The organism is Micromonospora maris AB-18-032 (assembly GCF_000204155.1).
In the GTDB taxonomy this organism is placed as follows: Bacteria; Actinomycetota; Actinomycetes; order Mycobacteriales; family Micromonosporaceae; genus Micromonospora; species Micromonospora gifhornensis.
In genome coordinates this window covers 3547097-3660571 of sequence record NC_015434.1, presented here as the reverse complement: position 1 = coordinate 3660571, position 113475 = coordinate 3547097, and the positions used below count along the sequence as shown (strand labels likewise).

Here is a 113475-nt window from a genome sequence, read left to right as displayed (position 1 = left end):
GCACCCCGTCGGTATCGACGGAGGAACCGACGGTGTCGCTGCATGGCGGTGAACCGACGGTGTCGTTGGGTGGTGGTGAACCGACGGTGTCGCTGGACCAGACCGTGCGCCGGATGGCCCCGAACCTCGGTGCCACCGACGGAGACCTCACCGTGTCCCTCGCCCCGGCCGGCATGACAACGTACGCCCCGACCGCCACCGGCGCGTACGCCGTGACCCATCCGGGTCAGGCCACGGCGGCCCAGGTCGCATTCGACACGGTACGCACGACCGGCGCGCAGCCTGGGGGCGGCGCGTTCGCGGCTCCGATCACCGATCCCGGCGGTGAGCTGCGGTTCGGGCCTGGTGTGCCGGCCGGTCCGCCGCCGGCACCCGCATGGCCGACCCCGGTGCCTGCGCCGCGTCCCCGGTCCGCCTGGCGCCGGCTGGTGTCGGTGCTGTCCACCCTGCTCACCCTCGCCCTGATCGCCGCCGTCGGGCTCTGGATCTGGCAGCGGCTCGACCCGCTGGAGATCGGTGAGGTGAGCATCGTCGTGCCCCGGCCGGCCGGCGCGCGGTGCGACGTCACGGTGGACGTGGTCGCCACGGTGCACACGAACGGCCGTGCGGGCACCATCGAGTACCAGTGGCTGCGCTCCGGGAGCGCACCGGGTGCACTGCTGCGCGAGCGGGTCGGCCCGGGGCAGCGGACGGTCGAGTTGACCCTACGGTGGTCGTTCAGCGGAGTTGGCAGCACCACCGAGACGGCCACTGTGAACATCGTTTCGCCGTCATCCGCGCAGGCGGTCACCGAGGTCGCGTACGCCTGTCCGGGCTGAGCCGGACGCTACCGACGTTTCTCGCGCTGGTCACCCGGGTAGGTCGGGCCGGACGTATCACCCGCCCCCTGTGGAGGACCATCCGATGCGAGACAACTTCGGTGACGCGGTGGGGGAGACCCTCCGCTCGATACTGCTCTTCCTACCCCGAGCCGTCGCCTTCGTGGCGATCCTGGTGGCCGGTTGGCTGATCGCCAAGGCCGTACTGAAGCTCGCGGACCGGCTGCTCGAACGCGTCGGCTTCGACCGCGCCGTCGAGCGTGGCGGCATCCGCCGGGCGCTGGCCAACTCCCGGTACGACGCCAGCGACATCGTCGCCCGGCTGGCCTACTACGGTGTCCTGCTGCTCACCCTCTACCTCGCCTTCGGCATCTGGGGCCCGAACCCGATCTCCGACCTGATCGCCGGAGTGATCGCCTGGCTGCCGCGGGCCTTCGTCGCGATCGTCATCGTGGTCGTCGCCGCGGCGATCGCCAGCGCGGTGAAGGACATCATCTCGGGGGCGCTCGGTGGCCTGTCGTACGGCCGGCTGCTGGCCACCATCGCCTCGGTGTTCATCCTCGGTCTGGGCATCATCGCCGCCCTCAACCAGATCGGGATCGCCACCGCCGTGACCACTCCGGTGCTGATCGCCGTGCTCGCCACCGTCGGCGGCATCCTGGTCGTCGGGGTCGGCGGCGGGCTGGTGCGGCCCATGCAGAGCCGCTGGGAGTCCTGGCTGTCCCGCGCAGAGCAGGAGACGCGGACCATCACCGAGCATGCCCGCGCCTACTCCGCCACCCGCCGCGACGCCCAGCAGCGCCCGGCCGAACCCGTCGCCCCTGCCGCCGGCATCGTCACCGAGTCGACGAGCTTTGCCGGGCCGACCACCCCCACCGGGCCGACCACTCCCGCCGTCGACGTACCGGCCGAGCCGACCTTCACCGCTCCGACCGCGAGCACCTCCGCCGGGTCCTTCGGTGACCGTCTCGGCTACGACGACCCCGAGGCCACCCAGATCGTCACCGCCCCCGGCAGCAACGACGACACGACTGCGCTGCCCCGCCGAGACGACCCGGAGGCCACCCAGATCGTCGACACCGCCGGCATCGACAGCGACCCGACGACGACGCTGCCCCGCCAGGACGACGACCCGGAAACCACCCAGGTCACCACATCGGCGCCCGAGGTGCCGACCCAACGCACCGCCGACGACAGCGAGTCGACAATCGTCCTACCCCGGCGCGACGACGAGCCACGCCGCTGAGGCGGATGCGGAACGGGGCTGTTCGCGGCCCCGTTCCGCATCGCCGGTGGGGCAGCGACAAATCGCCCCACCGGCTACCATCGCCGCCATGCACTGGCGACATTGATGCCTGAACCGAGGCCGTGGGCCGCCTGCGGACGCTGCAACACCGGCGTCCGTCATCCCGTCCCACCCGGAAGGCCTCATGATCCTCACCATCGCCGGGGGTCGCCGTCTGGCGACCACCCTCTACGCGTACGCGTTCCTCACCGACCTGGTCCTGCTCTATCCGGTGTACGCCCTGCTGTTCGCCGACAGCGGCCTGTCGGTCGGGCAGATCTCCTCGCTGTTCGTGATCTGGTCGGTGGCCGGCATCGCGCTGGACGTGCCCTCCGGCGCGTGGGCCGACGCCACCTCCCGGCGTCTGCTGCTCTGCCTCGCGCCGCTGTGCACCGCCGCCGGGTTCGCGCTGTGGACGTTCGTGCCGTCCTATCCGGCGTTCGCGCTCGGGTTCGTGCTCTGGGGTGCCGGTGGTGCGCTCGCCTCCGGGGCGCTCGAAGCGCTGGTCTTCGACGAACTCGATCACCTCGGTCTCGCCCAGCGCTACGCCCGCACCATCGGCCGGGCCCGCACCGCCGGCACCGTCGGCGTACTCGCGTCGATCGTGCTGGCCGGGCCGGTGCTCGGGTACGGCGGCTATCCCGCCGTCGGCCTGGCCAGCGTCGCGGCCTGCCTGCTCGCCGCCGCCGTGGCCACCCGCTTCCCCGAGCACCGGGCCACGGCCACAGACACCCTCATCGTCGCTGCCCCGGCTGCCCCGGCTGCCCCGGTCGCGCCGACGCAGCACCGCGATCCGGCCGATCCGGCCGACGAGCCCGGCTGGTGGCAGGGACTGCGCGGCGGCCTGGCCGAGGCCCGCCGGGATCGGCGGGTACGCGCCGGGGTGCTGCTGGTCGCGGTGGTGACGGCGACCTGGGGTGCGCTGGAGGAGTACACCCCGCTGCTGGCCCGCGACACCGGCGTCGCCCTGACCACGGTGCCGCTGCTGCTTCTGCTCCTCGCGGTCGGACAGGTGCTCGGCGGCCTGCTCGCCCCGGCCGGCGAGCGGCTACGCGTGCGCGGGTACGCCCTGCTGCTGGCCGGGTCGGCGGCAGCCCTGGCCAGCGGGGCACTGCTGCGGCACCCGGCCGGCTTCGTGCTGCTGGCAGGGGCGTTCTGCGGATTCCAGCTCGCCTCGGTGCTGGCCGACGCGCGATTGCAGGCGCGGATCAGCGGCACCCGACGGGCCACCATCACCTCGTTGGCCGGCATGGCCACCGAGCTGATCACCATCGCCGTGTACATCGGGTTCGGTGTGGTCGCCACCGCAAGCGGCAACGGTGTGGCCTTCGCGCTCGCCGCCCTGCCGTACGCGCTGATCGCCCTGCTGATGCTTCGCGGTGGCCGGCCCACGTCCCGTCGATCACGACCGGAGGCGTTGGCATCGAGCGTGGTCTGAGAGTGCGGCTGTCGAGGCGTCGACGTCGAGCGTGGTGTGACGGTGTGGGTGGTCAGGGCCGGTCGACGTCCAGGTAGACCCAGCGGCCGTCCTCACGGACGAAGCGGCTGCGTTCGGTCATCGAGCCGGCACCGGTACCGTCGCGGTAGTGGGCGCGGAACTGGACGGTGCCGGTGCTGTCGAACAACCCGCCCTGCTCGGTGGCGACGACCTCGAGGCCGGTCCACCGCTGGCCGGGATCGAGGCGCAGCCGCGCCGGCCGGGTGCTGCTGTGCCAGCTGTGCAGCAGATAGTCCGGGTCGCCGACGGCGAAGGCGGCGTACCGAGAACGCATCAGCGCCTCGGCCGTCGGCGCCTGCGCCTCACCGGAATGCAACCGCCCACAACAGTCCCCGTACGGCAGACCCGTCCCGCACGGGCACACTCCCACCGTCACGGCCCGTCGCGGCTGTCTGCTGTCTCGTCTGGCCATGCACGCCATCCTCGCCGCGCCCGCCCCAGCAGGCCACGCCGGGGGTAGGTCGTCGGGCAACGCCGGCTCGTGCGCAGGCCGGATCATGCCGATTGCGCGCACCGCAGTCTCGTACGCGCGGGTCCCGAGGGCCCTCGGTCAGCGCGACCTGGTACGCGCGCCGCGCCGACTGCCGAACGACTCCATCGTCGTGGCCTTCTTCGCCGGGGTCGTGCTCGCCGTACGGGACCGGGACGCCGCCGCCTGGGAGGCCGTGCTCTTGCGCGTCGCCGCCTTTTTCGTGGTCGTCTTCTGCGCCGGTGCCGTCGCGCCGGTGGCCTTACCGGCCGGTGCCTTCTTCGCTGTCGCGCGCGTGGCTGTCGAGGTCTTCTTGGCCGTCGCCCGGGTGGCTGTCGAGGTCTTCTTGGCGACCGCCGTTGCCTTCTTGACCGCCGTTGCCGTCTTCGCGGCGTTGCCGGTCTTCGGGGTGGTGGTCTTCTTCGCCGCCGTCGCCTTGGCGGTGGGCCGACGGGTCGGCGTGGCCGTGGCGGAGACCGCCTTCTTGCGGGCGGTGCGCGGGGTCGTCGGCGTCGGCTTCCCGCCCGGGGACTTCGCGGCCGTGGCTCCGGTGGCCCGCTTCGTCGCCGTCGCCACCTTCTTCGCCGCCACCTTGGCCGGCGGTGGAACCTTACGCGCTGTGGTGTGCTTCCTGGCTCGTCCTGCGTCCGCCATTCGTCGCTCCTCGGGATCTGCCGTGGACGCACGGTCTTCCCGACACCGGGCCGGTCAAACGCGCCGTAGCGCCTCACGCCGTGCGGGTCGCGAACACGATCACGTTGTCGACATACTCGCCGCTGTCCTGGTCGAACCGGCCGCCGCAGGTGATCAGGCGCAGCCCGGCGACGGCGCCCGGGCCGTACACCAGGTCGGTGGGAAAACCGTCCTTCGGGTACGCCACGACACCGTCGACGGCGAAGCGGACCACGGTGGCGTCGGCCCGGGCGATGTGGACGGTGTCGCCGGGACGCAACCGTCCCAGGTCGAAGAAGACAGCCGGCCCGACCGGAGAATCGACATGGCCCACCAGCACCGCGTTGCCGATCTCACCGGGGCTGACACCGGGGGAGTACCAACCGGCCACGCCGGGTCGGTCCAGCGGGGGCACCTCCAACGCCCCGGCCGGGTCGGCAGCGACCGCAATCAGTGGCGCGCGTACGCCGATGCGGGATATCCGGACCTCGACGGGGTCGGCGCGCGGCAACGGCGACAGACTCGGCGCCGTCACCGCCCGGGGCGGCACACCGGCGACGTCGGGCTGCGGCGGCCGGGGCGGCAACCGCGCCACACCGGCTCCGACCAGCGCCAGCCCCGCCACTGCGGACAACGTCACCAGGAGGCGACCGAGCCGATGTCCCCGCATTGTCTCGTACCTCCTGTGATCGGCCTGCCCTGGCGGTACTGCTCATCGCCGCCGGCGGGCCGGTGCTCGGCCATGCGTCGCCGGTGCAGGCAGACGCGGACGGGTGCCCGTGCCGGGCTTGCGGCGCGGGCACCCGTCGTCGGAGTCTGATCGCTCAGAGCGTCGCGGCCTCGGTTGCGTGGCGACGGCGTCGGGCCAGGATGACCGCGCCGCCGAGCGAGGTGACGAGCAGAGTCGCCCCAGCGGCCATGGTCCCGCCGCCGGTGTCGGCCCGACCGCCGGCCTGCGCGCCGCCGATCGGGGTGACCGTGAAGGTCGCGCTACCGTCGGCCGTACCGTCGCCGCAGGTGGCAGCCACGGTGTACGTCCCCAGGGTGAAACCGGCGGTGAACAGTTCGGCGCTCAATCCGCCGCCGGCCGCTGCGGTGGTGGACCGGACATTCTGGTCACGGTCCGGTCCGGTGACGTGGAAGATCGCATCGCCGGAGTTCGGGTTGCAGTTGGTCGCAGTGAGCACGACGGTCCCCCCGACCGGGGTGGTCGACGGCGACACGGTGGTGTCGGCCAGTGCGGTGCCCGGCAGCAGCAGCGCCCCGAGAGCGATACCCCCCGCCACTGGTACGAGAACATTGGTTGCCTTCATACGCGCTTCCCTCACTTTTCGTCCGCTGACTACGTAGGACGCTGCTCGGGTGGCCAACTCCGCGACTAGCACCGGTGTGCCCAACACTAGGGGGCCTTGCCCCCCGATCCGATGAAAATGAGAAATCCCCGTTAACGTCCCATGTCCTCCGCTCGCCGCCCCGGACACACCCCCTCGCCTGCCCCGCATGCGCCTGCCCCGCCGATTCCTGCCCCCGGACCCGCCGGCCCTCTGACAGTGAATCCACCCCTGCCTCATTTCGGCCCCGCGCCCGTTCGTCCCCAGGTCCGCTCGCGCCGCCCGCCCCGCCCTGTCCCCGAGGGCCTCGCGCCCGTTCGGCGCGGCCTAAGGCACCCCGCTGGCCTGCGCCTGCATCGCCGAATGTCCGTTGTGTCCGCCTACATCCGCGATCCGCTCACGTTCGTCGCGGTGATCGAATCCGTTACGCCGGGATGGCGGTTTCCCGCCGCCCCGGATCCCGCCGTTTCGGCGTAACGGCGATGGTCCCGCCAGGCCATGCCGCGCGATGACTGTGTGGACTTCTGCGTCTGCCGCATGATGAGTCGAATGTCCGGCCTTGGCGATCCTGGCTATGACGGCTTGCCCGGCCGTGCGCTGCCGGCCCCAAGCCCCTGCCCTGGAAGACCAGTCCGTGCGGCGTTTGAGGGTGGGCCCGTGGTGTGGAGTCAAATGAGCGGTTCACGGCAGGTCCGGTTTGGGGCTGTGGGGGCGTTGCTGCGTGGCATGTCCGGTCCGGCGTGAGGGCATCCGGGGAATGGTGGTGGCCGGCGGGTCGTTGTGCATGTCTGACCGGCTGATGGAGGCCCCCCCGGAGCAGGCCAGATGGCTTCGTGGTTGGCCCGGCCCCCGGGAATGATGGTGGGTGGTCGGTCGTTGTACATGGTCCCGGCGCCGCGAAGGTGTCCCCCCGGGGCCCCGCGATGGGTCCCGGTCCCGCGTGTGAGCCGGTGAACCTCCCCCCCCCCCTTTTTGAGCGCCTGACGGCGTTTGCATGCACCCGTCCCCCGTGGTGTGTGTCTACCCCCGAATGGAGCTTGGTGATGAACTCGATCTTCCGTAAGAGCGTGCTGGGTGTTGCTGGTCTGGCTTTCGCCGGTGGTGTGTTCGCCGGTCCGGTGGCCGCCCACGCGGATGCCGCTCCGGTGAGGACCACCCCCGTCGTGGTGCAGGCTGAGAAGCCGGATGCGGGCAAGTTGATCCCGCATGGTGTGCAGGGTGCGCAGTCGCGTATCGATCTGAACGATGAGCAGGTGGCGAACACGAAGGCGATCATCGCCGCCACGAAGAAGGCCGGCATGGATGAGCGTGCCGCGGTCGTGTCGATCGCTACCGCGTTGCAGGAGTCGAAGTTGGAGAACCTGGGCCACCTGGGTGACCGGAACGACCATGACTCGCAGGGCTTGTTTCAGCAGCGTCCGTCCAGTGGTTGGGGCACGGTGGAGCAGATCACCGACCCCGAGTACTCGACCACCGCCTTCCTGAAGGGCCTCAAGCAGGTTGACGGTTGGCAGGACATGCCGTTGACCAAGGCCGCGCAGACGGTGCAGGTGTCGGCGTACCCGGATCACTACGCCCAGTGGGAGCAGCAGGCCGCTGACCTGGTCGCCAAGTACTGGAACAGCTGACCCCAAAGACATTCCTCCACAGGGGGAGCAAGAAACCATGTGGCCGGCACCCGAACCTGGGTGCCGGCCAAACGGCGTCTACCCACCCACCCCGACAACACCCACGGGGTCCGACGGGATGGACCGAAGGTCGACCGGGTCGGGTTGGGGCGACCGTGCCCGGCGTAGGGATCAAGCCTGACCGCCCGAAGCCGGGCACGGTCGCCCCAACCCTCCACCGCAACCACCCCACAACAAGGCACGATCACCCCAGAGCCCAAAGGGGCCCCCTGCTGCACGGCCCGCTGGATGTGGCAGCGTGGCCGGATGGGTTCCGTGCCGTTGGAGGTCGACCTCGCCCTGCTCGGTGGGGGTGGGGCGGCGTCGCTGGTGCTCGCCGCCCTGGCCCGGCATGGCGTGCGCGATCTGCGTATTGCTGTGGTCGATCCGGTGCACCGGCGCGGTCAGGACCGGACCTGGGCGTTCTGGGACCGGCCCGGAAACGACCTGGACGAGTTGCTCAGCGCGAGTTGGTCGCGGGTCGAGGTGGTCACCGCCGAGAGGCAGCGCGTTCTCGACGTCGCTCCGCTGCGGTACGCGATGCTGCGGTCGTCACCGATCTACGACCGGGCGGCCGAGGCGGAGCGACTGCTGGGCGTGACCCGCGTGGTCGCCAGTGCCGACACGGTGACCGATCATGGGGACGGGGTGCTGGTGGGCGGCACCGATGGGCCGGCGCTGCGGGCCGGCTGGGTGCTGGACTCCCGACCCCGACCACCCGAGCGGCCCGGGCGGACGAACTGGTTGCAGCATTTCCGCGGGTGGTGGCTGGCGGCGGACCGTCCGTTGTTCGACCCGACCCGTGCCGTGTTGATGGACTTCCGTACGCCGCAGCCGACCCGTGGGGTGTCCTTCGGGTACGTGCTGCCGGTCAGCAGCCGGTACGCGTTGGTCGAGTACACCGAGTTCTCACCGCATCTGCTCACCGGGGCGGCGTACGACCGTGCCCTCGGCGGCTACTGCGACCTGCTCGGTCTGGACCCGGCCCGGTTCACCGTGGGCGAGGTGGAGAACGGGGTCATCCCGATGACCGACGGGCCGTTCGTCGCCCGCCCGTCACCCCGGGTGGTACGCCTCGGCACCGCCGGCGGAGCGACCCGCCCGTCCACCGGCTTCACCTTCGCGGCCATGTACCGGCAGGCCGACCAGGTGGCCCGGGCACTGGCCGCCGGCGGGCCACCGGTGCCGGGTCCGGCGTACCCCCCTCGGCATCGCTGGATGGACGCGGTCGCGCTGCGGGCCCTGGACCGTGACCTGGTCGACGGCCCCGCGTTCTTCGCCCGGTTGTTCGACCGTAATCCGGCGTCGCGGGTGCTGCGTTTCCTCGACGGGGCCACCACCGTGGCGGAGGATCTGGCGGTGATGAACTCGACCCGGCTGGTACCGATGGCTGCGGCGGCCGTGGGCGATGCCGCCGGTCGGCTTCGCGACCGGGTCGTACCGTCGCGTCGGCCGGCCTGGCGGGTGCCCCCGCCGGTCGTCGGTTCGGATCCCTGAGTCCGCTGATCGAGGGCGGGTCCGTGCGCCGCTACCGCGTGGCCGGTCGTCGGTCGGTGCAGGTGGCTTCGGTAGGTTTGGTGGCATGGTGGACGAGGCGGCCGGTCGGGTCGTGCAGATCTGGACCGACGGCGCGTGCAGCGGAAACCCTGGCCCGGGTGGCTGGGGCGCGGTGTTGCGCTACGGCGCCCACGAGCGGGAGATCTGCGGTGGGGAGGCCACCCCGACGACCAACAACCGGATGGAGCTGACCGCCGCCATCAAGGCTCTGGAGAGCCTGACCCGGCCGGTCACTGTCGAGTTGCACACCGACAGCACCTACGTGCGCAACGGCATCACCAGTTGGTTGGCGTCCTGGAAACGTAACGGCTGGTTGACCGCGGCCCGGCAGCCGGTGAAGAACGCCGACCTGTGGCAGCAGTTGGAGGCGGCCTGCGCCCGGCACCGGGTGACCTGGCTGTGGGTCAAGGGCCACAACGGACATCCGGAGAACGAGCGGGCCGACGCCCTGGCCAACCAGGGCATGACCGAGGCGCGATCCGCCACCGTGTGAACGGGCCACCCTCGTCGCCAGGCGACCGAGAACCGGTAGCCACCGACGCGGTGTCGGCGGGCGGTCAGCGTCGTCGGGTGCGGCGGGGGGTCAGCGGCAGGGCCGACCAGTGGGCGGGCCGACCGAGCCGGACCGGTAGGCGGGTCTGCCGGTCACCACGGGCCGCGTCGACCTGAGCCTGGTGCAGGAACAGAGCATCGGACAGATCCGCGCCCCGCAGGTCTGCCCCGCGCAGATCGGCACCGGTCAGGTCGGCGCGGGTCAGGTCGGCGCCGCGCAGGTCCGCCCCGATGAGCGTCGCGCCGCGCAGGTTCGCCTGACGCAGGTCGACCCGGCGCAGGTCCCGGCCGACGAGCACGGCACCCCGGTGGTCGGCGCCGGCGGCGCCGCCGCGGGTGCGGGCCAGTTCGGCGGTACGCGACAACAGCAGGTTGAGCTTCGCCCGGTGCCCGTCGACGTCGAGGGCGAGCAGATCCTGCGGGCTGCCGGCGGCCACCGCATCGGTCTCGGCCAGCGCGGCGGACAGCTGCGCGGCCAGGTCGGCCGGTGGCCGCAACCGCAGTGCCTCGGTCAGGTACCAGAGCAGTTCGTGCAGCGAACGCATCACCGCGAAGACGTCGAACATCTGATTGGCGTGCTCCGGCGCGTTACGCCAGTCCCGGCCACCGAAGGTCTGCTGCGCCACCCGCTGACCGGCACCGAAGCAGTCGAAGACGGTACACCCGGCGAAGCCGCGCTCGCGTAGCTCGGGGTGGATGCCGCAGCCGAAGTCGGTACGCAGGTTGCGGCACGGCTGGCCGGCGGGCTTGTCGTGCGCGAAGTCGGCGGACGCGGCGAACGCGGGGGCGACGCAGCAGAGGCCGAAGCAGCGGGCGCAGTCGGCGCGCAGCCCACCCTCCACCGCCCCGACGCCGGGAACCGCCCGCCCTGCGCCGGCCCGCCCCGCTGCGGCCCGCTCTGCGCCGGTGCGGCCGGTCGTGCCTGCGGTCGGGTCCGCCGTGGCCGCTCCGGTCATCTCCGACACGTTGGCCGCCCCTTCTCGCTGATCCGCTGTCGGTACTCATTGTTCCCGCCGGGCCGGCCCGGCCGCCCACGGGTCGAGGCGCGGGCATCGGCGTCGATCAGGGGACCTGTCGCTGGTCGGTACGGGCCCAGCGGAGGAGCGCGGTGAAGGACAGCGCGGCGGTCACCGCCCCACCGGCGAGTCGTACCCAGTGCCCGGCGACGAACTCGTCGGCGACCTGGCGCAGGTACTCCGGTGAGTGCGTGCCGGCCGGATCGACGAACATGATCTCGTTGCGGGGCCAGAAGAAGACCACTGAGAACAGGAACTCGCAGGCGACGAAGACCACTGTCGCGGCGGCGATCCACCATCGCAGACCGCGCTGACGCCAGCTGAGCACCGTCGCGGCGACGCTGAGCAGCACCACCGAGGCGCCCAGCGGGGGGAAGTAGTCGCTGGGGCCGCTGACGGCGAGGAACTCGCGGGCCCGCTCCAGCGAGGCCGGCGGGTCGTGGAAGATGTTCGGGTAGAGCATGACCGTCTCGGCTGCCACTCCACCGAACGACATCATGGCCGCCCAGGTCAGGCCGACGAGGGCGAGCCAGATGAGTTTGCCGCGCATCGCATCCTCCCATCGGTGCCCGGACGGGCACGCTCGATCTGGTGCGCGGCCAACGGTAGGTGCGCCGACGGTGCTCGCCTGCCGTCCACGGACCCGGATCCGGGTCGCCTTTCGGCGTACGACGGTGCCGGGCCGGCACGTCGCTGGGCGTACCCCGCCCTGATGCGCGGGTAGGTGTAGGCACCACGAGCGTGGGTAGCCGCCGCGGGTGGAGCTGGTCGAGGAGTCGCCGTACCGTTTCCGGATCGACCGGCGTGATCCGATGCGGGTCCCGGGGGTGATCTTCGCGTCCCGCGCGTTGCTGCCCGATCCGGTGGCCGACCGGTCGCTGGAGCAGGTGGCAAACGTCGCCACCCTGCCCGGCATCGTCGGCGCCTCGTACGCCATGCCCGACCTTCACTGGGGCTACGGCTTCCCGATCGGCGGGGTGGCCGCCACCGACGTCGCGGTCGGCGGGGTGGTCTCGCCCGGCGGGGTCGGCTTCGACATCTCCTGCGGGGTCCGGCTGCTCGCCGCCGACCTGGACCGCGACGAGCTGCGGCCTCGGCTGGAGGCGGTGATGGACGCGCTGAGCGCGGCCACCCCACGCGGTATGGGCAGCGGCGCGGTGTGGCAGCTCACCGGCCGCGACGAGCTGGACGCGGTGCTGCGCGGCGGCTCCCGGTACGCGGTGCAGCGCGGCTTCGGGATCGAGCGGGACCTGCTGCGCTGCGAGGACTACGGCGCGGTGCACGACGCGGACCCGGCACAGGTCAGCGACCGGGCGATCGAGCGCGGCGCCCACCAGGTCGGCAGCCTCGGCTCCGGTAACCACTTCCTGGAGGTCCAGGCCGTCGACCAGGTGTACGACGTACCGGTGGCCGAGGCGTTCGGGCTGCGCCCCGACCAGGTCTGCGTGATGATCCACTGCGGTTCGCGCGGGCTCGGCCACCAGATCTGCACCGATCACGTACGCGCCATGGAACAGGTGATGGGCAGCCACGGCATCCAGGTGCCGGACCGGCAGCTGGCCTGTGCTCCGGTCGCCTCGGCGGCCGGTCGGGCGTATCTGGGTGCGATGGCCGCCGCAGCGAACTACGCGCGAGCCAACCGGCAGCTGCTCGCCCACGCGACCAGCCGGATCTTCGAGCGGGAGACGGGCCGGCGGCTCGACCTGGTCTACGACGTCTCGCACAACCTCGCCAAGATCGAGGAGCATGCGGTCGACGGGGCGGTGCGGCGGTTGTGCGTCCACCGCAAGGGCGCCACCCGGGCCCTGCCGCCCGGCCACCCCGACCTGCCCGAGGAGTTGCGGGATGTCGGCCAGCCGGTGCTCATTCCCGGCTCGATGGGCACCGGCTCGTACGTGCTGACCGGGGTGGCGAACTCGCCCGCCTTCGCCTCCACCTGCCACGGCGCGGGGCGGGTGCGCAGCCGCAAACAGGCGGTCGCGGCGGGCACGGGCGGGGATCCCCGCGCCGAACTGGAGGCCCGGGACATCGTGGTACGCGGGGCGTCGCGGCGCGGCCTGGCCGAGGAGATGCCGGCGGCGTACAAGGACGTCTCGGCTGTCGTCGAGGCGGCCGAGGGCGCCGGGCTGTGCCGCAAGGTGGCCCGGCTGGTGCCGTTGGGCGTGGTCAAGGGCTGAGTCGCCGCAGCCGTTCACACGTCCAGGGTCACCGCACCGGACCAGCCCGCGTCGTTGCCGCCGAAGCGCAGCTCGTGCAGGGAGACCGCCTTCGGTACCGCGCCGGTCAGCTCCACCTCGCCGGTCGCGGTGACGCCCCAGCGCACCCGCAGGCCACCCGCGTCGTCGGTGATCTCGGTGACCAGCGGCAGTTCGTCCGCCGTCTCCATCCGGTAGATCACCTCGTCGAGGACGGCGACCAGCAGGTCCTCGTCGGCGGCCGGTGGCGGGCGGAACTCCCGTTCGGCGTGGAGTCGGGCACCGGCGAGGTCGGCGAACGACTCGACCATCGCGGTGACCGCCTCGGCCAGGCAGCCGGCCCGGTCCGGCGCCCACGCCTCGATGCGGACGTCGGCGGTGTGCGGCACCAACCGATGCCCGCGTGCTGGCCCCATGCCCCGAATGATGCCGCCCGCCGGACCGGCGCGGTGACCGCTCTCACCGACGGGTCGGGCCGCCGCAGGCGATCACCGTTCGGCGGCGACCAGCTCCCGGGTGGCCGGCGCGACCTCGGCGGCGAATCGCCGCAGGTCGTCGGGGTCGTCGCTGGCCAGGATGAAGGCGCTGACGCCCTCGGTCAGGGCGAGGTCGGCCAACTCCTCGGCCCACTGCTCGGCCGGGCCCTGCAGCGGGCCGCTGCCGGTCGCGGTGAACCGTCCGCTGATGTTGAGCAGCCGGCGTACGTCGGTGGGGGAGCGGCCGGCGGCGGTGGCGGCCTCGTCGATGACGGCGTTGCCCTTGGCCAGGTCACCGGGCTGCAGGTAGGGCAGCGACGGCAGCCAGCCGTCGGCCAGGCGTCCGGTCAGCGCCTGCATCCGTGGCTTGTACGCCCCGATCCAGACCGGTACGTCGTGGGCGGGGGCCGGACCGCGTTTGGCCCCGATCACCCGGTGGAACTCGCCGTCGACCCGCACGCCGCCCCGTGCGCCGGCGTCCCAGACCTGGCGGATGATCTCGATCGCCTCCTCCAACGCCCGTACCGCCTGCCCGGGGGAGAGGCGTCGCCCGCCCATGGACTCGATGGCGTCCCAGAACCCTCCAGCGCCCAGACCGAGCTCCGTGCGGCCACCGCTGAGCAGGTCCAGGCTGGCGATGCTGCGTGCGAGCACCGCGGGTGGACGCAGCGGCAGGTTCGTCACGTTCGCGGCCAGGCGTACCCGGCTGGTCCGGGCGGCGACGAAGCTCATCAGCGTCCAGGTGTCCAGGTACGCGGGCTGGTAGGGATGATCCTGGAAGGTGACCAGGTCGAGCCCGACCTGCTCGGAGAGCATGGCGAGCCGGACCGGCTGCGTCGCGTCGGCGCTGCCGGGGGTCAGGAACGAGCCGAAGATCAGGTCGTGTCCGTAGTCGCTCATCGCGGTCGTCCTTCCTGAGAGCGGAGAACGCCAATGCTATGCCGGATAGAACATGTGTGCTCAATAAAATCTGTGATCTGGGCTAACCTTGGGGCATGAGCGGTCCCCACGGCGACGACATCCACACCGACCCGATCACCGACGACTTCGGGTGGATGCTCGGCGTCCTCTTCCGGGCCCACCTCCGCGGCGCCGAGCACACCGTCGGTGACCTGCCCGGCGGGCCCCGCGGTTACCAGGTGCTCGTCGCCGCCGACCGGGAGCCGGCGCGTAACCAGGGCGCGATCGCCGAGGAGTTGGGCATCGACCGCACCGTGCTGACGTACCTGATCGACGACCTGGAGCGCGACGGGCTGCTGTCGCGTCGCCCCGACCCGGCCGACCGGCGCAGCCGGCTGGTCGTCGTCACCGACGCCGGTCGGGCGGCGGCCCGGCAGCGGCGGGAGGCGTTGCGGGACGTCGAGACACGCCTGATGGCGGCGTTGACCGACGAGGAGGCCGCCACCCTGCGGGCCCTGCTGCGCCGGGCGGCGTGCGCGGCGCAGGCGGCCGACCCGTTGACCGACCTGTGTGCGGTGGCCGAGGTGGTGGCGGACCCGCCACCGTCACGCCGCCGCCCGGCGACCCGCGCCACGCGCAGCGGGACCCCCCGCCGCACCGCCGAGCCGTAGCCTGCATCGGGTGCGGACAACCAAGTACACCCACTCCTGCGTCCGGCTCGAACTCGACGGCGCGGTGCTGGTCATCGACCCCGGCACGTGGAGTGAGCCGCGGGCCCTGGCCGGCGCCGACGCCGTACTGGTCAGCCACGAACACACCGATCACGTCGACGTGCTGCGGTTGGCCGGGCTGGGCGTGCCGGTCTTCGTACCGGAGGGCGCCGTGCTGCCGGACCTGGCCCGGCTGCCGGTGACCCGGGTGCGACCGGGGCAACGCTTCACCGCCGCCGGGTTCGAGGTGACCGCCGTCGGTGGACGGCACGCCACCATCCACGGCGACCAACCCGACTGCGTCAACCTCGGCTATCTCGTCGACGACGCCGTCTACCACCCGGGCGACTCGCTGCACCTGCCGGGTCGGCCGGTGCGGACCCTGCTGGTCCCGGCGCAGGCGTCCTGGCTCAAACTCACCGAGGCGATCGACTTCGCCACCGCGGTCGGCGCGACCGAGGTGTTCCCCATCCACGACGCCCAGCTCAACGACCGGGGCCTGGCCAGCGTCAATGGCTGGTTCACCGAGACCGTCCCCGGCTACCGGTACCTCGCCCCGGGCGAGACCACCTGAGGGCACCCCCGGTCGCGTACGGGATCGGCGCAGCCCTGCCGGCCACCGGGCGGGCCGGATACCCTCTGGCGAGGGGTCACGGCAGGAGCGTGCGATGAGCGACAAGACGGTGTCCACGATGCCGGCCGTGTTCTTCGGCCATGGCAGTCCGATGAACGCCCTGGAGGTCAACCGGTACACCGCCGCGTGGCGGGCCTTCGGCCGGTCGGTGCCCCGGCCCCGGGCGATCCTGGTGGTCTCCGCCCACTGGTACATCGGTGCCACCGCGGTCACCGCGATGCCCCGCCCGAAGACGATCCACGACTTCTACGGCTTCCCGCAGGAGCTGTTCGACGTCCGCTATCCCGCGCCAGGCCTGCCCGAGCTGGCCGAAGAGGTAAGTGACGTGGTGCACCCGACCTGGGTGGGCGCCGACATCGACTCCTGGGGCATCGACCACGGCACCTGGTCGGTGCTGGTGCACGCCTTCCCCGAGGCGGACATCCCGGTCGTGCAACTGAGCATCAACGCCTTCAAGGGCCTCGACTACCACCTTGAGCTGGGCGCGAAGCTCGCCCCGCTGCGCGAGCGCGGAGTGCTTGTGGTGGCCAGCGGCAATGTGGTGCACAACCTCGGTGGCGTCGACCGTCGACTGGTCGACCAGGGCTTCGACTGGGCGCAGCGCTTCGACGAGGCGGCCAAGGCGACCATGCTGGACGACCCCACCGAGGCCGGTCGCCTCGACGCCCACCGCGACTTCGGCCTCGCTGTGCCGACACCGGACCATTTCATCCCGCTGCTCTACCTGGCCGGCCTGGCCGGGGCGGCCGGGCAGGGCACCGAGGTGCTGGTGGACGGGTACGCCTACGGGTCGCTGTCGATGACCGCGTACACCCTGGGTCTGCCCGGCCGGGCCACCGAACCGCTCGCCGGCGCGCCGACGCTGCCCGACGCGGTGCCGCCGGACTCCGCGAACATCTGAACCGCAGCCCTGGTCACCGACGCCCGCCAGGCCGTGGCGGTCCCGCCCACAGGTATGGTCCCGAGGCAGCACCTCGCGTACCAGGAGGATCAAAATGGCCCCGGACCACGTCGACGTGCTCATCGTGGGCGCCGGGCTGTCCGGCATCGGCGCGGCCTGCCAGTTGCGCCGGCACTGCCCGGACAAGACGTTCGCCGTGCTGGAGGCCCGCGACTGCATCGGCGGCACCTGGGACCTGTTCCGCTATCCGGGCGTACGCTCCGACTCCGACATGTCCACCTTCGGCTACTCCTTCGCCCCGTGGCAGGCCCCGAAGGTGATCGCCGAGGGCGCGACGATCCTCGACTACCTGCGTCGTACCGCCGACGAGCACGACGTCACCCGGCACGTCCGGTTGCGGCACCGGGTGCTGCGGGCCGACTGGGACAGCAGGCAGGCCCGCTGGACGGTACTGGTCCGTCGCGACGACACCGCCGAGACACTCACCCTCACCTGCTCCTTCCTGTACGCCTGCACCGGCTACTACCGTTACGACGCCGGGTACGCCCCGCAGTTCACCGGGCAGGAGCAGTTCACCGGCCGGATCGTGCATCCGCAGCACTGGCCCGCCGACCTCGACCTGCGTGACCGCCGGGTGGTGGTGATCGGCAGTGGCGCCACCGCCATCACCCTGGTCCCGGCGTTGGCCCGGCAGGCCGCCGAGGTGACCATGCTGCAACGCTCACCCACCTACGTGCTGGCGCACTCCAGTGACGATGCGCTCGCCGACACGCTGCGCCGCCGGTTGCCGGAGCGGCTCGCGTACCCGCTGATTCGCTGGAAGAGCATCCTGCTGGTCACCGCCATCTACCAGCTCAGCCGGTGGGCGCCCGGGCTGGTGCGGCGGGCGCTGCGCCGGCGAACGGCCCGCGCGCTGCCGGCCGGCTACGACGTGGACCGCCATTTCAACCCCCGCTACGACCCCTGGGATCAGCGGTTGTGCGTGGATCCCGACGGGGACCTGTTCGCCGCGGTGTCCGCCGGTCGGGCCACCGTGGTCACCGACACCATCGACCGTTTCACCACCGACGGCATTGCGCTGAACTCCGGTGTCCACCTGCCGGCCGACGTGGTGGTCACCGCCACCGGGCTCGACCTGCTCCTGCTCGGCGGGATGACACTGCGGGTGGACGGCGTCGACGTCGACGTGGCGCAGACCGTCGCGTACAAGGGGACGTTGCTCTCCGGGGTGCCGAACTTCGCGTTGGCCTTCGGCTACACCAACGCATCCTGGACGCTGCGGACCGACCTGGTCGCCGAGTACGTGTGCCGGCTGCTGCGGCACCTGGACCGCACCGGCACGCAGGTGGTCACCCCGCTGGCCCCACCCGACGATCGCCGGGCGCCGCTGGTCGGGCTCACCTCCGGGTACGTGCGCCGGGGTGTCGATCGGCTGCCCCGGCAGGGTCATCGGGCACCGTGGCGGGTGCGCCAGAACTACCTGCGCGATCTGCTGCTGCTGCGGTTCGGGCGGGTCACCGACCCTGGGGTCCGATTCAGCCGGGCCGACTCGGCACTACGGAGGTCTGTCGATGCGTAGGTTCGACTTCACCGGCGGCACCGCCGTCGTCACCGGCGCGGCCGGTGGCATCGGCGCGGCCCTGGCCCACGGGCTGGCCCGGCGCGGCAGCGACCTGGTCCTGCTCGACCGGGACGCCGACGGCCTCGACGCGGTGGCCGCCGCGCTGCGCGCCACCGGTCGGACGGTGCACACGTACCAGGTCGATCTGGCCGACGCGCAGGCCACCGCCGCTGTCGCCGAGCAGATCCGCACCCGACACCCGAGGATCCGACTGCTTGTCAACAACGCCGGGGTGGCCCTCGGCGGGCGCTTCGACGAGGTGACCTTCGACGAGTTCAGCTGGGTCGTCGAGGTGAACTTCCGGGCGGTGGCACAGTTGACCCACGCGTTGTTGCCGGCGCTCAAGGCCGAACCCGGCGCGCACCTGGTCGCCGTCAGCAGCCTGTTCGGGCTGATCGCCCCGGCGGGCCAGGTCGCCTACTCGGCCAGCAAGTTCGCGGTACGCGGCTTCACCGAGGCGCTGCGACACGAACTCGCCGCCGACGGCATCGGCGTCACCTGCGTGCACCCGGGTGGGGTGCGGACCCGCATCGCCCGCGACGCGCGGGTGGGCAGCGGGGTGGACCGGGTCCAGTTCGAGGACGGCCGGCGGCGATTCGAACGACTGCTCACCATCGACCCGGCGACCGCCGCCGAGGCCATCCTGCGAGGCGTCGCCCGCCGCCGCGGTCGCGTCCTGATCGGCTGGTCGGCCCGCCTTCCCGACCTGCTGGTCCGGGTCGCGCCGGCCGCTCACCGTCACCTGCTGGCCGCCATCGGCCGCGCCGAGACCCGCCCCCGTACCCCCGCGCAAGGGTGAGCACCCCCGCGCGGTTCCGGCACCTCACCGTCGACGGGCGGCGGGTCCATCACCGCGTCGACGGCGCCGGGCCGCCGGTGCTGCTGCTGCACGGCATCGGGCGTACGCTGCGGGACTTCACCGAACAGCATGACCTGCTGGCCGACCGGTACCGGGTGCACAGCGTCGACCTGCCCGGCCACGGCGGATCGTTGCCGATGACCGAGCCGTACACCCTGCCGGCGCTGGCCCGGTTCGTCGGCGCCTACCTGGACGCGGCCGGGGTCGACGAGCCGGTGCATCTGGTGGGCAACTCGCTCGGCGGCGCCGTCGCCATGGGGTACGCGGTCACCCGGCCGACCCGGGTCGCCTCCCTCACCCTGGTAGCCAGCGCGGGTTTCGGCCGCGAGGTGACCCTGGCGTTGCGGCTGATCACCCTGCCCGGCCTGGGTCGGCTGCTGCTGCGGCCCAGCCGTCACACGGCCGGTCGCGCCGAGCGGGCGCTGTTCCACGACCCGACGCTGGCCAGCCCCGAGCGGATCGGGCACACCCTGGCGGTGGCCCGCCGCCCGTACGCCGCACGGGTGGTGCTGGAGACCGCGCGTGGTCTCGGCACCGTGCGCGGCATCCGGCAGCCCTGGCGCGACGAGCTGCTCGGCCGGTTGGCCGGACTCGGCCTGCCGACCCTGGTGGTCTGGGGCGACGACGACCGGATCCTGCCGCCGGCGCACCTGGCCGCCGCGCGTACGCTGCTGCCCCACGCCCGTACCCAGGTGTTCGCCGGCTGTGGACACCTGCCGCAGGTCGAGCGTGCCGAGGAGTTCAGCGAACTGGTGCGCGACTTCTGGGCCACGGCACCCGGGTCGCGATAGCAGCAGGACGACCGCCACGGCCACCGCGCAGCCGGCGACCGTCGGGACCCTGCCGGAGCTGCCGAAAGTCCTGAGGCGCATGATAGATACATGACGCATCCCTCGTCGGTCGGTCGTACCGCCGCGCCCTCGGCCGCCGAACGCGCCTACCGCCACCTGAAGCAGGCCATCCTGGAACAGGTCCATCCCGGTGGGTCGTTGGTCAGCGAGGGTGAGATCGCCGAGGCGACCGGGGTGTCACGAACTCCGGTGCGGGAGGCGTTGCTGCGACTGGAGACCGAAGGGCTGGTCCGGCTCTATCCCAAGCGAGGGGCGCTGATCCTGCCGGTCTCGGCCCGCGAGATCACCGACGTCATCGAGGCCCGCCGGCTGGTCGAGGTGCACGCCGCCGAGCAGGTCTGGCCGCGGCGCGCCGAGATCCGCGCCGACCTGGCCGCCCGGCTGGCCGAGATGCGCGCCGCCCACACCGCCGGTGACCTGACCGCCCTGATGGCCGCCGACCGGGCGTTCCACGCCACCGTCGTGGACGCCGCCGGCAACGAGATCCTCGCCGAGTTGTACCAGCGGCTGCGTGACCGGCAACTGCGAATGGGTGAGACGACCTTCCGGCTCTCGCCCCGCTGGGCCGACATGGCGCTGACCGACCACGCCGCCCAGTTGGCCGCCCTCGACGCCGACGACCCCGGACCGTGGCTGGCCACCGTGGCCACCCACATCGACAACGCCGCCCGCGCGCTGCGGGGCCTGCGGTGAGCCTGGCCGACCCGGCACCCGTACCGCGCCGGCAGGCGCTGCTGGTCTGGGGCGTGGCCCTGAGCGCGTACGCCGCGTCGGTGTTCCACCGCAGTTCGCTCGGTGTCACCGGGGTGGAGGCGTCCCACCGCTTCGAGATCAGCGCCGCGACGCTTGCCACCTTCACCGTCGCCCAACTCGCCGTGTACGCGCTGATGCAGGTGCCCGTCGGCATGCTGCTCGACAGGTACGGCTCCCGCCGCCTGCTGATCACCGGCGGCGCCCTGATGGTGGCCGGTCAACTCTGCTTCGCCCTCGCCACCGACGTACGCCTGGCCGTGGCGGCTCGCGTCCTGGTCGGTCTCGGCGACGCGATGACCTTCATCAGCGTGCTGCGGATCGTCGCGTACTGGTTCCCGGGCCGCCGCAACCCGATGCTCGTGCAGTTGACCGGCACGCTCGGGCAACTCGGCGCGGTGTTCGGCGCCGTCCCGCTCGTGCTGCTGCTGGAACACACCGGCTGGACCACCGCCTTCCTGACCGCCGCCGCAGTGTCCACGGTGATCCTGCTGGTGGCCGTCGCCGCGATCCGGGACAGCCCGCGCCGGGTGACAGTGGCCGCCGCGCCGCCGCCGCGCGGGCTGCTCGCCGCCGCCTGGGCCGCCCCGGGCACCCGCCTCGGGCTGTGGACCCACTTCGTCGCCCAGTTCTCCGGCAGCGTGTTCGCGCTGCTGTGGGGCTTCCCGTTCCTGGTGCAGGGGCAGGGGCTCACCCCCACCGCGGCCGCCACCCTGCTCACTGTACTGACGATGGGCATGCTGGTGACCGGGCCGACGGTGGCGCACCTGTGCGCCCGGTTCCCGCGACGGCGTTCGGTGGTGGTCTTCAGCATCGTCGCGGCGACCGCGGCGACCTGGACGGTGGTGCTGGCCTGGCCCGGCCGTGCGCCCGGCTGGCTGCTCGTCGCCCTGGTGCTGGTGCTGGCCTTCAACGGCCCCGGTTCGCTTATCGGCTTCGACTTCGTCCGCACCTTCAACCCGGTCAACCGCATCGGCAGCGCCACCGGGATCGTCAACGTCGGTGGCTTCGTCGCGGCGATCGCCCTGGTGCTCGCCATCGGCGTGGTGCTCGACGTGGCCACCCCGGCCGGGCAGACCGTGCCCGGTCTCGACGCATACCGCTGGGCTTTCGCCGTGCAGTACGTACTGTGGGCGGTGGGTGTGGTGCAGGTGCTGCGGTGGCGCAACGCCGCCCGACGCCAGCACGACGGGCCGGACCTGCCGGTCGGCCGCCCGGACACTGTGCCGATCGGTGGTCGCGGCGGTAGGTTCGCCTCCGGGAATGATCGTCGGCGCCGTCGGTTCACCGGCGAAGCCGCAGCACGGCGGCGCGGCGCGCCGGCGCGGATGAGGAGGAAAGCGTGAGCCAGCAGGTCAGGGGAGTCATCTCGCGCAGCAAGGGCGCTCCGGTCGAGGTGACCGACATCGTGGTGCCGGACCCCGGGCCCGGTGAGGCGGTGGTACGGGTGCAGTCCTGCGGGGTCTGCCACACCGACCTGCACTACCGCGAGGGCGGCATCAACGACGACTACCCGTTCCTGCTCGGGCACGAGGCCGCCGGCATCGTCGAGCAGGTCGGTGCGGGGGTCGACGCGATCGCCCCGGGCGACTTCGTGGTGCTCAACTGGCGGGCCGTCTGCGGTGTGTGCCGGGCCTGCCGACGCGGCCGCCCGTGGTACTGCTTCGCCACCCACAACGCCGCCCAGAAGATGACCCTGACCGACGGCACCGAACTCACCCCGGCCCTGGGCATCGGCGCGTTCGCCGAGAAGACGCTCGTGCACGCCGGCCAGTGCACCAAGGTGGACCCGGCCGCCCGGCCCGCCGCCGTGGGGCTGCTCGGCTGCGGTGTGATGGCGGGGCTCGGCGCGGCGATGAACACCGGCGGGGTGACCCGCGGTGACTCGGTGGCGGTGATCGGCTGCGGCGGTGTCGGCGACGCGGCGATCGCCGGTGCGGTGCTGGCCGGCGCGACCACGATCGTCGCGGTGGACACCGACTCCCGCAAGCTCGACTGGGCCCGCAAGTTCGGCGCCACCCACACCGTGAACGCCTCCGAGGCCGACCCGGTGGCCGAGATCCAGGCCGCCACCGGCGGGTTCGGCGCCGACGTGGTGATCGACGCGGTCGGTCGACCGGAGACCTGGAAGCAGGCCTTCTACGCCCGTGACCTGGCCGGCACCGTCGTGCTGGTCGGCGTACCCACCCCCGAGATGCGCGTCGAACTGCCGCTGCTGGACGTCTTCGGCCGGGGCGGGGCACTCAAGTCGAGCTGGTACGGCGACTGTCTGCCCAGCCGCGACTTCCCGATGCTCACCGAGCTCTACCTGCAGGGCCGCCTCGACCTGGACGCCTTCGTCACCGAGGAGATCAGCCTCGACGGGGTCGAGGAGGCGTTCGCCCGGATGCACCACGGCGACGTGCTGCGCTCGGTGGTGGTCTTCTGATGACCGCCCGCATCGACCACGCCGTCACCTCCGGCACCTTCTCCCTCGACGGGCAGACCTTCGACGTCGACAACAACGTCTGGGTGGTCGGCGACGACACCGAGTGCGTGGTCATCGACGCCCCGCACGACGTGGACGCCATCTGCAAGGTGGTGGCCGGCCGCCGGGTCACCGCGATCGTCGCCACCCACGCCCACGACGACCACGTCCGGGTCGCCCCGCAGCTGTCCCGCGCCACCGGCGCGCCGGTGCTGCTGCACCCCGCCGACCGGGTGCTGTGGGACATGGTGCACCCCGACGAACCGCCGGGCGGCGAGCTGCACGACGGCCAGCGGATCCAGGTCGGCGGCAGCACGCTGACCGTGCTGCACACCCCCGGGCACAGCCCCGGCGCGTGCTGCCTGCACGACGCCGCCCAGGAGGTCGTCTTCACCGGCGACACCCTGTTCGCCGGCGGTCCCGGTGCCACCGGCCGCTCCTACAGCGACTTCGGCACCATCATCGACTCGATCCGCGACCGGCTGCTCACCCTGCCGCCGCAGACCGTGGTGCGTCCCGGTCACGGTGACAGCAGCACCATCGGCGCCGAAGCGCCGCAACTGCCGCAGTGGCTGGCCCGGGGACACTGACCTGCGTCGCCGACAAATGTGATGCGTCGGCGGTCAGAGTCGGGCGACCCTGTCGCCGTGTCATCCGTACCCGATTGTGAACGCGCACCGGCGGCGGTTCCACCCGCCGTCGGTGTCGCCCCACGCCAGCCCGGCCCGCCACCGACGTTGACCCCGGCCCAGCGTCACGCGCTGCGGCACGTGCGGACCGTGGCGCTGCGCGACCGTCCGGACGCGCGGGCCATCATCGGTCGACTGCTCACCGACGTACGCGCCGACCCGGCGCACCTCGTCGAGGCGATCGGCCACGACGGCCGGATCACCCTCAACTTCCACCCCGACCGGCTGCTCGCCGACGGCCGGTCGGTCGCGCAGGCCCTCGCCGCGCAAGGTGTCTACCGCAGCCAGTTCGAGACCGGGATCTCCAACGGCGGGCTGACCGCGTACCCGGGGGGCGATCGGGACCGGTGGGAGCAGCAGATGTTCGGCGGGGCGTACCAGCGACCGGGCGTGCGCCCGGCGGAGCGGCCGAAGTACGGCGGCCTGAACCTGCTCGACCACCCGGACGGCGCCGCTGTCCGGTTCGGCTCCTGCCACCTGCGGTTGCGGCCCGAGGTGCGGCACCGCACCACGTTCTGCTTCGGCGACAGCCACCTCGGTCCCCGCGACGTCGGCACCGCCGAGGTGTTCGAGCCGGTGTTGGCCGCGCTGCTCGCGGCGACGGTGGACACCGGCGTCTGCCTGGGCCGTCCCGGCATGAACCTGGTCGACCTCACCGCGTACCTGCTGCGCCGCCGCGAGGACCTCGCGGCAGCCGCCGCCGGCCGGGCCCTGGACGACTACGTCGAGGCCCAGGTGCACGGCGAACTGCACCTGGGCCGGGACGTGCAGGAGCTGGTCGCCGATCCCTCGTTCCGGGGCACCGCCGTCGGCGCGGACCTCGCCACGGCCGCCCGACGGTACGGGTTCCGGCTGCGCTGGCACGCCGGCTTCGTCCTGCCGGTGGACCAGGTCGACGCCGACTTCCGGGGGCCGGCGATGGTGCCGCTGGCGGCCCGGGTGCACGCCGAGTTCGCCCGACCCGGCGAACCGCTCACCGCCGCCCTGATCGGTCGGGCCGCCGCCTCGGTCGTCACCGACCCGGCCCGCTGGGCCGACCGGGGCCCGGTCACCGACACGCGGCAACACCTCAAGCAGCTCTGGCACGTGCTGGTGCGCTTCGGCGTGCCTGCCGACTGACCGGTTCGTCACTGATCCACACCGGCGTCCGGTTCGTGCCGGGTCAGAGTGTCTGCCCGACCCGGGGCGTGAGCAGGGTCTCACCCTCCGCGTCCGGGCTATTTCTGGAAATGCCCGACACGTCGGCCGGGTTGTGTCCCCCGAGACGCTGGCATCCAAACCCCTGCCGGCGATCGTCCCCCGAGAGCGGCTCAACCCCGAGCGGCTCGTAACGATCGAAAGGGCAACCATCGTGAAGTTCGACTTCACTCGATGGCTCCCGGCCATCGCGACGAACCCGAATCGCAAGACCACGCTGAGCGTGGTGGGCGTCACCGCCCTCGCCGGGCTGGCCTTCGGCCCGACGGCCGTCGCCGCACCGCTCACCACCGGCCCGCACGAGGGTGCCGTGGCCGCGATCGACAAGGCCACCGGTCGGGAGACCACCGGCACGACTGTCGAGTCGGCGCTGACCACCGGTGGCCGTACCGACAAGCCGTCCGCCGGCAAGCCGAGCCGTGGGGAGTTGATCCCGCACGGCGTCCAGGGCGCGCAGTCGCGTGTGCCGCTGGACGGCGCCCAGCGGGAGAACGCCAAGACCATCATCGAGGTGGCCAAGAAGACCGGCGTCGGCGAGCGGGGCGCGGTGATCGGCATCGCCACCGCGTTGCAGGAGTCGAAGCTGTACAACCTCGGCCACCTGGGGGCGTACAACGACCACGACTCGCAGGGGCTGTTCCAGCAGCGTCCGTCCAGCGGCTGGGGCACCGAAGCGCAGATCACCGATCCCGAGTACTCCTCGAACGCCTTCTTCCAGGCGTTGAAGAACGTCAACGGGTGGCGTGACATGCCGTTGACCGCCGCGGCGCAGACGGTGCAGGTGTCGGCCTACCCGTTCCACTACGCGCAGTGGGAGGAGCAGGCGGCGGACATCGTCTCCCAGCTCTGGTGAGTTCCGAAGCGGCCGGCCCCACGGGGCCGGCCGCTTCGCGTCACCCACACCGTAGCCTCAGGCGTGCCGGCGGTGGCGGAAGATGTCGACGAGGGCGACCAGCAGGGCCAACGCGATGATCCCGGCCGACACCAGCAGCGACTGCTCGAACGCCTTCGACCAGTCGTTGTCGCTGCCCACGGCCGAGAAGAAGACCGCGCCCACGGCGGCGATGCCGGCCGCCGAGCCGATGCGTTGACCGGTCTGCAGCATCCCCGCGCCGCTGCCCGCCTGCGGCACCGGCACCTCGGAGAGGGTCAACGTCTGGTTCGGGGCGATCACCAGACCGCTGCCGATCCCGGCGAGCAGCAGGGGAGCGGCGGTCACCCACGGCACCGGCGCGTGCGGCGCCACCTCGATGGCCAACGCGACCAGACCGAGCCCGACCACCACGGCGAGCAGCCCGGCGGCGACCAGCGGCCGACCGAACCGGTTGACGATCCGACCACCGATCGCCGACGCGACGGCCGAGCCGAGCGCGAACGGGGTGATGGCCAGACCGGCGACGAGGGCGCTGTAGCCGAGCCCGGTCTGGAGATAGAGGGTGAAGATGAAGAAGATCGCGGTGAAGCCGCCGAAGTAGCTCAGGGCGATCAGCGCGCCGAGGGCGTACGACTGGACCCGGAACAGGCCCACGTCGAACAGCGGGGGACCCCGCCGGGCGTACCGCCGCTCCCAGAACGTGAAGCCGACAAGCGTGATCAGGCCGGCGGGCAGCAGCAGCCACTTGGCCGGGCCGTGCCACTGCTCCCGTTGCACCATCGGCAGCAGCAGCAGCGTCACACCCACGCCGAGCAGCAGGACACCCACCGGGTCCGCGCGGCGGCGGACGGTCTGACCCACCGGCCGATGCGGGATCAGCCGCCAGCCGAGGACCATCGCGACGATCCCCACCGGGACGTTGACGAAGAAGACCCACCGCCAGCCGTGTTCCGGGCCGCCCGCGGCGATCAGCACGCCGCCGAGCAGCGGACCGATCGCGGTGGAGATGCCGATGGTGGCACCGAGCAGGCCGAAAGGTCGAGCCCGTTCCGGACCCTGGAAAAGCTGCTGGATCATCCCGGTCACCTGCGGATTCACCAGCCCGGCGGCGGCGCCCTGGAGGAGCCGGGCGAGGACCAGCCAGGTGGCGGACTGGGCCAGGCCGGCCACTGCGCTGGTCGCCGTGAACAGCGCGATGCCGAAGACGAAGGCGTTGCGGCGGCCGTGCACGTCACCGAAGCGACCGGCGGGCACCAGCACCAACCCGAAGGCCAACGCGTACCCGGACAGCACCCACTGAAGGTCGGCCGGGCTGGCGTCCAACCCCCGGTCCAGCGACGGGATGGCCACGTTGACGATGCTGATGTCCAGCAGCGTCATGAACGCCGCGACCAACCCGACGCCGAGGGCCTGCCACCGTCGTCGCCCGTCGTAGGACTCGGGTGCCGCTCGGGCGGCGTCCGTCACGCCAGTTGCTGCGCGCAGAACCGGGGACCGAAGTCCAGCCCGGCCATCGGGGAGTCCTCCCGGTGCAGCAGGTTCTTCTCGGTGAGCAGGTGCAGTGGCGTCTGCAACTGCTCCTCGGTCAGTCCGCACTCCTGGGCGATCGAGTCCGGGTACGGGACCTGTCCGCGTGCCTCCAGCGCCGCCACCGCGTCGTACACCCGCACCTCGACGTCCGACAGCTGCACCTGCTGCATGGTGCCCTCCTCACGCTCCACCCGCCCACCCAGGCGGTCTGCGCCGCGCGGTTACCCCCTGCGAGGCCGAAAATGCACCGGCGACGGCGCGTGGATCGGCGTCCCCGCGTGGTGGCCCACCCTGCTCTACGCTGCTGCGGTGACCGTCTGGGAACTCGCAGTGATCGGCGGTGGGCCGGCCGGCCTGTCGGCCGCTTTCGCCGCCGCCCGGCGCGGCGTCCGCACGCTGGTCCTCGAACGCGCCGCGCACCCGCGTTACAAGACCTGCGGCGGCGGGTTGACCGGCATCTCGTTCGCGGCCGTCGCCACCCGCATCGACGTGCCCGTGCACGACGCGGTCGATGAGGTCACCTTCACTTTGGACGGGCGTCGTTCGTTCACCCGACGGCACCGGCCCGGTGCGCTGGTGCGGATGGTGCGTCGCGACGAGTTCGACGACCGGCTGCGCGCCGCCGCAGTGGCCGCCGGGGCCGAGGTCCGCGAGCGGGTCACGGTCCGTGCCGTGGATCAGACCCCCGACGGCGTACGCCTGCGGCTGGCCGACGATGCCACGGTCCTGGCGCGGACTGTCGTCGGTGCGGACGGCTCGTCAGGGGTCAGCGCCCGCCACGTCGGGGTGCGTTACCGGCAGGTGGATCTGGGGTTGGAACTGGAATTGCCGGTGTCACCGCAGCAGCAGGCCCGGTGGCGGCGTCGGATGCTGCTCGACTGGGGCCCGCTGCCCGGCTCGTACGCCTGGGTGTTTCCCAAAGCCGACCGGCTCAGCGTCGGGGTGATCGCCGGTCGGGGCGACGGGGAGCGCACCCGGGAGTATCTGCGCCGTTTTGTCGACCGACTGGGCCTGGCCGGGGTGTCACCGGTGCACGACACCGGGCACCTGACCCGCTGCCGCGCCGAGGACTCACCGTTGCGCCGGGGCCGGGTCCTGGTCGCCGGGGATGCCGCCGGCCTGTTGGAACCGTGGAGCCGGGAGGGGATCAGCTTCGCGTTGCGTTCCGGGGAACTGGCGGGTGAGGCGGTCGCCGCCGCCGATCTGACCGGCTACGAAAGCGCGGTGCAGCAGCGGCTCATGCCGGCCATCCGGGCCGGGCACCGGCTGCGGGAGGTCTTCGCCCAGCGACCGGAGTTCTTCCACCTGGCGTTGGGCACGCCGCCCGGCTGGCGGGCGTTCACCCGGTTCTGCCTGGGCCGGTCCGACTTCGGTCAACTGGTCGAGGCGCTGCCCGTCCGCACCGCCCTGGCGCTGGCCGCCCGGCTGCCGCACCAGCGTTGACACTGATCGCCCGTCGACACCCATCGCCGTTCCTGTCACCCAGGATCCTAGGATGCCTCAGCGGTGATGATCCACGGCACGGTCGGCCGTTTCCGCGCCGCCGGTGGGGGTAGGGCCATCCGGGACCGGATCCCAACGACCCGCACGAGGAGACCCCCGTGAGCCAGGACCAGCACACCCAGCAGGACCCCACCGAGCAGTACGGCCAGCAGTCGGGACAGCCGGCCCAGCAGCAGACGCCACCGGGGCGTACGGGGGAGATGAACCCAAAGCCCGACCACGGCGAGGAGACGTACTCCGGCAGCGGCAAACTCGACGGCAAGAAGGCGGTGATCACCGGAGGTGACTCCGGCATCGGTCGGGCGGTGGCGATCGCCTTCGCCCGTGAGGGCGCCGACGTGCTCATCTCCTACCTGAGCGAGGAGGAGGACGCCGACGCGCAGGACACCGTACGGCTCATCGAGGCCGCCGGCCGCAAGGGCGTCGCGGTGCGCGGCGACATCACCGACGAGAGCACCTGCCAAGGGCTGATCGACCGGGCCCTGTCCGACCTGGGCGGCATCGACATCCTGGTGAACAACGCCGCCTACCAGATGGCGCAGGACAAGGGCATCGCCGGGATCAGCACCGAACAGTTCGACCGGGTGCTCAAGACCAACCTGTACGCGATGTTCTGGCTGTGCAAGGCGGCCCTGCCGCACCTGGAGGAGGGTTCGGCGATCATCAACACCTCGTCGATCCAGGCGTTCGACCCGTCGCCGCAGCTGCTCGACTACGCCACCACCAAGGCGGGGATCGCGAACTTCACCAAGTCCCTCGCCGCAGACCTGGTCGACAAGGGCATCCGGGTGAACGCGGTCGCCCCCGGCCCGATCTGGACCCCTCTGATCCCGGCGACCATGCCGGAGAAGAAGGTCGAACAGTTCGGTACGGACACCCCGGTCGGCCGCCCCGGCCAGCCCGCCGAACTGGCGCCCGCGTACGTCTTCTTCGCCTCGCAGGAGTCGAGCTTCATCACCGGCGAAGTGCTCGGCGTCACCGGCGGCCGCTTCACCAAATGACCTGCAAGGAGGGGCCCCTTGTTAACGCCTGCGGTAGAGGAGGGGCCCCTTGTTAACGCCTGCGATTGAAGGGTTTGTTGGCGGGGGCACGCCGTTCGTTGCCGGCGGGGTGCAGCGTTCCTGGTCAGCCTGTGGTCAGCGGGGCCAGGTTGCCAGTTGCCGACGGACTCGGGTGATGTCGGCAGTGTCGAGGCCGTAGCGGGCGAAGCGTCGGTCGGGGATCCGGTCGAGGTAGCGGCCGGCGGCGCGGACATCCTCGTCGTCCAAGGCGGGATCGAGCTGCCGGGCCAGCTCCAGCAGTTCGGCCACCGACCGGTCGGCCAGGGCGGCGGCCACGTCGATGTAGTCGCGTACCTCGCGCCGGTTGACCAGGGCGGCGGTCTTGTTGGCGATCAGGTCGCGGACGTCCATCACCGGCCCGAAGTCCATCACCACCGGGCTGCGGTGCCGGTCGAGGCGGGCCAGACTGAGCCGGATCCGCCGGCCGTCCCGGGCGACCACGAAGTCCCGCATGTCCGCGTGGAAGCCGTCGAAGAGGTCGCCGAGGTCGCTGTCCGGGTCTGCGTCGGTCACCTCGAACCCGGCCGCCCGCAGGGCGTCGCGTACGTCGGCGGCTGCCGCGGCGGCGGCCCCCTCCACGTCGGCGAAGAGATCGACGTCCTCGGTAGGGCGGGTCACCAGCCCGTGCGCGGCCCACGCGACACCACCGCCGAGCACGAACCGGTACGGCCCGGCCACGGTCAACGCGACCCGGGCCACCTCGCGGTAGAAGTCGTGCGGATGCGGCGTGATCACGCCGACCGCAGACCCCGGTGCCGGCTCTCCCAGGCGGTGCGTACGCCCCGGGGCAGGTTCAGCAGGCGCCACACCCGCGGCAGGGTCCGCCCGTTGACCAACCGACGCAGATCGTCGACGCTGGTGGTTTCCCGCAGCACGTTCTCGTACATCCAGAGCAGCTGGTCGGGGTCGGCCAGGTCGAACGCGCGGTCGCTGCACCACATCAGTCGTACCGGCAGCTCCACCACCCCACGGGTGGGCCCACGCAGCTCGCTCAACGTCCGGGCCACCACGGCGGGCCGCCCCGGCCGGGCGAGGTGCGCCACGCCGGTCGTCACTCCGTAGACGGCCTGCATCCTGCCAGGGTAACCCCACACCCCCCAGAACCGGACTCTCCCCAACCCACCCCCACCAAATCCCACCCACCCCACGAGCACCGTGAACAAGCCCGTTACGCCGAAACGGCGCTTTCCCGCCGCCCAGAATCCCGCCGTTTCGGCGTAACGGTGAGGGCCGTGTAATGACGGTCCGCGCAGGGATGCCGTTGGGGCGTGCCCCGGCGCGCGATGATCGACACCGTTTCGGCGAAATGGCGGAATCCCACCGAGCTGGATCCCGCCGTGTCGGCGTAACGGTGCGTCGCCGTCGCCGCCTGCCTCCGCCCTTGCGGTCGCCGGAAGTGCGGGCGGTGCGTGGTATGTCCGGGCTGGCGCGAGAGCGTCCGGGGAGTGATAGCGGCCGGCGGACGGTTGGGCTTACCTGACCGGCTGACGAAGGCTGCGGTGCCGAGCGGATGGCTCCGTGAGTGGCCGACCTCCGGGAGGTGGATGGTCAGCCCTCGGGAATGGTGGTGGCCGGCGGGTCGTTGTGCATGTCTGACCGGCTGATGGAGGCTTCCGGAGCAGGCCAGATGGCTCCGTGGTTGGCCCGGCCCCCGGGAATGATGGTGGGTGGTCGGTCGTTGTACATGGTCCCGGCGCCGCGAAGGTGTCCCCCCCCCCCCCCCGGGGCCCCGCGATGGGTCCCCGCCCCGCGTGTGAGCCGGTGAACCTTCCCCCCTTTTTGAGCGCCTGACGGCGTTTGCATGCACCCGTCCCCCGTGGTGTGTGTCTACCCCCGAATGGAGCTTGGTCATGAACTCGATCTTCCGTAAGAGCATGCTCGGTGTTGCTGGTCTGGCTTTCGCCGGTGGCGTGTTCGCCGGCCCGGTGGCCGTCCACGCCGACACCACCGAGGTGAAGACCACCCCCGTCGCCGCCGTGGTGCAGGCTGACAAGCCGGATGCGGGCAAGTTGATCCCGCATGGTGTGCAGGGTGCGCAGTCGCGTATCGATCTGAACGATGAGCAGGTCGCGAACACGAAGGCGATCATCGCCGCCACGAAGAAGGCCGGCATGGACGAGCGTGCCGCGGTCGTCTCCATCGCCACCGCGTTGCAGGAGTCGAAGTTGGAGAACCTCGGCCACCTGGGTGACCGTAACGACCACGACTCCCAGGGCTTGTTCCAGCAGCGTCCGTCCAGCGGCTGGGGCACGGTGGAGCAGATCACCGACCCCGAGTACTCCACGACCGCCTTCCTGAAGGGCCTCAAGCAGGTTGACGGTTGGCAGGACATGCCGTTGACCAGGGCCGCGCAGACGGTGCAGGTGTCGGCGTACCCGGATCACTACGCCCAGTGGGAGCAGCAGGCCGCTGACCTGGTCGCCAAGTACTGGAACAGCTGACCCCAAAGACATTCCTCCACAGAGGGAGCAAGAAACCATGTGGCCGGCACCCGAACCTGGGTGCCGGCCACATGGCGTCTACCCACCTACCCCGACAACACCCACGGGGCCGCCGAAAGCGGATGCCGACGGGATGGACGAAGGTCGACCGGGTCGGGTTGGGGCGACCGTGCCCGACGTACGGATCAAGCCTGACCGCCCGAAGCCGGGCACGGCCGCCCCAACCCCCCACCGCAACCACCCAAGAACCCGGAAAACCAGTGGGAGTGAGCCGACAGCAAGTGGGAACAAGAACGGGCGTGGGTCGGTTGTACCGAGCGTCGGTGTGATCCAGTGTCCCCGGGCCTCACCTAATTTGCCGTCGCGGAATACCGTCCGGCTGGAGCCGCGTCGCGCCACTCGCCGAGAGGCGACCTGCACACCGACACCCACGCGCCGCCCCCGGCCCCGTCAACGGGCCGGGGGCGGTGTGCTGTTTCCCGAGTTCTGTCGGCCCGGCTGTCCGACTGCGCCCGGCTGCCCTAAGGTCAGAGGCGAAGGATCAAGGGCGGAGGTTGACGAGCGTGGGGCTGCGGGACGTGTTGCTGGGCTGGCCGGTGTACCGGCAGCTCACGGGCACCGATCCGCTGGGCCGGGGCGCGGCGGCGCAGTCCGCTCGTTCGGCCGGGCTCACTGCGCGCACCGAGGACGCCGACCGGGTGGCCCGGTCCGTCTGCCCGTACTGTGCGGTCGGTTGTGGGCAGCGGGTCTTCGTCTCCGACAACCGGGTGACCCAGATCGAGGGCGACCCGGACAGCCCCATCTCCCGGGGCAGGCTCTGCCCGAAGGGGTCGGCGAGCAAGAGTCTGGTTACCAGTCCGCTGCGGCAGACGACGGTGCGGTACCGGCGGCCGTACGCCACCGAGTGGGAGGACCTGGACCTCGACACGGCGCTGGACATGATCGCCGACCGGATTCTCGCCGCGCGTGCCGAGACCTGGGAGGACGTCGACGCCGAGGGTCGTCCGCTGAACCGTACGTTGGGCATCTCCAGCCTCGGCGGGGCGACGCTGGACAACGAGGAGAACTACCTCATCAAGAAGTTGTTCACCGCGATGGGGGCACTTCAGATCGAGAACCAGGCGCGGATTTGACACTCCGCCACCGTCCCCGGTCTGGGGGCCAGCTTCGGTCGCGGCGGCGCGACGGTTTTCCAACAGGACGTGGCGAACGCTGACGTCATCGTCATCCAGGGGTCGAACATGGCCGAGGCCCACCCGGTGGGCTTCCAGTGGGTGATGGAGGCGCGTAAGCGTGGGGCGAAGGTGTTCCATGTCGATCCCCGGTTCACCCGGACCAGCGCGTCGGCTGACACGTACCTGCCGATCCGGGCGGGCTCGGACATCGCGTTGCTCGGTGGGGTGGTCAACTACATCCTGAGCAACGAGTTGGACTTCCGGGAGTACGTGCTGGCGTACACCAACGCGGCGACGATCGTCAGCGAGGATTATGTCGACGCCGAGGACGCCGACGGGCTGTTCTCCGGGTTCGATCCGGCGACCGGCAGCTACGTGCAGGACAGCTGGCAGTACGCCGGGCACGAGCGGGATTCCGGCAGCGGTCACACGGCGATGGAGCGGGAGACGGCCGCCGGGTTGCGGCACGAGTCGCATGGTGCGCCGATCGCCGGGCAGGTCGAGCGGGACGAGACGCTGCAGCATCCGCGCTGCGTGTACCAGATCCTCAAGCGGCACTTCGCCCGCTACACGCCGGAGATGGTGGAGCGGGTGTGTGGTCTGCCGCGGGAGAAGTTCCTGGAGCTGGCCCGTGCATGGACGCAGAATTCGGGTCGGGAGCGGACCGGTTGCCTGATCTACTCGGTGGGGTGGACGCAGCACAGCGTCGGGGTGCAGTACATCCGTACCGGCGCGATCATCCAGTTGTTGCTGGGTAACGTGGGTCGCCCCGGTGGTGGGGTGTTGGCGCTGCGTGGGCATGCCAGCATCCAGGGGTCCACCGACATTCCGACGCTGTTCAACCTGCTGCCGGGCTATCTGCCGATGCCGCATCACGCCCAGCATCCGACCTTCGACGACTGGGTGGACGCGATCCGGCACCCGGGGCAGAAGGGTTTCTGGGGCAACGCGCGGGCGTACGCGGCGAGTCTGCTCAAGGCGTACTGGGGGGACGCGGCGACCCCGGACAACGACTTCTGCTACGGCTACCTGCCTCGGATGACCGGTGACCACGGGACCTATCAGCAGGTCCTCGACATGATCGACGGGAAGATCAAGGGCTATTTCCTGCTCGGTCAGAACCCGGCGGTCGGTTCGGCGCACGGTCGGGCGCAGCGGCTCGGCATGGCGAACCTGGACTGGCTGGTGGTCCGGGACCTGTTCATGATCGAAAGCGCGACGTTCTGGCAGCGTGGCCCCGAGGTGGCCACCGGGGAGATCGTGCCGCAGGAGTGTCGTACCGAGGTGTTCTTCCTGCCGGCGGCCTCGCATGTGGAGAAGGAGGGCACCTTCACCCAGACGCAGCGGTTGGTGCAGTGGCGGGAGAAGGCCGTCGACCCGCCGGGTGACGCCCGTTCGGAGTTGTGGTTCTTCTACCACCTGGGCCGCAGGCTGCGGGAGAAGTTGGCCGGGTCGTCGTTGCCGCGCGACCGGGCGCTGCTGGACCTGGCCTGGGACTATCCCACGCACGGTCCGCACGACGAGCCGGACGCCGAGGCGGTGCTGCGGGAGATCAACGGGTACGAGGTGGCGACCGGCCGTCCGCTCGCCGGTTTCGCCGAGGCCCGTGACGACGGTACGACCGCGGTGGGCTGTTGGATCTACGCCGGGGTGTACGCCGACGGGGTGAACCAGGCGGCGCGTCGGCGGCCCGGTCGCGAGCAGGACTGGGTGGCGGCCGAGTGGGGTTGGGCGTGGCCGGCGAACCGGCGCATGCTCTACAACCGGGCGTCGGCCGATCCGCAGGGCCGGCCGTGGAGCGAACGTAAGCGGTATGTGTGGTGGGACGAGTCGGCGGGCCGGTGGACCGGTTACGACGTGCCGGATTTCGAGGTGACGAAGGCGCCGACGTACCGGCCGCCGGAGGGCGCCACGGGTCCGGCCGCGTTGGCCGGCGACGACCCGTTCGTCATGCAGTCCGACGGCAAGGGCTGGTTGTTCGCGCCCAGTGGCGTGGTCGACGGCCCGCTGCCCACGCACTACGAGCCGGCCGAGTCGCCGGTGCGCAACTCGTTCTACGGTCAGCAGGGCAACCCGACCCGCAAGACGTACCGGCATCCGGTGAACTCGATCAATCCGAGTCCGCCGCAGGAACACAGTCAGGTGTTCCCGTACGTGTTCACGGTCAGCCGGTTGACCGAGCATCACACCGCCGGCGGGATGAGCCGTACGGTGGCGCCGTTGGCGGAGTTGCAGCCGGAGATGTTCGTCGAGGTGTCCCCGGCGTTGGCGGCGGTGGCCGGGCTGACTCATCTCGGCTGGGCGCATCTGATCAGCGCCCGCGCGGTGATCGAGGCGAAGGTGCTGGTCACCGACCGGCTGGTGCCGTTGCGGGTGGACGGTCGGGTGATTCACCAGCTGTGGTTGCCGTACCACTTCGGGTTCGAGGGGTTGGTCACCGGCGACTCGGCCAACGACCTGTTCGGCATCACCCTGGATCCGAACGTGCTGATCCAGGAGAGCAAGATCGGCACCTGTGACGTGCGGCCGGGTCGCCGCCCCACCGGGCCGGCGTTGCGGGACCTGGTGGACGATTACCGCACCCGGGCCGGCATCGTGGCGGGTGCGGTGCCGCCGGCGGTCACCCCCGGTGTACCGGTCGACAAACCTGGCGAGGCAACGGGCGAGCGGGAGACCGGCGCTGACGAAAGAGGGGACCGGTGATGGTCGACACGGATGACCGGTCGACGCCACGGGACCCGGCGACGGGTGCCGGTTGGGTCGACGCGCCGCCACGGATGGGGTTCTTCACCGACACCAGCGTCTGCATCGGCTGCAAGGCGTGCGAGGTGGCCTGCAAGGAGTGGAACGGCGTACCCACCTCCGGGCTGGACCTGCTCGGCATGTCGTACGACAACACCGGGGCGTTGACCGCGAACTCGTGGCGGCACGTCGCGTTCATCGAGCAACCCCGGCCGGCCGCCGCACCGGAGCAGACCGACACCACCACCCAGTTCCTGGGGATGCCGCAGTCCGGGCCGCCGGGGCGTACCGGCACGGCCGAGGGGCGCAGCGATTTCCGCTGGCTGATGATGTCGGACGTGTGCAAGCACTGCACCCGGGCCGGTTGCCTGGACGTCTGCCCGACCGGGGCGCTGTTCCGCACCGAGTTCGGCACCGTGGTGGTGCAGGAGGACATCTGCAACGGCTGCGGCTACTGCGTGTCGGCCTGCCCGTACGGGGTCATCGACCGGCGGGTCGACGACGGCCGGGTGTGGAAGTGCACCCTGTGCTACGACCGGATCGGCGCGGGCCTGACCCCGGCCTGCGCGCAGGCCTGCCCCACCGAGTCGATCCAGTACGGCCCCCTCGACGAGTTGCGGGAGCGGGCCGCCGCCCGGGTCGCCACCCTGCACGAGCGGGGGGTGCCCGAGGCCCGGCTCTACGGCCACGACCCCAGCGACGGCGTCGGTGGTGACGGCGCGTTCTTCCTCCTGCTCGACGAGCCGGAGGTGTACGGTCTGCCGCCCGACCCGCAGGTGCCCACCCACGACCTGCCGAAGATGTGGAAACGTGCGGGGGTGGCGGCGCTGGCCATGGCGGCGGGCGCGGTCGTCGCGTTCCTCGGAGGAAAACGGTGAACAGTCAGCAACCGCCGGTGGGGGAGCGGTTCCGCCGGTCCCGCCAGCGGCGGGACGCCGGGTTGACGGTGCCGCCGGCGGAGTTCAGCTCCTACTACGGGCGGCCCATCCTCAAGCCGCCGGTGTGGACCTGGGAGATCGCCGCCTACCTGTTCACCGGCGGGGTGGCTGCCGGTTCGTCGCTGCTGGCCGCCGGTGGGCAGTTGACCGGCCGGCCGGCGATGCGGCGTGCCGGGCGGGTCGCCGCGTTGGCTGCCGTCACCGCCAGCGCCGGGCTGCTGGTGAAGGATCTGGGTCGGCCGGAGCGGTTCCACCACATGCTGCGGGTGGCCAAGCCGACCTCCCCGATGTCGGTGGGCACCTGGATCCTCGCCGCCTACGGGCCGGCCGCCGGGCTGGCTGCCGTCGCCGAGGCGGCGCCCCTGCTGCCGCGTCGGGGTCCGCTGGGGCTGGCCCGCCGGGTGTTGCCGCCGGTCGGGCGGGTGGCCGGGCTGGCGGCGGCGGCGACCGCACCGGCCCTGGGCACGTACACGGGGGTGTTGCTGGCCGACACGGCCGTGCCGTCGTGGCATGAGGCGTACCCCTATCTGCCTGTGGTGTTCGCGGGCAGCGCGTTGGCCAGCGGCGCCGGGGTGGGTCTGATCGCCGTGCCACCGGCGCAGGCGGGGCCGGCCCGGCGGATGGCGGTGGCGGGTGCCGCGCTGGAGTTGTACGGCGCGCATCAGGTGGAGAGCCGGCTCGGGTTGCTCAGCGAGCCGTACCGGACCGGTCGCGCCGGTCAGCTGTTGCGGGCCGGGCGGGCGTTGACCGCCGTCGGGGTGGCCGGTGCGGTGCTGGGTGGTCGCAGCCGGGTGGTGGCGGCGTTGTCCGGTGCGGCGTTGCTGGCCGCGTCGGTGGCCACCCGGTTCGGGGTGTTCCGCGCCGGTGTCGCCTCCGCCCGCGACCCCCGGTACACGGTGCTGCCGCAGCGGGAGCGGCTCGCGCGGCGGCGCGCCGCCGACATCCCGTAGCGTCAGCGTTCGGCCACCTCCCGGCCTGATCACCAGCTGGCTGTGATCAAATGCTGGGTGGAGGCGTTCAGGTGGCTGGTGCCCCTCCCGGTCTTCAAAACCGGTGTGGTCCGGGACCCGGGCCAGGCGGGTTCGATTCCCGTCCGTCTCCGCCAACGCTGCCGAGGAGATGACCCGATGGGCGACGGTTGCGCCGACCCGCGGCGTCGGGTGCCGCGCACCGACGCGCTGCTGGCCGAGCCCCGGTTGGCCGCGGCCGTCGTCGGCCTGGGCCGGGACCGGGTGAAGGCCGCCGTGCGGCAGGCCCAGGACCGGGCCCGCCGCGGCGAGATCGACCCCGATCAGGTACGCGACGCCGCCCTCGCCGCGTTGCCGCCGGCGGCGCCACGTGCCGTGCTCAACGCCACCGGGGTGGTGCTGCACACCAACCTGGGTCGGGCCGCGTTGTCGGACGCGGCGGTGACCGCGATGGTCGCTGCCGCCGGGCACACCGACGTCGAACTGGACCTTCAGACCGGGCGGCGGGCCCGCCGTGGCCGTGACGCGTTGGACGCCCTCGCCGCCGCCGTGCCGCAGGCCGAGGCGGTGCACGTGGTGAACAACGGTGCCGCCGCCCTGGTCCTGGCGGCCACCGTGTTGGCCGCCGGCGCCGAGATCGTGGTCAGCCGAGGTGAACTGGTGGAGATCGGTGACGGGTTCCGGCTACCCGACCTGATCGTCAGCACCGGCGCGCGGCTGCGGGAGGTCGGCACCACCAACCGGAGCACCCTTGCCGACTACGCCGACGCGATCGGCCCGGACACCGGGTTCGTGCTGAAGGTGCACCCGTCGAACTTCCAGGTCAGCGGCTTCACCTCGGCGGTGCCGGTGCGACGGTTGGCCGACCTCGGGGTGCCGGTGGTCGTCGACATCGGCTCCGGGCTGCTTGCTCCCGATGCGTTGCTGCCCGACGAGCCGGACGCGGCGAGCACCCTGACCGCCGGGGCGGCGCTGGTCACCGCCAGCGGCGACAAGCTGCTCGGTGGGCCGCAGGCCGGGCTGCTGCTCGGCCGCGCCGAACTGGTGGATCGGCTGCGTCGCCATCCGCTGGCCCGGGCGTTGCGGGTGGACAAACTGACCCTGGCCGCGCTGGCGGCGACCCTCGGTGATCCGGCCACACCCACCCGGACCGCGCTGCACACCGACCCGGCGAGTCTGCGGGAGCGCACCGAGCGGCTGCGCGAGGCCATTGCGGCCGACGGGCACAAGGTCGAGGTGGTGCCGTCGGTGGCGGTCGTCGGTGGCGGCGGCGCTCCGGGGGTGGAGTTGGACTCGTGGGCGTTGAGCCTGCCGGAGCACTACGCCCGTCCGCTGCGCACCGGTGAACCGCCGGTGCTGGGTCGGGTCACGCACGGGCGGCTGCTGCTGGATCTGCGGTGCGTGCCGCCGCACGCCGACGACACCGTACGGGCCGCCGTGCTGGCTGTGCCGGGAGAGCACTGATCATGCTGGTGGTGGCCACCGCCGGGCACGTCGACCACGGCAAGTCCACCCTGGTGCGGGCGCTGACCGGGATGGAACCGGACCGGTGGGCGGAGGAACGCCGCCGGGGCATGACCATCGACCTCGGGTTCGCCTGGACGACACTGCCCTCCGGCGCCACTGTCGCGTTCGTCGACGTGCCGGGACACGAACGGTTCGTACCGAACATGCTCGCCGGTGTCGGTCCGGTGCCCGCCGCCATGGTGGTGGTCGCCGCCGACGAGGGGTGGATGCCGCAGTCCGCGGAGCACCTGGCCGCGTTGGACGCGCTCGGGGTCGCGTACGGGCTGCTGGTGGTGACCCGCGCGGACCTGGCCGATCCGGGCCCGGTCCTGGAGCACGCCGGTGCGCACCTGGCGGCGACCTCGCTGCGCGACGTGGAGGCGGTGGCGGTCAGCGCGGTCACCGGCGCCGGGCTGCCGCAGCTGCGGGCCGCGCTGGACCGGCTGGCCGCCCGGCTGCCCACCGCATCGACCGACGGCCCGGTACGGCTCTGGGTCGACCGCAGCTTCACCATGCGCGGCAGCGGCACCGTGGTCACCGGCACCCTGGGCGCCGGTGAACTGCGGGTCGGCACCGAACTGGTGGTGGCCGGCAGCGGCGAGCCGGTGCGGGTACGGGGTCTGCACCGGCTCGGTCAGCCGTGCGAGCAGGTGGGGCCGGTCGCCCGGGTGGCGGTCAACCTGCGCGGGGTGGCCCGGGACCGGATCGCCCGGGGCGACGCTCTGCTCACCCCCGACGGGTTCGCCAGCACCGACCTGGTCGACGTGCGGCTGGCCGGTGACCCGGCGGCCGACCTGCCCGCGACGCTGACCCTGCACGTCGGGTCGGCGGCGGTGCCGGTGCGGGTACGCCCGCTGGGAGTCGACACCCTCCGGCTGCGGCTGGCCCGGCCGTTGCCGTTGCTCATCGGTGACCGGGCGTTGCTGCGTGACCCCGGCCGCCATCACGTCGCCGGTGGGGTCACCGTGCTGGACGTCGCGCCGCCGCCGCTGCGTCGCCGTGGTGCCGCGGCGGCCCGGGCGGCCGTGTTGGCGGGCATGGACGGCCGTCCCGACCTGGCCGGCGAGCTCCGCCGCCGGGGCCTGGTGCGCGCCGCCGACCTGCGTCGGGCGGGGGTGCCGGTGACCGGAGCACCGGTGTGTGGGGGCTGGTTGGCCGATCCGGAGCACTGGCGGCAGTTGGGTCGCCGGCTCGCCGACGCGGTCGCCGACCATGCCCGCCGGCATCCGCTGGAGCCCGGGGCGCCGGTGGAGGTGCTGCGTCAGCGTCTGGACCTGCCGGACCGGGCGCTGGTGGAGGCGCTGGTGCGGGCGCCGCTGCGGTTGGCGGCGGGCCGGGTCGGCACCGCCGACGCCGACACGCTGCCCGAGCCGGTGGCCCGCGCGTTGGCGCTGCTGCGCGAGGAGTTGACGACCCGGCCGTTCCGCGCCCCGGAAGCCGACCGGCTCGCCGCCGTCGGGCTGGGCACCCGTGAGATCGGTGCCGCGGTACGCGCCGGTGTGCTGCTGCGGCTGACCGGCAACGTGCTGCTGCCCTCGGGTGCGCCGCAGCAGGCCGTACGGGTGCTGGCCACCCTGCCGCAACCGTTCACGCTCAGCGCGGCCCGGCAGGCCCTGGACACCACCCGTCGGGTGGCGGTGCCGCTGCTGGAGCTGCTGGACCGGCAGGGCGCCACCCGCCGGCTGCCCGACGACACCCGGATGGTGGTGGGTCGCTGAGTTGGTGGCATCCGTCGGTCGGCGGGCCGGTGCAGCGCCTACCGTGACGGCATGGACCCGAGCGCGGTCTGGCGGGACCGGCAGCACCGGTGGCGGATCGAGGCGTACCGGGCACCGGATCTGCGGTTCGCCATCTTCGCCACCAACGGCACCACCGAGTCGGCGCCGCTGTGGCTGTTCGGCATGTCGGCGTTGGCCCGCTGGCTGATGAGTCACAAGATATCCCTCGATGACCTGGAGACCGACTGAGTTCGTCGCCCGGTCGAGGGATCTGCCGACAAGTGCCGAAAACAGCCCGGTCTGTGCCTTTACCGTGCGAGGCGTGAAGGACCGAGGTATCCGCAAGCTGTTCGCGGTGCTGGCCGGCCTGGCGGTGATCTACTTCGGGACGACCGGCCGCTCCCCGGAGGAGGGAAGTGGGCTCTCCGGCGGGTTGGTGGTGCTGGCGTTGCTCGCGTCGCTGCTGGTGTGGCACCTGACCAAACCCGGCGGCGACGCCGCCAAGTGACGGTGCGCTCAGCCGGCGGCGACGCTGCGGGTGATCTGCCCCGCCGACTCCTCGCCGAGCGCCACCCGCACCAGCGCCGAGGCCAACCGGCCGAACTCGCCCTCGTCGACCAGACCGGCCAGCCGGTCGGTGGCGGCCGGCAGACCGAGCCGCTTGGCCCCGGCGACCGCGCGCCGGTCGGCGTACGGTCGCAGTTCCGGCCAGACCGTCTGCACCTCGCGCAGGAAGATGTCCGCGCCGGTGGGGCCGATGCCGGGGAACTCGACAAGCAGGCGGCGCAGCTGATCCTGGTCGCCGTCGGCCTGCCGGCGCAGCCGCCGCAGGTCACCGTGCCAGCGGTCCAGGCAGAGCCGGGCGCCGGTGCCGAGCATCGTCGCGGTCCGCTCGTCGTAGCGGCGGTAGTGGCCCCGCCCGAGCGCATCGACCCGCTGCTGCCAGCTCGCCGCCTCCATCGCCGCCGCGGTGCGGTATCCGGCGGCGAACAGTTCCCGGGCGGCGGCCACCGCCACCTGTGCCCTGATCCGGGTACTGAGCAGCGTCACCAGCACCAGCAGCTGGTACAGCGGTGCGGGCCGGTCGGCGAGGGAGATCCCCGCCTCCTCGGCGTACGTGTGGCGGGTCAGCAGGGCCCGCGCGACAGCCCGTTGGTCACCCATCGTCGGGACATACCCGCTGTACGCCTGAGCAGTCCCGGGCCGCAGGCCCGGCTACGGAATGCGGTCGACGGCGATGGGTAAGCCGGTCGTGGACGTGGTCGACTGTCGCGTCCCGCCACACCTGGCGAAGGGAGACGACCATGACGAACCCGCAGCAGCAGGAGTTGCGCCGCAACGCCCTGGGCGCCACCAGTCAGGACAGCAAGGGACCGGGTCCGACCGGTCATCCGCGTAACCGTGGCACCTCGCGGGCCGACGCCGGACGCCCGGTGCCTCGGGGACAGGTGTCGCCGTACGGGCCGACCGGGCAGCCGGTCGCGCAGGACGAGAGCGACCGGGACTAACCTCCGGTCACCGTTGACGGCCGCAGCCGGTTCCAGGTGGCTGCGGCCGTCAGCCCGTACGCGAGGTGCGGCAGCAGGTCGGCGAGCCAGTCGCTGCGCCGCCAGGTACGCGGGTCGGTGACACCGAGCAGGGTCAGCGTCCCGTCGGACAGTGTCATCGCCCCGCCGCCGAGCAGCGCCGCGGCCCGCAGCACGGGTTGCCGCCGGCCCCGGGTCAACGCCGCGAAGCCGACGGCGGCGGCCACGCCGAGCCCGTACCCCATCAACGCGCCGAGCCCGGAGAGCCGGTTCTCGGCCCGTTGTGGTGACCCGAGGTCCAGATGGGCCACGTCGGCCACCCGACCGGCGCTCTCCTGCGGGCTCTGGCTGGCCGGTCGGGCCCGTACCGTCATGTCCAGGTAGGTGGCGACGTTGAGGGCGGTGGTGCCCACCGCCCCCGCGATCAGCCCGTCGGTGAGCGCGCTGCGCCTCACTTCGGATCACCCGGTTCACGGTTGCCCTTCGGGCCGTAGGTGCGCTCGCCCCGGGCGATGCCCCGCTGACCCCGTTCGTCCTGCAGGATCCGGTTGGCGGCCTCGTCGGCCCGTTCGTCCGTGACGCCCCGACCGGAGTTGTCGAGGGCGTTGCGCAGGCGGGCGCGTTGCTTGTCGTAGGCGTTACTACCAGGCCTCGGTCCAGGCATCGCTGTCTCCTCTGGTGCTCGCCGGTCACGTACGCGCCCCGTCTACCCGCCTGGAGGGGGGCCAACCCCGTCCCCCCGGACCACCGCGACCGGGCAGTGGCTGTGGTGCAGCATCGACCGGCTCACCGACCCCAGCAGCAAACCGGTCAGCTCGCCACGCCCCTGACCGCCCACCACCAGCAGCTGCGCCGTACGGGAGGCCTCGGTGAGCACCTTCGGGGCGCGTCCCCGCACCGATTCACGGCGAATCGTCACCTCCGGGTAGCGGTCGGTCAGCCCGGTGATGGACTCCGCGAGTGCCCGCTCCTCCTCGGCCTGCAGCTGCGACTCGTCGTACACCAGGGGTTGCATGTCGCCCGGGCCGGTCGAGGCGGGATGCCGGTAGGCGTGGGTCGCCACCACCGTGGCGCCGCGGAACGCCGCGGTCTGCACCGCGAACTCCACGGCCCGCCGCGACACGTCGGAGCCGTCGACCCCGACCACGATCGGTCCCTGCGGGTCGGCGGTACCGCGGGCCACCAGGACCGGGCAGCGGGCGTGCGCGGCGACGGTCACCGCGACCGAGCCGACCACCAGGGCGGTGAAGCCACCCAGCCCACGGTCGCCGAGGACCACCAGCGCGGCGTCGTCGGAGGCCTGCAGCAGGACGGCTGTCGGCGCACCGTCGACGATCTCACCGGTCACCCGTAGGCCCGGTGCGGTGGTCTGCGCCTCGTCGACGGCGGCGGTGACGAGTTGGTGGGCCTGACCGCGCAGCCCTCCGTCGGCCGGGCCCTCGGTGCCCGGGGTGAAGGGGGAGTGCAGCGACGGCCAGATGAAGGCGTGCACCACCCGCAACGGTCGATGCCTGCGCGCCGCCTCCGCCGCGGCGAGCCGTACCGCGGCGAGTGCCGCCTCGGAGCCGTCCACGCCGACCACCACCGCCGAGTCCACCGCCACCCCCGTCTGCCGGTTTGCGTCAGTATCGCGGGCCGCCGCAGGTCAGCGGGGCTATACCGGCCAGGGGGCCGATGTCGGTACGCTGACCCCGACCGCCGGGGGAGGGAGCGTCGTCGATGGTGGAGCCCGACCAGCCGAGTACGGCACGGATGATCGACTTCTGGCTCGGTGGGACGCACCACTACCCGGTCGACGTGGCGGCGGCGCATGCCTTCGAGCAGGCGTACGGGCCGTGCGCGCCGGTTTTCCGGGCGCTGCGGGCCTTCCTCGGCCGGGCCGTCCGCGCGATCGCCGCGACCGGTGTGGACAGCTTCCTGGTCTTCGGCGCCGGGGTGCCGACGATGGGCAACGTGCACGAGGTGGCCCCGGAGGCGACAGTCCTCTACACGGACGTGGACCCGGTCACCATCCGCCTCGGGCAACGCCTGCTGGCCGGCAGCGACCGGGCCGGTTACGGCTACGGTGACGCCACCGACATCGGCACGATCGATCCGGCGTTGCTGCACCGTTTCGTGCCGGGCTGGGGTCGACGGCCGGTGGGTGTGGTGTTCCTCGGTCTGGCCGCCTTCCTCGACGACGAGACCCTCGCCCGCACGCTCGACGAGTTGTACCGGGCGTCTGCTGTGGGCAGTCACCTGGCCATCGACTTCGACACCGAGGAGTTGGCCGGCCACCCCGAGGCGCTGGCCATGATGGGGCCGGCGTTCCGGATGCGCACGCCGGCGGCATTCGCGCCGCTGCTGGGGCGGTGGACGCCCACATCGGAGGGGATCGTCGCGGTGCCGCACTGGCGGCCGGACGGTGCGCCGGAGCAGGTGCCGGACGCCTTCCACGGCGCGGTGGCGGTGCGGTCGGCCGGGTGACCGGGGGTCGCCCTACCTCCGTATGATGCTTGCCCCAGGGCAAGTAATTTTCGGAGGATGGTCATGGCGGATGCGCTCACGGGGATTTCCCGCGCCCTGCGCGAGGCGCCGCCCGACCGGGTGGTCGAGGCCGCCGACCAGGCCATTCGTTCCGTACTCGGTGCCGTGGGCACCGCCGTGTTCGTCGCCGACTACCGGATCAACGGTCTGTGGCCGGTGCTCGACTCCCGCCAGCCGCAGGTCGCCGGTCAGGCGGTGCAGAGCATGGTGCAGCGGTGCTTCAGCAGTCAGCAGTGGGTGCGGGGCGGTGAACCACAGGGCCGCTGCCGGCTCTACCTGCCGCTGACGGTGTGGGGGGAGCGGCTGGGTGTGCTGATGGTCGAGTTGCCGCAGGCGCCGTCGGAGGAGGTCGTCGCCGCGGCAACGGACATCGCCGGCGAGGTGGCCATGGCGTTGCGCGCCGCCGACCGGGAGACCGACAGGTATCGGCGGGCCCGCCGCCGGGAGCGGCTGAGCATGGCGGCCGAGTTGCAGTGGGAGCTGCTGCCCGGGCGCGGCATCAGCCACGAGGCCTTCCAGCTGGCGGGCCAGCTGGAACCGGCGTACACGGTCAGCGGTGACCATTTCGACTGGTCGTTGAATGACGACCGGCTGACCGTCACCGTGCTCAACGGCGACACCATCGGGCTCGCCGCGGCGTTGCTGACCGCGGTGACGGTCAACGCGATGCGCAACGCCCGCCGCTCCGGCGGCGGACTTGTGGAACAGGCCGAACTGGCCTCCGACACGGTCTACTACCAGCATCGGGGGCACCGGCACGTGGCCACCGTGCTGCTCGAACTGGACTGTACGACCGGGCGGGTGCGGGCGGTCGACGCGGGCTCGCCGCATCTGATGCGGTTGCGGGGTGGCGCGGTCACCCGCCTGGTGCTGGAGCAGCAGCTGCCGTTGGGCATGTTCGCCGAGACCCGTTACAACCTGCAGGAGTTCGACCTGGATCCGGGGGACCGGTTGTTCGTCGTCTCCGACGGTGTGTGGGGTGCGGACCCGAGCGGCCGGGAGGCGTACGGCCAGCGGGCGATGGCCCGGTCCATGCGGGCCACGCGGTTGCAGCCGCCGAGCGAGGCGGTGGGGACGGTGATGCGCGAGTTGCAGGCCTTCCACGCCGACGCCGACCTGCGCGACGACGCGGTGGTGGTGTGCCTGGACTGGCACGGCGGGGGCGAGCGCGCGGACCGTTGACGAGTAGGCACCTGCCCACCCCGACAGCATTCATCCTAGGACGCTTTACGCGTGGTGACCACCGTCACCTCGACACCAGGCATCACACCCGGCGCCGCTACAAGGCGGGGCCTGCACCAGGGCCCGATATAGTGGCAGCGCATTCCGCCGGTTCGCGATCTTCGACAGCGGACGGCAGGGCCAGGGACGATTCCGGATCGGGATCACAGGGGGAGTCGGCGTCAGCCGACGGGACAGCACGCACGACCGCCGGCGGACCAGAGGCCCGCGGTGGACCGGCGTGCCGCGAAGGAGGTTCGGTGTCGCGTCGGCCCGCTCGAACGGAGCCACCCCAGGCCGCCGACGCCGGTGGAGAGCACCGGGTGCTGACCGTGCCGAACGTGATCAGCTTCGTACGGCTGGCCGGTGTCCCGTTGTTCCTCTACCTGTTCCTGGTCGCGCGCGCGGACGTGGCCGCGGTCGTGGTGCTGGCCGTCGGCGGCACCAGCGACTGGGTCGACGGTTGGATCGCCCGCCGCCTGCGCCAGGTCAGCCGCCTCGGTGAGCTGCTCGACCCGCTCGCCGACCGGCTGTACATCCTCGCCGTCCTGATCGCCTTCACCGCCCGGGACGTGGTGCCCTGGCAGTTCACCGCGGCCCTGCTGGCCCGGGAGGCGCTGCTGCTGGTGTCGTTGGCGGTGCTGCGCCGGCACGGCTACGGTCCGCCGCCGGTGCACTATGTCGGTAAGACCGCCACGTTCCTGCTGCTCGCGGCCTTCCCGCTGCTGCTGCTGGCCGCGACGGTGTCGGCCACCACGGCGGTCGCGCACCCGATGGGCTGGGCCCTGGCCTGGTGGGGTCTGGTGCTCTACTGGGTGGCCGGCGCGTTCTACGTGATCCAGGCCCGCCAGTTGGTGCGGGCGGTACGGGGACGGGGAGAGGCATGAGCGAGCGGGTGGGTGACGACGACGAGCGTCGCGGCGTACGGACCTTCACCCCGGACTTTCTGACCGAGTTGTTCCGTAACCCGTTGGATCCGGGTTACGAAGACGCGGCGCAGGCGCGGGCGCGTCGCGGGGGATCGCCTCGACCCGGCTGGACGGTGAGTCCGGTCAGCCTGGTGTTGATCGTGCTGCTGGGTTTTCTCTGCGCGGTGGCGTACCGGCAGACCACGGCCGAGGAGTCGGGGCGGGCGCAGGCCCGTTCGGGTCTGGTGGCGCAGATCAAGCAGCGGCAGGCCGACACGGACGCGATGTCGGAGCGGGCCGACCAGCTGCGCGATGAGGTGAACCGGCAGCGGGAGGCGCAGCTGAGCGGTTCGCAGGCGTCGCGGCTGCGTAATCTTGCGGCGAGTACCGGTCTCGGTCGGGTGCGTGGCGACGGTGTGGTGGTCCGGTTGGAGGACGGCCCGAGTGGTCAGGATGGCCTCGGTGGGGCCAACGTCGGCCCGTCGCAGGTGCTCTACAGCGACCTTCAGGGGGTGGCCAATGACCTGTGGGGTGCGGGGGCGGAGGCGATCGCGATCAACGGGCAGCGGTTGACGGCGACCTCGACGATCCGGAACGCGGGTCAGGCGATCCTGGTGGACTTCCGGCCGGTGACCGGGCCGTACGAGGTGTCGGCGATCGGTCCGAGGTCGATGCGTGAGCGGTACGAGGCCAGCCGGAGCGCATTGACGATGCGCAAGGTGGCGCAGGACACCGGGTTGTCGTTCGGTGTGCGGCAGGTCGATGACCTCACGTTGCCGGCGGCGCCGGAGCCGCGGCTACGCTACGCGGAGCCTGCGGTGAGTCCGAGTGTGTCGCCGTCGGGTGGCGGGTCCCCCAGTCCCTCCGGAGGTGGTCGATGATCGCGGTGCTGGCTCTGCTGGCCGGTGTGGTGCTCGGTCTGTGGTTGGATCCCACGGTGCCGGCGGCGTTGCAGCCGTACCTGCCGATCGCGGTGGTGGCGGCGCTGGACGCGGTGTTCGGTGGGGTTCGGGCGAAGTTGGACCGCATCTTCGACGACAAGCAGTTCGTGGTGTCGTTCATCTCGAACGTGTTGGTGGCGGCGTTGATCGTGTATCTGGGTGATCAGTTGGGTGTGGGTGGGCAGTTGTCCACCGGTGTGGTGGTCGTGTTGGGTGTGCGCATCTTCGGAAACGTGGCGGCGATCCGCCGGCACCTGTTCCGGGCGTAGGTTTGTGGCGTGACTGACGAGCACACCGAGACGGGTACGGGGTGGCCGCAGCCGGCGGGTCCGGTGCGGCCGGATGGTCCGGCGGGTGAGCCGGATCCGCGGCCGGAGGCGCCGGATCCGGACGAGCTGAGTCCGTTGTCGCCGCAGGGGCGCCCGCCGGAGGACGATGCGCCGGCCAACGGCGGGGACGAGTCGGCGGCGGGGTCGTTCGCGGCGGCGGTGGCGGCGGGTTGGCGGCGGTTCGGTTCCGCGACGGTGATGATCAGCGTGTTGCTGGTGTTGCTGGGGTTCACGCTGGCGGTGCAGTTGAAGACCACGTCGACGGATTCGTCGTTGGCGGCGGCGCGCCAGGAGGACCTGGTGCGGATTCTGTACGACCTGGAGGCGCGGGACGTTCGGCTGCGGCAGGACATCTCGGCGTTGGAGGAGAGTCAGCGGCAGTTGCGTTCGGGTGAGCAGGGGCGTCAGGCGGCGTTGCAGGAGGCGACCCGGCGGGCGGACGAGTTGGGGATTCTGGCGGGTACGTTGCCGGCGCGGGGTCCGGGTCTGGCGGTGCGGTTCCAGGCGGGTGCGAAGCCGATCTCGGCGATCCGGGTGTTGGATGCGGTGCAGGAGTTGCGGGGTGCGGGCGCGGAGGCGATGCAGATTTCCGGTGGTGACCGGGCGTCGGTGCGGATCGTGGCGTCGACGTACTTCCTGGACGGGGAGAACGGCTCGTTGATCGTGGATGGGCGTCCGTTGTCGGGTCCGTTCACGATCACGGTGATCGGTGATCCGGCGACGATGCGTACGGGGCTGAACATTCCCGGTGGGGTGGTGGCGTCGGTTGCGCAGGACGGCGGTAACGTGATCGTTGAGGATCGTGAGGTTGCCGAGGTTTCGGCGCTGCACGTGCCCAGAACACTGGAACACGCCCGTCCGGTCGGTTAGGCCTGGTGGGCCGGCATCGGTGAGGTCCGGTGTCGCGATGGATGAGGACGCTGGTGATTCCTGAGGATCTGCGTTACACCGCTGAGCATGAGTGGGTGGCGGCCGCTGACGGCGGGGCCGTGCGGGTCGGTATCACTCATTTCGCGCAGGATGCTCTCGGCGACATCGTGTACGTGCAGTTGCCGGAGGCCGGTGCGGTGGTGGCGGCCGGTGAGCCGTTGGGTGAGATCGAGTCGACCAAGAGCGTGTCGGAGTTGTACGCCCCGGTGGGGGGTACGGTGTCGGCGCGTAATGAGGTGTTGGCCGACACGCCCGAGGTGATCAACACGGATCCGTACGGGTCGGGTTGGTTGGTGGAGATCGCTGTGGCGGATCCGGCGGCGGTCGACGGGCTGCTCACCGCGGACGCGTATCGCGAGTTGACGGAGAGCTGAGCGTTTTGCTGTGTCGGCGCGTTGGTGTCTGTGCCGCGCGTCCGGTTGCCCTGTTTTTCGGCGCTGGCTAGGCTCGCCCAGTCGACCGAGAACCCATTTGTTGAGCGTCGCGGACAGCCTTTCGGGGCACGGAGAGCCAGCCGCCGGGGGGATGTGCGCCCGGCGGCCAGACCCGCCGTCACCCGACGCCGACCGAAACAGATCCGTGAGGTGGTCCCATGACTCGCCCAGGCGACGAGTTCCCCCCGCTCGACGTCACGTCGACGCTCAATCTCGGTTCGCTCGAAGAAGCGTTGGAGGGGCCGGACACCGATGTGGTGCCGAGCCGGATGTCCGGTTCGTTGCCGCCGGGGATGGCGCTGCTGGTGGTTCGTCGGGGTCCGAACGCGGGTGCGCGGTTCCTGCTGGATCACGATGTGACGACCAGTGGGCGGCACCCGGACAGTGACATTTTTCTCGACGATGTGACGGTGTCGCGTCGGCATGCGGAGTTCCACCGTGATGGTGGGACGTTCACGGTGCGGGACGTGGGCAGTTTGAACGGCACGTACGTGAACCGGGAGCGGGTCGAGGCGGCGACGTTGACCAACGGTGACGAGGTGCAGATCGGCAAGTTCCGGGTGGTGTTCATCGCCGGTCCGCGCCCTGAGGGCGAGGCCGGCCGGGGGTGAACGAGCCTGCGGCCTCGACGCCGTCCGGGGCGGGTCGCGCCCAGCCGTTGATGAGTATCGGCGAGGTGCTGGCCCAGCTGCGGGTGGATTTTCCCGACGTGACCATTTCTAAGTTGCGGTTCCTGGAGGCCGAGGGCCTGGTGGAGCCGCAGCGGACGGCGGCGGGTTACCGGAAGTACGGCTGGGACGATGTTGCGCGGTTGCGGTTCGTGTTGACCGCGCAGCGGGATCAGTATCTGCCGTTGCGGGTGATCCGTGAGCAGTTGGCGGGGTGGGAAGCCACGGGTGAGGTGCCGGAGCGGTCCCGGCCGGCGTTGGTGGCGGTGGGTCCCGATGGTGAGGTGCCGGGGCGGGGTGCTGCTCCGGAGTCGGCTCAGGTGCGGTTGGGCCGCTCGGAGTTGGTGTCGCGCAGCGGGATCGACGAGTCGACGTTGGGGGAGTTGGAGCGGCTGGGGCTGGTGGTGTCGGATCCGCCGGGTTGGTACGACGGCGATGCGTTGATCATCGCGAAGGCGGTGGCGGGGCTTTCGGCGTACGGGTTCCAGCCGCGGCATCTGCGGGGTTATCGGACGGCGGCGGACCGGGAGGTCGGTTTGTTCGCGCAGTTGGTGGCGCCGTTGGTGCGGCAGAGTGATCCGGCGGCGCGGGCTCGGGCGGCGGAGACGGCGCGGGAGCTGGTGGGGTTGTCGCAGCAGTTGCATGCGGCGCTGGTGCGGGTGGGGTTGCGTTCGACGTTGGGGCGCTGAGGCGGCTGTGTGTGGCCGGATCTGCCCGTCGTGCGTGGCGTAGGCTTGCGGGGGTAACCCCTCTTCTGGCGCGGTTGTTGGTGCGGGAAGCGCATGGGACGGCCGTGTCGCGGTCCGTGTACCGTGCAGAGAAGGGCGCGGTGCGGCGTAGGTGACAACGACACGGAGGCGGCGGTGCGCGAGCTGAGCGTGGTCGGGGTTCGGGTGGAGTTGCCCAGTAACCAGCCGATCGTCCTGCTCAGGGAGGTCGAGGGGGACCGCTATCTGCCGATCTGGATCGGCGCGGTGGAGGCGACGGCGATCGCTTACGAGCAGCAGGGTGTCAAGCCGGCCCGGCCGTTGACTCACGATCTTCTGCGGGATGTGTTGGCGGCGTTGAAGGCGCCGTTGCGGGCGGTGGAGATCACTGAGTTGAAGGAGAACGTGTTCTTCGCTGATCTGTTGATCGGTGACGGGGTGCGGGTCTCGGCGCGGCCCAGTGATTCGATCGCTCTGGCGTTGCGGGTCGGTGCGCCGATTCGTTGTGCCGAGCAGGTCCTCAGTGAGGCGGGGATCGTGATCCCTGATGAGCAGGAGGACGAGGTGGAGAAGTTCCGGGAGTTCCTGGAGCAGGTGCGTCCGGAGGATTTCGCCGGCTGAGCTGGTGGGCCCGGGTCGCTGCTTGTCCTCACTTCGCCGGTTACTGTCGGTGATGGTGATGCTCGTCGCTGTCGATGCGCGGCGTGTCGCGATGGTTTCTCCGTGGTAACGCGGGCCGGTCGCTATAGGGTTGCCCGTGTCGAGGGGTGCGCGTCTCAGAGACGACGTGTCACCGCACTGACGGGGAGGTTGTCCGGATGCACGAGCCGCGAGATTCCGATCCGGTCACCGGGCTGGACGAGTCGGGTGGGACACCCGGGTCGGCGACTGACGGTGACGGTGCGGTGGGGTACCGGGGTGTGACGGCGTGCCACGCGGTGGGCATCAGTTACCGGCAGTTGGACTACTGGGCGCGTACGGCGTTGGTGGTGCCGAGTGTGCGGGATGCGTCGGGTTCGGGGACGCAGCGGTTGTATTCGTTCCGCGACCTGGTGGTGTTGAAGGTCGTGAAGCGGTTGTTGGACGCCGGGGTGTCGTTGCAGAACATCCGTAAGGCGATCGAGGCGTTGCGGTCGCGTGGTGTGGCGGATCTGGCGGGCATCACGTTGATTTCCGACGGGACGACGGTGTACGAGTGTCGGTCTCCGGAGGAGGTGGTCGACCTGTTGCAGGGCGGCCAGGGGGTGTTCGGCATCGCGATCGGTGGTGCGTTCAAGGAGATTCAGGGGTCGTTGTCGCATCTGCCGGCGGAGCCGGCGGGGGTGGTGGCGGAGCCGGACGAGCCGCAGGAGCCGGCGGTGGGTGACGAGTTGGCGGCGCGTCGGGCGCGGCGTCGGGCCGGCTGACTGCGCGGTCGGTCGGCTGGGTCGCGACTGGCATGCTGTGGTGTCACCCGTGGGTGTGCCGGGTGGGGATTGTTTCCATTCTTTGAATTCTTCGCGATCACTTTGAGTGGTCCTCTGGTCGCCGGTGTCGGTCCGGTGTGGTGGGTCGCGGGTCGTCGGATTGGTTGTCGGCGCTGGCCAGTGCTGGTGGTCGGGGTGTGAACTTGTTCGAGGATGACCGCTTTGCGTGTTCGTCCGATGACCGACGGTTTTCGTTCATCACGGTCTGTGACTGGGTGCTGTCGGCCAGCTGACAGGTCGACCCTGACGTGGGCGGCGCGGCACGCTATCGTCCGTCACGGTCTGCATGGCGTCGCTGCCGTAGCGTCGCGGCACTGTCGATGTCCGCGGATCGTCGTCGGCGCGCGTCGACGCGCCCACCCCTGCTGAACGGGAAGGAACGACCTGTGACGGTTACCGAGGAGCCCACGCCGGTTTCGCATTTCGAGCGCATCGGTGGGGCCGGTTCGGTCAAGGCCGCTGTCGAGCTGTTCTACGACCGGGTGCTGGCTGACCCGGAGTTGGCCGGCTACTTCACCGCGGTGGACATGGCCGGGCAGCGTCGGCACATGGCGCAGATGTTGACCGTGGTGCTGGGCGGCCCGAACGAGTACCGGGGTCGTGATCTGGCCACCGCGCATCAGCCGTTGCAGGTTCCGGTGGCGCATTACCAGCAGGTGGGCGGGCACCTGACGGCGGTGTTGACGCAGCTGAACGTGCCGGGTGACGTGATCACCGATGTGCAGGCGGTGTTGGCGCAGGTGCAGGACCAGGTGGTGGCCGGCGGGCGTCAGGCGGACGCCTGAGCGTGGACGTCTCCCGACTCAAGCGCAGCTGGTCGGCGGTCGCCGCGCACGGTGACCAGGTGCCGCTGTACTTCTATTCGACGCTGTTCCTGACCCATCCGCAGACCCGGCAGCTGTTTCCGACGAACATGGCGGGTCAGCGGGATCGGCTGGTCGCCGCGCTCGGTCACATCGTGTCGCAGGTGGATCAGGTCGACCGGTTGGCCGGTTACCTGCAGGAGCTGGGTGCCGACCACCGTAAGTTCGCGGTGCGGGCGGAGCACTATCCGGCGGTCGGTCAGGCGTTGCTGGCGACGTTGCGGCATTTCCTCGCCGAGGCGTGGACCGACGAGCTGGCGCAGGACTGGTCGGCGGCGTACGGGCTGGTGGCGAAGGTGATGACGGAGGCCGCGCAGGCCGCCGAGGCGGTGCAGCCACCGTGGTGGGTGGCGGAGGTGGTCGGTCATGAGCGGCGGGGTTTCGATGTGGCGGTGCTGACGGTACGACCGCAGTACCTGTTGCCGTTCACGCCGGGCCAGTCGATCGGGTTGTCGCATCCGGCGTTGCGGTCGTGGCGGTACTACTCGCCGGCGAACGCTCCCCGCGCGGACGGCACGCTGGAGTTGCATGTGCGGGCCGTGCCGGGTGGTGCGGTGTCGTCGCGGCTGGTGTACGGGTGCGCGGTGGGTGACCAGGTGCACCTGGCGGCGCCGGTGGGGGACGGGTTGACGTTGTCCTCGGCCGGGTCGGCGAATCTGCTGCTGTTGGCCGCCGGTACCGGCTGGGCGCCGTTGAAGGCGTTGGTGGAGCAGGTGGCGGCCGAGGAGTCGCCGCGCCGCGTCGACCTGTACGTCGGGTTCCGTTCGCACGGCGAGTGTTACGACGCCGAGGGGCTCGACAAGCTGGCGGCGTCGTATCCGTGGTTGACGGTGACGCAGGTGGCCGGGTTGGACCTGCAGCGGCCGGGTGAGTTCGTGTATCCGGTGGACCGGGCGTTGGCCGACGGTGACTGGCGGTCCCGGCACGTGTACGTGTGTGGTTCCGATGACGTGGTGGCGCGGACGGTGGCGGCGTTGACCCGCGCGGGTTATCACCCCGGGCAGCTGCACCACGAGGATCCGGGTCAGCGGTGGTACGGCCCGGCGTGGCGGTCGGCGACGTCGACCGTCCCTGACGATCGCGGAGGTGCCCGGTGAGTGAGTCTGGCAGTCGGGTCGGGGTGGCGGTGCCCCTCGGCCGGTACGACGGCACCGATGTCGTCGGTGGGGTGCCGGTGCGGATGACCGCGGACCGGGTCCGGCGGTGGGAGTTCGGTTCGTCGTCGTTCGCGCGGCGCGGCTACGACCAGGCCGACGTGGACCGGTTCCGGATGCAGGTGGCCGACGAGTTGGATCTGTTGGCCACCCAGGTGGCGAACCTGCGCGCCGAGAACGAGCGGTTGGGTGACCATGTGGAGTTGCACCGGCACGGGGTGATTCCGAGCGCGGAGCCGACGGCGTCGTTGCCGGCGACCAAGGAGGTGAATCTGCTGTCGGCGGCGCAGCGGGAGGCCGAGCAGATCATCGCGCAGGCGCACGACTATGCGCGGCGGGTCGCCGAGTACGCCCGCACCCAGTACGAGAGTTACGTGCGGGCGGCGGTGGAGCAGGCCCGTCAGGAGGCGGAGCGTGCGGTGCAGGATTACCGGGCGTCGGCCGGGGCGTCGTTCGACGACGGGGTGGCGGCGCGGGAGGCGCTGCGGATCTACGGCGAGATGATGATCTCGCACATGCGGGCGGCGGCGCGGCATCTCGACGACGGCAGTGCCCAGTTGGCGCGCACGATGGAGCGCATCGGTGCGCCGGCGGTGCCGGCGGGTGCGGCGCCACGTCACCACCAGCCCTGACGGGCGCGGCCCCCGGGCTCGTCGGCGGGAGGCCAGCTGGCGGGTGCGGTGGCTGGTCGTGGGCGTGGCGGCTGGGGCAGCATGGGTCGGGTGGAGGATGTGATCGCGCCGGTGGCGGGGCTGGTGGCCGGTGGTGAGGTGGTGGTGCTCAGCGGCGCCGGGCTGTCCACCGAGTCGGGCATTCCGGACTATCGGGGGCCGAGTGGGGTGGCCCGCCGGCACACCCCGATGACGTATCAGATGTTCGTGGGTGACGCGCAGGCCCGCCGCCGCTACTGGGCCCGTAGTCACCTGGGGTGGCGGTTGATGGCGCAGGCGGCGCCGAACGACGGTCACCGGGCGGTGGCCCGGCTGCAGCACGGCGGCCTGGTGAGCGGGGTGATCACCCAGAACGTCGACGGGCTGCACACCGCCGCGGGCAGCCGTGACGTGGTGGAGTTGCACGGGCGGCTCGACCAGGTGATCTGCCTGGGCTGTGGGCAGCGGACGTCGCGGCAGGAGCTGGACGGGCGGCTGCGCCGGCTGAACCCGGATTTCACCGCCCGGGCCGCCGCGATCAACCCGGACGGTGACGTGGAACTCGACGACACCGAGGTGGCCGGGTTCCGTACCGTCGACTGCCGCAGCTGTGGCGGGATGCTCAAGCCCGACGTGGTGTTCTTCGGTGAGACGGTGCCCGCCGGGCGGGTGCGGGACTGCTTCGCGATGGTGGCCGCCGCCCGGTTGCTGCTGGTGCTCGGGTCGTCGTTGACGGTGTTGTCGGGGCGCCGGTTCGTCACCGCGGCGGCCCGGCACGGGGTGCCGGTGGTGATCGTCAACCAGGGGGCGACGCGGGGCGACGCCCATGCCCTGCTGCGGGTCGACGCCCCGTTGGGGCAGGTGTTGCCGGCCCTGGCGCAGCGGCTGCTGACCGCCGGGGCGCAGCCGACGGCGGTCGACGCGGTGGCGCCGGCCGGCGGCTGCTGAGCGGGCACCGACGGCACCTGCGACGCGGGTCGGCCGGGGGTTCGGTGTGCGCCGGCCGGGGCGCTGGTAGCGTTGATCGTGCCGGTAGCACCCACGTGGGAGAGACCGTCCTGGCGTAGCCGGGTCGGCGCCGAAGGGGCAAATCCTCCCCGGAACCTCTCAGGCAAAAGGACCGCGTGGCGTCAGGCACTGTGGAGCGCCCGTGGGTGTGACAGAGGGGGAGGGCCGACCTGTCGACCCCCACCTTCGCGGGAGCGCCACCCATGACCGCAGAGCTGTTCGCCGACCGTCACATCGGTCCCGGCCCGGACGACGAGCGCCGGATGTTGGAAACCGTCGGGTACGCCTCGATCGACGAGTTGATGGACGCGGCGATCCCGGAGGTGATCCGCTGGCACGGCCGGTTGGATCTGCCGGAGCCGGCCAGCGAGCACGACGCCCTGGCCGAGTTGCGGGCCCTGGCCGCCGAGAACACTGTCGCCGTGTCGATGATCGGGTTGGGCTATCACGGTACGCACACCCCGGCGGTGATCCGCCGCAACGTGCTGGAGAACCCGGCCTGGTACACCGCGTACACGCCGTACCAGCCGGAGATCAGTCAGGGCCGGTTGGAGGCGCTGCTGAACTTCCAGACCATGGTGTCGGATCTGACCGGCCTGGCGACCGCCAACGCGTCGATGCTGGATGAGGGCACGGCGGCGGCGGAGGCGATGACCCTGGCCCGGCGGGCGTCGAAGAGCAGCAGCCCGGTGTACGTGGTCGACGCCGACACCCTGCCGCAGACCCTCGCGGTGATCACCGGCCGGGCGCAGCCGCTCGGCATCGAGGTACGGGTCGTCGACGTCGACCGTGACGAGTTGCCGGCGGAGTTCTTCGGCCTGCACCTGCAGTATCCGGGCGCCTCCGGAACCGTCCGTGATCATGCCCGGCTGGTGGAGGCCGCGCATGCCGTCGGGGCGTTGGTGACCGTCGCGGCGGACCTGCTGGCGTTGACGCTGCTGCGCCCGCCGGGGGAGATCGGTGTCGACATCGCCGCGGGCACCACCCAACGCTTCGGGGTGCCGATGGGCTTCGGTGGCCCGCACGCCGGATATCTGGCGGTCCGGCGGGGTCTGGAGCGGATGCTGCCGGGCCGGCTGGTCGGGGTGTCGCGGGACACGGCCGGGCAGGCGGCGTACCGGTTGGCGTTGCAGACCCGGGAGCAGCACATCCGGCGGGAGAAGGCGACAAGCAACATCTGCACCGCGCAGGTGCTGCTGGCGGTGATGGCCAGCATGTACGCCGTCTACCACGGCCCGGACGGGCTGCGGCGCATCGCGAGGCGTACCCATGCGTCGGCGGCCCGGTTGGCGGCCGGCCTGCGGGCCGGTGGCGTCGACGTGGCCGACGTGCCGTTCTTCGACACGGTCACCGCGACCGTGCCGGGGCGGGCCGTCGAGGTGGTGGCCGCGGCGGCGGCCCGCAACGTCAACCTGCGGCTGGTCGACGCCGACCGGGTGGGGATCTCCTGCGACGAGACCACCACGGGCGCGCACCTGGCGGCGGTGTGGGCGGCGTTCGGCGTCGACGGCGTCGACGGTGACACCGATGTGGCTCTGCCGGGCGCGTTGGCCCGCACGTCGGACTTCCTGACCCACCCGGTGTTCCGCAGCCACCATTCGGAGACGGCGATGCTGCGGTACCTGCGTCGGCTCGCCGACCTGGACTACGCCCTGGACCGGGGCATGATCCCGTTGGGTTCGTGCACCATGAAACTCAACGCGACCACCGAGATGGAACCGATCAGCTGGGCGCAGTTCGCGCACCTGCACCCGTTCGCGCCGGCCGAGCAGACCACCGGCTACCGCACGATGATCAGCCAGCTGGAGGGGTGGCTGGCGGAGGTCACCGGCTACGACGCGGTCAGCGTGCAGCCCAACGCCGGCTCGCAGGGGGAGTTGGCGGGTCTGCTGGCGATCCGCGCCTACCACCGCTCCCGGGGTGAGGGGCACCGCACCGTGTGTCTGATCCCGTCGTCGGCGCACGGCACCAACGCCGCCAGCGCGGTGATGGCCGGCATGCGGGTGGTGGTGGTCGGCTGTGACGCCGACGGCAACGTCGACCTGGTCGACCTGGACGCGAAGATCGAGGCGCACGCCGACACCCTGGCGGCGATCATGGTGACGTATCCGTCGACGCACGGGGTGTACGAGACGGGCATCGCGCAGTTGTGCGCGAAGGTCCACGACGCCGGCGGTCAGGTGTACGTCGACGGGGCGAACCTCAACGCGCTTGTCGGCTTCGCCAAGCCGGGCCGCTTCGGGGCGGACGTGTCGCACCTGAACCTGCACAAGACGTTCTGCATTCCGCACGGCGGTGGTGGGCCGGGGGTCGGTCCGGTGGCGGTACGCGCGCATCTGGCGCCGTTCCTGCCCGGTGACCCGGTCGGCGAGCCGGTGGATGGTCGGCCGGCGATCTCGGCGGCCCGGTACGGGTCGGCGGGCATCCTGCCGATCCCGTGGGTGTACCTGCGGATGATGGGCGCGCACGGGCTGGCCCGGGCGACCGGGGTGGCGGTGCTGGCGGCCAACTACGTGGCGGCGCGGCTGCGCGGGCACTTCCCGGTGCTGTACGCCGGCAACAAGGGGCTGGTGGCCCACGAGTGCATCCTGGATCTGCGGCCGTTGACGAAGGCGACCGGGGTCAGTGTCGACGACGTGGCCAAGCGGCTCATCGACTACGGGTTCCACGCGCCGACCATGTCGTTCCCGGTGGCCGGGACGTTGATGGTGGAGCCGACGGAGAGTGAGGATCTGGCCGAGCTGGACCGGTTCTGCGACGCGATGATCGCCATCCGGGCGGAGATCGACGCGGTGGCGGCGGGGCAGTGGCCGGCCGATGACAATCCGCTGGTCAACGCGCCGCACACCGCGGCGATGGTGTCCGGCGACCAGTGGCCGCACGCGTATCCGCGGTCGGTGGGCGGCTATCCGGCCGGGGTGGACCGGGTGGCGAAGTACTGGCCGCCGGTGCGGCGGGTCGACGGCGGCTACGGCGATCGGAATCTGGTGTGTTCGTGCCCGGCACCGCAGGCGTACGAGGACTGAGCGGCAGGGTGTGCGCCGGGGCGTCGCAGTGCCGCCCCGGTGGTACGCCGACCTGCGGTGACCAGTGCCGCGGCGGGGGGCTAGCCTGAGGCGGCGCGGGAAAGGTCGGGACGGATCGTGGTCGGGTCAGGCGGCGAGGGCGTGGCGGGCGGGTCCGCGGTGGGGTGCGATGCTGCTGCCGTCGGGCAGCAGTTCGCCGGTGTCCTCGAAAACGATGACGCCGTTGCAGAGCAGGCTCCAGCCCTGTTCAGGAAAACAGGCGATGGCCTTGGCGGCTTCCCGGTCGGTGGCGTCGGCGGAGGGGCAGGTGGGTTGGTGCTGGCACATCGGGTTCTCCGGACTGTGGGGGCACTGTGTCATGGTTCACATGACCAGTGACGCACAGTACCAAGCGGAAGCGCGCGGCATCGAGCAGATGTCCGCGCGGCGCGTGGGAAATCCACTGAACGGATGAGCATCCATCGCCCAGACGTCATGGAAGCGCTCCCACGAATGGTGGTCGCGCCACCCGCCGCCCCCACCGCCTGCCGCGGCCGCCTCGTCGAACGCGCCCGCTGGCAGTGGCGACCCACCGACGGCGGTGACCCCGCCACCGCAATCCAGGACTTCCTCACCGCCCACGACCTGCACCTGCACGACCTCACCCGCCCCGCACCCCGCCACGACCACGACCACGAGCAGCTCTGCGGCGCCGCCCTCTACGTCTCCGCCGCCGCCGGCGCCCTGATGGTCGGCGGCGACCCCGGCCCACCCAGCCCCGCCGACCTGCCCGACGTCGCCGTCGTCGTCTACGGCCACACCGACACCCCACCACCCCCACCACCGGCCACCAGCTGGTCGCGGGGACCCTGGACCGAAAGCTGGAGCCCCCCGCAACACGCCGCCGCCGTCGAAGCCGTCCGCCACGCCATCAGCCGCGGCCAGGTCTACCAGGTCAACCTCGTCGGCCACGCCGCCGCCCCGTACACCGGCAACCCGCTGCCCGCCCTGGCCCGCCTCGGTCGACTCCCCGGCGCCCGCTACGGCGGCGTCCTGTCCGGCCCCGACTGGGCCATCGGCTGCGCCAGCCCGGAAACCCTCATCGAAGTCCGCGACGGCACCCTCACCACCCGCCCCATCAAAGGCACCCGCCCCGCCACCGCCACCGGCCGCGCCGACCTGCTCGCCTCCCGCAAGGAACGCGCCGAACACATCATGATCGTCGACCTGGAACGCAACGACCTGGCCCGCATCGCCGCCACCGGCAGCGTCCGCGTCGACGACCTGTTCGCCGTACGCCGATGGTGTGACCTGTGGCAGGCCGAATCCACCATCCGCGCCCAGGCCGCCGACGGCCTCGGCCTGGCCGACCTGCTACGCGCCGTATGCCCCGGCGGCTCCGTCACCGGCGCCCCGAAACTCGCCGCCCTGCACCACATCGCCGCCCTGGAACCCGTCGGCCGCGGCGCCAGCATGGGCGGCCTCGGCTGGGTCGCCCCCGGCCACATCGACCTCGGCCTGACCATCCGCACCGCCGCCGTCGACCACCACACCGTGCACGTGTGGGCCGGCGGCGGCATCACCTGGGACAGCGACCCCGACGCCGAAGTCGCCGAAGCAGCAGCCAAAACCCGCCCCGTACGCGCCGCCCTGCGATGATCCGCAACCAGACACACCTGGCACACCGACCACCGACTAGCCTTTCCGACATGACCATGCGGGACATCCGAATCATCGGCGACCCGGTGCTACGCACCCCCAGCGAACCGATCACCAGCTTCGACGCCGAACTACGCTCCCTGGTCACCGACCTGATGGACACCCTGCTCGGCAAACCCGGCCGCGCCGGCGTCGCCGCCCCGCAGATCGGCGTCAACGCCCAGGTCTTCGTCTACGACGCCGACGGCCACCGCGGCCACATGATCAACCCCACCCTCGACCTGTCCGACGAACTCCAGGACGACGACGAAGGCTGCCTGTCCATCCCCGGCCTCTACTTCCCGACCCCCCGCGCCCTGCACGCCACCGCCCACGGCTTCGACCAACACGGCGAACCCCTCACCATCGCCGGCAGCGGCTTCCTCGCCCGCGCCCTGCAACACGAAACCGACCACCTGCACGGCCGCCTCTACGTCGACACCCTGCGCGGCGACATCCGCCGCCGCGCACTACGAGAAATCCGCGCCGGACGCTTCGACTCACCCCGCCGCTGACACCACCCACTGCTCCCGGGTGATCTCGTACTCCACCTCACCCTGCTCCGCACCCGGCAACGGATCCGACCACGACTGGTGGAACGTGCGCACATAGCGCATCCCCACCGCCGCCATCGTCGCCCGCGACGCCACATTCACCGCCATCGTCTCGGCGAAGATCCGCCGCAACCCCAGATCCACGAAACCGTGCCGGATCAACTCCCGGGCCCCCTCACTGGCCAACCCCCGCCGCCACCACCGGCGCACCAACCGGTAACCCAACTCCGCCTGCCCGGCCACCGGCCCCTGATCGGCACGCTGCGGCGGCTCCAACAGCCACCAGCCGACGAACTCACCCTCCACCAGACCCGCCCAGAACCCCAACCCCGGCGCCTGCCCGGCCACCGCCAACCGCCGCCGATGCAGCCCCCGCACCTCCTCGGCCGACCGCACCGGCCCCAGAAACCGCATCACCTGCGCATCCGCGTCCAACGCGATCTCACCGGCCAGATGCTCATCCGCCAACGGCACCAACACCAACCGGGCGGTACGCAACGTCGCCTGAGTCATCCGCGCATTCTGCCCACCAGCCACCCACCGAAGCGACCCGAAAACCCGCCTCAGCAGCCGACCGCGGCCAGATCGAACTCCCCGTACTGCGCCGACCGGCGAAAACCCAACCGCTCGTACAACCGCACCGCCACACCGTTGTCGGCCTTCACGTTCAACGTCACCTGCTCCACCTCGGCCCGCAGCAACCCACACAACCGGGCCACCACCGCCGAGGCCAACCCCCGACCACGCCACGCCGGATGAGTGGTCACATTGCCCAACGCCGCCACCCCGAACGCGGGGGAGTACACATGCACCCCCGCCACCGCCACCAACACACCACCGGCCCACACACCCACATACCGGCCCGTGTCCACCATCCGGGCATCGAACCAGTTACCCGGATACGCCACCGCGTACAACTCCCGCAACGCCGGCACATGCTCACGACCCAGCACCTCCCCGGCCGCCGCCACCGCCGCCAACCGGTCCGGCCGCGTCAACGCCATCTTCAGATGCGCCCCCGCCGACACCACCCGAAACGCCCCCGCCAACCCCACCTCCACACCGGGGGACAGGTGCGCCCACAACCGCGCCGGCAACACCGGCGCCAACTCACCCACCAACGCCGCCAACTCCTCGACCCCCTCCGGCCGCGTCAACGCCAGCAACGTCGGCGGCCGCATCCCGTGATACAGCAACGCCACCGACCCACCCCGCCGATACCACGACGTGTACGGCCAGAAGAAATCGTCCAGATCACCCAACTCGTAGGCGTGCAGTTGAGGATCCCGACCCAACAGCCCCGCCAACACCGACCGATCATGTTCCGCGCGCACCGGCATCAGCCGATGATCACACGACAGCCGCGGCCCACCCTCAACCGGCCAGCCACTGGTCGTAACCCAGCTTCGCCACCAACGCCAACACCACCACCAGCAACACCACCCGCACGAACCCGGCACCCCGCCGCAACGCCATCCGCGCCCCGGCCATCGCCCCCACGATGTTGCACACCGCCATCGCCGCACCGAGCAACCACCACACGTTCCCCGTCACCGCGAACACCGCCAACGCCCCCGCGTTCGTACCCGCGTTCACCACCTTCGCCATCGCCGAACCATGCAGGAAATCCGCACCCACCAACGCGGTGAACGCCAACACCAGAAACGTGCCCGTACCCGGCCCGATCAACCCGTCATAGGCGGCGATCCCCACCCCCGCCACCAGCACCGCCACCACGACCCGAGCCCGCGTCCGCCGATGCGGCGCCGCCGCCACCCCCAACCGCGGCCGCAACACCACGAACAACGCCACCACCAGCAACACCACAAGCACCACCGGCCGGTACGCCGACGGCGGCACCGCACCCGCCAACGCCGCACCCACCCCGGCACACACCACCGCCAACGCCGCCGCCGGCCCCGCCACCGCCCAATCGATCTTCGTACGACGGGCGAACGTCAACGCCGCCGTCGACGTACCCGCGATCGCCGCCAACTTGTTCGTCCCCAACGCCATGGCCGGCGGCATACCCGGCACCGCCACCAGCAGCGCCGGCAACAACAACAAACCCCCACCACCGACCACCGCATCAACCCACCCGGCCATCGCGGCAGCCGTCAACAGGATCGCGACGGTCGAAGGATCAAGCTCCACGCGCCGCATTCTGCCCACCACGACCCCGCTGACGTGGGCATCTGTGGGCAGCCTCACCGGCCCCGCAACCGCCGCACCCAGATCCCCACCCCACCCACGGCCAGGAAAAGCAGCATCGAACAGAACAGACCCCGCATCATCTGCAAAACCCTGCCACCACCGTCGCTAAGGTGACAGCGTGCGCCTGGCCACGTTCAACCTGCTGCACGGACGATCACTGACCGACGGACTGGTCGACCCCCACCGCCTCGCCGCCGCCGTCACCGCCCTCGACGCCGACGTACTCGCCCTGCAGGAAGTCGACCGCGACCAGTCCCGCAGCGGCAACCTGGACCTCACCGCCATCGCCGCCCAAGCCCTCCACGCCGACGAACACCGCTTCGCCGCCGCCGTCGTCGGCACCCCCGGCGAAGCCTTCCGACCCCTCACCCACGACGACGACGGACACGGCGAACCCTGCTACGGCGTCGGCCTGATCTCCCGCCACCCCGTCACCACCTGGCAGGTCACCCGCCTGAAACCCGCACCCGTACGCTCACCGGTCTACGCGCCCGGCGCAGGCGGCGGCGGACTCATCCTGCTCCGCGACGAACCCCGCGTCGTCCTCGCCGCCGTCCTGGACACCCCCCACGGCCACCTCACCGTCGCCGCCACCCACCTGTCCTTCGTCCCCGGCTGGAACGTCCTCCAACTCCGCCAGGTCATCCGCGCCCTGCGCACCCTGCCGGCACCACGGATCCTGCTGGGCGACCTCAACCTGCCCGCCTGGGCCACCCGCCTCACCACCGGCTGGCACCTGCTCGGCCGCCGACCCACCTACCCGGCCGCAGCGCCCCGCGTGCAACTCGACCACGCCATCGCCGACCGGCGCGGGTTCACTCAGCTGCCCCCGGTCACCGCGGTACGCACCCCACTGTCGACCATCTCCGACCACCGGCCCCTGCTGGTCGATCTCGGCTGACCCACCTGACCACCACCTCTGCGGGCCTTGCCCGATCCACCGAGAAAATCTGGTCCCAAGTAGCTAGATATTGTCGGTGGGCGCGGGTAAGGTTTGCCTCGTAGACAACGAAGATCGGTAAAGAACGCCGACGAAACAGACCGAGCATCAAGCAGGGCCCGGAACTTCTCGCGGCTCGCTCGGCGACAGCGGTGGAACCACACCACCGCACGCAGCACGGTAGTGCAGGTCAAGACCTTGACGTAACTCCAGGTCAAGGCAACCGCAGGCAGGGCCGATGCAGGTTCAGGGCTCCGCCTGATGCAGGAAAGCTCCGCCGTACGTGTCCGGGCCGGGTAGTTGCGTGGGCTCCGACACCGGCGGGCCGCACCACAGGTAATCGGAAGCAGAGGAAAGGGAGGGCTGGACGCCGTTGGATCGCCCGCCGCCAGAATGCAGTCGCATTTCTGCGGCGGACACCGTAGTCCCATCGAATGTGAGGTGGTCTCCGGTCACGCTTATGCGATCCTCGCACCGCCTGTCGCTGACAGTCGCCCGGTGCGGAAACGAGAACCCGACGAACCCGTCGGTAGATGGTGTATTCAACCCGTAACCCTGGGCCCCGGCGACTCCTTCGCCGGGGCCCTCGTCATGGAGAGGTATGCATGGCCCAACCCGACGACGTGCTCGACGACGACAACTACCCCGCCTACACCATGGGCCGCGCCGCGGAGATCGTGGGCGCCTCGCAGGACTTCCTGCGCCGCCTCGACGAGGCAAAGCTGATCATCCCGTTCCGCTCCGCCGGCGGACACCGCCGCTACTCCCGCTACCAACTGCGCCTGGCCGCACGAGCCCGGGAGATGGTCGACCACGGCACGGCCCTCGAAGCCGCCTGCCGGATCATCATCCTCGAAGACCAACTAGAAGAAGCCCTCCAACAGAACCGGAACCACCAGCGCCGGCAATCCGGCGCCGCCTGACCCACGCCTCACGGTCCTTCTCTGCCAATGAGGAGGACCGTTTGTCGTACCCCCCGGGAGACCGCCACCATCCTGCCGGCGGCCCTGACCGCTCAACCGGCCTGAGACCGCACCAACCCGACCAGGGCCCGGTTCGTGCGGTTCGCCCGTACCGCCTCCCGCTGCTGGACCGCGGTCACCTCGATGTAGGTCTGCGACGACGCCAACGAGGCATGACCCAGCAACCGCATGATCTCCGCCGCCCCGGCACCGTCCTCCGCCAGACGGGTCGCGAAGGTGTGCCGCAACGCATGCAACCGCGCCCCACGCGGCACCCGATCACCGATCCCGGCCCGCCGGTAACAGGACTCCACCAGATACTGCAACCCACCCCGGCGCAGCGGCTCACCCCGCCGATCCACCAGCAACGGCGAATCCGGTCGCACCGTACGCGTACCGAAGCGACGCACCCGACTGTCCAGGTAGGCCGACAACACCTCGTCCAGGCCCGGCTCCACCGGCAACACCCGAGGCCGTCCACCCTTGCCGGCCACCTCCACCCGACGCTCACCGGGCCGCCCCGACAGCGAACCGACCCGCAGCGCCAACAACTCCGACAACCGCAACCCCGCACACAGCGCCAACGCCAGCACCGCCACGTCCCGCTCCGGCCACGGATCGCGCTGCCGGCCCTCACCCCGCGCCGCCGAGGCCAGCAACTGCTCCGGAGTGTCCTCACCGCGCAGCGGCTTGGGCTGGGGGAGCGGCATGCGCGGGCGACCCACCGCCGGCATCGGATTGCCCGGCACCACCTGCTCGGCCACCAGGAACGTGAAGAAGCTGTTCCAGGTGGACCAGGCGCGACCGACCGACGCGGCGGCCCGGTCGGCGGCGAAGCGGGCGAACGCCGTGCGCAGCAAGCCGGGGGAGAGCGCACCGATCCTGAGGTCGGCGAGGGGGAGGGGAGGGGTGGTCAACTCCGCGGCAAGTGTGGCCACCCCGATCAGATCCCGGCGGTACGCCGCCTGGGTGTGCGGAGATGGCTTACGGGTGGCCCGCGCGGTCAGAAACCCCTCGATCAACTCGATGACCAGAACACCCGATTTGTCATGCATAAGGGATATTATGCATGTTTTTCGGGTTGCCGGCCAGCCCAGGGGAGCGCGCTTGACGATCATGCGTGACCGGAGGTTCCTGGCGGGTTCGTGCTGTTCCGGCCGCACATCGAGGACGCCGCCCACCCAGGCGGGCCTGGGTGGGCGGGGAAGAGCTGACAGCGTTCCTTGGCGCGGGGTGGTGGCGCCGCATCGCCGTCGGGGCTTACCGCCGGATGATCGACCGGATCAACCTGCGGATCGGCCGGGCGGGCCACTGGGATTTCGGTCGGTACGGCGCGGCACCGGGTTCATGGCGGCGCCCTGCGGCCTGCATGGAGCTGCTCGCGCGCCTGTGGTGGCCGCCCGTAGCCAGATGGTCGCCCGCCGGGATGAAGCTGTTGGTGCCCCGGGCGAGGCGAGGTCGGTCAAAGGCGTCGCGAGCGGGGTGTAGCCCGGTCGGGCCGGCAACGACGCCGCTCGCCCGCGGAGGAGCCCTCTTCTCGCTTTACTTTACATAATGTCAATTATCGAATCTCGGTCTGGCGCTCCGGTGGGTGCTCCCGCTGCGCAGGATCCGCGAAGAAGGGCCTCACTGTCACCTCGACGCCTGCTGTTCCGGTGAGCCACGTTCCACAGGCGCGGGCACGGCAGTCGAACACGCCCGCCGGTGCCAAGCGTCGTGACGGCCGTGCCCGCCGGCGTACGCGGGTCGACCCCTGGTGGGTCCGGCCCCTTCCCCGGACCCACCAGGGGTTGTTCAGGTGCTAACCGGTGACTCGGGTGTTCCGGGAGGTGCCGGGTAGGCCGCCGGCGTTGGCGTCGAAGCCCGGGACGGGTGTGCTGATGAAAGGGGTCCCGTCGGCGGTGCTGGCGGTGACGGTCGCGGGCATGTTCGGCGGGATGGTGGTGCTGCCGAAGCCGGATGGGTCCAGGACGACCGGGGTCCGGGTGCCGTCCCGGGCGGTGATGGCCGCGGTGACTGCTTGCGGCGGTGCCACCAGCATGACGCGGTCCGTCCGGGTGTCCCCACCCTCGGCGCGCATCCGCCATGCGATGGGGCGTCGCTCAGCGCCGTCTGCGGGCAGCAGCAGCCGTAGGTCGGTGCGCCAGCTGGTGATGTCGCCGTGGACGGCGTAGGCGATGACTCCGCCGTCCGTGGGTTGAATGGTGAACAGTGTGGCGGGTTTGTCGTTGACGGTGCCGCACCAGCGCACGCGGATCGTGACGTCCTGGGCCGACAGTCGGCTGTCTCGCAACGCGTGATCGATGAACCGTGCGAGGACGTCTCGGTCTATGACGGATCCTCGGGTGTCGCGGACGGCGGCAGTGAGCATCTCGTCGGTCGGCTCCTGCCGGTCGGTGTCCGACCCGCTCCACAAGCCGTACACGGGGCCTTCGTAGATGAGAGTGTCGCCGTTGGTGACCCGGGCGGTGAGTGCGGGCCCGCCGACCATATCGGTGGGTGGCAGCGAGGTGACACCGATGCCCGTACCGACAGATGAGGAGAGCTGGTGGCTTTCGACGACGCCCGTTGAGGAATAGCCGGAGAACCCGTTGATCGTCACAGTGGAACCCGCGGGGCCGATGACCACTGCGGCGCCCCCGTTCGTCGGGTCGCTTTCCATCCAGATCGCCACCGGGGTGTCGGCGGGTTCGTTGCCGCCCTTTCGCATCTGTTCCGGTTCGGCTCCGGGTGGGCCGCTGAACCAGACAAGCGTTGCGTCGGTGAGCAGGCCCAGGCGCAGCGGGACGAGGAGCAGCGCGATTCGGCGACCGGGTATGTCGTCGGCGTACACGATCCGGATGTCGTCGCGGTCGGTGACCCGCCACCACCCTCCCGGTTCTTGTAGGTCGGCAACCTGCCTGAGCAGGCCGTCCGTCCAGTTGTGGTCGGCGGCGAGGTCGCCCCGTGCGGGTCCGTCCGTGAGCGGTGACGGCGACGAGGCGACGGCGATGCCGGGCACCCAACCGGGCAGGGGAATCAGGTTGGTCTGAATGGCGACGGCGGCGGTCAGGAAAGCGGCGATCGCACCGGTACGGACCCGACGTGCGCGGCGGTGACCTGCCTCCCGCCGGGTGAATCGGGGCCAGGGATCCGCCGTCACTGCCAGGGTGTCAGCCTCGGTGCGGAGGGCTTCCCGGAGTTCCGTTTCCATGTTCCTGGTCATGCTGGATCCTCCTGGAGGCTGGTCTCGGTGATCGTGGGCGGTGGCTCCAGGTCGGCTCGTAGCCGGGCCAGTCCTCGTGACGCCTGGCTCTTGACCGTTCCCGGTGAGCAGTCGAGCAGTCGGGCGATGTCAGCCTCGCTGAGATCCTCGAAGTACCGCAGGACGAGCACGGCGCGCATTCGTGGCGGGAGGCGGCGCAGCGCCCCCAGCAACTGATGCCGGTTTTCCGCGTGCTGGTAGGCGTCGGGGGTGGCGATGGTGTCGGCGTCGAGTAGCGGTACCTCGACTGTTCGGCGGCGCCGTCGCCACGACACCGCGGTGTTGATCATTGCCCGGCGGACGTATGCCCCGGGCGCGTCCTTGCGCAGGATCCGACCCCATTGCCGGTGGGTCTTCTCCAGCGCCGACTGCACCAGGTCTTCGGCGACGCCCCGGTCACCGGTGAGCAGGTATGCCGTTCGGGTCAACGGCCCCCACTGCTGCGACACGAACTCGCGGAATTGTTCCTCGTCGTCATCCGGCATGACGTGTCCATGTCGTCCACCGTTTTCCTGTTCGCATGGAAGGTAGACGCTTCTTGCCGGAGGCAGGTTGAGCGGTGGCGGCGAATTGCTGAGCCGAGTTATGGGTGGTGGCCGTTGACTGCCGCGAGCAGTTCGCTGAACATGACCGCGTACGTGTCGCTGAGGTGTGCGGCCAGCGAGTGCGGCAGGATGTCGGTGGTCCACAGCAGTGTTGCCGTGCCGTTGTCGTCGGTGAGCACCCGCATTTCGGCCTGGTGGTGCTCTGCGCCGGGGAAACCGGGTATCGCGTAGACGGCCCGTCTCCGTTGCGGATCGACGGTCACGTTTCGTTCCCAGAGTTCGGTGCCGTCGATCAGGGTGACCACCCGGTGGTCGTCCTGCTGGCGTTCGCCGACGCAGGCGGAGAAGATGTGGACCTCGGCGCGGGTGTAGCGGTCGAGGAAGTCCCATGCCACGTCTGCCGGCACCGTCAGCGTCGCTTCGTGGTGAATGGTGCCCATGCGCGTCCCACCTGTTCTGTCGGTTACGCCGTCACTCTGGCAGTTGTGGTGCGGGACAGGCGACGATGTCGATGGGTGCAGCTGTTCCACCACTCCCCTCGCCTGTCGGCTTTGAGCGGTGTGAGCTGGTCGGTGTTTTCGTCGGGTGCGGTGGGAGCGGTGGACGGGTGCAAGATCGTGGGACCCGTAGACTCGGGTCATGTCCGAGACCCCGCCGACTCCGCGGTTTCGTCAGCGTGCGGCGAAGATGGGCGAGCTGGTGGCCCGGCAGATTCTGGAGGACATCGTCGAGCAGGGGCTCTCCCCCGGTGCGGCGTTGCCGACCGAGGCGCAGATGTTGCAGGCGTACGGGGTCAGTCGTGGCACGTTGCGGGAGGCGCTGCGGATTCTGGAGCACAACGGTCTGTTGCGGGTGCGGCCGGGTCGTGGTGGTGGTCCGATCGTCGGGGCGGTGGATCCGCACACGTTCGGTCGGACGATGGCGTTGTTCATGCAGATGGGCCGGACCCGCTTCGGTGAGCTGGTCGAGGCGCGGGTGATCATGGAGCCGTTGATGGCGCGGCTGGCCGCGGAGCGTCGTGATGCGGCGCGGTTGCGGGAGTTGGCCGAGTCGATGCGGGAGCACAGCACGTTGGAGGAGCGTGACGAGGCCAGTTATCTGGCGGTCATGCAGCGGTTCCACGGTGTGGTGGCGGGGTTGTCGGGCAACGGGGTGCTGGATCTGTTCGGTCGGGCGTTGAAGGAGATCTACACCGAGCGGGTGGTGGCGGCGGAGCGTCGTCCGGAGCGGTGGGAGGATGTGCGGCGCGAGCATCAGGCGGTGGCCGCGGCGATCGCCGACGGGGACGGGGCGGAGGCGGAGCGGCTGATGCGGGCGCACATGCTGGCCCTGGCCGACCACCTCGAGCGTGACTATGCGGGGTTGCACGACGAGGTGGTCGGCTGGTGGTGAGGTCGGGTCAGGACAGGGCGCTGGAGAGTACGGGTCGTCCCGGTGTCTGGTCGTGGTCGACGCGCCAGGTGGTGTCCTGGTCGCGCCAGTCGGTGCCGATGGTGGAGACGTCGGGCATGACCTCGCGGGCGAACAGGGTGAGGTGGTCGCGTACCTCGTTGCTTGTCATGTCGCCGGCGTGGTTCATCAGGATGAGGTGTCCGGCGCCGGTCTCTTTGTAGAGTCGGTGGATTTGTGCGGTGACCTGGTCGGGGGTGCCGACGAGGAGGATGCCGGCGTCGATGAGGTCTTCGTAGCTCATGCGGCGGACGGCGCCGAGGCGGCCGCGGAGGGCGGCGACTGCGGCGGCGGGTGGGAAGTAGCCGGGTGGGCTGGCGGCGCCGAGGCGCAGTTTGCCGGGCTTGAGGTAGTACATGAGTTTGCGGCCGATCTCGCGGGCCTTGGCTTCGGTGGGGGCGACGTGGCACAGGGCCATGTAGGCGAAGCGGTCGGGGCCGGGTTCGGGTTGGCCGTCGGCGACGGCGGTGCGGCGGTAGAGCCGGAACGAGGTTGCGGTGTCCTCGTAGGTGCCGAGCAGGTTGCACAGGGTGTAGCCGTGTCGGGCGGTCCATTCGACCAGGCGGGTGGAGGTGCCGCTGATCCAGATCGGCGGGTGTGGTTGCTGGTAGGGGCGGGGCCAGACGCTGACGTACCGGTAGTGGTAGTGGCGGCCTTCCCAGGAGAAGACGTCGCCGTGGGTCCACGCCTTCTTGATGAGGTCGTGGGCTTCGATGAACATGTCCAGGTTGTGGACGGGGTTCTGGTTGGAGGGGAAGGTTTCGCCTTGGACGCCGCGCACGAAGCCGCAGTCGATGCGTCCGCCGCTGACCGAGTCGAGGTAGGCGATTTCCTCGGCGACGCGGATGGGGCTTTCCCGGTGCGGTAGTGGGGTGCCCAGGACCAGGACGCGGCCGCGTCGGGTGCGGTGCAGTACGGAGGCGGCGCTGAGGGTGGCGGACACCTGCAGGGTGGAGGCGGACTGGTGGTGTTCGTTGACCATGAGGTCGAAGCCGAGTTCGTCGGCGAGTTCGTACTCGTCGAGGTAGCGCTGGTAGAGCTGGTGGCCGATTTTGGGGTCGTAGTACTGGTTGGGCATGAAGTACTTGAGTCCCCGGTTCGCCTCTTCCGCCTCGGGTGGCACGTTGGGGTAGGGCATTTCGGTGAAGTGGTAGAGCCTCACGGGGTCTCTCCGTTCAGGAAGGACCGGACGATCCGGTGGAACTCGTCGGGACGTTCCAGGTACGGGTAGTGGCCGGCGTCGGGGATTTCGACGTAGTGGGCTGCGGGCAGCAGGTCGGCCAGGGCGGCGCTGTGTCGGGGTGGTACGAGTCGGTTGTGGCTGCCTGCGAGGACCAGGGTGGGCATGGTGGCCAGGTGCAGCCAGCGGCGGAGGCGTGGGTCGTGCAGGAAGGGTTTCCAGGCGTAGCGGGACAGGGCGGCCCGGTCGGTGAAGGCCCGTTCGTATTCGCTGTCGGTCAGGCCGGTGGGGAATCCGGGCATCCGTAGGTCGTGGCAGGCGGTGGGGTCGGCCCAGCCGAGTTCGACGATTTCGGTGGGGTCGAGCAGCAGGATGTCGGCGAAGTCGGGTTCGGTGGGTCCGCCGAGTTTGACGCCGTACGGGGAGACGAGCAGCAGTGAGGTGAAGCGGTGGGGTGCGCGTACCGCCATCTCCAGGGCGATCCAGCCGCCGAATCCGGCGCCGGCCAGGTGTACGGGGTCGGGTGGCAGGTTGGCGAGGGTGTCGGTGAGGTGGTGTTGGGCGAGGTCGGCGACGCTGTCCCAGTCTTCGGTGGTGGTGTCGATCGGGGTGCCGAAGCCGGGGTGGCGGGGTACGACGACGGTGTGGTGGTCGGCGAGTCGGCTGAGGGCGCCGACGGGTCCGGGGAGCACGTCGGCGTCGTGCAGGAACAGCAGGGTGCTCATGGTGTGCTCCCCTGGTCGAAGAAGGTCAGCAGCAGGTCGGCGACGGCGTCGGGTTGGTCGAGGTTGGGTGCGTGGCGGGCGTCCATGCGGTGGACGTGGATGTGTGGTGCCAGGTTGTCGAAGTGGTGGCCCCAGTCGGGTTCGAGTAGGTCGTCGCGGGTGGCTTCGACGACGAGTACGGGCACGGGGCTGTCGCGCAGTGGGGTGGGCCAGTCGTCGCGGACGTCTGGTTTGGTCAGGGTGGGGTGGCGTAGGCGGGGGGCCAGGCAGGCGGTGACGTGGCCCGGTTTGCGGGTGTTGGCGTAGCGCAGGGCGATGGTGTCGTCGAAGCCGGGGTAGTCGTCGGTCATGAGGGCGACCAGGCGGCGCATGTCGTCTTCGGTGCCGTCGAAGCGGCCGAGTTCGGTGACGCCTTTGCTGGTGCGCCAGGGGCCGCCGGTGCCGCAGATGCTGACCGCGGACAGGGCGGGTAGTTCGGGGGTGGGGGTGGCGAGGGCGCGCAGCAGCAGGGAGCCGCCGAAGGACTGGCCGGCGAAGTGTGCGGCGTCGATGTCGAGGGCGGCGCAGAAGGCGGCGAGGTGGGCGGTGCGGAAGGCGTACGGTGGGCGGTCGAGGTAGACGACCTTGTCGGTGTCGCCGTAGCCGAGCAGGTCGGGTGCGAGGACCCGGTAGTGCTGGGCGAGCAGGGGCATGACGGTCGACCAGCTGCCGATGGCGTCGCCGCCGAAGGCGCCGTCGTGGATGAGCACGACGGTGCCTCTCGGTTGTCCGGGTGGGGTGCTTTCCCAGTAGCGGGTGGTGAATCCGCCGGCGTTGACGGTGTACGGGCGTGGTGGGGCCATCGTTGCGCTCTCCGGGTGCGGTCAGTGGGGGGTGGGTTGGAAGCTGCCGTAGCGGCCGCCGAGGTAGAGCAGGGGCGGGGCGTCGGTCTGTGCGCGGGTGTGCAGGACCTCGCCGCACAGGATGAAGTGGTCTCCGCCCGGATGGACGGTGGTGGTGCGGCATTCGAGGACGGCGGTGGTGCCGGTGGCGAGGGTGGGCACGGTGGTGTGTCCGGCGATCACGGCGGCGGCGAGTTCGTCGAGGTGGCGGCCGCGGGCGGCGAAGGCCTGGGCCCAGGTGGCGCGGTCGGCGGCGAGGTAGTTGATGCTGAATCGGCCGGCTTGTTGAGCCAGTGCGGCGAGGCCGGTTTTCTGGTCGATGCCGACCATGGCCATGGGGGGTTCGCCGGACAGTGAGGTGGCGGAGGTGCAGGTGAGGCCGGTGACGCCGGCGGGGCCGCCGGGCACGAGGATGATCGCCACCGGTGCGGGTACCTGCCGGAAGGCGGCCCGGAAGCGGGCGGTTTCGACGAGGCGGTCTGGGCCGGTGTGGGTCATCGGGGTGCTCCGGTCTGGTTGAGCCAGAGGTGGTGCACGTCGGCTCGGTGGGTGAGGTGGTCGGTGGCTGCGTGGCCGCCGATGACGGCTGCGGAGGCGACCCAGTCGGCGGTGGCGCCGGTGGCGGCGTGCACGGTGGCCTGGGTGATGTCGGAGGTGGCGGGACGTCCGGTGCGGGGGTCGATCAGGTGGTGGGCGTCGGTGCCCCAGCGGCGTTTGGCGGTGCCGCTGGTGGCGACGCCGCCGTCGCGCACGTGCAGGGTTTCGCCGTGGGGTAGTTCGACGGGCCAGCCGTCGCCGTCGGGGCCGGGTCCGCGGCAGGCCACGTCTCCCCCGATGCTGGCGGCGCTGTTGGGGCCGAGCCAGGTGACGATGTCGTCGGCCCAGGCGCCTTTGGCGAGGGCGCCGATGTCGACGCTGTGGCCGGGGGCCAGGCGGGCGGTGTGGCCGCGGAGTTCCAGGATGTCGGCCAGGGGTGCCACGGGGGTGGGTGCGACCGGTGTCGGGGTGGGTCGGGGGGTGCCGGTGGCCCAGGATCGGCGGTAGCCGGCGGCGAGGAGTTGGGGCAGTACGGCGATGTTGACCAGGCCGGTGCTGGCGGTGGCGACGGTGAGGGCGTGCCGCAGCATGGCGTGCAGTGGGTCGGAGACGGGGTGCCAGTGCCCGGCGGCGGCGTTGAGTGTGCTCAGTTCGCTGTCGGGGCGGAAGCGGGAGAAGCGGCGGTCCAGGGCGTGGAGTCGTCGTTGGACCTCGGTGAACGGGGTGACCGGTGGTCCGTAGCTGGCCAGGGTCACCTGGCAGGTGAACATCTGGCTGGTGTGCTGGTGCACGGTGGGTCGCTGTCGGGCGGGTGCGAGGTTCATGCCGTCTCCCTTCACCACCAGGTTTAACATGCTAAACATGATGATGTTTTAGCGGCAAGGGTCTGACCGTACCCGCTTCACCCGCCCGACAAGCCGACTGGCCTGGGCCTTCAGCCGCCCGTGACGGCCCGGCCCAGCACCTCCCGGGCGCTACGGGCGACCGCCGCGTCGATCATCCGACCGTCGGCGGAGACCGCCACAGCGGAGCCGTCGCGTTCCGCGGCGGTCAACCGGTCGACGATGTCCCGGGCCGCGGCGACCTCCTCTGCCGTCGGCGAGAACACCCGGTTGACCACGGGCACCTGGGCGGGATGGATCGCGGTGCGACTGCGGTAACCCTGCCGCAGCAGCAACCGGCTGGTGGCCTCCAGCCGCTCCGGGTCCCGCAGGGCCGTCTCCGTCGGGCCCACCGGCGGGGCGATCCGGGCCACCGCGCAGGCCAGCACGACCCGGGAGCGCAGCGGCCACAGTTCCATCTTGTCCGGGCCGGGTTGCAGGCACAGTTCGGCCGCCAGGTCGGCCTCGCCGAGGCCGAGGCGTACCACCCGGGGGGCGGCGGCCACGGCCTCGGCGCGCAGGACACCTTCTGCCGTCTCCAGCAGGGCGAACACCGCCAGGTGACCGGCCGGCAGGTGGTGCTGCCGTTCGGCGTCGCCGAGCAGCCGGTGCACCTCGGTCACCGACTCGACGTCGGCCTTCGGCACGACCACACCGGTCAGGTGCGGCCCGGCCACCGCGGCGATGTCGGCGGCCGGGGTGTCGGCGTTGAGGCGTACCCACCACTGGGGGCCGGCGGCCGGGTCGGTGAGGAACGCGCCGAGCGTGCTGCGGGCGGCGGCCTTGCTGGTCGGCGCGACCGCGTCTTCGAGGTCGAGGATGCAGGCGTCGGCGCCCCGGGCCGCGGCCCGCGCCAGCTTGTCCGGCTGGTCCGCCGGCACGTACAGGTAGCTGCGGGCCGCGGCCGGGGTGGGTCCGAGGGCGGTCACGGCCGGGTCGGCCGGGCCAGGTGGCGGCCGCGGGGCTGGCCGACCACGGTGCCGGCGCGCAGGATCTGCTCACCGCGCAGGAAGGTGTCGGTGACCTTGGCGGTCAACTCCATGCCCTCGAACGGGGTGTACTCCTGGGTCGACAGCGACTCTTCGGCCCGCACCGTCCAGGTGTGGTTCGGGTCGACGAGGCAGAAGTCCGCGTCCAGCCCCTCGGCGATGGCGCCCTTGGTGGCCAACCCGAAACGCCGCGCGGGCGCCCACGAGGTCAGCTCGGCGACCCGACCGTAGGACAGGCCCCGCTTGACGCCTTCGCTGATCAGGCCGGGCAGCAGGTACTCGGCGCCACCGAAGCCGGACTTGGCGACAAAGATGTCGTCCTTCGGCTCACCGAACTTGACCTCGGCGCGGCAGCAGGCGTGGTCGCTGACCACCCAGTCGATCGTGCCGTCGAGCATGTGACCCCACAGGGCCTCCACGTCCTCGCGGGGACGAAGCGGCGGGTTGACCTTGCCGCCGAGGCCGTACGCGGTGTCGATGTCGGCCAGCAGGTGACCGATGGTCACCTCGCGGCGGAAGTCGACGTGCGGGAACGCCTGCGCCATCCGCAGCGCCGCGTCGACCGCCTTGGCGGAGGTCAGGTGCAGCAGGTTGATGGTGGGCAGGCCGGTCTCGTGGGCCAGGTAGGCGGCGATGGTGACCGCCAGACCCTCGGAGTGCGGCGGCCGGGAGGCGCTGTAGGCGGCGAGCCCCTTGAGGCTGCCGTCCTCCTCGACCAGCCGGGTGTACGCCCGCATGATCTCCGCGGTCTCGCAGTGCAGGGACAGCGAGATCTCGTCGGCCAGCTCCGGGAACTGTTCCCGGGCGGCCTGCACGCCACGCATGACGAACTCGAAGTGGGCGTAGTCGTACCGGGCGTCCGGCGGGATCATCAGGAAGGAACTCTGGTCGGCCGAGCGGCCGTGCAGCCCGTGGCCACCGTAGAACATGAAGATCTTGAACGAGGTGACGCCGTGGTCGCGGATCAGCTCGGGGATCTCGTCGATGTGCTCGGTGGTCATCGGGGCCACGTGGAAGGCGAAGTCGACGTAGGACTTCTGGTCGGTGGCGCGGTGCACCTCGGGGAAGAACTCGCGGTACGGTCCGCCGCGGTTGAGGTAGTACTGCCCGGTACGGATGTAGTTGAGCGCGGAGGTGACACCGCCCTGCGCGCAGGCGCGGCTCTCGGTGGCGGCGTCCTCGGCCAGCGGGTGGTAGATGCCCCAGTGCTGGTGGGCATCGACGACGCCGGGGAAGGCGAGCTTGCCGCCGGCGTCCACGACGGACTTCGCGCCGGTGACGTCGAGGTGCGGCGCGAGAGCGGCGATCCGGCCGTCGCGGACACCGATGTCCAGCGCCGCCGGCTCGGCCTGGTCGTGCCGCACCACTCGGACGTTTGTCACTACGAGATCGAAGGGTTCCACGATGTGCTCCTGAGGTTGGCGGGCCGCGAGGCCGGTGTCAGTCGACGTCGGTGCGGAGGTGGGTCAGGGGGCGCAGCAGGTCGTTGACGTCGCTGACGTCGGCGAGGCCGAGCACGGTGGACACCACCTGGTCGGCGGTCTCCGGGGCGATGCGCCCGGCGACGTTGTCCCGGAACTTCATCGCCAGTTCGGCGTCGGACAGCGGTCGTTGCGGGCCGCCACGGTTGGCCAGGACCTCCTCGCGCCAGGTACGGCCGTCGTCGGTGCGTACGGTCACGATGGCCGGGAACTGGTACGGGAAGATCTTGTTGCACTCGTCGTCGGGGACCACGTCGACGTGGGCCATCAGCGCCCGGCGCTGCGGGTCACGGGCCAGCTCGTCGGTGAAATCACCCAGCCCGAGGCCCAGTCCCCCACCACCGAGCAGCCCGGCGACGATCGCGTACGGCCCGCTGAACTGCGCCTGGTAGCCGGTGTCGGGGGCCCGCTTGGTGGCGATCGGTTCCCCGATGGTGCGGATCACCGCGGCGGGTACCCGCAGTTCGATGTGAGTGATCCGGTCCACCGGCACACCCTGGGCGCGCAGCGCCAGACCGGCGTCGATGGCCGCGTGGGTGAAGTGGTTGGCCGGGTACGGCTTGAAGAAGATGTCCGGCACCGCCCACCGTTCACCGAGCCCGTCGGTGATCTGCTCGTAGTCGGCTTCGCCGCGCAGGAAGGCGGTGTAGAAACCGAACCGGCCCTCCAGCACGGTCGGTGGCCCGGTGAAGCCGCGGCGGACCAGGTCGGCGGCGGTGACGGCGTTGTGCGCGGCCCAGCCGCAGTGCAGCCGCTTGACCGTGCCGCCGGTGCGGTTGGCCTCGATCAGCCCGGCGGCCATCGAGGCGGTCACCCCGAGCACGTCGGTGAGCTGGTTCTCGTCGAGTCCGAGCAGCATGCCGGCGGCGACGGCGCCGCCCATCGCCCCGCAGATGGAGGTGGCGTGCTGGCCGTGTTCGAAGAACACCGAGTTGTTGAGGACCGGGTCGAAACCGGCCATGCCGAGTCGTACGGTCGTCTCGATGCCGACCGCGACGGCGTTGGTCAGGGCGGTGCCGTCTGCGCCGGCGGCCTGCGCGGCGGCCAGCGCCGCGGGCACCACCGCGGCGCTGGGGTGCAGCACCGAGGGCAGGTGGGTGTCGTCGTAGTCCAACGAGTGGGCGAGCACGCCGTTGCCGAACGCGGCCTGCGCGGCGGGCACCGCATCGGGGAGGCCGACGACGTGTGCCTGGCCGCGTCCACCCTGGTCGGCGACGTAGTCCAGGGCGGCGCGGCTGGTGGGCAGCCGGTGCGCGGCCACGCACAGCCCGAGGATGTCCAGGACGCGTTGGCGCACGCTGGCGGCGAGCCGGTCGGGCAGGGCGGTGGCGCCCGTGCCGGCGGCGAAGGCGGCGAGGTGCTGGGCGAGGGTCTGCTCAGCCATTGGCGATCACCGCCAGCGGGCGCACCGGCGAGCCGGTGGCGCCGAAGATGGCCAGCGGCGAGAGCACGAACAGGAACTCGTGGACGGCGTCGGCGGCCAGTTCCTCCAGCGCCATCGTCTCGATGATGTAGACCCCGCGTTCGACGAGCAGCACGCGGTGCGCGGGGAGGACGCTGTGTCCGGCGCCCGGTCGTAGGCATTCGAAGGCGATGGTGTCGGCGCCGACGGCGTGTGCGCCGGCGTCGGCGAGCCAGGTGGCGCCGGCCGCACCGACACCCGGCACGCCGCTGGCGTGCCCGACGTAGCGGGTGCGGTCCTCGTGGTCGAACAGGCGTCCCCAGCCGCTGCGGATCAGCACCACGTCACCGGGGCGGATCGGGGTGCCCTGCCGTTGCGCCGCGGCCGACAGGTCCTGCGGGGTGATCTCGTAGCCGGGCGGGCAGCCGTCGGGCTGGCCCAGGGCGGCCGGGACGTCGAGCAGCACACCCCGGCGGACCATCGGGGCGATGGTGTGCGCGCCGAGTTCGGCGAAGCGTCCACCGCGGCCGGCGACGGCGGCGTCGGAGCCGTCGACCAGCCGGCCGTCCTGGGAGACGTGGGCGAAGGCGTCGATGTGGGTGCCGACGTGGGTGCCCATCGTGATGATGTCGTTGGCGGCGGACCCGCCGTCGGCGCGCACGTTGTCGCCGTGCCGGCGGGGCAGGGCGTGCCAGAACGGCGGGTGGTTCGGCGACTGCGGCATACCGATGGTCAGACGGCGGCCCAGGTCGTAGGTCCGCACTCCGGCGCCGACGGCGGCCAGGAGCGCCTGCGTCCCGGTCACCGGGCTGGTTGCGGCGGTGGTGCTCGTTGTGGTCACGACAATCCTTACCTTGTGTGGTGGCGGCCGTCAGGCCACGATCTCCCGGGCGCGCAGCTCGGCGACGGTCTCGGGGGTGCAGCCGAGTTCGTTGACGAGGAGGTCGTCGGTGTCGGCCCCGAGGGGTCGACCGGTGAAGCGGATCCGGCCCGGGTTCTCCGACATGCGCCACATCACGTTGTGCATCAGGACCTCGCCGAGGTCGGCGTCGGGCACCTTGACCACCATCTCGGCGGCCTGGACGTGTTCGTCGGTGACGATGTCGCGGGCGGTGTAGACGGGTGCGACGGCCGCGCCGGCCTCTTCGAAGGCGCGCATGACCTCGTCGCGGGTGCGTTCGGCGATCCATCCGCCCACGTAGTCGTCGAGCAGGTCGGCGTGCGCGGCGCGCTCGCGTCCGGAGGCGAACCACGGTTCGTCGATGACCTCGGGGTGTCCGACGAGACGCAGCACCCGTTCGGCGATGGTCTGGGCGCTTGTGGACACCGCGACCCAGTCGCCGTCCTTGGTGCGGTAGGTGTTGCGGGGGGCGTTGTTGGTGGACCGGTTGCCGTGCCGGTGGCCGATGACACCGAGCTGGTCGTAGACGGTGGGGCCGGGGCCGACCGCCGTCATGATCGGTTCGAGGAGGCTGAGGTCGACGACCTGGCCCTTGCCGCCGTTGCGGGTGCGGGCCCACAGCGCCACCATGGTGGCCGAGGAGGCGGCGATGCCGCAGATGCTGTCGGCCAGGCCGAACGCCGGCAGGGTGGGTGGGCCGTCGGCCTCGCCGGTCAGGTGGGCGAAGCCGCTCATCGCCTCGGCGAGGGTGCCGAAACCGGGCCGGTGCGCGTAGGGGCCCTTCTGGCCGAAGCCGGAGATGCGCACGACGACCAGGCCGGGGTTGAGCTCCTGGAGCTGTTGTGGGCTGATCCCCCACCGTTCCAGGGTGCCTGGGCGGAAGTTCTCGACCAGCACGTCGGCGGTGGCGGCGAGGCGACGCAGCAGGTCGGCGCCTTCCGGAGTGGACAGCTTCAGGCCGATCGTCCGCTTGTTGCGGGAGATCTCCTTCCACCACAGCGGAATGCCGTCCTTGGCGTGGCCGTGGCCGCGCATGCTGTCCCCGGCGACGGGGTGTTCGACCTTGATGACGTCGGCACCGAAGTCGCCGAGGATCTGGCAGCACAGCGGGCCGGCCAGGATCGTCGAGGCGTCGATGACGCGGAGTCCGGTCAGCGGTCCGTCGTGCATTGGGCCTCCCCTATCCATTTCGTTCGCTTCAAGCGAACGGCGTTTCGCTCAGCAGAATAGTCCGGGATCAGGTGCGGGGTCAACGCAGACAACCCCTCACCTCGGCTGATGCCGGGTCAGCCGAGGCCGCAGCACCACCGCCGCCGCGATCGCCGCCGCCGCCGCGACGAACGCCCCGGTACGGGCCGAGAAGGTGTCCCCCAGCCAGCCGTGCAGCATCGCCGCCCCCGGCCGGATGCCGAGGAAGCACATCGACCACAGGGCCATCACCCGGCCACGTACCTCGTCGGCCAGGCCGTGCTGCATGGTGGCGTTGACATCGCTGACGGCCAGCAGGTAGCCGGCTCCGCCGAGGGCGATGCCGACCGTGGCCATCACCGGGCCGGGACTGACCGCCAGCAGCACCATCCCGGCGCCCAGGGCGAACACCCCCACCGCCCCGGTGCGGCCACTGCCCATCGTGCGGCGCAGCCGCCCCACCCAGCCGGCGATCAACGCCGAACCGATGCCGAAGAAGGTGATGAAGACACCGACCAGCAGTTCACCGCCGCCGAACCCCTCGGCGAACAGGGGCGACAAGGTGTTGATCGGCTCCATCGCCAACCCGATCAGCGCCACCGCCACCAGGCAACGCAGCAGTTCGGGACGGCCACGCACATAGGTCAGACCGCCGAGGACCCCCAACCGGCCCCGCGGGCGGGTACCCGCGGCGGGCCGGGGCAGCCGTACGCGACTCAACGCCGCGGCGAACACCAGGAAGCTGGCGGCGTTGACGGCGAACGCCGTACCGGCCCCGGCCAGCGCATAGGTGGCCGCACCGGCGACCGGGCCGATGGCCCGGGACAGGTTGAAGGTCAACGAGTGCAGGGCGATCGCCTGGGGGACGTCGGCACGGCCGACGATGTTGGGCACCAGCGCCTGCGCGGCCGGACCGGTGACCGCCTGACCCACCCCGGACAGTCCGACGAAGGTGAGCAGCAGCCACGGATTCAACGCGTCCAGGAACGCCAGCACCGCGAGCACGGCGGCGGCGGTGCCGCCCAACGTCTGCCCCACGATGATCAGCAGCCGCCGGTCGACCCGGTCGGCCACCGCCCCGATCACCGGGGCGAGGACCAACTGCATGGCGAACTGCAGGGCGGTGACCAGACCCACCATGAACGCCGAACGGGTCAGCGCGAAGATGGTCAGGATCGCCGCGACGTTCTGGAACCACGTACCGGTGTTGGACGCCAGCGACCCGAAGAAGTACGGGCCGAAGCGGCGGTCCCGCAGCAACGCGAGACCGCCACGTCCCTCTTCATCGGCTGGCCTGTCGGCCGGCGGATCGGCCGGGCGATCAGCCTGCCGCACCCGCGCCTCCCATGCCGTACCCCTGGGGGATGCCACCGGCCAGGGAGGTCCACACCGACTTGGGGCGCAGGTAGAGCCGGGCCGCCTCGGTGCCGTTCTCCCGGCCGTAGCCGGACAGCCCGACACCACCGAACGGCACCAGGTCCGACAGCACCCGGTACGTGTTGATCCACACCGTGCCGGCGCGTACCTGCCCGGCGAAGCGGTGCGCCCGGGCGATGTCGGCGGTCCAGACACCGGCGGCGAGACCGAACTGGGTGTCGTCGGCCAGCCGCAGCGCCTCGGCGTCGTCGCGGAACGACGACACCGCCAGCACCGGCCCGAAGACCTCCTCGCGCAACACGCGAGCGCCCTCGTCAAGCCGGTCGAACACCGTCGGCGGCACGTAGAAGCCGTCCCGCAGCCGCTCGTCGTCGGGCAGCGCGGCCTGCGCGACCAGCCGGCCGGCGTTGCGGGTCTCGGCGATGAACGCCACCGTCTTGTCCCGCTGCGCCGCGGTGATCTGCGGGCCGAGGTCGGTCCGCTCGTCGAACGGGTCACCCACCTGCAACGTGCGTACCCGCGCGGCCACCCGGTCGAGGACCTCGTCGTAGATGGACTCGTGCAGCACCAGCCGCGAACCGGCGATGCACATCTGACCGCAGGAGGCGAAGACCCCCAGCACCACGGCGTCGACCGCCCGGTCCAGGTCGGCGTCGGGGAAGACGACCTGCGGCGACTTGCCGCCCAACTCCAACGCGATCGGGGTCAGGTTGGCCGCCGCCGCGCGGGCGATGGCCTTGCCGGTGTCGTGGTGCCCGGTGAACACGATCAGGTCGACGCCCGGATGCGACACCAGTGCCGCGCCGGTCTCCCGGCCGCCCGGCAGCACCTGCACCAGCCCTTGCGGAATGCCCGCCTCGGCCAGCAGCTCGCCCAACCGCAGGGCGGTCAACGGTGTCTCCTCGGCCGGCTTGAGCAGGCAGGCGTTGCCGAAGGCGAGCGCCGGGGCGATCTTCTTGGCGGCGAAGAAGAACGGCACGTTCCACGGGATGACCCCGGCGACCACGCCGTGCGGCTCCGGCACCGTGTACGTGTGGTACTCGGGCCCGACCGGGATGGTCTCCCCGCGTACCTGCTCCGCCCAGCCCGCGTAGTAGCGGAAGCTGCCGGCCGCCCGGCGTACCTCACGGCGGGTGTCGCTGAGGATCTTGCCGGTGTTGCGGGTCTCGGTCTCGGCCAGGTCCTCGACCCGGGCCTCGATGAGGTCGGCGATCGCGTGCAGGACCCGCGCCCGCTCACTGCCGGTACGCCGCGCCCAGGCCGGCTGGGCGGCGCGGGCCGCCCGGACGGCGGCGTCCACGTCGGCCGGCGCGGTGGGTGCGACGCGGGCCAGGACCTGCGCGTCGATGGGCGAGACGACATCAACCATCGGTGTTCCCTTCATCGGCCGGGGTGCGCGCCCGGCGTCCCGGGTCCATCGACCCGGTGAGGTGTTCGGGCACCCAGACGTCCAGCACGGCCGGCACCCGGTCCCGCTCGACGGAGGTGCGGGCCCGGTCCAGGGCGGCGGCCAGGTCGGCCGCGGCGACCACCCGTTCGCCGTAGCAGCCCTGGGATCGGGCGTGGGCAGCGAAGTCCGGCGACGGGGTGAGGTGGCCGCCGAGCACCGTGGGTTCGGTGACCGCCAGGCCGCCCGGGTAGTGCGCGGCCAGCGTGGTCGTGCCGGTGCGGTAGCCGCCGTTGTTGACCACCACGGTGACCACCGGGGCGTCGCACTGCTGCTGCAACCACAGACACGAGTCGGGCGAACCGAACAGGTACGAGCCGTCCCCGGTCACCGCCACCGCGTGCGCGCCGCCGGCGGCGATGCTGGCGCCGGTGGCCGCCGCCACCGACCAGCCGAGGCTGGACCCGCCCTTCTCGAACAGGGTGCCCGGCTTCGTCCGGCTGACCGTGGTGGTGTCGAACACCTCCCAGGTCAGCAGGTCGTCGGGGCGCAGGTGCCGGTCCAGCGCCGCGGCGATCAGCGCCGGAGTGGGTACGCCGCTCGCCGGCGCCCCGCCGTCGGTGCTGCGCCGCGCCCGGCCGGCGGCCGGCGGGTGTTGCCGGCGTCGCCGGATGCTGTCGGCGTCACCCGGCCCGGCCGAGCCCACCTCGGCGAGCACCGCGGCCAGGAAGGCCGCCGGATCGGCGGTGGTACGGGCGTCGGCGCGCAGTTCGTACAGCGGCACCCGGCTCTCGATCGGGTCGGGTCCCACCCAGCCGATCCAGGCGTCGTCGCGCGGCCGTTCCACGGCCGGCATCCACGGCACCGGGTGGTCCAGCACGACGATGACGTCGAACTGGTCCAGCGCATCGGTGGTGTGCCACGGGTTGTCGTCCGGCAGGTTCATCCGGTAGCGGGAGGCGCGCACCTGCACACCGAGGGTGTCGGCCAGTTCGGCCAGCAACGCGACGGCCTGCGGGTTCACGCCGACCCGGTCGGTGACGACGACCGGCCGTCGGGCGGTGGTCAACCGGCGGGCCACCTCGCTGACCACGTCGGGGTCGCCGGGGCCGAGCCGTGGAATGCCGAGCATCTGCGCGCTGGGAGTCGGGCCGTCGGCCGGCACCGGGTACCGGCCCACTTCCTCGGGCATCGCCAGGTAGACGGGGCCGGGTCGGGGGGCGAGCGCGACCTGCAGGCCGCGCGCCACGACCAGGCCGGCGTCGTCGAGGGCGGACAGCTTGTAGTCCCACTTGACGTACTGCCGCACGATCGAGCCCTGGTCCCAGCGCTGCTGCTTCCAGAACACCGGTGAGGTGCGTGCCTCGGCGCGGGTGGGCGGATAACCCGACATGATCATGATGGGGTGGTCGCCCCACATGGCGTTGTGGATGGCGCCGCCGTGGTGCAGCAGACCGAGGTCGGCGTGGGCCGCGGTCATGGCGGGCCGTCCGGTGACCATGGTTTCGCCCATCGCGGCGGTGAGCGCCACGTGCTCGTGCGGGCAGGTGATGAGTTCCGGGGTCGGCCGGCCGTGGTGGCGGGCCTGCGCGTGGGCTTCCTGGAACGACGTCAGCTCGGAACCGCTGTTGAACCACAGCCGCTGCACGCCGCTGGCCGCCGCCGCTGCCAGCACCGCCGCCGCGGCGCTGGCAGCGGCCGGGCCGCTGGTCACAGGTTCCTCGCGCGATCGAGGTAGTCCTTGTAGATCAGCTTCTCGATCGGGGCCGCGGACTTGACCAGGCCGGCCTTGATCAGGCTCTCCTGGCCGGACAGCCAGGTCTGCTCGTTCATCTGCAGGACCTTGTCCGGGCCGGCGGCCAGCCAGCTCTCCACCAGCAGCGGCAGCTCGGCGCGGGCCTGGGCCGGGTTGGCCTCCGGGTTGTACTTGCGCAGGTCTTCGATGACCTGGTCCCAGTTCTCTTCCTTGCTGGCGTACTCGATGGCCTTGAGCACACCGGCGAGGAACTTCACCGGCATCTCGCTGTCCGACTCGATCATCTGGAGGCTGGTGTTGTACGAGTCCGACGGCATCGGGGCGAACTCGTCGGTGCTGAAGAAGACGACCTCGCCGATGTCCTTCTGGATGGTGGCGCGGTCGGTGTTGACGCAGATCCAGGCGTCGACCTCGCCCTTGCGGGCCAGCTCGTACGCGGCGGTGCCGACACCGGTGACCGGACGCTTCACCGTCTTGGGGTCGACGCCGGCGTTGATCAGCATGACGTCGAGCAGGTTCTCGGTGGCGCCACCGGTGGAGACGATGCCGCAGGTGCGCCCGGCCAGCTGGGCCGGGTTGCGGATCGCCTTGTCGGGCATGGAGACGACCTCGAACTGCGACTTCTGCCGCAGGCTGGCGATGCTGACCAGCGGGGCCTGCTCGTTGGCCACCGCGATGACCGCGTTGATGCCGTTGGCTCGGGTCAGGTCGGCCGAGCCACCGAGCACCGCCTGGATGGCGGTGGCGGTGCCCTGGCCACCCTTGATCTCCATGTCCAGGCCGTACTCGGCGAAGTAGCCGCGCTCCTTGGCGACCATGGTCTCCACGTAGCTCAGCGTCAGGCTGGAGGCGGCCATGTACGTGCCGGAGATGCTGCCGTCGGCGTTGACCTTGTTGTCGTCGCTGCCGCAGCCGCTGAGCAGCAGGGTCATGCCGCCGGCGCTGGGCAGCAGCAGCCCTGCGGTGGCGCCGAGCCGGAGGAACGAGCGCCGCGAGACCGGCGCGCCGATGGAACGGTCATTTTTCACGAGAAGCTCCCGGTGCCGAGGAAGTTGCTGGATGGGGGGGTGAAGGGGGATGAAGGCAAGGAGAGGTCCGCCCGCGCCGCGTCGCGGCGCCGACCGTGGATCTGCGTGGGGGTGAGAGAGGGTACGGCCCGTCAGGGCGTGCGTCGCGGCTGCACCGACTCGTGCCAGGGAATCAGCAGGCGCCGGGCGCCGGTGACGATGCTGTAGAGGGTGAAGCCGAACAGTGCCATGATCAGGATCGCGCCGAACAGTTTGTCGACCTGGAGGCCGTTCTGCAGGTTGACCGCGTACCGGCCGAGGCCCTTGTCGCCGCCGAGGTACTCGCCGACGATCGCGCCGATGGTGGCCTGCACGACCGCCAGTTCCATGCCGGCCAGGATGAAGGGCATCGTGTACGGCAGGTCGGCGCGCCAGAACCGCTCCCAGCGCGACGCCTTCAACGTCGTCATCAGGTCGTGCATGGAGCCGGGCACCGAGCGGATGCCGAACGAGGTGTTGATCAGCAGCGGGAAGAAGGCCAGCAGAGCCGCCATGACCACCTTGGACGACGGGCCGAAGCCGAGCCAGAGGATGAACAGCGGCACCAGCGCGACCTTCGGCACCACCTGGGTGGCGACGATGAACGGCCGGGCGATCCGGTCGAACAGCGGTGACTTGCCGATCAGCAGGCCGAGTCCGACGCCCAGCACGATCGCCAGCGCCAGGCCCATCATGACCTCGTAGAAGGTCGTCCAGATGTGGGTCTGCCACACGAACGGGTCGGTGATCTGCTCGATGAACGAGGTGAACACCGCCTCCGGTGGCGGCAGCACGAACCGGGACAGGTCCGTGATCTCGACGTAGAGCTTCCAGGCCAGCAGGAACAACGCGATCAGCAGTGGGCTGGTGTAGAAGGACAGCCAGCGGTTGTTGCGCAGTCGCTGCGACCAGGTCGGTGGCGGGGGCCGCAGGAGCTGTCCGGAGGGCGATGTCGGCGCCGAGGGGCGCTGGTCTGTAGTGGTCACGTGCGACACCTCGAGTACGGGTCAGGCCGAGACGGCGGGGCGGGCTTCGGTGTCCTGCACCTCGCCGATCTGACGGCGCAGTTCGGCGGTGAGGTGGCGGAACTCGGCGGACTCGGTCATGTCGATGGTCCGCGGCCGGGGCAGCGTCACCTCGGTGATGGAGTGGATGTGGCCGGGCTTGGTCCCCAGCATCACGATCCGGTCGGCCAGGAACACCGCCTCGGAGACGGAGTGGGTCACGAAGACGACCGTCTTGCGGTTCTCCAGCCAGATGCGCTGCAACTCCACGTTCATCATGTCGCGGGTCTGCGCGTCCAGGGCGCCGAAGGGTTCGTCCATCAGCAACACCTGCGGGTCGTGCGCGAGCGCGCGGGCGATGGAGACGCGCTGCCGCATACCGCCGGAGAGCTGGTGCGGGAGCTTGTTCTCCGCCTCGGGCAGCCCGACGAGGGTCAGCATCTCGCGGACCTTCTCGGTGCGCTCCCGCCGACCCATGCCGGCCATTTCCAGCGGCAGGGCGACGTTGGCGCCGGTCGTGCGCCACGGCATCAGGGTCGCCTCCTGGAAGACGAAGCCCAGTGGCCGGTCGGCGCGCTCCGGTCGGTCGCCGTGGTCGAGGCGGACCCGCCCCACGGTGGGGCTCTCCAACTGACCGATGATCCGCAGCAGGGTGGTCTTGCCGCAACCGGACGGGCCGAGCAGCACGACGAATTCGCCGTCGGCGATGTCGAGCGAGACGTCGCTCAGCGCGAGCATCGACTGCCCGCCGGCGCCGGCGAAAACCTTGCTGACACCCTCCACTTTGATCGCACTCATGGCCACCCCTGTCGCCCGCCGGGCTCGCGATAATCGCGAGATTGTTCGCTTGTGCAGTACGCCGTTCTGTTGGTGCGAACGTAAGCTATGTTCGGCGGCAAGGTCAATGGTCCGCGGGGCCGGACTCGGCGCCACTGGTTCCATACCAATCCCCCGAACCGGGAGTTAACGCCATGAAACATTCGGCGCAACGCACTGCGGTGCTGGTCATCGACATGCAGAACGACTTCTGCTCCCCCGCCGGCGCGATGGCGGCCCTCGGCGCCGACGTGCAGGTCAACACCGCTGTGGCCGGTCGACTGCCGAGCTTCCTGGACCGCGCACGCCACGCCGGCTGCCTGGTCGTCTGGGTACGGCAGGCCGCCCACGAACAGCTCGTCTCACCGGCCCGACGGGCCCGCGCCGAGGCGATGGGACGCAGCCCGCTCAGCGTCTGCGCCGCAGGCTCCTGGGGCGCGGAACTCGCCGAAGGGCTGCGGCCCGAGCCGGGCGACTGCCACCTGGAGAAGACCCGCTACAGCGCCTTCGTCGGCACACCCCTGCACAACCTGCTGCGCGCGCACGGACGCGACCACGTGGTGGTGGTCGGGACGGCCGCCAACGTCTGCGTGGACTCCACCATCCGCGACGCGTACATGGCCGACCTGGCCACCACGATGCCGACCGACCTGGTCGGCTGGACCCGCGCGGACCTCGCCGAGGCGGCGATCCGCAACCTCGGGTTCTACTTCTGCGAGACGACGACCTCGGCCGAGCTGCTCTCGGACTGGTCCGTGGTGGACCGGGCCGCCTGACGCCGCGCCACACGCCTGCGGTCCCCCTGCTCCGGCTCGGCCGGGGCAGGGGTGGCGGCCGGCTGGTAGCCAAGCTCCGCGCTGACCTGACGGGCCGCATCGGCCACCAGGTCGCCGTACTCGGCAAGCAGGCGCGGCGAGAAGCGGTTCTGGGGCCCGCACAGCGACAGCGAACCGTAGACCTCGCCCGAGGCGAGGCGGATCGCCGCCGCCACGCTCGCGGCGCCGGCCTGCCGCTCACCCTGGCTGACCGCGTAGCCCTGCTCACGAACCTGCCGCAGGTCGGCCCAGAGTTGCTCGACCGAGGTGATGGTGGCCGCCGTGAGCGGCACCAGCTCATGGCCGGCGAGATACTCGGCCACCTCGGCGTCGGGCAGCGCCGCCAGGATCGCCTTGGACGACGACCCGGCGAGCAGCGAATGTCGGGAACCGAGCGTGACCGACATTCGGATCTCGTGCGGTGAGAGCACCTGGTCGGTGTAGACCCGTACCCAGCCCTGCCGCATCGACAGGGTCGCGGTCTCCCCGGTGGCCTCCGTCAACCGACGCATATGGCGATTGGTGACGGCCTGGACGTCGATGGCGCGCAGCGCGGCCAGACCGACCGCCAGGGCACCGGACCCCAACCGGTATCGCCGGGTGCCTTCGTCGAAGGTGACGAACTGGTTGGCCGTCAGCTCCTTGAGGATGCGGTGGGCCACCGCCTTGGGCAGATCCAGCTCACGCGCGACAGTGGACACTCCGACCATGTCCGGACTGCGTTCGGCGAGCAGGTCGATCACGGCCAACGCGCGACCGAGGCCGCTGGTCGTGTAGCGGTGACCGTCCGCTGGTTCAATCACCGGCACCGCTGATCCCCCATTCGGCCCTGATCGTGCTGACACCTGCCGCGCGCCGGCGGCGGCCCGTACGGGCCGCCGCGAGCGCCCGGAGTCTAGTGCTGGATGCCGAGCATACTGACACGACGTAGATACTCTTTGGCATCCTCGGGGTTTTCCGCGAGCGTCCGCAGGCGGATCAACCGCTCGCGGCGGCCGGCCAGCTCGACCCCGTCGGCCGACGTGCGGTTCTCCGTCGTGGTCGGCTGGACGAACTGCTCGGCGATCGACCGGCGGCGCTGCGCGTACGCCGCGGTGGCCGCGTCCTGGTCGGGTTCGGCCAGGGCGGCGGCGACCGCCACCGCGTCGTGGATCCCGGAGTTCAGTCCCATTCCGCCGGTGGTGCTGCTCAGGTGGGCGGCGTCGCCGGCCAACAGCACCCGACCGATCCGGAAGGAGGCCGCCAGCCGCTGGTGGCTGCGGTACATCTGGTGCTGGCTCAGCGGCAGCTCACCGGCGTCCGGCCGATCACCCAGCAGCAGTGCGACGGCGGCCAGGAAGTCCGGGTGGGTGCCCGACGGCGGCTCGTCGTCGACCCCGGTCCCGGTCGACAGCGCCGCCCGCCAGATGTCCGGGGTCCGGATCAGCGAGAAGCGGCCGCGGGGGCCGGACCAGTAGCCGACCGCGCCGAGGTCGGGCACCGCGTCCTCGAAACGGAACGGGGTGGCCACGACCAGGCTCATCGTCGGGTACGTGAAGCCGGGGAACGGCACCTCCAGCAGCTTGCGGGCGGTGCTGTGCGCGCCGTCGGCGGCAACCACCCAGCTGCAGGTCACCGCGGTGCGGGTGCCGTCCACGGCGACGTCGAGGGTGACCTGGGTGTCGTCCTGACGCAGCCCGACCACGTCGTGTCCGAACCGGATGTCCACGTTCGGGTCCTGCGCGACCGCCTGGCGCAGCAGCCGGACCAGCTTGTACTGCTCGAACTGCAGACGGAAGGGGTAACGGGTCTCGCCTTCCAGCAGTTCGTAGGGGAAGCGGGCCGTCTCGGTCAGCTCGAGGTCGCGGTAGTCCAGCCGGTGCACCCGGACCGCTTCGGCGAGCATCGGTGCGGCCAGATCCAGCTCGTCGAGCAGTTCGGTGGTCGGCGGGTGGACGGTCGAACCCCGCCACTCCGACTGCACCTCGTCCTGACCGCGTTCCAGGACGATCACCGGGATGTCGCGTCGGGCCAGGGCCAGAGCCGTCACCATGCCGACGGGTCCGCCGCCGAGGACGACGACCGGTGCTTGTACGGGGTGGCTGGGTGACGCCACGTTCACTCCTTCCCGCCGGCGATGTCGCCGACGACTCCGGTCATCGAGGTGTGCGCCACGACCGCGGCCAACTGCCGCAGCGCCGCGCTCGGCGACTCGCCCGCCAGGTCGGTCGCGCCGGCGGTCTCCAGCAACTGCCAAGCGCCGGCCAGGTTCGACGAGAGCACCGGCACGGGTGCGGTCGGCAGGACCTCGTCGAGCACGTCCAGGCTGGGCGCGCCGGTGCCGGTCAACAGCACCGCATGCCCGGGCGGGAACCCGCCGGCCTGCAGCACCTGCCGGACGGTGTCGCGCACGGTGGTCGAGGTCAGGTCGTAGATGGCGCCCGTGCCCGGCACCCGCACCGGCGCGCCGACCGTACGGCCGGTGGTGCGCCAGAACGCCGCCGCCTGCTCGGTGAGCCAGTCCGGGTACGGCGAGACCAGGGTCAGCGAGCGTACGCCGAGACGGTCGAGCAACTGCCGTACCGCGCTCGCGGCACCGAACACCGGCGAGCCGAGTCGCTGCGTCGCCGCGTCGTCGGTGCGGTGCGCGTCGGTGTGCCCCGGCCGGTAGTAGCAGCCGGTGCAGGCGACGTAGGTGGCCGCCAGGTCCAGGCCCTGCAGGGTGGCGGCGGTCTCGGGCAGCAGTTCGGCGTACCGGTCCAGCCGCTGTGCCAGCGGGCCGTCCACGACCGGCAGGCGCGCCACGTGGTAGCGCACGCGCAGCGGCAGCAGCCGGCGCAGCTCAGGCTCCACCGTCGGGTTGGCCGGTGGGACGATGATGCCCAGTGCTTTCTCCATCACCCACACCTACCAAATCGTTCGACTGAGCCGTACGCCGTTCTACGTACTGGAACGATAGGGGCTGGGGTGGGACCGGGTCAACCCATTCGTGACCGCTCCCGGACCGGGCGATGACACGGCGCGACCAGGCAGGACGTGCTGAACCGGTCCGCCTCAGAGGCCGCCACCGACGCGCAGGACGGCGCCGGTGGTGTAGGAGGCGTCCGGGCTCAACAGCCAGGCGACGGCGGCGGCGACCTCGTCGGGTTCGCCGGGGCGGCCCAGCGGAATGCGGGCGGCGGCGCGGTCGGGCCGGTCCGGTTGACCGGACAGGGCGTGGATGTCGGTGCGGATGATGCCGGGGGCGACGGCGTTGACCCGGATGCCCCGGGGGGCGAGTTCCTTGGCCAGGCCGATGGTCAGGGCGTCGGTGGCGGCCTTGACGGCGGCGTAGTGCACGTACTCCCCGGGGCTGCCGAGGGTGGCGGCCACGGAGGAGATGTTGACGATGGCCGCGCCGTCGGTCATCCGGTGCGCGGCCTGCTGGGCGCAGAGCACGTAGCCGACGAGGTTGACGTCGACGACCTCCCGCAGGTCGTCGACGCGCAGGTCGGTGAAGGGGCCGATCGGGCTGGTGATGCCGGCGTTGTTGACCAGCCCGGTGACGGGGCCGAGTGCGGCGGCGGCGTCGAACAGGGCACTGACCTGGTCGGGGTCGCGGGTGTCGGCGGGGACGACGACGACGCGTACGCCGGTGGCGCGCAGCTCGGTGGCGACGGCCTCGGCCGTGGCGTGGTCGCGGCGGTAGCCGAGGGCGAGATGGTGGCCGGCGGCGGCGAGGCGGCGGGCGGTGGCGGCGCCGATGCCACGGCTGCCGCCGGTGATGACGGTGACCGGTGCTGTCATTGACCTTCTCCCCTGTCCCGACCGGTGGCGGCGACGTTACCGTGACGGTCGATGCGGTGGGCAGCGTGATGTGGCGCAGCACACGACCGGGTGCACACCGATGTCGTGGTCGGTGGGCGGGCGGGGGACGCGCGCGACCCGGGCGTGGGGGCTGATCTTCGGGTTGTCGGCGGCGGCTGGTATCAAGGCAGGCGATTGAACACGTGTACGAGGGAGAGGTCGTGTGATGGGTGCCGCTGACCAGGGTTTGTCCGATGACGAGGTTCGTGGCATCCGGGAGGCGCTGGCCGCCGGCCGTAAGCCGAAGGTGATGTTCACGGCGGCGGCGGGTCAGATCGCCGGGCAGTTGGGTCAGGTCGTCGAGCTGACCGATCCGTCGGTGTCCGACGAGTTCGTGGTGGTGCGCTTCGGGCGCGACGAGTTGCCCTTCTCCCCCGCAGATGTGGCGATGGCGCCGCGCGGCGCCGGTCGCCGACCGGCGGAGTCGAAGGTGGAGGCTGCGCCGGCCGAGCCGGTGGCGGCGGAGCCGGAGTTCGTGTTGGACCAGGTGCCGCAGCCACGTCGGGAGGAACCGAAGGTGCGGGAGGAGTCGAAGGTGGAGGCAGCGGAGGCGAAGCCGGCCCGGCGGGCGGTGAAGGCGGCGAAGCCGAAGGGCCCGGCAGGGCTGACGGTGACCTTGGCGTACGCCGAGGGCGAGTGGACGGTCGCCGCTCAGCAGGGCGCGAAGGCGCTGGCGAAGCCGTACGTGGTGAAGCCGGCGGAGGCGCTGCGGATGGTGGCGTTGGTGGACGTGCCGGGGGTGCACGAGGCGGTGGAGCAGATCCTGGCGGCGGAACGCGCCGAGGCCGAGCGGCAGGCGGAGAAGCTGCGGGCCGAGTTGGCCGAGATCGAGGCCCGGCTGGCGGAGTTGCGCGAGGCCAGCTGAGCGGAGTCGGTGACGTGGGGTCCGGGGCCGATGCCCCGGGCCCCACGCTCGCTTGTCAGAAGTAGTCGAGGGCCTGGGCGGGTGCGCCGGCGGCGAGCAGGTCCAGGGCGCCCGGGTCGGGTGTGCGGTGCTGCAGGAGGCCGGCTTCGGCGAGGGTGCGGGCGGTGGCGGTGGCCGTGTAGAGGCGGGCGAACCCCCGCACGGTCAGGTGCAGGTCGGTGTCGGTGCTGCTGCGGCGCAGCCGGGCCTGGCCGTCGGCGACGGTGAGCTGCCAGGTGCCGGTGTTCCAGTCGGCGAGCTCGTCGGTGAGGGCGAAGGTGACCTGCCCGCGGACGTGAGCGGGCCAGCCGCGGGCTTCGACGGCGCGGACGACGTCGACGGGACGGTGCATCCAGGTGTCGCGTTCGTGTTCGCGGGCGCGTTCGACAGGCAGGTGCGCGCTGAGGGCGTCACCCGTCAGCGGGGTCAGCCGCACCGTGGGGGCGACGCTGTGCCAGCTGGCCAGCACGCCGATGAGCGCGCGGGCGGCGTCGGCGCTGGTGGCGAGGGCGTCCTCGACGGTCAGGACGGAGTCGGGGCCGTAGCCACGGCCGCGGTTCCAGCCGGCGTAGCCGACCAGGGTGTCGTCGTGTTCGACGAGGGTGAGCCCGTCGTAGGGCAGTTCGTCGCCGGGGGCGAACCGGGGGTGGGTGCGGGTGAGCAGGCCGTTGCGGTGTGCGGCGACGCGTTGGTACAGGTCGACGGTGGCCGGCAGGTCGGCGGGGGTGCCGGCGCGTACGGCGAGGTGCGGTGCCGGCCGGTGTCGGGGCAGCGCGGTGGTGGGCAGGTCGAGGGTGCGCAGGTGTCCCGCGACGTCCCAGCCGAGGGCACGGTAGGGGGCGCTGGTGGTGGCGAAGAGGGTGCTGACGGCGGCGCCGCGTTCGTGGGCGCCCCGCAGCAGGGCGCGCAGCAGCGCCCGGGCGATGCCGGTGCCGCGGGCCTCGGGGGCGATGGCGACCCCGGCGACGTCGGCGGCGGGTACGGCCCGGCCGGTCCACCACTGCTCGTCGTGCAGGTCGACGGCCTTGCCGACAAGGGTGCCGGCCGGGTCGAAAGCGCCGTAGCTGGTGCGGCCGGCGGGTGCAGCGGCGGGCTGCGGGGGCGGCTGCGGGTCGCCGCCGAAGGCGAGTCGGCCGAGCTGCCAGGCGGCGGGCAGGTCGTCTGCGGTGAGTTCGCGGATGGTCAGCTGCACGGCCTGACGATAGTGATGTCCGCTCAGCCGGTGCGGGTGCTGGGTTGGTGGCGGACCGGGAAGTTGACCGAGTTGGCGATGAAGCAGAGGTGGTGGGCGTCGTCGTGCAGGGCGGTGGCGGCGTCGACGGTGTCCGGGTCGGCGACGGTGACCTCCGGGTGCAGGACGACGTCGGTGAAGCGTCCGCTGCCGGTGTTGTCGGTGGTCATGGTGCCGCTGGCGTGGTCGACGTAGTCGGTGACCACGATGCCGTTGTCGGCGCACAGGTGCAGGTAGGCCAGCATGTGGCACTGGGACAGGGCGGCGAGCAGGAGTTTTTCGGGGTTCCAGCGGGTCGGGTCGCCGCGGAAGGTGGGGTCGGAGCTGCCGGGGATGACCGGGTGACCGTCGGCGGTGACGTCGTGGTCGCGGCGGTAGTCGCGGTAGCCGCTGGTGCCGGTGCCGAGGTTGCCGGTCCAGGTGACGGTGGTGGCGTAGGTGTGGGTGTGCAGGCGGGGCATGGTCGCCATGGTGCCGGATCGGGCCGGAGGCCGTGGCCCCCGGCCCGATGGCCGATCAGTTCAGTGCTGCGGGATGTGGGCGACGCCGATGCGCTTGCGGAACACCCAGTACGTCCAGCCCTGGTAGGCCAGCACGATCGGGGTGAAGATCACCGCCACCCAGGTCATGATCTTCAGCGTGTAGGGGGTGGAGGCGGCGTTGACGGCGGTCAGCGTGCCGGCCGGGTCCAGCGTCGAGGGCAGCACGTTGGGGAACAGCGCCGCGAACAGCGTGGCCACGGCCAGGGCGATGGCCACCGCGGTGCCGGTGAAGGCCCAGCCTTCCCGGCGTACCTTGGCGGCGGCGAGACCACCGAGCAGGGCCAGTGCCGCGCCGACGGCGAAGACCACGGCGGCGGTGCTGGAGCGGATGGTCAGGGTCCAGCTGAGGAAGGCCACGGCGAGCACGGCGGTGCCGACCCCGAGGCGTACGGCCAGGGCGGCGGCGCGGTCCCGGATGTCGCCGACGGTCTTGAGGGCGATGAACACCGCGCCGTGCGTGAGGAACAGGGCCGCGGTGGTGGCGCCACCGAGCAGGGCGTACGGGTTGAGCAGGTTGAACAGGCCGCCGGCGTACTCGTGGTCGGCGGTCAGGGGTACGCCGCGCAGGATGTTGGCGAACGCGACGCCCCACAGGATGGCCGGGATGAGCGAGCCGAAGAAGATGGCGGCGTCCCAGCGTCGTTTCCAGGAGGCCTCCGGGCGCTTGTGGCGGTATTCGAAGGCGACCCCACGCACGATCAGGGCCAGCAGGATGAGCAGCAGCGGCAGGTAGAAGCCGGAGAAGAGGGTGGCGTACCACTCGGGGAAGGCGGCGAACATGGCGCCGCCGGCGGTGATCAGCCAGACCTCGTTGCCGTCCCAGACCGGCCCGATCGTGTTGATCATGACGCGGCGTTCCCGGTCGTCACGGCCGAGCACCGGTAGCAGCATGCCGACGCCGAAGTCGAAGCCCTCGAGGATGAAGTAGCCGGTGAACAGTACGGCGACGAGGAGAAACCAGATGGTGGTCAGTTCCACGATGGGGCTCCGGGTCAGTAGGCGAAGGCGAGCGGGCGCTCGCTGTCGTCGGTGTCGTCGGGTTCGGGGTCGGGGGTGACGTCGGGGACCCCGGCCTTGGCGTAACGCAGCAGGAGTTTGACCTCGACGACGGCGAGGACGGCGTAGATGAGGGTGAAGGCGGTGAAGCTGGTGAGGACCTCGGTGAGGGAGACGCTGCGCGACACGCCGTCACGGGTGAGCATCTCGCCGAAGACGATCCAGGGCTGACGGCCCATCTCGGTGAAGATCCAGCCGAAGGAGTTGGCCAGCAGGGGCAGGATCGGCATGGCCAGGCCGGCGCGCAGCAGCCACTTGCTGTTGGGGGTGGTGCGGCCCTTGCGGTGGGTCCAGAGGACCAGCAGGGCGATGGCGGCGGCGGCCAGCCCGAAGCCGATCATGAAGCGGAAGCTCCAGTAGGTGACCGGGATGATCGGGGTGTAGCTGCCGGGGCCGTACTGGGCGGTGTAGAGGGCCTGGAGGTCGTTGATGCCCTGCACGGTGCCGTTGGGGTCGCCGGTGCCGAGGTACGACAGCAGGTAGGGGATCTTGATGGCGAACAGTTCGCGGCTGCCGTCGAGGCTGCCGACGGTCAGTACGGAGAACGAGGCCGGGCTCTCGGTCTGGTAGAGCCCTTCGGCGGCGGCCATCTTCATCGGCTGCACCTGAGTCATGATCTTGCCCTGGATGTCGCCGGTGATGGACACGGCGACGGCCGAGACGAGGGTGACCCAGGAGCCGAACTTCGCGGCGAAGCGGTACGCCGGGGTGTCGGCGCTGTCGCGGTTGCGGATCAGGTGCCACAGGGCGACGGCGACCAGCAGGCTTCCGGCGACCAGGAAGGAACCCGCGATGGTGTGCGGGAAGGTGATCAGGGCCACCTTGTTGGTCAGGACGGCGACGAAGTCGGTCAGTTCGGCGCGGCCGGTCTCGGGGTTGAAGCGGTAGCCGACCGGGTTCTGCATGAACGAGTTGGCCGCGAGGATGAAGTAGGCCGACAGGTTGGTGCCGATCGCGGCGGCCCAGATGCTGGCCAGGTGCAGGCGCTTGGGCAGCCGGTCCCAGCCGAAGATCCACAGGCCGATGAAGGTGGATTCGAGGAAGAAGGCGACAAGGGCCTCGATGGCCAGCGGGGCGCCGAAGATGTCACCGACGAAGCGGGAGTAGTCGCTCCAGTTCATGCCGAACTGGAATTCCTGCACGATGCCGGTGACCACACCCATCGCAAAGTTGATCAGGAACAGCTTGCCGAAGAACTTGGTGAGCTTGAGGTACTTCTCGTTACCGGTGCGGTGCCAGAGGGTCTGAAGGATGGCGACCAGGACGGACAGCCCGATGGTCAGTGGAACGAAAAGAAAATGGTAGACGGTGGTGACACCGAACTGCCAGCGGGCGACGTCCAACGCGTCCACCTGCGACCCCCCAGGCTGCTGCTCATACTACAAGACGTAGTAGATACTACCGCTCGTCGTACAGAGAAGTGCAGAGTCGAGGGGCCCGAACGGGCCCGGGACCAATGACCCTGCTCACCTCTGCCGGAGGGCCCGCCGCGATCAGCCCGATCGCGGCGATGACGGCACTGTGCATGGCCGCGCGTCGCCGAGCCGCCCGCTCAGCCGGGCGACGACCTGCGCAGGGCTCACGCCCCCAGGCATCGGTAGGTGGCTCGGGCATGCGACCATGCCCGCTGATGGACCTCGCGCACTCCCCCTGGCAAGCTCCGCTGATCTGGCGCGCCGCGCAGGCGCTCGCCCGTGGCGTGGTCGCGCTGCTGGCTCGGCTGGAGGTCACCGGCGACCTGCCCGCGTCGCTGCGCGACAGGCCGCTGATCCTGGCCGCCAACCACATCAGCCCGTTCGACCCGATCGTCCTCACCGCCGCCTGCCGGCAGCGCCGGATCGCGCCCCGGATCATGGCCACCGGCGGGCTGTTCCGGGTACCGGTGATCGGTGCCGCCATGCGTGCCGCCGGGCACATCCGCGTCGACCGGGGCACCAGCGCAGTGCACCGGGCGCTGGACGACGCCGCCGCGGCGGTCACCGCGGGTGCGGTGATCCTGGTCTACCCGGAGGGGCGCATCAGCCTGGACCCGGGCCTGTGGCCCGAACGCGGCAAGACCGGCACCGCCCGGCTCGCCCTGGCCTGCGGCGCCCCGGTCATCCCGGTCGCCCAGTGGGGCTCCCACGAGGTCCTGCCCTACCAGGCGCCCAAGGGACTGCTCGGTGGCGTGACCCGCGCCCTGCTGCGTCGCCCGACGATCCGGGTGCACTTCGGTGAACCGGTGCCGCTGGCCGACCTGACGGCGAGCCGACCCGGTGTGGCCCGGCTGGCCACCGACCGGATCATCGACGCCCTCACCGACACCCTCGCCCCGCTGCGCCCGGACGAACCCGACCGGCCCCGGCACGTCGACCCGGGACGGCCGGTCGACACCAGCCGCTCCCACCGGCGACGCACCGCCGCCGACTGATCCGATCCGACCGGCTCGGGTCGATCAGGGTCGGGCCCGGCCGGGTCGGATCAGGCGGTCAGGGTCGTCACGGCAGGGCTTCGCCGCGGGCGGTGAGCCACAGCTCGTACCACTGCTCGTGGGTGAGGTCGGGTTCACGGCGTACCGCGTCGGCGCAGGCGCGGATGCGCTCGGGCCGGGAGGTGCCGATCACCGGCACGATCCGGGCGGGGTGCCGCTGCAGCCACCACAGCAGGATGGTCTCCGGCGTGGTGTCGTGCTGCTCGGCCAGGGCCGCCACGTGCGCGGTGGTGGCGTGCTCGGCCGGGGTCTGGGCGGCACCGGTGAACCGGCCCCGGGCCAGCGGACCCCAGGCCTGCACCCCGACCCGGTCGAGCAGGCCGCGCTCGACGGTGCCGAGGGGGAAACCGAGTGTGGCGGCGGGCGGGGTGTTGACCAGGACGCCGGCCTCCAACCAGTCGCGGTCGGCCAGGCTCATCTGCAACTGGTTGACGATCAGCGGCAGGTCCAGGTGCGCCTGGAGGTAGGCGATCTGTGCGGCGGCCATGTTCGACACGCCGAAGTACCGCACCAGGCCCTCCCGGTGCAGCGCGGTCAACGTCTCGGCGACGTCCTCCGGGTCGGCCAGCGGGTCCGGCCGGTGCAGCAGCAACACGTCGATCACGTCGGTACGCAGCCGGGTCAGGCTCTGCTCGACGCTGTGCCGGATGTGGGTGCCGCGCAGGTCGTAGTAGCCGGGTCGGTCACCGTCGGGCAGGTGGATGCCGCACTTGGTCTGCAGCAGGATGCGCTCGCGCAGACCGGGCGTACGGGCCAGCACCTCACCGAAGACGGCCTCGGACTTGCCGTGGCGGTAGATGTCGGCGTGGTCGAAGGCGGTGACGCCCACCTCCAGGGCGGCGACGATGGCGGCCTCGGCGGCGTCGATCTCCGCGGGCCCGTAGGGTTGCCGGTCCCAGCCCCCGCCCAACCCCATGCACCCGTAGATCAACCGGTGGGTGCGGATGTCGGTCACGGTGCGGGACTCCTTCTCGATCATGGAGTGTGGATAGCACAACCGGTCCGCCGGTGCCCGGTGCGGGTGGCGGCCACGTCCCCGCCACCCGCAGGTCACCGGGGCCGGGCATACTGCGCTGCGTGCCACCCCGTTCGCGCTACCTCGACGGCTCGACCCCGCTGGCGTTCGCGCACCGTGGCGGTGCCGCCGACGGCGACGAGAACACCACGGCGGCGTTCGCCCGTGCGATCGACCTCGGCTACCGGTACGTGGAGACCGACGTGCACGCCACCGCCGACGGCGTGGCCGTGGTGTTCCACGACGACACCCTGCAACGGGTCACCGGCACACCCGGCCGGGTGGCCGACCTGCGCTGGGCCGACCTGGCGGCGGTGCGCGTCGGTGGGGCCGCGGCGGTGCCCCGCCTCGACGAGGTGCTCGACGCCTGGCCGCAGGTGCGGTTCAACATCGACGTCAAGTCCGACCGGGCGGTGGTGCCGACGGTGGCCACGGTGACCCGGGCCGGCGCCGGTGACCGGGTGCTGCTCGCCTCGTTCAGCGACAGCCGGTTGAGCAGGCTGCGGGCGTTGACCGGCGAGCAGGTGGCGACAAGCCTCGGGGTCCGGGGGGTGGCGCGGCTGCGCTGGGCCTCGCTGACCGGGCGGCGACTGCGCCTGCCGCCGTCGGTGGTGGCCGCGCAGGTGCCGGTGCGCTACGGCCGGCTGCCGCTGGTCGACCGCCGGTTTCTGCGTACGGCGCATCGGTTGGGGTTGCAGGTGCACGTCTGGACGATCGACGAACCTGCCGAGATGCACGAGTTACTTGATCTTGGTGTTGATGGCATCATGACCGACCACGTCGGCGTGCTGCGCGACGTCTACCGCAGCCGCGGCCACTGGGCCGCCTGAACAAACAGGGCAAGGGACCCCACATGGCCGAGACGGTGACCCCCACCGCGCAGGACGACGCTCCTCCCCCCGCCAGCACCCGCCGCGAGCGCACCGGCTGGTACTTCTACGACTGGGCCAACTCGGCGTTCCAGACCACCGTCATCACGGTGTTCCTCGGGCCGTTCCTGACCAGCGTGGCCAAGGTCGCCGCCGGATGTGAACTGGGTGCCGACTGCAACGGCTACGTGTACCCGTTGGGCATCAAGGTGGCGGCCGGCTCCTACTACCCGTACCTGATCTCACTGTCGGTGTTGCTTACCGTCTTCGTGCTGCCGGTGATCGGGGCGATCGCCGACCGGTCGCTGCACAAGAAGCGGCTGCTGGCCGCCACCGCGTTCACCGGTGCCTTCGCCACCATCGGCATGATCTTCGTGACCGGGGACCGGTACCTGCTCGGCGGCCTGCTGTTCATGGTCGCCAACATCAGCTTCGGTGCGGCGATCGTGGTGTACAACTCGTTCCTGCCGCAGCTGGGCGGCCCGGACGAACGCGACGGCATCTCCAGCCGGGGCTGGGCGCTGGGCTACCTCGGCGGTGGTCTGCTGCTGGCGTTGAACCTGGTCGCGGTGCAGTCGTTCGACAACGGCACCGCCGAGCGGACCCTGGACCTGGCCCGCTGGTCGATCGTCTCGGCGGGCCTGTGGTGGGCGGTGTTCACCCTGGTGCCGCTGCGCTGGCTGCGGGAACACCCCACCGCCGCGGCGCTGGCCGCCGGTGGCCGGGGCAACGTGCTCACCGACGGGTTCCGGCAGCTCGGCCGCACCCTGCGGGAGGTCAAGGCGTACCCGCTGACGTTGTTCTTCCTGCTCGCGTTCCTGGTCTACAACGACGGCATCCAGACCGTCATCACCCTGGCCAGCCAGTACGGCACCGAGGAGCTGCGGCTGGACCAGAGCACCCTGATCGTGACGATCCTGCTGGTGCAGTTCCTGGCCTTCGGTGGCGCGTTGGGCCTGGGCGCGCTGGCCGGGCGGATCGGCGCCTGGAAGACGGTGCTGCTGAGCCTGGTGCTGTGGACCGCGGTGATCGTCGGGGCGTTCCGGTTGCCGGCCGAGGCACCGCTGCCGTTCATGATCCTCGGCGCGGCCATCGGCCTGGTGCTCGGCGGCAGCCAGGCGCTGAGCCGCTCCCTGTTCAGTCAGCTGATCCCGGCCGGCAAGGAAGGCGAGTACTACGGCTTCTACGAGATCAGCGACAAGGGCACCAGTTGGCTCGGCCCGCTGGCGTTCGGCCTGGTGTTCCAGCTGACCAACTCCTACCGGGTCGGTCTGGTCTCCCTGCTGATCTTCTTCGTGGTCGGTTTCGTGTTGCTGCTGGCGGTGCCGATGCGTCGGGCGATCGTCGCGGCCGGCAACACCCCGCCACGGGTGCTCTGAGGCACATCGCGCGCCCCGCCGTGATCGGCCCGTCGCCGGCGATCCGCTAGGCTGCCCGTCCGTGACGAGCCCCGCAGACGCCGTACCGACCTGTTTGTCCCGACCCGCGCTGGACGGGTCGAGTGACACCCCGGCCGGGTGTGTCGCCGCCCGTGGCGTCGACGGGCGGCCCGCGCACGCTGCCGCGCTGCGGTTCTACTGGGGGCCGATGGACTGCGGCAAGTCGACGATGGCCCTGCAGATGAACTACAACCACGCCCGGCAGGGCCGGCGCGGGCTGGTCACCACCCGCATCGACCGTTCGCTGGGCCCGCAGGTCACCACCCGCATCGGGCTGGCCCACGAGGCGATCGAGATCACCGACGAGGTGGACCTGCGGGCACTGGTCCGCGACGCCTGGGCCGACGGGGTACGGGTGGACTACCTGATCTGCGACGAGGCCAGCTTCTACTCGGTGCAGCACGTGGAGCAGATGGCCGAGCTGGTCGACAGCTACGACGTCGACGTGTACGCCTTCGGCCTGGCCACCGACTTCCGGTCCTGCCTGTTCCCCGCCGCCCAGCGACTGTTCGAACTGGCCGACACGGTGGCCCGCATCCAGGTCGAGGTGCTCTGCTGGTGCGGGCGTGAAGGGCTGCTCAACGCCCGGGTCGCCGGCGGGCGGGTGGTCCGCGAGGGCGAGCAGGTCGTCATCGGTGACACTGTCGACACCGCCGACGTGCGTTACCAGGTGCTCTGCCGGCGTCATCACCGCAGCGGCGACCTGGGTCCCCGCGTCACCGTCGACGCCTGACGGCCGTCCCCCGCCACCGGTCTGTACGACCGGCGGATAACAAAACGATCACTGCTGCGAACCTTTCCCCGGGTCCCGCCCCTTCTGGTGCATGACGAGACGTGAGCAGGGGCCGTCGGCGCCCCGCGAACCGGTGGGGGTACAGGTCGAATGAGGTTCGCGTTGCGGCGTGCCCGAGGCACGAAAGGGCTGCTGCTGGCCGCCGCCGGGGCGGCGCTGGTGGCTACCGTCGCCCTCACCGGACTGGCCGCGTACAACCGGGACGTGGTCGACTCGGGCACCCGTAACGTGCTCGCCGCGGCCACCCCGCAGGAACGCTCGGTGCTGATCCGGTCGTCGGCCGGGCGTACCGCCGACGCCCTGCAAGAACGCGACACCGCCCTACGCGAGCAGGTACGCGTCGACGTGGACGGGTTGGCCGCCCGGGTCACCTCCGCCGGGTACGCGGCCGGCCGGCAGTTGCGCGGCGACGCCGGTGACGCCACCGCCGACCGTACCGGCAGCATCTACGCCTCGGTGATGTTCCTCGACGACCTGCCGGAGCACGCCCGGCTCACCGCGGGCGCCTGGCCGCAGGCCGGCTCCGCGCGACCGGAGACCGCCCTGGCGGCCGCGGCCGCGGCGACGCTGCGGGTGGGGGTCGGTGACCGCATCCCGATCACCGACGGACTCACCGAACGGGTCACCGAGGTGACAGTGGTGGGGGTGTTCACGCCGGTGGACCCCGACGCCGCGTACTGGCGGCTCGCGCCGGAGACGGCGACCGGTTCGCTGCCGCAGGCGGCCACCTACGGCCCGATGATCGTGCACCGCGACGACTTCGTCACCCATTTCCTGGCCAACGCCTCCGCCGGCTGGCTTGTCGAACCCGACCTGTCCACGATCAGGACCACCGGCGAGTTGGACCGGTTGGCGCAGGTGGCCACCCGGATCGTCACCACCACCACGGCGCAGGCCGGCCTCGGTGACTCCGCGGTGGCCATCAGCGACCTCGCCAGCCTGGTGCCCCGGCTGCAGCAGGCCACCCTCGTCGGCCGTTCCGCGTTGGTCACTCCGATGCTGCTGGTGGTGGTCCTCGGTGGGTACGCGCTGCTGCTCGTCGCGGTCCTGCTCACCGAGCACCGCCGGGGTGAGACGGCGCTGCTGCGCGCCCGGGGCGCCAGCCGATGGCAACTGGCCGGGCTGACCGCCCGCGAGGCCACCCTGGTCGTCCTGCCCGCCGCCGTCCTGGCCCCGCTGCTCGTCACCGAACTGCTCGGCCTGGCCGGGCACCTCCCCGGGCTCGCCGCGGTGTCGCTGCGCCCGGACGTGTCACTGGACGCGATGATCTGGCTGGTCGCGGGGGCCGCGGCCGCCGGTTGCGCGCTGGCGATGATCGGGCCGAGCCTGCGCCGGGGCGGCAGTTACGTCGCCGACCTGGCCAGCCGTTCCCGGCCGAGCCGCCGCGGCATGGTGCAACGGGCCGGACTCGACGTGCTGCTTGTCGGTCTGGCCCTGCTGGCGTGGTACCAGCTGAGCCGGTACTCCTCACCGCTGTCGCGCAGCCGGGGCGGCGAGTTGGGCATCGACCCGCTGCTGGCCGCCGCACCCACGCTCGGGGTGCTGGCCGGGGCGGTGCTCGCCCTGCGGCTGCTGCCCCCACTGGTCCGACTCGCGGAACGCTGGGTGGACCGCAGGCCGTGGACCGCCACCATGCTCGGCACCTGGCAGGCCGGTCGGCGACCGCACGCCGGTCCGGTGCTGCTGCTCGCCCTCGCCGTCGCGGTCGGCACCCTCGCCTGGTCACTGGCCAGTACGTCCCGACAGTCCCTCGACGACCAGGCCGCCCACCAGGTCGGCGCCGACCTGCGGCTGACCGAGACCGACGGATCGGCACCCGACGACCGGGCCGACCGGCTCGCCGAGCTGCCGGGCACGACGGCGGTCCTGGCCGGCTGGCGGGACCGCCTGCGGGTCGGGCCGGACCTGCAACCGCTCACCGTGCTGGCCTGGGACGCCGAGTCCGCCGGTGAGGTGGTGCGGATCCGTCCCGACCTGGCCGACGGCTCGGCCGACACGCTGTTCGACGGACTCACCGCCGGGCGTGTGACGGCGCCGGCGACCCCGCTGCCGGCGGGCACCCGACAACTGACCGGACAACTTCGGACCAGGATCGACCATCCGTTCGGCGCCGTCGCTCCGGTACGCCACCATGCGGTGCTCTCCGGACCGGGCAACGGATACCGGCGGGTGCTGCTCGGCGTCACCGGCAACGGCGACCGGCTGCCCTTCTCCGTCGAACTGCCGGCCGCAGACACGCCCTGGCGGCTGGTCGGCTTCACCGTCGAGACCGCCGGCAGCGACCGGATCACCATCGACTGGCAGCTGTCCGACCTGCGGGCCAGCCGGGACGCCTCTCGTGGGGAACCGGTCGACCTGGCGGCCGACGGCCCGTGGCGGATGGTCAACCCGTCCGGTCCGGTGGCCGCACCGAGGGCCACCGGGAACACCCTGAAGGTCAGCTACGTGGGAGGCCAGGGAGCGGATATCTACGCCCGAGGCAAGACGTTGCGGCTGGGCATCTCCCGACCCGCGGCCGGCGGTCTGGTGCCGGCGGTGGCCACGCCGCAGGCCCTCTCCGCACTGCGGCGCGACATCGGCACGCAGACCCAGTTGTTCCTCGGCGGCGCCGACGTCGACCTGACCATGGTCGACACCATGGTCGCGGCACCCGGCGACACCGACGACGCCGCGCTGCTGGTCGACCTGCCGTCGCTGGCCACCCGGCTCTTCCACGACTACGGCATCGTCCGCCCACCGGAGGAGTGGTGGCTGGCCACCCGGCCCGGTCAGGCGGAACAGGCGGCGAACGCGGCCGCCGCGCTCGACGGCCTGACCGTGCTGAACCGGGAACGGGTCGCCGACGAGTTGGCCCGTGACCCGTTCGGGGTGGGTGCCCGCGGTGCGCTGTTCGCCGCCGCCCTCGCCGCGGTGCTGCTGGCCGCCGTCGGGGTGGCGGTGGACGTCAGCGCCACCGCCCGTCGACGAGCCACCGAGTTGGCCGTGCTGCACACCCTCGGCGCCGGACACCGCCTGGTCGCCCGGTCGCTGCTGGCCGAGCAGTCGTTCCTGGCCGGGATGGGTGTGCTGGTCGGCCTGGCGGTGGGGGTCGGGGTCGCCGCGACGATGGCACCCCTGGTCATCCTCACCCCGTCCGCCGAGCGACCTCATCCACCGCCGTTGCTGAGCGTCGACTGGCCACCGGTGGTCGCCACCGGCGCGGGCCTGCTGCTGTTGGCGCTGACCTTCAGCGCCGCGGTCTCGGCGACCATGCGCCGCCGCCTGACCGCCACCCAACTGCGCATCGGGGAAGACCGATGAGCATCAGCCCCGCAGTCGCGAACGAAAGGCACGACACCGTGAGCGCGAGCAGTGAGCTTGCGAGCCCCGCAGTCGCGAACGAAAGGCACGACACCGTGAGCGCGAGGAGTGAGCTTGCGAGCCCCGCAGTCGCGAACGAAAGGCACGACAAGTGGTGAGGCGGATCGGGGCGTACGGCGCCCAGGTGGGGCTGTTGGCGGTGCTGGGGTTGGTGGCGGCGGTGCTGCTGACCGCGATGCCCCGGCTGGCCAACGGGTACGCCGACCGTAGTCTGCACGCCGATGTGGCCCGGCTGCCGCACCTGGTCCGTGACGTGTCACTCGCCGTCGAACAGCGCCTCGACCAGCAGCGGCCCGACGAGGCGAAGCCGGCTGCGGCGGGTGAGGCCAACCTGGAGCGGTTCGCCGCGGCGTTGCCGCAGCCGCTGCCCTCGCTTGTGGATCGCCGGTGGTACGCCGCCGTGCTGGACGAGCAGAACCTGTCCGCCACCGGTGACGATCCGCCGATGGACGGCGGGGCGGCCAAGAAGATCGGTCTGCGTGCGCAGACCGGTCTGCAGGATTCGGCGGTACTCACCGCCGGTCGCTGGCCGGACACCGAGGCAGGCGGGTCGGCCGAGGTGGCGGTGTCCACGGCGGTGGCCGAGGTCCTGTCGCTGCGTCCGGGCAGCCGGCTGCGCTTCACCGGCGCAAGCCCGGCGAATCAGGCGTCGGCGCAGGTCGTCGGCGTGTTCAACGCGCGCGATGCCGGCGATCCGATCTGGGACGACCTGACGTTGGGCCTGAACCCGATCGTGCCGGTCGTCGACGGCGAGCCCTACCTCGCCATGGCGGTCACCGACTGGGCCGGAATCGACACCGTGGTCGCCGGCAGCGGTGTGCCGGTCAGCTACCAGTGGCGGTACCGCCTCGACGAGCGGCGACTGGACACCGCCACGCTGGAGACGGTGGTCACCGCCCTCGGCGACACCCGGCGCACCGAATGGCTGCCCCGCTCGACGGTGCACACGTCGCTGGACGTCGCGCTGGTCCGGTTCGTCGACCAGTTGCACGCGGTGCAGGCGCTGCTCGCCATCGCGCAGACCGGCCTGGTCGCCAGCCTGCTCGGGCTGATCCTGCTGGCCGCCCGCCTGACGGTGCAACGCCGCCGCGACGAGTTGGCGTTGCTGCGGGCCCGAGGCGCCTCGCTGGCCGCGATCGGGCGACGAACGCTCGCCGAGGCGCTGCCGGTGCAACCGGTCGCGGTGCTGCTCGGGTGGCTGATCGCCACCCGGGTGCCGGGCCGATCGGAGGGAACGCCCTGGGGGGTGCTGCTGCTGGCGGTGCTCACCACCGCCGTGGTGCCGGTGCTGGCCATGCTGTCGCAGCGGCGGGCCGCGCTGACCGCCGGGCGGGTCGACCTGGTCCGGCAGCGCCCGTCCGTACGCCGGTTGGTGCTGGAGGCCGGTGTGTTGGTGCTCGCCGGTCTGGGTGTGGTGCTGCTGCGTCGCCGTGGCCTCGACCCGGCCGGCGGTGTCGACGCGTACCTCAGCTCGGTGCCGGTGCTGGTCGCGGTCGCTGCCGCGCTGGTGGCGATCCGGCTGCTGCCATGGCCGCTGCGACTGGTCGGCCGGCTGACCGGCCGGGCCCGGGGCGCGTTGTTGTTCCTCGGTGTGGCGCGGGCCGGTCGGGGCGCGCCGGTGGCGTTGGGACCGTTGGCGGTGTTGATCGTCGCGGTCAGCACCGGCGTGTTCGGTGGGGTCGTCACGACCACCGTGGCCGCCGCCCGGGATCGGGCCGCGACGCTGACGGTGCCGGCCGACGCCTGGCTGACCGGGTGGGCCTTCTCCCCGGACGCGGCGGACGAGCTGAACCGGGTGCCCGGGGTGCAGGCGGTGGCCCGCGTGTCGGTGGAGTCCAGCCGGCGGCTGCTGTCCGAGGCCGGGCCGCAGGCGAGGGCGCTCGGGCAGGCGCGGGTGCTGGTGGTGGATGCCCCGGCGTTCGCCGAGGTGGTGGCCCGCAGCGGGGTCGACGTGCAGGTGCCCGCCGCGTTGCGGTCCGCGGCCCGCGGTGACGGGCCGGTGCCCGCGGTGGTGTCGCCGACGTTGGCGGCGGAACTCGGCGACACCGCGGTGGCCGACGTGCAGAGCCGGTGGTACGAGTTCCGCGTCGCCGCGGTCGCCGACAGCTTCCCCGGTGTGGGGTTGGGGGTCGACCGGTTCGTGGTGCTGCCGTGGCAGGCGCTGCCGGAGTACGAGTTCACCCCGATCATTCCCAACCGGTATCTGATCGCCGGCGACGGTGTCGACGAGGCGAAGTTGCTGGAGGTGGCCGACGCCACGCAGCGTCGCCGGCAGTCCGAGGTGCTCGGCAGGGAGGTGACCCGGACGCAGCTGCCGGCGACGTTGGAGACCCGGCAGGCGTACCGGGACGGGCTGGAGCGTACCGGGGCCAACGAGGTGTTGACCTTGGCTTTCACCGCGGGTGCGGCCGGCGGCGCGGCACTCGCCGTCCTCGCTGTCGGGTTCGCGGTGGTCGCCGACGCGGCCGGCCGGGGCCGGATGCTGTCGCGGCTGCGCACGATGGGCCTGTCCGCCGCGCACGGCCGCCGGCTGCTGGTGCACGAGCTGGTGCCGCTGGTGGTGGTCGCGGCGGTGACCGGTGCGGCGGTGGGGATCGCCCTGCCCCGGCTGCTCGGCCCGACCCTCGGGTTGGCCCAGTTCGCGCCCGGTGTGCCGATGCGCGATCACCTGGACCCGTTGGTCGTGGGCGGGGTGCTGGCGCTGGTGTTGCTCGGGCTGCTGGCCGGCCTGTTGGTGGAGAACCTGGTGAACCGACGGATGCGTCTCGGTGAGGCGCTGCGTCTCGGAGAGGGGAACGCATGACCGTGGTCAAGGACGCGCCGGACCTCGCGACGCTGCAACGGCGCGCGGCGGAACGGGCCGCCGCCCGGGCCGGTGGCGCGGACCGGTTGCGTGGGCACATCGTCTGCGACGGGCTGGTGCGCATCTTCACCACCGAGGGGGTGGAGGTCGTCGCCCTGCAGGGCCTGGACCTGGTGGTCGACCGGGGTGAGCTGGTGGCCATCGTGGGGGCCTCCGGTTCCGGCAAGTCGACGGTGCTCAACATCCTGTCCGGGTTGGACACCCCGACCGCGGGGATCGCCCGGGTTGCCGGCTACGACCTGTTGACGATGTCGGCGCGGAAGCGGTTGCGGTACCGGCGGCACACGGTCGGGTTCGTGTGGCAGCAGACCGGGCGTAACCTGCTGCCCTATCTGACCGCCCGGGAGAACGTCGAGTTGCCGATGCGACTGGCCGGCCGGGGTGGCCGGGCCGGTCGGCGGCGGGCGATGGAGCTGCTGGAGATGGTCGGGGTCGGCTACTGCGCGGATCGCCGGCCGGGGCAGATGAGCGGCGGCGAGCAGCAGCGGTGCGCGGTCGCGGTGGCGGTGGCCAACGACCCGGAGGTGCTCTTCGCCGACGAGCCGACAGGTGAGCTGGACGAGGCCACCGCCGCGGAGGTGTTCGGCGCGTTGCGGGCCATCAACGCCGAGCTGGGGGTCACCGTCGTGGTGGTCACCCACGATCCGCAGGTGGCCTCGCAGGTGCGGCGCACCATCGCGATCCGCGACGGCCGGACCGCCTCCGAGGTGCACCGCACCGCCCGCGTCGGCGCCGACGGCGTCGAGGAACTGGTCACCGAGGAGTACGCGGTGCTGGACCGGGCCGGTCGGATGCAGTTGCCCGCCGGTTTCGTCGACGCGTTGGCGTTGCGGGACCGGGTGAAGCTGACCCTGGAGCCGGATCACGTGCAGGTCCGCTCCGGCGAGGAGAGGAAGACGGTGTGAGCGAGGATCTGGTCCGGGTGCAGGGCCTGTGCCGCGACTACGGCAGCGGCGACCGGGTGGTGCACGCGCTGCGGGACGTGTCGCTGCGCGCCGGACGCGGTGAGCTGGTGGCGGTACGGGGCCGCTCGGGTGCGGGCAAGACCACCCTGTTGAACCTGATCGGTGGTCTGGACCGGCCCACCGCGGGCCGGGTGTGGGTGGCCGGTCACGAGGTGACCGCGGCCGGCGAACGGGACCTGCTGCGGCTGCGGCGCGATGACATCGGGTTCGTGTTCCAGTCGTTCGGGTTGATCCCGATCCTGTCGGCGGCGGAGAACGTCGGCGTGCCGATGCGGTTGGCGAAGGTGCCGGCGGCGCAGCGCGAGGAACGGGTGTCGGTGCTGCTGGAGCTGGTCGGGTTGGGTGGCCACGCGGCGCAGCGGCCGTACGAGATGTCCGGTGGGCAGCAGCAGCGGGTGGCGATCGCCCGGGCGCTGGCCAACGACCCGGCGTTGCTGATCGCCGACGAGCCGACCGGTCAGCTGGATTCGGAGACCGGGCGGGCCGTGATGGACCTGTTGCGGGCGTTGGTGCACGCCCGTGGGATGACCGCGCTGGTGGCCACGCACGATCCGACGTTGATGGAGTTGGCCGACCGGGTGCTGGTGCTGCGCGACGGCCGGCTGGTCGAGTCGTCCGAGCCGGTCGGGGTGTGACGGTCAGTACGGGTCGCCGCAGACCCGCCAGCCGTCCTCTTCACGCACCACCGACAGGTCCCGCTCTTCGGTGCTGCCGCTGTCGCGGGTCAGCCGTACGGTGACGGTGCCGTACGGCCGGCCGGCGCGGGTGGCCACCGACACGTCGACGATCTCGTAGTCGCGCACCACCGGCGGGGTGCGGACCCAGCTGGCGAAGCCCAGTTCGCTCCACCGGCTGCGCGCGTCACTGCACAGCCGCCCGTACGCGCCGTCGGTGTCGCCCGCGGTGACCTGCCGCAGGAACCCTTCGGCGGTCTCCCGGACCGGGCCGGCGGCCTGCGTGACGACCTGGACGTTCCAGGCGCCCAGGCCGGCGACGCCGACGCAGCACAGGGCCACCCCGATCCCGGCGAAGGTGAGCCCAGCCCGCATCGGGTGGCGTCGCCGGGCCGGTCTGCTCCACGACTGCGCAGCGCCCACACCCTCAGACGGTAGAGAATTCGCCGCCACGGCGGGCGGAAAGCCGCCGCCGTCGGTGGGGTGGGCGCTGCGCGCCGGTCAGCCGCGACGGCGGGCGCGGGCGGCCCAGATGACGTACGCGGGATCCCGGTCGAGGTTGTGCCGGTCCCGGTCGTAGCGACGGGTGGTGCGCGGGTCGGCGTGACCCATGGCGTCCTGCACGTCCTCCAGCGGTACGCCCTCCGCGCGGGCGGTGGTGGCGAAGGCGTGCCGCAGCGAGTGCGGCGACAGGTGCGCCCAGGCCGGTATCTGGGCGCTGCGGGCCAGGCGGCGGACCAGCCGGAACACCGAGTGCCGGTCCAGGCGGGCACCGCTGGCGGTGACCAGCAGCGGGCCGGTCAGCTCGTTGACCTGCACGCCCTCGGCGGCGGCCCGCTGCGCCAGGTACGTGTCGACGGCGTGGGCGGTGGAGGGGGTCAGCGCCCGACGGCGGGCCTTGCCGCCCTTGCCGACGAAGCGGACGCTGCGGTGTCCCCGTTCCGCGCCGAGGTCGGTGATGTCCAGGGCGACCAGTTCCCCGACCCGCAGGCCGAGGTCGGCCAGCAGGGCGATGGCGGCCCGGTTGCGGGCGGCGGTCGGCCCGGTGTCGGCGTCGGCGGCGGTGAGCAGCGCGTCGACCTCGTCGGGGGTGAGCCCGATGGTGGCGGAGTGGTCGCGGTCGACGCGGGGCCGGTCGGCGTCGGCGACCGGGTTGGTGTCGACGGCGCGCAGCTTGACCAGGAAGTCGTACCAGCTGGACAGGGCCGACAGTCGGCGGGCCACGGTCGCCGGGGTGAGTGGACGCCCGGTGCGCGCCACCAGTGTGGACTCCAGTGTTCGCGCGTACTCGTTGACGTGCAGGAAGTTCACCCGCAGCGGGTCCAGGTGGCGGTCGGTGCACCAGGCGAGCCAGTTGGCGACGTCGCGACGGTAGGCGTCGCGGGTGTGCTCACTGAGTCGCCGGTTGCGCAGCCACGCCTCGGTGACGGCGATCGGGCCGCCGGGCAGAGCGGGATGATCCGGTGGGCGGAACAGTACCGGAGTGTTGGACACGGCCATGTGAAAAAGGTTCCCAGCCGGGAGGCCGGTTCACGATCAGGCGCGCCGGAACATGATCAGCAACCCTGGGCGGCTGGTCCGGTCGATGTG

At 71.5% G+C, this 113475-nt stretch carries 110 protein-coding genes, 1 tRNA gene, 2 pseudogenes and 1 riboswitch (1 of these 114 running past the window's edge); of the genes and pseudogenes, 62 read left to right on the top strand and 51 right to left on the bottom strand.

The annotated features are described in order from the left end of the window. The 3 genes and pseudogenes from VAB18032_RS16315 to VAB18032_RS16305 all read left to right on the top strand — a co-directional run. A protein-coding gene (locus VAB18032_RS16315) for a hypothetical protein (protein WP_013733970.1) crosses the window boundary here: on the top strand, window positions 1–818 show its 3' portion. 73 nt of this gene lie to the left of the window's left edge; only the last 818 of its 891 coding nucleotides appear in the window; its start codon lies beyond the left edge, outside the window; its stop codon occupies window positions 816–818. Between the two features lie 85 nt (window positions 819–903). Further along, window positions 904–1629: pseudogene (locus VAB18032_RS32890) on the top strand (membrane protein); the annotation flags it as partial. A 619-nt stretch (window positions 1630–2248) separates the two neighbouring features. After that, entirely contained in the window at window positions 2249–3541 is a 1293-nt protein-coding gene (locus VAB18032_RS16305; protein ID WP_013733968.1) for an MFS transporter, read from the top strand. 52 nt (window positions 3542–3593) lie between these two features. On the opposite strand, the gene VAB18032_RS16300 is transcribed toward VAB18032_RS16305, so the two are convergent. From VAB18032_RS16300 to VAB18032_RS16285, 4 genes are all read right to left on the bottom strand, one after another. Beyond that, entirely contained in the window at window positions 3594–4013 is a 420-nt protein-coding gene (locus VAB18032_RS16300; protein WP_043720990.1) for a YchJ family protein, read from the bottom strand. A 138-nt stretch (window positions 4014–4151) separates the two neighbouring features. Next, a complete protein-coding gene (locus VAB18032_RS16295) occupies window positions 4152–4724 on the bottom strand; it encodes a histone H1 (RefSeq protein WP_148272289.1) in 573 nt (190 codons plus the stop codon). A gap of 73 nt (window positions 4725–4797) precedes the next feature. Then, window positions 4798–5412 (bottom strand): class F sortase, encoded by a 615-nt coding sequence (locus tag VAB18032_RS16290; protein ID WP_013733965.1) that lies wholly within the window; start codon window positions 5410–5412, stop codon window positions 4798–4800. 154 nt (window positions 5413–5566) lie between these two features. Then, window positions 5567–6028, bottom strand: a complete 462-nt coding sequence (locus VAB18032_RS16285; RefSeq protein WP_013733964.1) for a hypothetical protein — start codon at window positions 6026–6028, stop codon at window positions 5567–5569. Window positions 6029–7116: 1088 nt separating this feature from the next. Between VAB18032_RS16285 and VAB18032_RS16280 the strand changes: the two genes are divergently transcribed. From VAB18032_RS16280 to rnhA, 3 genes are all read left to right on the top strand, one after another. Beyond that, entirely contained in the window at window positions 7117–7701 is a 585-nt protein-coding gene (locus VAB18032_RS16280) for a hypothetical protein (protein WP_013733963.1), read from the top strand. A gap of 288 nt (window positions 7702–7989) precedes the next feature. Continuing rightward, a complete protein-coding gene (locus VAB18032_RS16275; RefSeq protein WP_043720982.1) occupies window positions 7990–9237 on the top strand; it encodes a lycopene cyclase family protein in 1248 nt (415 codons plus the stop codon). Between the two features lie 85 nt (window positions 9238–9322). Next, window positions 9323–9790, top strand: coding sequence for a ribonuclease HI (gene rnhA / locus VAB18032_RS16270; protein ID WP_013733961.1), 468 nt, complete (start codon window positions 9323–9325; stop codon window positions 9788–9790). A gap of 64 nt (window positions 9791–9854) precedes the next feature. On the opposite strand, the gene VAB18032_RS16265 is transcribed toward rnhA, so the two are convergent. Together VAB18032_RS16265 and VAB18032_RS16260 are read right to left on the bottom strand one after the other, a co-directional pair. After that, entirely contained in the window at window positions 9855–10814 is a 960-nt protein-coding gene (locus VAB18032_RS16265) for a pentapeptide repeat-containing protein (RefSeq protein WP_013733960.1), read from the bottom strand. Between the two features lie 97 nt (window positions 10815–10911). After that, entirely contained in the window at window positions 10912–11415 is a 504-nt protein-coding gene (locus VAB18032_RS16260) for an anthrone oxygenase family protein (protein WP_013733959.1), read from the bottom strand. 208 nt (window positions 11416–11623) lie between these two features. On the opposite strand from VAB18032_RS16260, the gene VAB18032_RS16255 reads away from it, so the two are divergent. Continuing rightward, window positions 11624–13042 (top strand): RtcB family protein, encoded by a 1419-nt coding sequence (locus VAB18032_RS16255; RefSeq protein WP_013733958.1) that lies wholly within the window; start codon window positions 11624–11626, stop codon window positions 13040–13042. Between the two features lie 14 nt (window positions 13043–13056). On the opposite strand, the gene VAB18032_RS16250 is transcribed toward VAB18032_RS16255, so the two are convergent. Then, the gene (locus tag VAB18032_RS16250; protein ID WP_043720979.1) at window positions 13057–13476 is read right to left on the bottom strand and encodes an archease; all 420 of its coding nucleotides are present in this window, start codon (window positions 13474–13476) and stop codon (window positions 13057–13059) included. Between the two features lie 72 nt (window positions 13477–13548). Continuing rightward, on the bottom strand, window positions 13549–14436 hold the full coding sequence (locus VAB18032_RS16245; RefSeq protein WP_013733956.1) for an LLM class flavin-dependent oxidoreductase: 888 nt from the start codon (window positions 14434–14436) through the stop codon (window positions 13549–13551). 95 nt (window positions 14437–14531) lie between these two features. Between VAB18032_RS16245 and VAB18032_RS16240 the strand changes: the two genes are divergently transcribed. From VAB18032_RS16240 to VAB18032_RS16185, 12 genes are all read left to right on the top strand, one after another. Beyond that, window positions 14532–15107 (top strand): MarR family winged helix-turn-helix transcriptional regulator, encoded by a 576-nt coding sequence (locus VAB18032_RS16240; protein ID WP_013733955.1) that lies wholly within the window; start codon window positions 14532–14534, stop codon window positions 15105–15107. Window positions 15108–15117: 10 nt separating this feature from the next. Continuing rightward, a complete protein-coding gene (locus VAB18032_RS16235; RefSeq protein ID WP_013733954.1) occupies window positions 15118–15720 on the top strand; it encodes an MBL fold metallo-hydrolase in 603 nt (200 codons plus the stop codon). 94 nt (window positions 15721–15814) lie between these two features. Further along, window positions 15815–16681: a 4,5-DOPA-extradiol-dioxygenase gene (ygiD, locus tag VAB18032_RS16230; protein WP_013733953.1), complete on the top strand. Its 867-nt coding sequence runs from the start codon at window positions 15815–15817 to the stop codon at window positions 16679–16681. A 94-nt stretch (window positions 16682–16775) separates the two neighbouring features. Beyond that, window positions 16776–18260, top strand: coding sequence for a flavin-containing monooxygenase (locus VAB18032_RS16225; RefSeq protein ID WP_013733952.1), 1485 nt, complete (start codon window positions 16776–16778; stop codon window positions 18258–18260). Next, a complete protein-coding gene (locus tag VAB18032_RS16220) occupies window positions 18253–19101 on the top strand; it encodes an SDR family NAD(P)-dependent oxidoreductase (protein WP_013733951.1) in 849 nt (282 codons plus the stop codon). Before VAB18032_RS16225 ends, VAB18032_RS16220 begins: the two co-directional genes overlap by 8 nt. Next, a complete protein-coding gene (locus VAB18032_RS16215; protein WP_013733950.1) occupies window positions 19098–19952 on the top strand; it encodes an alpha/beta fold hydrolase in 855 nt (284 codons plus the stop codon). Before VAB18032_RS16220 ends, VAB18032_RS16215 begins: the two co-directional genes overlap by 4 nt. 90 nt (window positions 19953–20042) lie before the next feature. Further along, the gene (locus VAB18032_RS16210; RefSeq protein ID WP_013733949.1) at window positions 20043–20705 is read left to right on the top strand and encodes a GntR family transcriptional regulator; all 663 of its coding nucleotides are present in this window, start codon (window positions 20043–20045) and stop codon (window positions 20703–20705) included. Then, on the top strand, window positions 20702–22108 hold the full coding sequence (locus tag VAB18032_RS16205; RefSeq protein ID WP_013733948.1) for an MFS transporter: 1407 nt from the start codon (window positions 20702–20704) through the stop codon (window positions 22106–22108). The genes VAB18032_RS16210 and VAB18032_RS16205 overlap by 4 nt, the downstream gene beginning before the upstream one ends. Beyond that, on the top strand, window positions 22105–23190 hold the full coding sequence (locus VAB18032_RS16200; RefSeq protein ID WP_013733947.1) for an S-(hydroxymethyl)mycothiol dehydrogenase: 1086 nt from the start codon (window positions 22105–22107) through the stop codon (window positions 23188–23190). Before VAB18032_RS16205 ends, VAB18032_RS16200 begins: the two co-directional genes overlap by 4 nt. Then, complete coding sequence (locus tag VAB18032_RS16195; RefSeq protein WP_013733946.1) at window positions 23190–23819, top strand: MBL fold metallo-hydrolase; 630 nt, start codon at window positions 23190–23192, stop codon at window positions 23817–23819. The genes VAB18032_RS16200 and VAB18032_RS16195 overlap by 1 nt, the downstream gene beginning before the upstream one ends. A gap of 189 nt (window positions 23820–24008) precedes the next feature. Continuing rightward, window positions 24009–25037, top strand: a complete 1029-nt coding sequence (locus VAB18032_RS16190; RefSeq protein WP_013733945.1) for a DUF3626 domain-containing protein — start codon at window positions 24009–24011, stop codon at window positions 25035–25037. Between the two features lie 232 nt (window positions 25038–25269). Beyond that, window positions 25270–25968, top strand: a complete 699-nt coding sequence (locus VAB18032_RS16185; RefSeq protein WP_013733944.1) for a hypothetical protein — start codon at window positions 25270–25272, stop codon at window positions 25966–25968. 57 nt (window positions 25969–26025) lie between these two features. Here VAB18032_RS16185 and VAB18032_RS16180 read toward each other — a convergent pair whose 3' ends face one another. After that, window positions 26026–27456 (bottom strand): MFS transporter, encoded by a 1431-nt coding sequence (locus tag VAB18032_RS16180; RefSeq protein ID WP_013733943.1) that lies wholly within the window; start codon window positions 27454–27456, stop codon window positions 26026–26028. After that, the gene (locus VAB18032_RS16175) at window positions 27453–27689 is read right to left on the bottom strand and encodes a hypothetical protein (RefSeq protein ID WP_013733942.1); all 237 of its coding nucleotides are present in this window, start codon (window positions 27687–27689) and stop codon (window positions 27453–27455) included. Before VAB18032_RS16175 ends, VAB18032_RS16180 begins: the two co-directional genes overlap by 4 nt. 139 nt (window positions 27690–27828) lie before the next feature. On the opposite strand from VAB18032_RS16175, the gene VAB18032_RS16170 reads away from it, so the two are divergent. Then, window positions 27829–28962, top strand: a complete 1134-nt coding sequence (locus VAB18032_RS16170) for a geranylgeranyl reductase family protein (RefSeq protein ID WP_043720968.1) — start codon at window positions 27829–27831, stop codon at window positions 28960–28962. Between the two features lie 158 nt (window positions 28963–29120). After that, window positions 29121–30023, top strand: a complete 903-nt coding sequence (locus tag VAB18032_RS16165) for an SDR family oxidoreductase (RefSeq protein WP_013733940.1) — start codon at window positions 29121–29123, stop codon at window positions 30021–30023. 135 nt (window positions 30024–30158) lie between these two features. On the opposite strand, the gene VAB18032_RS16160 is transcribed toward VAB18032_RS16165, so the two are convergent. Beyond that, entirely contained in the window at window positions 30159–30818 is a 660-nt protein-coding gene (locus VAB18032_RS16160; protein ID WP_013733939.1) for a nucleotidyl transferase AbiEii/AbiGii toxin family protein, read from the bottom strand. Next, window positions 30815–31156 (bottom strand): hypothetical protein, encoded by a 342-nt coding sequence (locus tag VAB18032_RS16155; protein ID WP_043720963.1) that lies wholly within the window; start codon window positions 31154–31156, stop codon window positions 30815–30817. Before VAB18032_RS16155 ends, VAB18032_RS16160 begins: the two co-directional genes overlap by 4 nt. Before the next feature lie 777 nt (window positions 31157–31933). Here VAB18032_RS16155 and VAB18032_RS16150 point away from each other — a divergent pair. The 9 genes and pseudogenes from VAB18032_RS16150 to VAB18032_RS16110 all read left to right on the top strand — a co-directional run bounded on the left by VAB18032_RS16150 (window position 31934) and on the right by VAB18032_RS16110 (window position 42079). Further along, window positions 31934–32524: a hypothetical protein gene (locus VAB18032_RS16150; RefSeq protein ID WP_013733937.1), complete on the top strand. Its 591-nt coding sequence runs from the start codon at window positions 31934–31936 to the stop codon at window positions 32522–32524. Between the two features lie 563 nt (window positions 32525–33087). Further along, window positions 33088–36295: pseudogene (gene fdh / locus VAB18032_RS16140) on the top strand (formate dehydrogenase); the annotation flags it as partial. Window positions 36296–36401: 106 nt separating this feature from the next. Then, window positions 36402–37319 (top strand): 4Fe-4S dicluster domain-containing protein, encoded by a 918-nt coding sequence (locus VAB18032_RS16135; RefSeq protein WP_013733934.1) that lies wholly within the window; start codon window positions 36402–36404, stop codon window positions 37317–37319. After that, on the top strand, window positions 37316–38329 hold the full coding sequence (gene nrfD, locus VAB18032_RS16130; protein WP_013733933.1) for an NrfD/PsrC family molybdoenzyme membrane anchor subunit: 1014 nt from the start codon (window positions 37316–37318) through the stop codon (window positions 38327–38329). The genes VAB18032_RS16135 and nrfD overlap by 4 nt, the downstream gene beginning before the upstream one ends. A 59-nt stretch (window positions 38330–38388) precedes the next feature. After that, a tRNA-Sec gene (locus tag VAB18032_RS31800) sits at window positions 38389–38484 on the top strand. 22 nt (window positions 38485–38506) lie between these two features. Further along, complete coding sequence (selA, locus tag VAB18032_RS16125; RefSeq protein ID WP_013733932.1) at window positions 38507–39811, top strand: L-seryl-tRNA(Sec) selenium transferase; 1305 nt, start codon at window positions 38507–38509, stop codon at window positions 39809–39811. 2 nt (window positions 39812–39813) lie between these two features. Next, window positions 39814–41571, top strand: coding sequence for a selenocysteine-specific translation elongation factor (gene selB, locus VAB18032_RS16120; RefSeq protein ID WP_013733931.1), 1758 nt, complete (start codon window positions 39814–39816; stop codon window positions 41569–41571). Between the two features lie 51 nt (window positions 41572–41622). Beyond that, window positions 41623–41820, top strand: a complete 198-nt coding sequence (locus VAB18032_RS16115; protein WP_013733930.1) for a hypothetical protein — start codon at window positions 41623–41625, stop codon at window positions 41818–41820. Window positions 41821–41893: 73 nt separating this feature from the next. Next, entirely contained in the window at window positions 41894–42079 is a 186-nt protein-coding gene (locus tag VAB18032_RS16110; protein WP_013733929.1) for a hypothetical protein, read from the top strand. An 8-nt stretch (window positions 42080–42087) separates the two neighbouring features. Here VAB18032_RS16110 and VAB18032_RS16105 read toward each other — a convergent pair whose 3' ends face one another. Further along, a complete protein-coding gene (locus tag VAB18032_RS16105) occupies window positions 42088–42735 on the bottom strand; it encodes a hypothetical protein (RefSeq protein ID WP_013733928.1) in 648 nt (215 codons plus the stop codon). Window positions 42736–42875: 140 nt separating this feature from the next. Here VAB18032_RS16105 and VAB18032_RS16100 point away from each other — a divergent pair, with 140 nt between their 5' ends. Continuing rightward, window positions 42876–43079 carry a hypothetical protein gene (locus VAB18032_RS16100; protein WP_013733927.1) on the top strand — a complete coding sequence of 68 codons (204 nt, stop codon included), beginning with the start codon at window positions 42876–42878 and terminating at the stop codon, window positions 43077–43079. Here the strand turns inward: VAB18032_RS16100 and VAB18032_RS16095 are convergent. Genes VAB18032_RS16095 through VAB18032_RS16085 form a run of 3 tightly spaced genes read right to left on the bottom strand, consistent with a single transcriptional unit; the run spans window position 43076 to window position 44694 of the window. Beyond that, a complete protein-coding gene (locus VAB18032_RS16095) occupies window positions 43076–43552 on the bottom strand; it encodes a hypothetical protein (protein ID WP_013733926.1) in 477 nt (158 codons plus the stop codon). The two genes, VAB18032_RS16100 and VAB18032_RS16095, sit on opposite strands and share 4 nt — an antisense overlap. Further along, window positions 43549–43761 (bottom strand): hypothetical protein, encoded by a 213-nt coding sequence (locus tag VAB18032_RS16090; protein WP_013733925.1) that lies wholly within the window; start codon window positions 43759–43761, stop codon window positions 43549–43551. The genes VAB18032_RS16095 and VAB18032_RS16090 overlap by 4 nt, the downstream gene beginning before the upstream one ends. A gap of 42 nt (window positions 43762–43803) precedes the next feature. Next, window positions 43804–44694: a universal stress protein gene (locus tag VAB18032_RS16085; RefSeq protein ID WP_013733924.1), complete on the bottom strand. Its 891-nt coding sequence runs from the start codon at window positions 44692–44694 to the stop codon at window positions 43804–43806. Window positions 44695–44816: 122 nt separating this feature from the next. On the opposite strand from VAB18032_RS16085, the gene VAB18032_RS16080 reads away from it, so the two are divergent. The 16 genes from VAB18032_RS16080 to gcvP all read left to right on the top strand — a co-directional run bounded on the left by VAB18032_RS16080 (window position 44817) and on the right by gcvP (window position 59928). After that, the gene (locus VAB18032_RS16080) at window positions 44817–45563 is read left to right on the top strand and encodes an SAM-dependent methyltransferase (protein ID WP_013733923.1); all 747 of its coding nucleotides are present in this window, start codon (window positions 44817–44819) and stop codon (window positions 45561–45563) included. Window positions 45564–45626: 63 nt separating this feature from the next. Then, a complete protein-coding gene (locus VAB18032_RS16075; RefSeq protein WP_013733922.1) occupies window positions 45627–46805 on the top strand; it encodes a PP2C family protein-serine/threonine phosphatase in 1179 nt (392 codons plus the stop codon). 299 nt (window positions 46806–47104) lie between these two features. Further along, window positions 47105–47731: a cardiolipin synthase ClsA gene (gene clsA / locus VAB18032_RS16070; protein WP_013733921.1), complete on the top strand. Its 627-nt coding sequence runs from the start codon at window positions 47105–47107 to the stop codon at window positions 47729–47731. Further along, a complete protein-coding gene (locus tag VAB18032_RS16065; protein ID WP_013733920.1) occupies window positions 47728–48633 on the top strand; it encodes a DUF881 domain-containing protein in 906 nt (301 codons plus the stop codon). The genes clsA and VAB18032_RS16065 overlap by 4 nt, the downstream gene beginning before the upstream one ends. After that, the gene (locus tag VAB18032_RS16060) at window positions 48630–48962 is read left to right on the top strand and encodes a small basic family protein (protein WP_013733919.1); all 333 of its coding nucleotides are present in this window, start codon (window positions 48630–48632) and stop codon (window positions 48960–48962) included. Before VAB18032_RS16065 ends, VAB18032_RS16060 begins: the two co-directional genes overlap by 4 nt. A gap of 9 nt (window positions 48963–48971) precedes the next feature. Continuing rightward, window positions 48972–49892 (top strand): DUF881 domain-containing protein, encoded by a 921-nt coding sequence (locus VAB18032_RS16055; RefSeq protein WP_013733918.1) that lies wholly within the window; start codon window positions 48972–48974, stop codon window positions 49890–49892. Window positions 49893–49945: 53 nt separating this feature from the next. Next, the gene (gene gcvH, locus VAB18032_RS16050) at window positions 49946–50326 is read left to right on the top strand and encodes a glycine cleavage system protein GcvH (RefSeq protein WP_013733917.1); all 381 of its coding nucleotides are present in this window, start codon (window positions 49946–49948) and stop codon (window positions 50324–50326) included. A gap of 218 nt (window positions 50327–50544) precedes the next feature. Further along, window positions 50545–50997 (top strand): oxoglutarate dehydrogenase inhibitor Odhl, encoded by a 453-nt coding sequence (gene odhI, locus VAB18032_RS16045; protein WP_013733916.1) that lies wholly within the window; start codon window positions 50545–50547, stop codon window positions 50995–50997. A 50-nt stretch (window positions 50998–51047) separates the two neighbouring features. Next, window positions 51048–51743, top strand: a complete 696-nt coding sequence (gene ftsR / locus VAB18032_RS16040; RefSeq protein ID WP_193386323.1) for a transcriptional regulator FtsR — start codon at window positions 51048–51050, stop codon at window positions 51741–51743. Window positions 51744–51917: 174 nt separating this feature from the next. Beyond that, window positions 51918–52382: a bifunctional nuclease family protein gene (locus VAB18032_RS16035; protein ID WP_013733914.1), complete on the top strand. Its 465-nt coding sequence runs from the start codon at window positions 51918–51920 to the stop codon at window positions 52380–52382. Window positions 52383–52579: 197 nt separating this feature from the next. After that, window positions 52580–53167, top strand: coding sequence for a MerR family transcriptional regulator (locus VAB18032_RS16030; protein WP_013733913.1), 588 nt, complete (start codon window positions 52580–52582; stop codon window positions 53165–53167). A gap of 446 nt (window positions 53168–53613) precedes the next feature. After that, entirely contained in the window at window positions 53614–54012 is a 399-nt protein-coding gene (locus VAB18032_RS16025) for a group I truncated hemoglobin (protein ID WP_013733912.1), read from the top strand. A gap of 2 nt (window positions 54013–54014) precedes the next feature. Continuing rightward, complete coding sequence (locus VAB18032_RS16020) at window positions 54015–55187, top strand: globin domain-containing protein (RefSeq protein WP_013733911.1); 1173 nt, start codon at window positions 54015–54017, stop codon at window positions 55185–55187. Further along, window positions 55184–55876 (top strand): DivIVA domain-containing protein, encoded by a 693-nt coding sequence (locus VAB18032_RS16015; RefSeq protein ID WP_013733910.1) that lies wholly within the window; start codon window positions 55184–55186, stop codon window positions 55874–55876. The genes VAB18032_RS16020 and VAB18032_RS16015 overlap by 4 nt, the downstream gene beginning before the upstream one ends. Window positions 55877–55957: 81 nt before the next feature. Beyond that, window positions 55958–56842, top strand: a complete 885-nt coding sequence (locus VAB18032_RS16010; RefSeq protein WP_043720942.1) for an NAD-dependent protein deacetylase — start codon at window positions 55958–55960, stop codon at window positions 56840–56842. Between the two features lie 86 nt (window positions 56843–56928). Further along, a riboswitch (glycine riboswitch) is annotated at window positions 56929–57027 on the top strand. 78 nt (window positions 57028–57105) lie between these two features. Then, window positions 57106–59928 carry an aminomethyl-transferring glycine dehydrogenase gene (gene gcvP / locus VAB18032_RS16005; RefSeq protein ID WP_013733908.1) on the top strand — a complete coding sequence of 941 codons (2823 nt, stop codon included), beginning with the start codon at window positions 57106–57108 and terminating at the stop codon, window positions 59926–59928. Window positions 59929–60054: 126 nt separating this feature from the next. On the opposite strand, the gene VAB18032_RS16000 is transcribed toward gcvP, so the two are convergent. Next, on the bottom strand, window positions 60055–60255 hold the full coding sequence (locus VAB18032_RS16000) for a DUF5999 family protein (RefSeq protein WP_013733907.1): 201 nt from the start codon (window positions 60253–60255) through the stop codon (window positions 60055–60057). 123 nt (window positions 60256–60378) lie between these two features. On the opposite strand from VAB18032_RS16000, the gene VAB18032_RS15995 reads away from it, so the two are divergent. Both VAB18032_RS15995 and def read left to right on the top strand, forming a co-directional pair. Continuing rightward, entirely contained in the window at window positions 60379–61566 is a 1188-nt protein-coding gene (locus VAB18032_RS15995) for a chorismate-binding protein (protein WP_043720938.1), read from the top strand. Between the two features lie 50 nt (window positions 61567–61616). Further along, a complete protein-coding gene (gene def / locus VAB18032_RS15990) occupies window positions 61617–62120 on the top strand; it encodes a peptide deformylase (RefSeq protein ID WP_043720933.1) in 504 nt (167 codons plus the stop codon). Here the strand turns inward: def and VAB18032_RS15985 are convergent. Genes VAB18032_RS15985 through VAB18032_RS15975 form a run of 3 tightly spaced genes read right to left on the bottom strand, consistent with a single transcriptional unit; the run spans window position 62106 to window position 64322 of the window. Continuing rightward, window positions 62106–62672: a GNAT family N-acetyltransferase gene (locus VAB18032_RS15985; RefSeq protein ID WP_013733904.1), complete on the bottom strand. Its 567-nt coding sequence runs from the start codon at window positions 62670–62672 to the stop codon at window positions 62106–62108. The two genes, def and VAB18032_RS15985, sit on opposite strands and share 15 nt — an antisense overlap. A gap of 50 nt (window positions 62673–62722) precedes the next feature. Next, entirely contained in the window at window positions 62723–63499 is a 777-nt protein-coding gene (locus VAB18032_RS15980; RefSeq protein ID WP_013733903.1) for a GNAT family N-acetyltransferase, read from the bottom strand. Between the two features lie 34 nt (window positions 63500–63533). Further along, window positions 63534–64322: a TSUP family transporter gene (locus VAB18032_RS15975; RefSeq protein ID WP_193386258.1), complete on the bottom strand. Its 789-nt coding sequence runs from the start codon at window positions 64320–64322 to the stop codon at window positions 63534–63536. 169 nt (window positions 64323–64491) lie between these two features. Here VAB18032_RS15975 and VAB18032_RS15970 point away from each other — a divergent pair, with 169 nt between their 5' ends. Continuing rightward, entirely contained in the window at window positions 64492–65274 is a 783-nt protein-coding gene (locus tag VAB18032_RS15970) for an endonuclease/exonuclease/phosphatase family protein (RefSeq protein WP_013733901.1), read from the top strand. A 644-nt stretch (window positions 65275–65918) separates the two neighbouring features. Next, a complete protein-coding gene (locus VAB18032_RS15965; protein WP_013733900.1) occupies window positions 65919–66236 on the top strand; it encodes a helix-turn-helix domain-containing protein in 318 nt (105 codons plus the stop codon). A gap of 92 nt (window positions 66237–66328) precedes the next feature. On the opposite strand, the gene VAB18032_RS15960 is transcribed toward VAB18032_RS15965, so the two are convergent. From VAB18032_RS15960 to VAB18032_RS15945, 4 genes are all read right to left on the bottom strand, one after another. After that, the gene (locus VAB18032_RS15960; RefSeq protein WP_013733899.1) at window positions 66329–67330 is read right to left on the bottom strand and encodes a tyrosine-type recombinase/integrase; all 1002 of its coding nucleotides are present in this window, start codon (window positions 67328–67330) and stop codon (window positions 66329–66331) included. Window positions 67331–68076: 746 nt separating this feature from the next. After that, window positions 68077–69480 carry a hypothetical protein gene (locus VAB18032_RS15955; RefSeq protein ID WP_013733898.1) on the bottom strand — a complete coding sequence of 468 codons (1404 nt, stop codon included), beginning with the start codon at window positions 69478–69480 and terminating at the stop codon, window positions 68077–68079. Beyond that, on the bottom strand, window positions 69477–70004 hold the full coding sequence (locus VAB18032_RS15950) for a SigE family RNA polymerase sigma factor (RefSeq protein WP_013733897.1): 528 nt from the start codon (window positions 70002–70004) through the stop codon (window positions 69477–69479). Before VAB18032_RS15950 ends, VAB18032_RS15955 begins: the two co-directional genes overlap by 4 nt. Window positions 70005–70102: 98 nt before the next feature. After that, window positions 70103–70504, bottom strand: a complete 402-nt coding sequence (locus tag VAB18032_RS15945) for an SRPBCC family protein (RefSeq protein WP_013733896.1) — start codon at window positions 70502–70504, stop codon at window positions 70103–70105. A 199-nt stretch (window positions 70505–70703) separates the two neighbouring features. Between VAB18032_RS15945 and VAB18032_RS15940 the strand changes: the two genes are divergently transcribed. Beyond that, a complete protein-coding gene (locus VAB18032_RS15940; protein WP_043720925.1) occupies window positions 70704–71456 on the top strand; it encodes a FadR/GntR family transcriptional regulator in 753 nt (250 codons plus the stop codon). Between the two features lie 7 nt (window positions 71457–71463). On the opposite strand, the gene VAB18032_RS15935 is transcribed toward VAB18032_RS15940, so the two are convergent. The 16 genes from VAB18032_RS15935 to VAB18032_RS15860 all read right to left on the bottom strand — a co-directional run bounded on the left by VAB18032_RS15935 (window position 71464) and on the right by VAB18032_RS15860 (window position 89046). Beyond that, a complete protein-coding gene (locus VAB18032_RS15935; RefSeq protein WP_013733894.1) occupies window positions 71464–72675 on the bottom strand; it encodes an LLM class flavin-dependent oxidoreductase in 1212 nt (403 codons plus the stop codon). Beyond that, complete coding sequence (locus VAB18032_RS30120) at window positions 72672–73418, bottom strand: alpha/beta fold hydrolase (protein WP_013733893.1); 747 nt, start codon at window positions 73416–73418, stop codon at window positions 72672–72674. The genes VAB18032_RS15935 and VAB18032_RS30120 overlap by 4 nt, the downstream gene beginning before the upstream one ends. Beyond that, entirely contained in the window at window positions 73415–74260 is an 846-nt protein-coding gene (locus VAB18032_RS15925) for an alpha/beta fold hydrolase (RefSeq protein WP_013733892.1), read from the bottom strand. Before VAB18032_RS15925 ends, VAB18032_RS30120 begins: the two co-directional genes overlap by 4 nt. Window positions 74261–74281: 21 nt before the next feature. Next, complete coding sequence (locus VAB18032_RS15920) at window positions 74282–74797, bottom strand: flavin reductase family protein (RefSeq protein WP_013733891.1); 516 nt, start codon at window positions 74795–74797, stop codon at window positions 74282–74284. Then, the gene (locus VAB18032_RS15915; RefSeq protein ID WP_013733890.1) at window positions 74794–75660 is read right to left on the bottom strand and encodes an FAD:protein FMN transferase; all 867 of its coding nucleotides are present in this window, start codon (window positions 75658–75660) and stop codon (window positions 74794–74796) included. The genes VAB18032_RS15920 and VAB18032_RS15915 overlap by 4 nt, the downstream gene beginning before the upstream one ends. A gap of 110 nt (window positions 75661–75770) precedes the next feature. Next, window positions 75771–76646 carry an HpcH/HpaI aldolase/citrate lyase family protein gene (locus tag VAB18032_RS15910; protein ID WP_013733889.1) on the bottom strand — a complete coding sequence of 292 codons (876 nt, stop codon included), beginning with the start codon at window positions 76644–76646 and terminating at the stop codon, window positions 75771–75773. Beyond that, window positions 76643–78109, bottom strand: coding sequence for a dihydroorotase (locus VAB18032_RS15905; protein ID WP_043720912.1), 1467 nt, complete (start codon window positions 78107–78109; stop codon window positions 76643–76645). The genes VAB18032_RS15910 and VAB18032_RS15905 overlap by 4 nt, the downstream gene beginning before the upstream one ends. A gap of 37 nt (window positions 78110–78146) precedes the next feature. Next, the gene (locus VAB18032_RS15900; protein WP_013733887.1) at window positions 78147–79571 is read right to left on the bottom strand and encodes an MmgE/PrpD family protein; all 1425 of its coding nucleotides are present in this window, start codon (window positions 79569–79571) and stop codon (window positions 78147–78149) included. Then, entirely contained in the window at window positions 79564–80430 is an 867-nt protein-coding gene (locus tag VAB18032_RS15895; protein WP_013733886.1) for a cyclase family protein, read from the bottom strand. Before VAB18032_RS15895 ends, VAB18032_RS15900 begins: the two co-directional genes overlap by 8 nt. 30 nt (window positions 80431–80460) lie before the next feature. After that, a complete protein-coding gene (locus tag VAB18032_RS15890) occupies window positions 80461–81660 on the bottom strand; it encodes a CaiB/BaiF CoA transferase family protein (RefSeq protein ID WP_013733885.1) in 1200 nt (399 codons plus the stop codon). 96 nt (window positions 81661–81756) lie between these two features. Beyond that, the gene (locus VAB18032_RS15885) at window positions 81757–83013 is read right to left on the bottom strand and encodes an MFS transporter (protein ID WP_013733884.1); all 1257 of its coding nucleotides are present in this window, start codon (window positions 83011–83013) and stop codon (window positions 81757–81759) included. Further along, window positions 83000–84424 (bottom strand): aldehyde dehydrogenase family protein, encoded by a 1425-nt coding sequence (locus VAB18032_RS15880; RefSeq protein ID WP_013733883.1) that lies wholly within the window; start codon window positions 84422–84424, stop codon window positions 83000–83002. Before VAB18032_RS15880 ends, VAB18032_RS15885 begins: the two co-directional genes overlap by 14 nt. Further along, window positions 84417–86156: a thiamine pyrophosphate-dependent enzyme gene (locus tag VAB18032_RS15875; RefSeq protein WP_013733882.1), complete on the bottom strand. Its 1740-nt coding sequence runs from the start codon at window positions 86154–86156 to the stop codon at window positions 84417–84419. Before VAB18032_RS15875 ends, VAB18032_RS15880 begins: the two co-directional genes overlap by 8 nt. Beyond that, window positions 86153–87226 carry an ABC transporter substrate-binding protein gene (locus VAB18032_RS15870; protein WP_013733881.1) on the bottom strand — a complete coding sequence of 358 codons (1074 nt, stop codon included), beginning with the start codon at window positions 87224–87226 and terminating at the stop codon, window positions 86153–86155. The genes VAB18032_RS15875 and VAB18032_RS15870 overlap by 4 nt, the downstream gene beginning before the upstream one ends. 131 nt (window positions 87227–87357) lie before the next feature. After that, window positions 87358–88230 carry an ABC transporter permease gene (locus tag VAB18032_RS15865; RefSeq protein WP_013733880.1) on the bottom strand — a complete coding sequence of 291 codons (873 nt, stop codon included), beginning with the start codon at window positions 88228–88230 and terminating at the stop codon, window positions 87358–87360. Window positions 88231–88251: 21 nt separating this feature from the next. Next, on the bottom strand, window positions 88252–89046 hold the full coding sequence (locus VAB18032_RS15860; protein WP_013733879.1) for an ABC transporter ATP-binding protein: 795 nt from the start codon (window positions 89044–89046) through the stop codon (window positions 88252–88254). Between the two features lie 173 nt (window positions 89047–89219). Between VAB18032_RS15860 and VAB18032_RS15855 the strand changes: the two genes are divergently transcribed. After that, entirely contained in the window at window positions 89220–89840 is a 621-nt protein-coding gene (locus tag VAB18032_RS15855) for a cysteine hydrolase family protein (RefSeq protein ID WP_013733878.1), read from the top strand. Here the strand turns inward: VAB18032_RS15855 and VAB18032_RS15850 are convergent. The 4 genes from VAB18032_RS15850 to VAB18032_RS15835 form a co-directional block, all read right to left on the bottom strand. Then, on the bottom strand, window positions 89771–90682 hold the full coding sequence (locus VAB18032_RS15850; RefSeq protein WP_232510815.1) for an IclR family transcriptional regulator: 912 nt from the start codon (window positions 90680–90682) through the stop codon (window positions 89771–89773). The two genes, VAB18032_RS15855 and VAB18032_RS15850, sit on opposite strands and share 70 nt — an antisense overlap. Before the next feature lie 92 nt (window positions 90683–90774). Beyond that, on the bottom strand, window positions 90775–91974 hold the full coding sequence (locus VAB18032_RS15845) for an FAD-dependent oxidoreductase (protein ID WP_043720907.1): 1200 nt from the start codon (window positions 91972–91974) through the stop codon (window positions 90775–90777). Between the two features lie 2 nt (window positions 91975–91976). Next, window positions 91977–92756 (bottom strand): aspartate racemase/maleate isomerase family protein, encoded by a 780-nt coding sequence (locus VAB18032_RS15840; protein ID WP_043720903.1) that lies wholly within the window; start codon window positions 92754–92756, stop codon window positions 91977–91979. Window positions 92757–92912: 156 nt separating this feature from the next. After that, entirely contained in the window at window positions 92913–93644 is a 732-nt protein-coding gene (locus VAB18032_RS15835; RefSeq protein WP_013733874.1) for an SDR family oxidoreductase, read from the bottom strand. A gap of 226 nt (window positions 93645–93870) precedes the next feature. On the opposite strand from VAB18032_RS15835, the gene VAB18032_RS15830 reads away from it, so the two are divergent. Next, on the top strand, window positions 93871–94569 hold the full coding sequence (locus tag VAB18032_RS15830; protein WP_013733873.1) for a hypothetical protein: 699 nt from the start codon (window positions 93871–93873) through the stop codon (window positions 94567–94569). Between the two features lie 55 nt (window positions 94570–94624). On the opposite strand, the gene VAB18032_RS15825 is transcribed toward VAB18032_RS15830, so the two are convergent. From VAB18032_RS15825 to VAB18032_RS15810, 4 genes are read right to left on the bottom strand one after another with little or no spacing between them, the layout of a single operon-like run. Then, window positions 94625–95794: a GNAT family N-acetyltransferase gene (locus VAB18032_RS15825; RefSeq protein ID WP_043724475.1), complete on the bottom strand. Its 1170-nt coding sequence runs from the start codon at window positions 95792–95794 to the stop codon at window positions 94625–94627. Between the two features lie 29 nt (window positions 95795–95823). Beyond that, entirely contained in the window at window positions 95824–96309 is a 486-nt protein-coding gene (locus VAB18032_RS15820; protein ID WP_013733871.1) for an OsmC family protein, read from the bottom strand. A gap of 51 nt (window positions 96310–96360) precedes the next feature. After that, the gene (cydB, locus tag VAB18032_RS15815; RefSeq protein WP_013733870.1) at window positions 96361–97359 is read right to left on the bottom strand and encodes a cytochrome d ubiquinol oxidase subunit II; all 999 of its coding nucleotides are present in this window, start codon (window positions 97357–97359) and stop codon (window positions 96361–96363) included. 14 nt (window positions 97360–97373) lie between these two features. Beyond that, window positions 97374–98789 (bottom strand): cytochrome ubiquinol oxidase subunit I, encoded by a 1416-nt coding sequence (locus tag VAB18032_RS15810; protein WP_013733869.1) that lies wholly within the window; start codon window positions 98787–98789, stop codon window positions 97374–97376. Window positions 98790–99067: 278 nt separating this feature from the next. On the opposite strand from VAB18032_RS15810, the gene VAB18032_RS15805 reads away from it, so the two are divergent. Further along, window positions 99068–99847 (top strand): lysophospholipid acyltransferase family protein, encoded by a 780-nt coding sequence (locus VAB18032_RS15805; protein ID WP_013733868.1) that lies wholly within the window; start codon window positions 99068–99070, stop codon window positions 99845–99847. A 67-nt stretch (window positions 99848–99914) separates the two neighbouring features. Here the strand turns inward: VAB18032_RS15805 and VAB18032_RS15800 are convergent, their stop codons facing one another. After that, window positions 99915–100886, bottom strand: coding sequence for an aldo/keto reductase (locus VAB18032_RS15800; protein ID WP_013733867.1), 972 nt, complete (start codon window positions 100884–100886; stop codon window positions 99915–99917). A 98-nt stretch (window positions 100887–100984) separates the two neighbouring features. Here VAB18032_RS15800 and VAB18032_RS15795 point away from each other — a divergent pair, with 98 nt between their 5' ends. From VAB18032_RS15795 to VAB18032_RS15765, 7 genes are all read left to right on the top strand, one after another. Then, on the top strand, window positions 100985–101752 hold the full coding sequence (locus VAB18032_RS15795; RefSeq protein WP_013733866.1) for a glycerophosphodiester phosphodiesterase family protein: 768 nt from the start codon (window positions 100985–100987) through the stop codon (window positions 101750–101752). Window positions 101753–101775: 23 nt separating this feature from the next. After that, window positions 101776–103170: an MFS transporter gene (locus VAB18032_RS15790; RefSeq protein ID WP_013733865.1), complete on the top strand. Its 1395-nt coding sequence runs from the start codon at window positions 101776–101778 to the stop codon at window positions 103168–103170. A 61-nt stretch (window positions 103171–103231) separates the two neighbouring features. After that, a complete protein-coding gene (locus tag VAB18032_RS15785) occupies window positions 103232–103963 on the top strand; it encodes a thymidine kinase (RefSeq protein ID WP_043720896.1) in 732 nt (243 codons plus the stop codon). Between the two features lie 150 nt (window positions 103964–104113). Next, complete coding sequence (locus VAB18032_RS15780; protein ID WP_043720892.1) at window positions 104114–107323, top strand: ABC transporter permease; 3210 nt, start codon at window positions 104114–104116, stop codon at window positions 107321–107323. A gap of 151 nt (window positions 107324–107474) precedes the next feature. After that, window positions 107475–110186, top strand: a complete 2712-nt coding sequence (locus tag VAB18032_RS15775) for an ABC transporter permease (RefSeq protein ID WP_013733862.1) — start codon at window positions 107475–107477, stop codon at window positions 110184–110186. Beyond that, window positions 110183–111151, top strand: a complete 969-nt coding sequence (locus tag VAB18032_RS15770) for an ABC transporter ATP-binding protein (RefSeq protein WP_013733861.1) — start codon at window positions 110183–110185, stop codon at window positions 111149–111151. Before VAB18032_RS15775 ends, VAB18032_RS15770 begins: the two co-directional genes overlap by 4 nt. Beyond that, complete coding sequence (locus tag VAB18032_RS15765) at window positions 111148–111846, top strand: ABC transporter ATP-binding protein (RefSeq protein WP_013733860.1); 699 nt, start codon at window positions 111148–111150, stop codon at window positions 111844–111846. The genes VAB18032_RS15770 and VAB18032_RS15765 overlap by 4 nt, the downstream gene beginning before the upstream one ends. A 3-nt stretch (window positions 111847–111849) precedes the next feature. Here the strand turns inward: VAB18032_RS15765 and VAB18032_RS15760 are convergent, their stop codons facing one another. Together VAB18032_RS15760 and VAB18032_RS15755 are read right to left on the bottom strand one after the other, a co-directional pair. Then, window positions 111850–112260 carry an Rv0361 family membrane protein gene (locus tag VAB18032_RS15760; protein WP_013733859.1) on the bottom strand — a complete coding sequence of 137 codons (411 nt, stop codon included), beginning with the start codon at window positions 112258–112260 and terminating at the stop codon, window positions 111850–111852. A gap of 126 nt (window positions 112261–112386) precedes the next feature. Beyond that, window positions 112387–113385 (bottom strand): tyrosine-type recombinase/integrase, encoded by a 999-nt coding sequence (locus tag VAB18032_RS15755; protein WP_013733858.1) that lies wholly within the window; start codon window positions 113383–113385, stop codon window positions 112387–112389. Window positions 113386–113475: the final 90 nt, after the last annotated feature.

Bases quoted from the DNA above. Each gene is read 5' to 3' on its own strand.
- VAB18032_RS16305 (WP_013733968.1), top strand. From the start codon at position 2,249: ATGATCCTCACCATCGCCGGGGGTCGCCGTCTGGCGACCACCCTCTAC.
- VAB18032_RS16300 (WP_043720990.1), bottom strand. From the start codon at position 4,013: ATGGCCAGACGAGACAGCAGACAGCCGCGACGGGCCGTGACGGTGGGA.
- VAB18032_RS16295 (WP_148272289.1), bottom strand. From the start codon at position 4,724: ATGGCGGACGCAGGACGAGCCAGGAAGCACACCACAGCGCGTAAGGTT.
- VAB18032_RS16290 (WP_013733965.1), bottom strand. From the start codon at position 5,412: ATGCGGGGACATCGGCTCGGTCGCCTCCTGGTGACGTTGTCCGCAGTG.
- VAB18032_RS16280 (WP_013733963.1), top strand. From the start codon at position 7,117: ATGAACTCGATCTTCCGTAAGAGCGTGCTGGGTGTTGCTGGTCTGGCT.
- VAB18032_RS16275 (WP_043720982.1), top strand. From the start codon at position 7,990: ATGTGGCAGCGTGGCCGGATGGGTTCCGTGCCGTTGGAGGTCGACCTC.
- rnhA (WP_013733961.1), top strand. From the start codon at position 9,323: ATGGTGGACGAGGCGGCCGGTCGGGTCGTGCAGATCTGGACCGACGGC.
- VAB18032_RS16260 (WP_013733959.1), bottom strand. From the start codon at position 11,415: ATGCGCGGCAAACTCATCTGGCTCGCCCTCGTCGGCCTGACCTGGGCG.
- VAB18032_RS16250 (WP_043720979.1), bottom strand. From the start codon at position 13,476: ATGGGGCCAGCACGCGGGCATCGGTTGGTGCCGCACACCGCCGACGTC.
- VAB18032_RS16245 (WP_013733956.1), bottom strand. From the start codon at position 14,436: ATGAGCGACTACGGACACGACCTGATCTTCGGCTCGTTCCTGACCCCC.
- VAB18032_RS16240 (WP_013733955.1), top strand. From the start codon at position 14,532: ATGAGCGGTCCCCACGGCGACGACATCCACACCGACCCGATCACCGAC.
- ygiD (WP_013733953.1), top strand. From the start codon at position 15,815: ATGAGCGACAAGACGGTGTCCACGATGCCGGCCGTGTTCTTCGGCCAT.
- VAB18032_RS16225 (WP_013733952.1), top strand. From the start codon at position 16,776: ATGGCCCCGGACCACGTCGACGTGCTCATCGTGGGCGCCGGGCTGTCC.
- VAB18032_RS16220 (WP_013733951.1), top strand. From the start codon at position 18,253: ATGCGTAGGTTCGACTTCACCGGCGGCACCGCCGTCGTCACCGGCGCG.
- VAB18032_RS16210 (WP_013733949.1), top strand. From the start codon at position 20,043: ATGACGCATCCCTCGTCGGTCGGTCGTACCGCCGCGCCCTCGGCCGCC.
- VAB18032_RS16195 (WP_013733946.1), top strand. From the start codon at position 23,190: ATGACCGCCCGCATCGACCACGCCGTCACCTCCGGCACCTTCTCCCTC.
- VAB18032_RS16175 (WP_013733942.1), bottom strand. From the start codon at position 27,689: ATGCAGCAGGTGCAGCTGTCGGACGTCGAGGTGCGGGTGTACGACGCG.
- VAB18032_RS16155 (WP_043720963.1), bottom strand. From the start codon at position 31,156: ATGCAGGCCGTCTACGGAGTGACGACCGGCGTGGCGCACCTCGCCCGG.
- VAB18032_RS16150 (WP_013733937.1), top strand. From the start codon at position 31,934: ATGAACTCGATCTTCCGTAAGAGCATGCTCGGTGTTGCTGGTCTGGCT.
- VAB18032_RS16135 (WP_013733934.1), top strand. From the start codon at position 36,402: ATGGTCGACACGGATGACCGGTCGACGCCACGGGACCCGGCGACGGGT.
- selA (WP_013733932.1), top strand. From the start codon at position 38,507: ATGGGCGACGGTTGCGCCGACCCGCGGCGTCGGGTGCCGCGCACCGAC.
- selB (WP_013733931.1), top strand. From the start codon at position 39,814: ATGCTGGTGGTGGCCACCGCCGGGCACGTCGACCACGGCAAGTCCACC.
- VAB18032_RS16115 (WP_013733930.1), top strand. From the start codon at position 41,623: ATGGACCCGAGCGCGGTCTGGCGGGACCGGCAGCACCGGTGGCGGATC.
- VAB18032_RS16105 (WP_013733928.1), bottom strand. From the start codon at position 42,735: ATGGGTGACCAACGGGCTGTCGCGCGGGCCCTGCTGACCCGCCACACG.
- VAB18032_RS16100 (WP_013733927.1), top strand. From the start codon at position 42,876: ATGACGAACCCGCAGCAGCAGGAGTTGCGCCGCAACGCCCTGGGCGCC.
- VAB18032_RS16090 (WP_013733925.1), bottom strand. From the start codon at position 43,761: ATGCCTGGACCGAGGCCTGGTAGTAACGCCTACGACAAGCAACGCGCC.
- VAB18032_RS16080 (WP_013733923.1), top strand. From the start codon at position 44,817: ATGGTGGAGCCCGACCAGCCGAGTACGGCACGGATGATCGACTTCTGG.
- VAB18032_RS16075 (WP_013733922.1), top strand. From the start codon at position 45,627: ATGGCGGATGCGCTCACGGGGATTTCCCGCGCCCTGCGCGAGGCGCCG.
- VAB18032_RS16065 (WP_013733920.1), top strand. From the start codon at position 47,728: ATGAGCGAGCGGGTGGGTGACGACGACGAGCGTCGCGGCGTACGGACC.
- VAB18032_RS16060 (WP_013733919.1), top strand. From the start codon at position 48,630: ATGATCGCGGTGCTGGCTCTGCTGGCCGGTGTGGTGCTCGGTCTGTGG.
- odhI (WP_013733916.1), top strand. From the start codon at position 50,545: ATGACTCGCCCAGGCGACGAGTTCCCCCCGCTCGACGTCACGTCGACG.
- ftsR (WP_193386323.1), top strand. From the start codon at position 51,048: ATGAGTATCGGCGAGGTGCTGGCCCAGCTGCGGGTGGATTTTCCCGAC.
- VAB18032_RS16030 (WP_013733913.1), top strand. From the start codon at position 52,580: ATGCACGAGCCGCGAGATTCCGATCCGGTCACCGGGCTGGACGAGTCG.
- VAB18032_RS16010 (WP_043720942.1), top strand. From the start codon at position 55,958: ATGGGTCGGGTGGAGGATGTGATCGCGCCGGTGGCGGGGCTGGTGGCC.
- gcvP (WP_013733908.1), top strand. From the start codon at position 57,106: ATGACCGCAGAGCTGTTCGCCGACCGTCACATCGGTCCCGGCCCGGAC.
- VAB18032_RS16000 (WP_013733907.1), bottom strand. From the start codon at position 60,255: ATGTGCCAGCACCAACCCACCTGCCCCTCCGCCGACGCCACCGACCGG.
- VAB18032_RS15995 (WP_043720938.1), top strand. From the start codon at position 60,379: ATGAGCATCCATCGCCCAGACGTCATGGAAGCGCTCCCACGAATGGTG.
- def (WP_043720933.1), top strand. From the start codon at position 61,617: ATGACCATGCGGGACATCCGAATCATCGGCGACCCGGTGCTACGCACC.
- VAB18032_RS15985 (WP_013733904.1), bottom strand. From the start codon at position 62,672: ATGACTCAGGCGACGTTGCGTACCGCCCGGTTGGTGTTGGTGCCGTTG.
- VAB18032_RS15980 (WP_013733903.1), bottom strand. From the start codon at position 63,499: ATGCCGGTGCGCGCGGAACATGATCGGTCGGTGTTGGCGGGGCTGTTG.
- VAB18032_RS15975 (WP_193386258.1), bottom strand. From the start codon at position 64,322: ATGCGGCGCGTGGAGCTTGATCCTTCGACCGTCGCGATCCTGTTGACG.
- VAB18032_RS15965 (WP_013733900.1), top strand. From the start codon at position 65,919: ATGGCCCAACCCGACGACGTGCTCGACGACGACAACTACCCCGCCTAC.
- VAB18032_RS15960 (WP_013733899.1), bottom strand. From the start codon at position 67,330: ATGCATGACAAATCGGGTGTTCTGGTCATCGAGTTGATCGAGGGGTTT.
- VAB18032_RS15955 (WP_013733898.1), bottom strand. From the start codon at position 69,480: ATGACCAGGAACATGGAAACGGAACTCCGGGAAGCCCTCCGCACCGAG.
- VAB18032_RS15950 (WP_013733897.1), bottom strand. From the start codon at position 70,004: ATGCCGGATGACGACGAGGAACAATTCCGCGAGTTCGTGTCGCAGCAG.
- VAB18032_RS15945 (WP_013733896.1), bottom strand. From the start codon at position 70,504: ATGGGCACCATTCACCACGAAGCGACGCTGACGGTGCCGGCAGACGTG.
- VAB18032_RS15940 (WP_043720925.1), top strand. From the start codon at position 70,704: ATGTCCGAGACCCCGCCGACTCCGCGGTTTCGTCAGCGTGCGGCGAAG.
- VAB18032_RS30120 (WP_013733893.1), bottom strand. From the start codon at position 73,418: ATGAGCACCCTGCTGTTCCTGCACGACGCCGACGTGCTCCCCGGACCC.
- VAB18032_RS15925 (WP_013733892.1), bottom strand. From the start codon at position 74,260: ATGGCCCCACCACGCCCGTACACCGTCAACGCCGGCGGATTCACCACC.
- VAB18032_RS15920 (WP_013733891.1), bottom strand. From the start codon at position 74,797: ATGACCCACACCGGCCCAGACCGCCTCGTCGAAACCGCCCGCTTCCGG.
- VAB18032_RS15915 (WP_013733890.1), bottom strand. From the start codon at position 75,660: ATGAACCTCGCACCCGCCCGACAGCGACCCACCGTGCACCAGCACACC.
- VAB18032_RS15900 (WP_013733887.1), bottom strand. From the start codon at position 79,571: ATGGCTGAGCAGACCCTCGCCCAGCACCTCGCCGCCTTCGCCGCCGGC.
- VAB18032_RS15890 (WP_013733885.1), bottom strand. From the start codon at position 81,660: ATGCACGACGGACCGCTGACCGGACTCCGCGTCATCGACGCCTCGACG.
- VAB18032_RS15880 (WP_013733883.1), bottom strand. From the start codon at position 84,424: ATGGTTGATGTCGTCTCGCCCATCGACGCGCAGGTCCTGGCCCGCGTC.
- VAB18032_RS15860 (WP_013733879.1), bottom strand. From the start codon at position 89,046: ATGAGTGCGATCAAAGTGGAGGGTGTCAGCAAGGTTTTCGCCGGCGCC.
- VAB18032_RS15855 (WP_013733878.1), top strand. From the start codon at position 89,220: ATGAAACATTCGGCGCAACGCACTGCGGTGCTGGTCATCGACATGCAG.
- VAB18032_RS15840 (WP_043720903.1), bottom strand. From the start codon at position 92,756: ATGGAGAAAGCACTGGGCATCATCGTCCCACCGGCCAACCCGACGGTG.
- VAB18032_RS15835 (WP_013733874.1), bottom strand. From the start codon at position 93,644: ATGACAGCACCGGTCACCGTCATCACCGGCGGCAGCCGTGGCATCGGC.
- VAB18032_RS15830 (WP_013733873.1), top strand. From the start codon at position 93,871: ATGGGTGCCGCTGACCAGGGTTTGTCCGATGACGAGGTTCGTGGCATC.
- VAB18032_RS15820 (WP_013733871.1), bottom strand. From the start codon at position 96,309: ATGGCGACCATGCCCCGCCTGCACACCCACACCTACGCCACCACCGTC.
- VAB18032_RS15805 (WP_013733868.1), top strand. From the start codon at position 99,068: ATGGACCTCGCGCACTCCCCCTGGCAAGCTCCGCTGATCTGGCGCGCC.
- VAB18032_RS15800 (WP_013733867.1), bottom strand. From the start codon at position 100,886: ATGATCGAGAAGGAGTCCCGCACCGTGACCGACATCCGCACCCACCGG.
- VAB18032_RS15790 (WP_013733865.1), top strand. From the start codon at position 101,776: ATGGCCGAGACGGTGACCCCCACCGCGCAGGACGACGCTCCTCCCCCC.
- VAB18032_RS15780 (WP_043720892.1), top strand. From the start codon at position 104,114: ATGAGGTTCGCGTTGCGGCGTGCCCGAGGCACGAAAGGGCTGCTGCTG.
- VAB18032_RS15770 (WP_013733861.1), top strand. From the start codon at position 110,183: ATGACCGTGGTCAAGGACGCGCCGGACCTCGCGACGCTGCAACGGCGC.
- VAB18032_RS15760 (WP_013733859.1), bottom strand. From the start codon at position 112,260: ATGCGGGCTGGGCTCACCTTCGCCGGGATCGGGGTGGCCCTGTGCTGC.
- VAB18032_RS15755 (WP_013733858.1), bottom strand. From the start codon at position 113,385: ATGGCCGTGTCCAACACTCCGGTACTGTTCCGCCCACCGGATCATCCC.